The sequence below is a fragment of the Streptomyces sp. NPDC007875 genome (assembly GCF_042868035.1).
In the GTDB taxonomy this organism is placed as follows: domain Bacteria; phylum Actinomycetota; class Actinomycetes; order Streptomycetales; family Streptomycetaceae; genus Streptomyces; species Streptomyces antimycoticus.
In genome coordinates, this window is the sequence record NZ_JBIADZ010000003.1 from 219077 (window position 1) to 334419 (window position 115343).

The window sequence follows — 115343 nt, forward strand, 5'->3', positions numbered from 1 at the left end:
TACGTGCCCCGGCCCCGCACACGCCCGGCCCCAGTGTGCGCAATGAATCGACGCGCACCGATCCCCATGCGTCATGAATCGACGCCGGACGCAACGAAGCCGTCTTGTTGGGTGATCCGGAGGCAACGTACTGTTTTTATACCCGTACCCCTTCCCTCAAGGTCTGCCATGTCGCCGCTGCGCACCGCTCTGCTCCAGAACTCCGGTCATCCCGGCGATCCCGCCGGAAACCTCAAGGTCCTCGACGAGGCCGCCGCCGACGCGGCCGCCGACGGGGCCGGGCTGCTGGTCACCGCGGAGATGTTCCTCACGGGCTACGCGATTGGCGGCGTACGGGAGCTGGCCGAGCCCGCCGACGGGCCCAGCGGCCGGGCCGTGGCCGAGATCGCCGCGACGCACGGTCTCGCCATCCTCTACGGCTACCCCGAGAGCCACGCGGGCGCCGTGTACAACTCCGCACGGCTCGTGGGCGCGGACGGCGCCGAGCTGGCCAACTACCGCAAGTCCCATCTCTACGGCTGCTTCGAACGGGAGTCGTTCACCCCCGGTGAGACCCCGGTCGTCCAGGCCACTGTCGGCGAGCTGACCGTCGGCATCCTGATCTGCTACGACGTGGAGTTCCCGGAGAACGTACGGGCCCATGCCCTGGCCGGGACCGATCTGCTGCTGGTGCCCACCGCGCAGATGCACCCCTTCGAGTTCGTCGCCGAATCCGTGATTCCGGTGCGGGCCTTCGAGAGCCAGATGTACATCGCGTACGTCAACCGCAGCGGCGTCGAGGGCGAGTTCGACTTCGTGGGCCTGAGCTGCCTGGCCGGGCCCGACGGCGCCACCTGTCTGCGCGCCGGCCGCGGCGAGGAACTCCTCCTCGGCGATGTCGCCCCCAAGCTGCTGACCACCTCGCGCCGGATCAACCCGTATCTGCGCGACCGCCGCCCCGGTCTGTACTCCTCCCTCAGCTGATCCGTCCGGCCTCCCGCCGCGCCCGAAACACCCTCTGAGCACCAACCAGCAAGGAATCCGTACCCCATGACGTCCACGGTGCCCACCGCCGTCCATGACGAGCAGGAAACGCAGGCCCATCAGGCCCTTCCGCCCATGACCATGTTCGGCCCGGACTTCCCTTACGCCTACGACGACTTCCTCGCCCACCCGGCGGGCCTGGGCCAGATACCCGCGACCGAGCACGGTGGCGAGGTCGCGGTCGTCGGCGGCGGTCTCTCCGGCCTCGTCACCGCGTACGAGCTGATGAAGATGGGCCTGAGGCCCGTGGTCTACGAGGCCGACCGGATCGGCGGACGGCTGCGCACCGTCGGCTTCGACGGCTGTGACGACACGCTGACCGCCGAGATGGGCGCGATGCGCTTCCCGCCGTCCTCCACCGCGCTCCAGCACTACATCGACCTGGTGGGCCTGAAGACCCAGCCGTTCCCCAACCCGCTGGCCCCCGACACCCCCTCGACCGTCGTCGACCTCAAGGGCGAGTCCCACTACGCCCGCACCATCGACGATCTGCCGCCGGTCTACCGTGAGGTGGCCGACGCCTGGAACGCCTGCCTGGAGGAGGGCGCGGACTTCTCCGACATGAACCGCGCCATCCGCGAGCGGAACGTCCCCCGGATCCGGGAGATCTGGTCGCGGCTGGTCGAGAAGCTGGACAACCAGACCTTCTACGGCTTCCTGTGCGACTCCGCGGCCTTCACCTCCTTCCGCCACCGCGAGATCTTCGGCCAGGTCGGCTTCGGCACCGGCGGCTGGGACACCGACTTCCCCAACTCCATCCTGGAGATCCTGCGGGTCGTCTACACCGAGGCCGACGACCACCACCGCGGCATCGTCGGCGGCAGCCAGCAGCTTCCGCTGCGGCTGTGGGAGCGCGAGCCCGAGAAGATCGTCCACTGGCCCCAGGGCACCTCGCTGTCCTCGCTGCACGGCGGTGAGCCCCGCCCGGCCGTGACCCGGCTGCACCGGGCCGCGGGCGACCGCGTGGTGGTGACGGACGCGAGCGGTGACATCCGCTCGTACCAGGCGGTGGTCTTCACCGCGCAGTCCTGGATGCTGCTCTCCAAGATCGACTGTGATGACTCGCTCTTCCCGATCGACCACTGGACGGCCATCGAGCGCACCCACTACATGGAGTCCAGCAAGCTCTTCGTGCCGGTGGACCGGCCGTTCTGGCTGGACAAGGACGAGATCACCGGCCGGGACACGATGAGCATGACGCTCACCGACCGGATGACCCGCGGCACCTATCTGCTGGACGACGGCCCGGACCGGCCCGCCGTCATCTGCCTCTCCTACACCTGGTGCGACGACAGCCTCAAGTGGCTGCCGCTGTCGGCGAACGAGCGGATGGAGGTCATGCTGAAGTCGCTCTCGGAGATCTATCCGAACGTCGACATCCGCAAGCACATCATCGGCAGCCCGGTCACCGTGTCCTGGGAGAACGAGCCCTACTTCATGGGCGCCTTCAAGGCGAATCTGCCCGGCCACTACCGCTACCAGCGCCGGCTGTTCACCCACTTCATGCAGGACCGGCTGCCCGCCGACAAGCGGGGCATCTTCCTCGCGGGCGACGACATCTCCTGGACGGCGGGCTGGGCCGAGGGTGCCATCCAGACCGCGCTCAACGCCGTGTGGGGCGTGATGCACCGCTTCGGCGGCGCCACCGACCCGAAGAACCCCGGGCCGGGCGATCTGTACGACGAGATCGCGCCTGTCGAGCTCCCCGAGGACTGAGCCGGCCCCAGGGCTTGCGCCGCGACGGCAGGCCGCTACGCCGGCAGGTCGTGAGGCCGTCGGCGGGCCGTTACGCCGCCGGCAGAGGGGTGAGCAGAAAGCGCCCGACCAGACCCACGGTCGCGTCGACGCGCTCCGCGAACTCCTCCGCCAGCTCCGGCACCCCGCGCAGCCCCCACAGCGCGCGGAACGCCGCCCAGGCGGCGTCCCGCGCCTTCTCCAGGCTCCAGGAGCCCACGAGATGGGTGAGCGGATCGGCCACGTCCAGCAGGTCGGGGCCGGGCATCAGCTCCTCCCGGATCCGCTCCTCCATTCCCGTGAGCAGCGCGCCGATCCGGTCGAAGTCGTCCTCCAGGGCGTCCGGTTGGAGGTCTCGGGCCCGGCAGGTGTCCAGCAGCGCGAGCGCCAGGTCATGGCCGATATGGGCGTTGATCCCGGCGAGTGCGAACTGGACCGGGAGGACCGCCGGATGGCGCCGGAGCTGGAACAGCGGCTGCCAGCAGGCGGGCGGCCGCCCACCCGTGGTCACCGCGTCCACCGCCGCCAGATAGCGCCCGGCGAACCGCACGTCCAGTTCCTCGGTGGCGGACGGATCGTGGAAGTACCCGTCCGTGAGCCGGTGGCCGACCTCCTCGGTGACCGACAGATACACCCCGTTGAAGACCGCCACCCCGTCCCGGGGTGGCAGCGCCGCGCCGAGCGCGCTCATGCGCGCCACGACGCTCTGCACGGTGCGCGGCGCGAGCCGCGCGTGCGTGGGCATCGTCATGGACGCCAGGGTGGCAGGCCGGACGGGTGCGGTCCTTGCCGTACGCCGCCGCTTCCCCTGGACGGTCTAACGCCCCGTCAACCGCCGTATCACAGCACCCCCGCGTCGCGTGCAGTCCAGATCGACGGATACAGCGGCCGCCAGCCCAGCTCGTCGCGGAGCCGGAGGTTGGAGGTGATCCCGAACCAGGGGTCGTCGTCCGTCCGCCCGGTCATGCCCTCGGGCAGCGGCACACCGCCGATCCCGTGCAGTTCGACGACGGTCGCCGGGGCGTCGTCGACGATGTTGTACTTGCGGCCCGACACCGAGCCGCCGGCCGTGCCGCCCGGTGCGCGCAGCAGCCGCAGCAGCGCCTGCGTCGCATCCGCGTGGTGGACCATGGCGAGCCGCTGGCTCCCGGCCCAGTCCTTCGCGAGCGCCAGGAAGTTCGCCACATGCGGATCGCCGTCCCCGTACACGAAGGCCAGGCTGCCGATCCGCAGATCGAGGCCGTGCTCGCGGTGCAGCGCCAGCAGCTCCCGCTCCGCCTCCGCCTTCGAGGCGGGGTAGGCGCCCCACAGCACACCGCCGGGCACGCTCTCGTCGTCCTCCGTGAACGGCCGGCCGCGCGAGGCGCCGTACACCATGTTGGTGCTGACCTGGAGGAACCGGCTCGTCCCGGCCTCGACCGCGGCCCGCCCGAGCGCGACCGCCGCGTCCCGGTTGACCGCCCACGCCTCCTCGTCCGGCACCCCGCGGAAGGCCGCCGCGATGTTGACCACCGCATGCACCCCCTCCATGGCCCTCCGCAGATCCTTCTCCTCGCGCAGATCGCCCACCGTGAGCTGCGCGCCCTGGGCCGCGAAGGGCGCACCGCGCTCCTCGTCGCGCACCAGCACCCGTACCTCGGTACCGGCCGCGGCCCGCTCCAGCAGCCGCTTGGTGAACCGCCGTCCCACCTGGCCGGTCGCACCCGTCACCAGAATCAAGGGCATCAGCATCCGCCTTTCGTCTCGATCGCTCGGCCTCAGCCTGCGACGGCCTCGGCCGGGGCGGGAGAGACCTCCCCATCCAGGGATCGGCAGACCCTGGATACGCGGCGCGGGCGCGGCGACCATGGGAGCGTGCATCGATCGGAACTCGCCGACTTCCTGCGCCGCTGCCGCGCCCGCCTCCGCCCCGCCGAGGTGGGGCTGACGCCCGGCCCGCGGCGTCGTACGCCCGGACTGCGCCGGGAGGAGGTGGCCCAGCTCGCGGGCATGTCACCGGACTACTACACCCGGCTGGAGCAGGCCCGCGGCCCGCGCCCGTCCCGCCAGATGCTGACCGCGCTGGCCCGGGCGCTGCGGCTCACCGACGACGAGCGCGACTATCTCTTCCATCTGGTGGGGGAGGAGCCGCCGCGCGACCGCAGCACTTCGGGGCATGTGCGGCCCGGTCTGCTCAGGGTGCTGGACCGGCTGTACGACACCCCGGCCCAGGTGATCACCGACTGGGGCGAGGTGCTGGCGCAGAACGCGATGGCGGCGGCGCTGGTCGGCGACATCACGGCGCGGCCGCCCGGCGACCGCAATATCGTCCGGAGCTTCTTCATCCGGCGCGACGACGCCTCCGGCACTCCCGGGATCTTCCCGAGCGAGGAGCTCGCGGAGCACGCCCGGCTGCATGTGGCCACCCTCCGGGCCGTGCTCGCGGCGCGTCCCGACGACCCGGACCCGGCGGCCCTGGTGGCCGAACTGCTGTCGGCCAGCGCGGAGTTCGCGGCGCTGTGGGAGGACCATGAGGTGGCCGTACGGCACTCCACGGTCAAGCGGTTCACCCATCCCGTGGTGGGCACGATGGAGCTGGACTGCGAGGTCCTGCTGAGCTCGGAACACGCCCAGCGGTTGATCGTCCACACCGCCCGACCGGGCACCGAGTCCGCCGAGCGGCTCGAACTGCTCCGGGTGCTGGGCCTGCAGGCCCTCGCCCCGCAGGGATAAGTCCTCCAGCGGTCAGGCCGGGCGGTCGTCGTCGTATCCGCTGGTGCCCGCGTCCAGCAGGGGCTCCTGCGGCTTCAGATGGGACGGGGCCAGGGCACGCAGGACGTGGTAGCCGAGCAGCACCACAATCGTGCCGAGGGCGATCCCGCCCAGCTCGAAGTTCTGGCCGACCTTCAGGCTGACGCCGCCGACGCCGATGATGACGCCCGCCGCGACCGGCACCAGATTGAGCGGATTGCGCAGGTCCACCTTGTTGTGCACCCAGATCTGCGCACCGAGCAGCCCGATCATGCCGTAGAGGATGACGGTGATCCCGCCCAGCACCCCGCCCGGCACCGCCGCCACCACCGCGCCGAACTTCGGGCAGAGCCCGAAGAGCAGCGCGAAGCCCGCGGCCGCCCAGTACGCGGCGGTGGAGTACACCCGGGTGGCCGCCATGACCCCGATGTTCTCGGAGTATGTCGTATTGGCCGGGCCGCCGACCGATGTGGAGATCATGGTCGCCGCGCCGTCCGCGGCGATCGCCGTGCCCAGCTGGTCGTCGAGCGGATCGCCGATCATCTCGCCGACCGCCTTCACATGCCCGGCGTTCTCGGCGATCAGCGCGATCACGACCGGCAGCGCCACCAGCACCGCCGACCAGTGGAAGCTGGGCGCGTGCAGGGACGGGAGACCGATCCAGTCCGCCTTGGCCACACCGGACAGATCCAGCCGCCAGTGGTCGGTGACCCGTCCGCTGCCGTCGATCGAGTGGATCCTGCCGAAGACGCGGTCGAAGACCCAGGAGACCGCATAGCCGAAGACCAGCCCGAGGAAGATCGCGATACGCGACCAGAAGCCCCGCAGACAGACCACCGCCGCCCCGGTGACCAGCATCGTCAGCAGCGCGGTCCACTGATCGGCGGGCCAGTACGTACCGGCGGTCACCGGTGCCAGATTGAACCCGATCAGCATGACCACCGCGCCGGTCACCACCGGCGGCATCGCCGCGTGGATGATCCGGGCACCGAATTTCCGCACCGCCAGCCCGCTCAGCAGCAGCACCCCGCCGACCACCAGGATCGCCCCGGTGACGGCCGCGCTGCCGCCGCCCTGTGCCCTGATCGCGGCGGCCACGCCGACGAAGGACAGGCTGCACCCCAGATAGCTGGGAATCCGGCCGCGGGTCGCCAGCAGAAAGAGGATGGTCGCGACGCCGGACATCATGATCGCGAGGTTGGGGTCGAGCCCCATCAGCACCGGGGCGACAAAGCTGGCCCCGAACATGGCCACGACATGCTGTGCGCCGAGCCCCGCCGTCCTCGGCCATGACAGCCGCTCATCGGGCTTGACGACGGCGCCGGGGGCGGGGGTACGCCCATCGCCGTGCAGGGTCCAGCGCACGCCGAGGCCCATGACTGCTCCACTTCATCGCTACGGGGAATTCGCAGCAATGTTAGTTGGCCGAAATTGTGTGCCGTGCAGCTATGTGGGGGTGCCCTCGGCGACGTCCATGGTGAAGGCCTCGGCCAGTGACTGGGCCTCGGCGTAGGAGGGCAGGTCGGCGGCCTGATGGGCAGGGGCAGGCGCGTCGGGGTGGGCGATCGTCCACGCCAGCTCGACGGCGCGGTCCAGGGCGGCCCGGAAGAGCAGCGAACCGCAGCTGATCCGCCGCACCCCGAGCTCCGCCAGCCGCTCATAGGTGTGGCGGCCGGGGGTGAAGAGGATGTTCAGCGGGATTTCGCCGAGGTCGTCGGCCAGTGCGCCGATGTCCTGCTCATCGGTGAGCGCGGGCACGAAGATCCCGTCCGCGCCCGCCCGCAGATACGCCTCGATGCGCTCGGCGGTGGTGGACAGCGAGGGCGGGGTGCCGCCACCGATCGCCGCGAGCCAGTGGGTGTCGGTCCGCGCGTTCACGAACAGCCGGGGAACCCGCTCCTTGACGGCCGCGAGCACCGCGCACTGCCGGGCCAGGGGCGCGAGGGTGCCGTCGGGGCGGCCGTCCTCGATGTTCACGCCGACCACCCCGGCCCGGTCCAGCTCGGCCGCGAGCGCCGCGACCTCCTCCGGGCGCCCGCTGAACCCGCCCTCGATGTCGACGCTCACCAGCGCCGGAAGACGGGCGATGCGGCGGGCGAGGGCGAGGGTCTCGTCGCGGGCGGCGCCCGTCGCGTCCGGCAGCCCGGCCGCCGCGGCCACGCCGAGGCTGGTGGTGCCGATGGCGGGGAAGCCGCGCCGGACCAGGGCGGCGGCGGAGGCGTGGTCCCAGGCGTTGGGCAGCAGCAGGGGCCGTTCGCCGTGGTGGAGCCGGCGGAAGGCGGTGTGGCGGTCGGGCGCCGGGGCGCCGCTCTTGTCGCTCATATCACCGACCGTAGGGCCGGATCACTTCGGCGCTCACCGAACAGTGGCGCCGTCGGGGACCGGCGCGTCGTGCCGGGGGGACCGGCGCACCGCCCCGTCAGGGAAGCGTGGCCCGGGACGCGGACGGATCGGGGTGCGAGGCGGGATCCGCGGCGTCCGTCCCCACCGGGGTCCGCAGCACCCCCGCCCCCGCCACCAGCCCCAGCGTCAACGTCGTGACCAGGCAGAACGAGACCGTCAGCGAGGTCAGGTCCGCGATCGAGCCCATCGCCGCCGGAGCGATCAGCCCCGAGGTGTACGTGATCGTGGCGACGCCCGCGATGGCCTGGCTCGGGGCCGGGCCGCTGCGCCCGGCGGCGGCGAAGGCCAGCGGCACCACGACCGCGATGCCCAGGCCGATGAGGCCGAATCCGGCGATGGCGAGGCCGGCCCCGGGGGCGGTGACCACGAGGATGCCGCCGGCGGTGGCGAGGAGGCCGCCGGTCCGTACGGTCCGCACCGGCCCGAAGCGGCTCACCACCGCGTCCCCGATGAGCCGGGCGCCGGCCATCGTGCAGGAGAAGGCGGTGGTACAGGCGGCGGCGACACCGGGGGAGGAGTCCATGACATCGCGCAGATAGACCGCCGACCAGTCCAGGCTCGCCCCCTCGGCGAAGACCGCGCAGAATCCCACCGCGCCGATGATCAGCGCGGATCGGGGCGGGAGGGCGAACCGGGGCGGCGGGTGCTCCTCGGGGGCGCTGCGCAGGTCGAGGACCCAGTGGCAGGCAACCGCGCCGAGCACCGTGAGGACCCCGGCGGCGATGCCGAGGTGGAGCCGGGCGTCGGCCTCGGCGTGCGCGGCGATCGTGCCCGCCGCCGAGCCGGTGAGCGCTCCCGCGCTCCACATGCCGTGCAGCCCGGACATGATCGAACGGCCGAGACGGTTCTCGACCTCCACGCCGAGGGCGTTCATGGCGACGTCGGACGTCCCGGCCGTCGCCCCGAAGACGAACAGCGCACCGCACAGCCAGACCAGACCGGGCGCCAGCGGGGGCATCACCAGCCAGGCGGTCCACAGGGCGAGCAGTCCGCGCAGCGCCGCGCGGGCGCCGAAGCGATGGCTGATCCGCCCGGCCAGGGGCATCGCGACCGAGGCCCCGATGGCGGGAAAGGCGAGCGCGAGGCCGAGTTGCCCGGCGCTGAGGTCCAGTCGCTCCTGGATCCAGGGGATACGGGTGGCGAAGTTGCCGGTCACCGCGCCGTGCACGGCGAACACGGCCGCCACGGCGATCCGCGCCCGCCGTACCGGGCGCATCTCGGATGCCCCCGCTTCCTTGAGCCTGCCCATACCTGTCGCACCCTCCCCGTAGCGCCGGCCCGTGCCGTGGTCCACGGGAAACTATCAGGAAGGGTCCCTGATAGATAGGGCTTTTCCCGTGGCCTTCTGGAAGGATCCCGGCATGACGTCGACGAGCGTGTCCGTGGCGGGCCGCACCGCCTCCCCGAGTACGGCGCGGGCCATCAACGACCGCCTCGCCCTGCATCTGCTCAAGGACGAGGGGCCGTTGACCGCGGGTCAGCTCAAGTCGCTGACCGGGCTGTCCCGTCCTACCATCGCGGACCTGGTCGAGCGGCTGCGGCAGACCGGGCTGGTGGCGGTCGTGGGGGAGGCGGGGGCGGAGCGGCGGGGGCCCAACGCGCGGGTGTACGGGATCGTCGCCGACAGCGCGCATGTGGCCGGGGTCGACGTCCGTACGGACAGCGTGGCCGTATGCGTGGCCGATCTCCTGGGCCGGACCAAGGTGGAGGAATCGCTTCCGGTTGCCCCGGACGGGGACCCGGCGCACACCGTGGCGGCCGCGGTGGCCCTGGTGGAGCGGGCCGCCGAGCGGGCCGGGGCGGCGCGGCTGCACCACATCGGCATCGGGGTGCCCGGTCTCATCGACCCTGCCACCGGGGAGCTCAACTCGCCGGGCGGGCTGCCCTCCTGGCACCGTGAGCTGGCCACCGCGCTGCACGGTGGCCTCGCGGCACCGGTGCTGCTGGAGAACGAGGTCAATCTCGCGGCCGTCGCCGAACAGCGGATGGGCGCGGTGCGCGACCGCGACACCTTCGTCCTGCTCTGGCTCGGCCACGGCATCGGCGCGGCCGTGGTGCTCGACCGGGTGCTGCGGCGCGGTGCGTCCGGCGGCACCGGGGAGATCGGCTTTCTGCCGGTGCCGGGCACCTCGGGGCTGCCCTCCGCCACCGGCTGCGACGGCGGATTCCACTCCCTGGCCAGCAGCGGTGCGGTCTGCGAACTCGCCCAGGAGCACGGTCTGGAGGCCGCGATGGGCGGCGAACACGGGGCGGGGACGGAGGGCTCCGGCGCGGCGGAGGCGGCGATTCGCGCGGCCCTCGACGCCGGGGAGCGCGGCGAGGCGTTCCTGGACGCGCTGGCGGCCCGTATCGCGCTGGGCGTCGCGGCGATCTGTGCGGTGCTCGACCCGGGGTGCGCGGTGCTCGGCGGTGAGGTCGGCCGGGCCGGGGGCGATGGGCTCGCCCGGCGCGTGGAGGACCATGTCGCCCGGCTGTCGCCGCTGCGGACGCGGGTGCGCGCGGGGGTCGTTGGCGGCGGCGGGGTGCTGCGGGGCGCCGTGCTGACGGCGCTGGACGCCGCGCAGAACGAGCTGTTCGGCGCCCCGTAGCCGTCGGTCACCCGCCCTCCTGGGGTGAGGGGATTCCTGTGCGATCTCTTGTCGTGTCCATGGGGCCGCCCTACTCTGAGCTCGATCTCAAGTCTGAATGACGTTCAGATATCTGATTGGAGTGCTCAATGGGTGCACCTCCAGCGGGACGCGGGCGGTTCGCCCGGGCGATCGTCACCGCCTCCGCCCTCCTGGCCGTCCTGGCGATCCCCGCGGCCCCCTCCGCGCAGGGCGCCGAGTCCGTGCGGCATTCCGGCTCGGTGCCCCGGACGGTGGTGCTCGACGGGCCCCGACTGTCCCTCACCAAGCTGAAACTGCAGCTGGGGGACCGGAATCTGCGGCGGACCGTGCGCGATCTGACGGCCCAGGCCGACCAGTGGATGGACCAGGGCCCCTGGACGGTCACCGACAAGGACCAGGTGCCGCCCAGCGGCGACAAACACGACTACTTCAGCCAGGCCCCCTACTGGTGGCCGAGTCAGCCCAAGACCGACGACAATCCGTATGGCTGCCCCTACGTTCAGAAGGATGGCCAACGGAACCCCGACGTGGACAAGATGACGGACCGTCCCGAGGTCGGCAAGGTCTTCGAATCCGCCTACGAGCTCTCCCTGGCCTGGTACTACACCGGTAAGCGGGCCTACGCCGAGCACGCCGCCGAGATCCTGCGTACCTGGTTCGTCACCCCGGCCACCCGGATGAACCCGAGCCTGAATCACGCCCAGTTCATCCCCTGCATGTACGACGGCCGCTCGATCGGGATCATCGACTTCTCCCAGGGCTTCACCAGCCTCCTCGACGCCGCCGCCCTCCTCGACACCGGCGCCCCCGGCTGGTCCGAGAGCGATCACGAGGGCTTCCGCACCTGGAACAAGCAGTTCCTGGACTGGCTGGTGAACAGCGACTTCGGCAAGGAGGAAGGCGCCGCCGAGAACAACCACGGCACCTTCTACGACATGCAGGTCGCCGCCATCGCCACCGCCGTGGGCGACCGGGACCGCGCCCGCCAGGTGCTCCGCGACGCCCGCACCAAGCGCATCGACACCCAGATCGCGGCCGACGGCACGCAGCCGCAGGAGCTCGAGCGCACCCGCAGCTTCCACTACTCGACGTTCAACCTCGTCGCGTACACCCGGATGGCCGCCATCGGCAAGCACGTCGGCGTGGACCTGTGGCACTACACCGGGCCCGGCGGCGCGAACCTCTTCAAGGCGGTCGACGTCCTGCTCCCGGCGGCCACCGGCGCCGCGCCCTGGCCGTACCCGGAACTCGACCTCCGCGCCTACGCGGCGAGCGACATCGTCCACGCGGCGGCCGACGCCGGGGACCGTAAGGCCCGCGCGGCGGTGGACAAGCTTCAGGCCCCGCCCGGCGGCGACCTGTGGGCCCTGCGGCCGGCGGTGGAGCAACTGGACAGCATCGCGCAGGGGTAGTGGGGCAGCGGGTTTTTCTCCCCCACCCCGCCCCTCCCCGAAACCGGGGGCAAGCCCCGGGCCCCCCGGTTCGGGACCGGCCCGAATGCCGCGGCTGCCGCCGAGGCCCCGGCGCCCGACAGGCGCCAGGGGCGGGGGCGGGCCCGCGGCGGTCTTCTGGCCGCCGGTGGTGGAGGCGTCGGCTCGGGGTTGTCGGGGTTGGGGTTGTGCCCCCGGTCCGGGACCGGTGTGGATGCCGTTGGCTCCGTCGAGGCCCCGGCGCCCCATGGGCGGCCGGGGCAGGTGTGGGCCTGCGCCCGGCGGACGCGCCGCCCCGGGGCTGTCGGGGGCCGGGGCCGCGCCCCGGGCCGGGAAGGGGCGGGGCGGGGGATCCGCCCCGGGGCGGGGCGGGTGAGGGAGGCCACATTGGTCTTGCCTCCCACCTGCGCTGATGGCCATGGCACACTAGGGGCGTACCAGTGACGTCAGCGCACTCCGGGGTCGGTGAAAATCCGAACCGGCGGTTACAGTCCGCGACCCGTCCGCCGCCAGCGGCCGGTTGACCAGGTGAAATTCCTGGACCGACGGTGAAAGTCCGGATGGGAGGCAGTGCGCGGCGGTAGCGACATCACCGGTGCGCCGCCTCGGCGGTCCGTCCTTGTGTGTGCAGGGCGGGCCTTTTGCCGAACCTGGCGTGCCGGCGGCGGCGTTCCCGTTCCTTATGTCATCTCGACAGCCCCGGAGTCCGTGCCCGAAGAGGCAGGAGGACCCGGTGGCCACCGCAGCCGAAGCCCAAGCGATGCGCCATGCCGTCGCGCTCGCCGCCCGCGGCCTCGGCCACACCAGCCCCAACCCCGTCGTCGGCTGCGTCATTCTCGACGCCGGCGGCCGGGTGGTCGGTGAGGGCTGGCATCAGCGGGCCGGCGGTCCGCATGCCGAGGTCCACGCGCTGCGCGCGGCGGGGGAGCGGGCCCGTGGCGGCACGGCCCTCGTCACCCTCGAACCGTGCGACCACACCGGCCGCACCGGGCCCTGCTCCCAGGCCCTGATCGCCGCCGGGATCACCCGCGTCCACTACGCCGTCGGGGACCCCACCGCGCAGGCCCGGGGCGGCGCCGCCACCCTCGCCGCCGCCGGGGTCGAGGTCGACGCCGGGCTGCTGGCCGAGGAGGCCGAGGCGGTCAACGAGCCCTGGCTGACCGCGATGCGCCGCGGCCGCCCCTTCGTACTGTGGAAGTTCGCCGCGACGCTGGACGGCCGCAGCGCCGCCGCCGACGGCACCAGCCGGTGGATCACCTCGCCCGAGTCCCGCGCCGATGTGCACCGGCTGCGTGCGGAGGCCGACGCGGTCGTCGTCGGCTCCGGCACCCTGCGCGCCGACGACCCCCACCTGGCCGTACGGGACCGGGAGGGAGTCACCCAGCCGCTGCGGGTCGTCGTGGACACGGGCGCGACCATCAAGCCCGGCGCCCGGGTCCTGGACGACGCCGCGCCCACGCTGCTCGCCGTCGCCGAGGACGCCAGTACCGCTCATCTGCCCCGGCGGCCGGGCGTGGAGACCGTAAGGCTGCCGCGCGCGGACGGCGGCCTCGCGATCCCCGCGCTCCTGGCCGAGCTGCACGAGCGCGGGGTGCGCTCCGTCCTGCTGGAGGGCGGGCCCACTCTCGCCGGCGCGTTCCTCGCCGCGGGCGCCGTCGACAAGGTCGTCGGCTATCTCGCTCCCGTCCTGCTCGGCGCGGGCCCCGCCGCCCTCGCCGACGCCGGAATCACCACCATCGCGCAGGCGTTGCGCCTCGAGACGGCCGACGTCACCCGGCTCGGTCCCGATCTGCGCGTCACCGCCGTTCCCGTCGCCCCCGCCCCCCTCGCCGAGGAGAACTGAAGTGTTCACCGGAATTGTCGAAGAACTGGGTGAGATCGTCGCCATCGAGCACCTGGGCGACGCGTCCCGCTTCCAGGTGCGCGGCCCCGTCGTCACCGAGGGGGCGAAGCACGGCGACTCCATCGCCGTCAACGGCGTCTGTCTCACCGTCGTCGACCTCATCGAGGACGCGGAGGGCACCCGGTTCAGCGCCGACGTCATGGCCGAGACCCTGGACCGCTCCAGCCTCGGCGCGCTCGACATCGGCTCCCGGGTCAACCTGGAGCGCCCCATGGCGCTGGGCGGACGGCTCGGCGGTCACATCGTGCAGGGCCATGTGGACGGCACCGGCGCCATCGTGGACCGCAAGCTCTCCGAGCACTGGGAGATCGTGAAGATCTCGCTGCCCGCCGAGCTGAGCCGCTATGTCGTCGAGAAGGGCTCCATCACGGTCGACGGCATCAGCCTCACCGTCGTCGACGCGGGCTTCGACTACTTCACTGTCAGCCTCATCCCGACGACCCTCGCGCTCACCACCCTCGGCGTCAAACAGGCCGGGGACCCGGTCAACCTCGAGGTGGACGTGCTCGCCAAGTACGTCGAGCGGCTGCTGGGACGGGACAACGGCCTGCAGGGCAATGGCCTGCAGGACAACGGCTTGCAGGGCAATGGCCTGCAGGACAACGGCTTGCAGGGCAATGGCCTGCAGGACAACGGCACGCAGGACAAGGAGGCCACAGCATGAGCGAGGCATACGCGGTCACCGAACCGCATCCGAGTGGCCCGGCCGCTCCCCTGCGAGCCGCGCGCTGGCCCGACGAACTGGCCCTGGACCCCATCGAGCGGGCCATCGCCGACATCGCCGCGGGCCGCCCCGTCGTCGTCGTGGACGACGAGGACCGGGAGAACGAGGGCGACCTCGTCGCCTCAGCCGAGATGATCACCCCTGAGATCGTCGCGTTCATGATGAACGAGTGCCGGGGACTCATCTGCGCGCCCATGGAGGGCGCCGACCTCGACCGGCTCCGGCTTCCCCAGATGGTCGAAGAGAACACCGAGTCCATGCGGACCGCCTTCACCGTCTCGGTCGACGCCACCGCCGAACACGGCGTCAGCACCGGGATCTCCGCCGCCGACCGGGCCACCACCCTGCGGCTGCTGGCCGACCCGGGCACCGTCCCCGGCGACCTCGTGCGCCCCGGCCATATCTTCCCGCTGCGCGCCCGCCCCGGCGGCGTGCTCGCCCGCGACGGCCACACCGAGGCCGGGGTCGACCTGGCCCGGCTCGCCGGACTGCGCCCGGCGGCCGTGATCTGCGAGATCGCGGGCGAGGACGGCGTGATGCTGCGCCTGCCCGACCTGGTCGCCTTCGCCCGCAAGCACGACCTGGCGATCGTCTCCATCGCCGATCTGATCGCGTACCGCAAGCCCGCCGAGCCGCTCGTGCGGCGCGAGGCCGAGACCCGGCTGCCCACCGCCTTCGGCGACTTCCGGGCGTTCGGCTACCGCGCGTCCGACGGCGTCGAGCACATCGCGCTGGTGCAGGGCGAGATCGGGGACGGTGAGGACGTGCTGGTCCGCGTCCACTCCGAATGCCTCACCGGCGATGTCTTCCACTCGCTGCGCTGCGACTGCGGCCCCCAACTGCACGCCGCGCTGGAGCGGGTCACCGCCGAGGGCCGTGGCATCGTCCTGTATCTGCGCGGCCACGAGGGACGCGGTATCGGGCTGCTGTCCAAGCTGCGCGCGTACGAGCTGCAGGAGCTGGGCCGGGACACCCTGGACGCCAACCTGGAGCTCGGCCTGCCCGCCGACGCGCGGGACTACGCCGCGGGCGCGGAGATCCTCGCCGACCTCGGCGTGCGCTCGCTGCGGCTGATGACCAACAACCCGGACAAGACCACAGGGCTGGTCCGGCACGGGCTGCGGGTCACCGGCCGGGAGCCGATGCCCGTCCAGGCCGGGGAGCACAACCTCCGCTACCTGCGGACGAAGCGGGACCGGATGGGGCACGACCTGCCCTGGCTGGACGGCGACCGCGCCGAACCGGTATCCGCCTGCGGCAACCAGTGACCATCTCAAGTACCCCCATACACCAGCACATCAGCACAAGCACCGAGGAGAGACGTGAGCGGTAAGGGCGCCCCCGAACTGTCCGTGAAGAACTGCGGGGACCTGCGCGTCGCCGTCATCGCCGCACAGTGGCACGAGAAGGTGATGGACGGGCTGCTCGACGGCGCCCTGCGCGCGCTCGGAGAGCTGGGCATCGACGAGCCCACCGTGCTGCGGGTGCCGGGCAGCTTCGAGCTGCCGGTGGTCGCGAAGGTGCTCGCGGACCGCGGCTATGACGCGATCGTGGCCCTGGGCGTTGTCATCCGCGGCGGCACCCCGCACTTCGAGTATGTGTGCCAGGGCGTCACCCAGGGGCTGACCCAGGTCAGCGTGGACACCGGCGTTCCCATCGGCTTCGGCGTGCTGACCTGCGACACCGAGGAGCAGGCCCTGGACCGGGCCGGGATCGCGGGCTCCAGCGAGGACAAGGGCCATGAGGCGGTCACCGCGGCCGTCGCCACCGCCACCACCCTTCGCTCGGTCGCCGAACCCTGGCGCTGAGGGCTGTCGCACGGCCCAAGTAGGATGACGGACACCATGCCCAAGAAGACGTTCGAGGAGCTCTTCACCGAGCTCCAGCAGAAGGCCGCCACGGCCGACCCCGCCACCTCCCGCACCGCCGAACTGGTCCACTCCGGTGTGCACGCCATCGGCAAGAAGGTCGTGGAGGAGGCCGCCGAGGTGTGGATGGCCGCCGAGTACGAAAGCGACGAGGCGACCGCCGAGGAGATCTCCCAGCTCCTGTACCACCTTCAGGTGATAATGGTCGCCAAGGGGCTGACCCTCGACGACGTCTACGCCCACCTCTGACACACCCCCGCCGACACCCTCACCCTGGCAACCGAAGGAAAGAGCACTCATGCTGCGCATCGCCGTCCCCAACAAGGGTTCACTGTCCGAGCCTGCGTCGGCGATGCTCCATGAGGCGGGCTACCGGCAGCGCAAGGACCGCCGGGAGCTGGTCCTCGTCGACGCGGAGAACGAGGTGGAGTTCTTCTTCCTCCGCCCCCGCGACATCGCCGTGTACGTGGGCTCCGGCCGGCTCGACATCGGCATCACCGGCCGTGATCTGCTGCTGGACTCCGGCTCCCAGGCCGAGGAGATCATGCAGCTCGGCTTCGCCGGGTCCACCTTCCGCTACGCCACCCGTCCCGGCACGGCGAAGGACGTCAGCGAGTTCGGCGGGATGACCGTGGCCACGTCCTTCGCCGGACTGGTCACCAAGCACCTCGCCGACAACGGCGTGGACGCCGCCGTGGTCCACCTCGACGGCGCCGTCGAGACCGCCATCCAGCTTGGTGTCGCCGAGATCATCGCGGATGTGGTCGAGACCGGCACCACCCTGCGCAACGCCGGGCTGGAGATCATCGGCGAGCCCATCCTGGAGTCCGAGGCGGTCGTCATCCGCCGCACCGGCGACCCCAGCGACGACCCCAAGGTCCAGCAGTTCCTCCGCCGGATGCAGGGCGTCCTGGTCGCCCGGCGGTACGTGATGATGGACTACGACATCCGGGTGGAGCAGGTGGAGCGCGCCGTCGCGCTCACTCCGGGCCTGGAGTCGCCCACCGTCTCCCCGCTGCACCACGAGGGCTGGGTCGCGGTCCGCTCGATGGTCCCGGCCAAGGACGCCCAGCGGATCATGGACGAGCTCTACGACCTGGGGGCCCGGGCCATCCTCACCACGGGCATCCACGCCTGCCGCCTCTGACGGCACGCCCCCGCCCCCGCCTTCGCCCCCGTTCCCTCCTCATCCGAGAGGCCGACCCACGTGTCCGCCGCCGCGCCCCCGCCCGCCCTGCCCGTCACCTTCCGGCCGACCAGGACCCGCGCCGTCCTGATGACCGTCGGCATCGCCGTCCTGGTCGTCCTCACGGTGGTCGCCCTGCTGCTGGAGCGGCTGGGGCCGGGGGAGAAGGCCAGCTTCATCATCACCGGACTGCTGTTCTTCGGGGTGCTGACGCTGCTCAGCCGCCCCAAGGTGGTGGCCGAGGAGGGCGGCGTGACCGTCGTCAACCTCACCACCAAGCGGCGGCTGGAGTGGGCGGAGGTGCTCCGGGTCAATCTGCGCCCCGGCGACCCGTGGGTCTACCTGGACCTCGCGGACGGCACCAGCCTGCCCGCGATGGGCATCCAGCCGGGCATCGCCAAGGCGCGGGCCATCAGCGACGCGCGGGCCCTGCGCGCCCTCGCCGAGCAACACGGCACGGGTCGTGCCGTGGAGTGAGCCGTCCGGCCGGCCCGTCCGGCCCCAGCAGTGCTGAGCTGCCCCTTTACGTCCGTTTCCGCCCCTGCCGGGCGGGTCCCCCCGAACCGGCCGGGAAACTGATCGGCACTCCAACGGCGTGAGGGGCCTGCCCGTCACGCCCCATCCTTGATTACCCTGTTGCCGGGGCCGAACGGTGCCCCGCCCCGCCTCTCCCTGTGCGCACGCACTCCGTGCGCCCCGGCGGGCTCCCCTGCGACCCGAGGAGTGACTCCCTCCGCAGATGGACGGATCGTCCTGTAGTACCTGCGCCGCCGCTGACCACAAGGCGGCGGCATGAGCACCACCCTGTCCCTCCTGCTGCTCTCCGCGGCACTTGTCCTGATCCTCGCCAACGGCTTCTTCGTGGCCGCCGAGTTCGGCCTGGTCACCGTCGAGCGGCCGGACGCCGAGCGAGCCGCCGCCGAGGGCGACAAGCGCGCCCGTACCGTCGTCGAGGCGCTGCGCGAGCTGTCCTTCCAGCTCTCCGGCACCCAGCTCGGCATCACCATCACCTCGCTGATCGTCGGCATGCTCGCCGAGCCCGCGCTCGGCCATCTGCTGACCCCGCCGCTGGAGGCGGTCGGACTGCCGCACGGCGCCGTCTCCGGCGTCGCCGTCGTCCTCGGCATGCTGCTGGCCTCCGCGGTCCAGATGGTCATCGGTGAGCTGGTGCCCAAGAACTGGGCGGTCTCCCGGCCGCTGCAGGTCGCCCGCTTCGTCGCGGGCCCGCAGTACGCCTTCGCCCGCTTCTTCCGGCCCGTGATCGCCCTGCTCAACGCTGTGGCCAACCGGCTGGTGCGGGCGCTGGGCGTCGAGCCCACCGAGGAGCTGGCCTCCGCCCGCACCCCCGGTGAGCTGGTCTCGCTGGCCCGCCACTCGGCGCGGGCCGGCGCGATCGAGCAGGACACGGCGGATCTGTTCGTCCGCACCCTGTCCCTGGGCGAGCTGACCACTCAGCATGTGATGACCCCGCGGGTGCGGGTCAGCGCGCTGCACTCCTCGGCGACCGCCGTGGATGTGCTCAACCTCACCCGGGCCACCGGGCTGTCCCGCTTCCCCGTCTACCGCCACCGGCTGGACGAGGTCATCGGGATGGTGCACCTCAAGGACGCCCTCGCGGTGCCCGCCGGGGACCGGCTGCGCACCTCCGTCGGCCGGATCGCCCAGCCGCCGCTGCTGGTCCCCGAGACGCTGCCGGTCCAGCCGCTGCTGGAGCGGCTGCGCAGCGAACAGCCGATAGCCGTGGTCGTCGACGAATACGGCGGCACGGCCGGGGTGGTCACCCTGGAGGACATCGTCGAGGAGCTGGTCGGCGAGGTGCGCGACGAGCACGACGACGAGGCGTCGGAGACCCCGGACCTGGTACAGGCCCTCACCGAGGACGGCCGCACCGCATGGGACGCCGACGGCGGCTGCCGTGTCGACACCCTCCGCCGGATCGGCCTCGACGCGCCCGACGGGCCGTACGAGACCGTGGCCGGGCTGGTGGCCGATCTGCTGGCGCGGATCCCCGTCCCCGGCGACACCGCCGAGCTGCCCGGCTGGAAGCTGGCCGTCCGGCAGGTCGGCCACCACCGGGCGGAGCTGGTGCGCATCGTCCGGACGAAGCCGGGTACGCCGCTGAAGGTGAGCTCCGGCGCCGCGGCCGGGGAGGGGACCGGACGATGAGTGTGGTACAGCTTCTGTTCGCCGCCCTGCTGGTCCTGGCCAACGGCTTCTTCGTGGGCGCCGAGTTCGCCCTGGTCTCGGTGCGCCGCAGCCAGATCGAACCGCGCGCTGCCGAGGGCTCCGGGCGCGCCCGTACGGTCCTGACGGGCCTGGAGAACCTGCCGCAGATGATGGCGGCCGCGCAGTTCGGCATCACCATCTGCTCGCTGACGCTCGGCGCGGTCGCCGAGCCGACCGTCGCCCAGCTGCTGGAGCCGGTCTTCCACACCGTCCATCTGCCCGAGCAGCTGGTGCACCCCCTCGGCTACGCCATCGCGCTCGCCGTGGTCGTCTGCCTCCATCTGCTCATCGGCGAGATGGTGCCGAAGAACCTGGCCATGGCGGCGCCGGCCAAGACCGCGCTGTGGCTGGGCCCCGGGCTGGTCGGCTTCGCGCGGCTGTGCCGGCCGGTCACCGCGCTGCTGGGCGCGTGCGCCCGGCTGGTGCTGCGGCTGTTCCGGGTGGAGCCCAAGGACGAGGTCGAGGCCGTCTTCACCAGTGAGCAGCTGACCCATCTGGTCGAGGACTCCCGGCAGGCCGGGCTGCTCGACCCCGGTGAGCACGAGCGGCTCGCGGACGCCCTGGAGCTGGGCAGCCGCCCGATCACCGACGTCCTCCTGGATCCGGCGGGTCTGGTCACCGTCGACCCCTCGGTCACCCCCCGGGAGATCGAGGAACTGACCGTGCGCACCGGCTACTCGCGCTTTCCGGTGCGCGGCCCCGGCGGCGCCTTCATGGGCTATCTGCATGTGAAGGACGTCCTCGAGCTGGAGTTCCCGGAGCGGGCGGTGCCGCAGCGGGTCTGGCATCCGATCGAGACGCTCCGGGCGGAGCTGCCGCTGGACGACGCCCTGACCGCGATGCGCCGGGCCGCCTCCCATCTGGCGGCCGTCGCCGACGCGTCCGGCACGGTGCTGGGGCTGGTCGCCCTGGAGGACGTCCTGGAGAAGCTGGTCGGCGAGGTGCACGACCCCGCCCACCGCGGCGGGACCCGGGACCGGGTGGCCGAGCCCAGGGGCGAGGCGGCGGCCTCACTGTCCAAGGAGGAGCGGGCGATGGTCGGCTGACCGCGGTCGCGCTGCGGTTGTGCCTGCGGCGGGCCTTCCCCTACCCCGATGGAAACAGCCCCTCCGGCGCTTGAGGAGCGGGGTCCGGAGCGGAGCCCCGGTTGTGGGAACGGGCGGGTAGGGGAAAGCCCGCCGCAGGCGCGCTACCCCAGGGGCGGGTCCTGGGGGTCGCGGTACATGGGACCGCGGCCGGACAGGACCTCCCCGTACGCCTGCATCAGATCCGGCAGCCGCAGCGTGGCCAAGTCGTCGCGGGTAGGGGTGCCGCTCCAGCCGGAGAGCCGCAGATCCCGGTAGGCGCAGCTCTTCTCGTACAGCGTGCGAAGGAACCGGCCGTTTCCCAGCTCGTCGATCCAGCTCTGGTCCACCACATGGCCGCTGATGCTGCGCAGTTCCTCCACGGCCTCCTCGTCCCACACATCCCCGTTCTCCGCCGCCAGCACCTCACCGATGCGGGTGAGCTCCAGCGGGCGGTAGCTGGGGAAGTCGACGCGGGTGGTGAAGCGGGAGCCGAGGCCGGGGTTGGCGGCCAGCAGCCGGTCCATGCCCTCGGGGTAGCCGGCGAGGATCACCACGAGCCGGTCGCGGTTGTCCTCGGCGCGCTTGAGCAGCACCTGAAGTGCCTCGTCGCCGTACGCGTCGCCCTTGCTGTAGCCCGAGTTGGACAGGGAGTACGCCTCGTCGACGAAGAGCACCCCGCCGAGCGCCGAGTCGATCAGCTCATTGGCCTTCACCGCCGTCTGGCCCAGGTACTCGCCGACCAGATCGGCGCGCCCGGCCTCCACCAGATGGTCGCCGCCGAGCAGCCCGAGGGCGTAGAAGACCCGGCCGAGGATGCGGGCCACGGTGGTCTTGCCGGTGCCGGAGGGGCCGGAGAAGACGAAGTGCCGCTTGGGCGGCTGGACCGGCAGGCCCTGGCCGGCGCGCAGCCGCGCCATGTGGAGCTGCGCCGACAGCGCCCGCACCTGCCGCTTGACCGGCTCCAGGCCGACCATGCGCTCCAGCTCCTGCAGCGCGCTCTCCAGCAGCACCGGATCCGAGGGGCCGGGCTGGGAGGGCAGCCCGGCTCGCGCGCGGGTGCCGCCCGCGCCCACCACGGCGGGGCCCATCAGCGGCGGGCCCTCGGGCCCCTCACCCGCGGCCCGCGGATCGCGGCCGTCGGCGGGCAGCGTCTCGGCGGGGTCGGTGGTGGTGTCCCGGCCGTCCGTGGCGTCCTGGCCACCGGCGCCGGCCAGCGAGACGGCGGCCAGATCCGCGGGCTCGTCCAGCCCGTCGGACTCGGCTATCGCCGCGAGCCGCGCCGAGGTGTCCATGAAGGTGGAGTCGATGCGGTGCACCGCGCGGTAGAGGGGGAGTGCGGCGGCGCTGCGCCCGGTGCCCTCATGGGCGCGGGCGAGCCAGTAGCGCAGCTCCTTGCGCTGGGGCTGTTCGCTGCGACAGCGCATTAAGGCGGCGGCGAGCAGCGGTTCGGCCTGGCTGTACATCTCCAGCCGGACCCGCGCCATCCCGGCGAACAGACCCGCCTCGATACCGAGGAACGGATCGTCCAGCAGCGGCTCGGTATGGCGCACCAGCTGCTCCCAGTCCTTGACCAGATAGGCGCGGCAGGCGTGCAGAAAGCGGGCCTGCGGATCGGCCTCCACCGGAGGGCAGCCGGCCAGCGCCCGGTCCAGCTCGGGCACATGGCGGCCGTCGAGCCAGTGCGAGGCGTGGGCCAGCAGCAGGTCCCGGCTGGTCTCCAGCACCGGCTGGACCCACCAGCCCAGCCAATACCAGGAGTTGAGGGTGCGGCGGTGGCGGGCGCGCTGCTCGCCGAAGCGGTCGCGGTGCCGGTACATCCGCAGCAGCGCGGCCGCGGTGTCGGCCCGCAGCGCGTGCAGTCCGAGCCAGGCGTCGGCCATTCCGGGATCGAGCCGCGTGGCGGCCCGGAACTCCTCCTCGGCCTGTGCGTACGCGCCCATCGTGTAGGCGTCGACGGCTCGCAGCCAGGCGAGGTCGGCCGGGGCGTGCGAACCTTGCGTGCCGAAATCCATCACGTCCCCCACAACCCCAGCCCCCGTGGATGCCGCAGGGGCGAATGCCCCTTTCGCATCGTACCTGCGCAGCCCGCATGGGCCGAGGGTGCCGCACTGTTGTTCGTCGCAATCACACAAGGTCGGGTAGGTGTGCGCGGGGGCGTGTAAGGGGCGCACGGGGCCCGGAGCGGCTCGTCACGCAGGGTGAGGGAGTAGCGGCGCAAAGCAGCGGAAAACCGGCGCCAGACAGGACGAAGCCCCCGATCACGGGGGAACAACCGGGGGCTTCGCGTTGTGGGACGACTCGTACGAGTCGCACATTGAGAACGTAAGACCTGTATGGGCCCCAGGTCAAGCCGAGTTGGGGTACGCGTCATGCGTCGGGTGCGGGCGTCGGGCCTGGTCGGGAGCATCGGTTCACGCTGTGTGAGGCCAAGGGGCGTTTCCGTCGTTCGCCGCAGGTCCCGGTAGCACCTCATACCCCTCCTTTCGCTGCAGAACCAGCGTTCCGGCGTACGGGCGGGAGGGGTCGGCGGCGAAATGCGCACGCTCGGCGGGGAGCCAACCGTCCCAGAATGCGGACAGCTCCGGGCCGTCCCGCAGCTGTCCGCGCCGCCAGGAGTCCCGCTCCGGCAGATCCATCCACAACAGCCGTGCCAGCCGCGGGCGCACCGCCCGGCGGCCGCTGCCCACGCCCTCCAGCAGCACGACCGGCTCGGGATCGAGCCGCCGCCGGGTGGTGGCGAAGCGGCGCTCCACCCAGTCGTACGGGGCGTAGCGCGCGGCAGTGCCCCGGGCCAGCGGGGCGAGGACCTCGCTCCGCAGCCGCCCGGCCCAGCCGAAGAGCTCCTCATGGGTGGCGAAGTCGTCCGTGTGCAGGATGGGGGCACCGCCGAGCGCCTCGGCGAGCCGCCCGGCGAAGGTGGTCTTCCCGGAGCCGGCGTGACCGTCGACCGCGACCAGCCGGACCGGCCCGCAGGACGGCGGCAGCGCACGCAGGCGCCGCGCCAGCGCGTCCAGGCTGCCAACCGGTGGGTATGTTCGCATCGGGGACCACCATACGGCCCTTACGGCTCGTTCACTCCATTGGTTCACACCAATATTGATGGAGCGGGTACCGGGGGAATCACTGGCCTGAGACCACTCGCAGCGGCCATAGTTGTGCGACTGTCGCGCACGCGCCGCCCACTGGACTGGACGACGACTGGGGGAACCCCGCATGACCAGATCTGGATCCACGCCTCGCCGCTCCGTGCTCGCCGCCGCCCTCGGCGTCGCGGGCGCCGCCGCCGTCACCACGACAGCCGCGACCGCCGGGACGGCCCGCCCGGCCGCCGCCGCGACACAGAGTTCGGGGACCGCCGGGGCCGCCGCGGCCCCGGCGGGCTCGAAGACCGCCCGGGTCGCGGAGTACCACGGCTGGAGCGGCCACGCCGACTGGCTGGCCGGTGCCGCCAAGGGCGTGCGCGCCGAGGCCGGGGCCCGCCCCGGCATCGTGATCTCCCGCCCGCTGGGCAGCGTGGACTACACCGATCCGCACACCGGCACCAAGGCCGCCTGGGAGTACGCCACCTGGACCTCCCCGGTGCGCACGCTCTCCGTGCCCGCGACCGAGGCCATCGTCTCCTGGAACGCCCGCACCCCCGCCGGCACCTGGATCCAGATCGAACTGAAGGGCACCTACACCGACGGCTCCGCGACCCCCTGGTACGTCATGGGCCGCTGGGCCTCCGACGACGGCGCCTCCTCCATCCGGCGCACCTCGGTGGACGACCAGAGCGACGACAAGAGCTCGGTGTGGACCGACACCTTCTCCATCGACAACCCGGCGAGCGGGCTGCGGCTGGCGAAGTACCAGGTGCGGCTCACCCTCTACCGCAAGCCCGGCACCAAACTCACCCCCACGGTGTGGCGAATCGGCGCGATGGGCTCGGACGTCCCCGACCGGTTCGAGGTGCCCGCCTCCACGCCGAGCCTGCCCAAGGGGCGCGAACTGGGCGTACCGCGCTACTCGCAGGAGATCCACAAGGGCCAGTACCCGGAGTACGACAACGGCGGCGAGGCATGGTGCAGCCCCACCTCCTCGCAGATGATCATCGAGTACTGGGGCCGTAAGCCCTCCGCCGCGGACCTGTCCTGGGTCAACCCCGACTACGCCGATCCGCAGGTCTGCCACGCCGCCCGGGCCACCTTCGACTACCAGTACGACGGCTGCGGCAACTGGCCGTTCAACGCCGCCTATGCCGCCACCTACCGCGACCTGCAGGGCGTGGTCACCCGGCTCGGCTCGCTCGCCGACGCCGAGAAGCTGATCGGCGCCGGCATTCCGGTGATCACCTCGCAGTCCTTCCTCAAGACGGAGCTGGACGGCGCGGGATACGGCACCTCGGGCCATCTGATGACCGTCATCGGCTTCACGGCGGACGGCGACGTCATCGCCAACGACCCGGCCTCGCCCAGCAACGACGCGGTCCGCCATGTCTACAAGCGGCGCCAGTGGGAGAACATCTGGCTGCGGACCAAGCGGTACGACGCGAACGGCAAGGTGGTCTCGGGCACCGGAGGCGTCTGCTACCTCTACTTCCCGGCCAAGCCCACCTCCGCCCAGCGCCGGGTGCTGGGCGAACTCGGCATCCGCTGAGCGGGTGCTCGCCGAAGGGGACGCGTGCCGCCCGCTGCCGGCCGGCACGTGATCCGCTCACCGCATCAGGGTGGCCTTCTTCTTCAGCGGTTCCCACCAGGCGCGGTTGTCCCCGTACCACCGCACCGTCGCGGCCAGACCGTCCGCGAAGGAGATCCGCGGCTCGTACCCCAGCTCCTCGCGGATCTTGCTGATGTCCAGGGAGTAGCGCAGGTCGTGGCCCTTGCGGTCCCCGACGTGCTCGACCATGTCCCAGCCCTGCCCGGTGGCATCGAGGAGCATGCTGGTGAGCTCCTTGTTGGACACCTCGGTGCCGCCACCTATGTGGTAGACCTCGCCCGCCTGGCCCTGGTCCAGTGCCAGGGCGATGCCGCGGCAGTGGTCGGACACATGCAACCAGTCGCGGACATGGGAGCCGTCCCCGTACAGCGGGACCTTCCTGCCGTCCATCAAGTGGGTGACGAACAGCGGGATCATCTTCTCCGGGAAGTGGTAGCAGCCGTAGTTGTTGGAGCAGCGGGTGACCACCACATTCAGGCCGTGGGTGCGGTGGTAGGACAGGGCCAGCAGATCCGAACCGGCCTTGGAGGCGGCGTAGGGCGAGTTGGGGGCCGGCGGACAGTCCTCGGTCCATGATCCAGCGGTGATGGAGCCGTACACCTCGTCCGTGGACACGTTCAGGAACCGGCTCACCCGGTGCTTGCGGGCCGCGTCCAGGAGGACGTGTGTGCCCAGCACATTGGTGGTGACGAACGGGCCCGAGCGCAGGATGGAGCGATCCACATGGGTCTCGGCGGCGAAGTGCACCACCGCGTCATGACCGGCCATGGCCCGGTCGACGGCCTCGGCGTCGCAGATGTCGCCTTGCACGAAGGAGTAGCCGGGGTGGCCGGCCACGGGGGCGAGATTGGCGAGGTTGCCCGCGTAGGTGAGCTTGTCGAACACGGTCACCGAGGCGCCCTCGGAGACCGCCAGCTCTCCCGCGAGCAGGGCCCGTACGAACTGGGAACCGATGAAGCCGGCGCCACCGGTGACGAAGATCCTCATGAGCGAAGCGTGTCGATGCGCTTCCAGACGCGGACGGCCAGTTCATAGGCGGTCAGTTCGTCGCAGAGGGCCGCGGTCCGGCGCAGCAACGCCTGGGCCTCCTCGGTCCGGCCCAAGTCGGCCAGCGCCTCGGCCTGGACGAGGTTGGCGCGGACCAGGTCGGGGCCGGTCAGCGGCGCGGAGCCCGCGCTGAGCCGGGGGTAGACCTCGACGACCTGGGCGGCGGCGCCCACGGCCAGTTCGTAGCGGGCGCGCAGCGCGACGATCCGGGTGGTCTCGTCGGGGGCGTTGACCATGGGGCCGACCTGCTCGGCGGCCTGCAGCCAGGGCAGCGCCGCGCCGGGGTCGCCGTCATCCAGCAGGACATTGCCGGCCGACCGCATGAACCGCAGCCAGTCGCGCACCGGGGTGTCGGGCGTGGTGAGCTGGGCGCGGGCCAGGTCCAGATGGTGGCGCGCGGCGGTGGCCATGCCGAGCTGGGAGTACGCGATGCTGGAGACCCAGTGGGCCCGGCCGCGCACGGGCGGCCGGTGGCCCTCGGCGAGCGAGAGCATCTCCTTGAGCAGCAGCTCGACCTGGCCGAGGTCGTTGAGCTCGCAGAGCACCGAGATCAGGATGCCGAGCAGCCGGACGTGCTCGAACGCGCCGGTGAGCTTGGCCGGGCCGATCTCGCCCAGCGCCGTGTAGGCCGACTTGCGCGCGTCCGTCAGCCGCCCGGTGTCGCGCTGTGCGGTGGCCAGCTCGGTGAACAGGACAACGCGCAGATGCGGATCGGTCTTGGCCCACTCCTGATCGGCGAGGCGCTCCAGCAGCGCCAGCCGGTCGGGCTGCCGCCCGGCCGACCGCAGCTCCTCCTGCAGTGCCAGGCCGAGGTCGAGCTGGAGGGCGGTCGTGCCGCGCTCGACCGCGGTGGTGTAGGCGGCCGCGAGCAGCTCGGCCGCGCGGGCGTGGTCGCCCAGCTCGGCGGCGCCGCGTGCGGCGGAGCGCGCGATGACCAGGTCGAGGCCGCCGGGCTCGGTGGAGGCGGCGGTGGACCTGTCACGGCCGGTCAGCTCCTCCAGCGGCATCTGGAGCACCTCGGAGAGGTGGAGCACGAGGTCGAGTGTGGGGGAGCGCTGACCGGACTCCAGGAGGGAGATATAGCTGGCGGTCACGATGTCGCCAGCGAGTCGGCGTTGGGAGAAGCCCAACTCCTCGCGTCGCCGCCGGACACGCTGACCGAACTCTGGCTGCTGACTGTGTTCGGCTCTCATGGCTGTGACTATTGTAGCCGGGAACTCGCCTCCTGACCATCCTTTGACCTGCAGGTGGTGGAGGCAGTTCGACGTATTGACGATAGTCACCAACTAAAGTTAGCGTTTGGGGCGTCCGCTGCCGGAAGGACGCGCCGTGATCGACACACTCCTCGGAAACGACCTGGTCATCAATGAGGACTCGTGCAATCTCAGCTGCACGTACTGCCTCACCGGCCAGAGCAACCTCAAGCAGTCGCACCACGCACAGCTGATATTCGGGCCGCCGACCCGGGACCGCTACGCCGAGGGCAGCCTCCTCGGGCGCCGCCTCCCGCTCATCGCCGGGCGCATCGACGACACGTTCCGCGCGCCGATGCTCAAGGTCACCGGCGGGGAGATCTTCCTGGTCGCCGGGATCATGGACTATCTGCGCGAACAGGCCGCCCAGCACGAGGTGCTGATCGTCCAGACCAACGGGGTGCTGGTCCGCGAGGAGCACCTCGAGGAGCTGCGCGGCTGGAAGAACGTCGTGCTTCAGGTGTCGCTGGACAGCCACCTGTTCTCCGGCAACTCACACCGGGTGCAGACCGAGTCGCTGCACGGCAAGGTGCTGCGCCGGATCGAGACGATCCTCGACAGCGGCCTGCCGGTGGAGATCTACGGCGTGCTGAACGACCGCAGCGCCCCCGAGGCGCCGGCGTTCGCCCGCTGGCTCGCGGACCGGGAGCGCCCGCCGACCTTCTTCCCGTTCCCGGTGAGGGGTCCCGACTCCGAGCGGTTCGCGATGCGGCCGGACCAGATCGTCCACATCGAGGAGCTGGTCGACCGCTACGACGAGTTGGCGGCGGTGCTGCCGCCCCGCCCCTACTTCGACCGGCTCTTGTCGTTCCTGCGGGAGGGCGAGCGGACCTTCCGCTGCCATCTGCCGCGCCTGGTCATCTCGACCTTCAGCGACGGCATGGTGACCCCGTGCCCGAACATCTGGTTCTCCAATATGGGCAATCTGCTGGAGGACGACCACGCCGAGTCGTTGCGGCGGGTCGGCGAGACCGGCCTGTACACCGCGCTGCTGGCCGAACGGCCCCGCCTCAACGCGTGCAAGGGCTGCTTCACGCCCTGGGACACCCTGTCGATGTACTTCGAGGACGAGATCACCCTCGATGAGCTGTGCCAGGCCCCCACCTACGCCCCGCCGGTGATCCGGGAGTTGATCGCCGAGCGCAAGCGCCTCTACAAGGAGGGGCGCGACGGGGTGAGCTGCGGTGGCTGACCTGGCGATCACCGTGGGCGGCCTCGACGGGCTCGACGGGCTCGACGGCGTCGAGCCCGCGACGACCGTCGCGCTCGCCGGAGCGAACGGTGGTCCATGGCTCGCGGCCTACCGGACGCTGATCGACGCCGGGGCCGTGGTGCTGCTGCTCGACCGCGACGCACCGCCCGCCGAGCACCGCAGGCTCCTGGACGCGGCCGGGGGCGGACGCCTCGTGGTCGTGGACGGCGACCGCGTCACGGTCACCGGCGACCCCGCGCCGTCGAGCCATCCGCCGGGCACCGTACTGCTGCCCAGTTCGGGAACCACCGGCGCGCCCAAGCTCGTCCCGCGCTCGACCGATTCCCTGCGCGCGGAGGGGCGCCGGCACGCGCGGTACGCGGGCCTGGGCGCGGATGACACGCTGCTGGTACCGCTGCACCTGTGGCACGCCTACGCGCTCGGCTGGGCCCACGCCGCGTTCGAGGCCGAGTGCACGATCGCCGTGGTCCCGCCCAATGCGCTCGGCCGCTGCGCGGAGCACATCGCCGCCGGGGCGACCGTGCTCGCGCTCGTCCCGACCGTCGCGCGCCTGCTCGCGCAGCGCACCGGCAGAGCGGTGCCGGACAACGCGCTGCGCCTGGCCATGGTCGGCGCGGGGCCGGTCGACGCGGCGCTGGAGGAGCGGTTCACCGCCGCGTTCGGGATCGGCCTGGCGCGCAACTACGGCTCCACCGAGACCGGGGCGCTGTTCAGCGGCGCGCCCGGAAGCCCGCCCGGCTGCGTCGGGTTCCCGCTGGACGGTGTGGAATTCCGCGTCGTCGCCCCGGACGGCGCCGATATGCGGCCCGGTGCGCAGGGCGAGTTGCTGGTGCGGGTGGACGGCGAGGCGTGGCACCCCATGGGCGACCTGGCCACCTACGACCCCGCCGCGGGGCTGCGGCTGCTGGGACGCCGCACGCGTGCCATCCGGCGCGGGGACCGGTGGATCGCGCCGGAGGAGATCGAGGCCGCGCTGTGCCGCCACCCCGACATCGCCGATGCCCGCGTCTACCCCGTCCGGCACGGCACATCGGTCGCGCTTCAGGCCGAGGTGGTGCATGTGCGCGGACCGGGCGCGGACGTCTCCGGCCTCGGCGAGCACGCGAAGGCGCTGCTCGGCCCACAGAAGGTCCCCGACCGTGTCCGGTGCGTCGGCGAGGTGCCGCGCGGCCGGGTCGGCAAACCCCTTCCGCCGCGTGCGCTCGCCCTGGCGGGCCGGGACGCCCTGGTCGCCGCCGCCACCGCCTACAAGCGCAGTGAACTGCTCTTCACCCTGGTGGACCTCGGGATCGTCGAGGCGCTCGGCGAAGGAGCGAGGACCGCGCCGGAACTGGCGGTGCGGCTGGGCCTGGACGAGGCGGCCTGCGCCGAGTTGCTGCGCGCCGCCGAGGATGCCGGGCTGCTGCGCCCCGAGGACCCCGTCCCCACCGCAAGCGACGGGACCGGCGGCGCGGATACGGCGCTGGTCGCGCTGGAGGCGGAGCTGTCGCGGTCGTGGGTGACCCGCGAGGCCCTGGCGGAGGTCGTCCGGTCCGGGGCCGCGCGGCGCCCGTTCGACCGCGAGGGGCCCTCCGAGCGGCTGCGCGAGGTCTACGGGACGGCCCTGCACGGGGAGGCAGCCCGCCGCCGCGCCCGCAGCGGCCTGGCGCTGGCCCGCTTCGCCGCGGGCCACAGGCTCCTGGAGGTGTCCGGCGGGCCCGGTGTCTACCACCGGGTCGCCGGCGAGGGCACCTACGCCGGGCGCGGGCCGCTCCCCGACGGCGTCTTCGACCTGGTGGTGCTCGCCAACGCGATCCACGGCCCGGCGGCCGACCTGCGTGCCGTCGCCGAGCGGCTGGCCCCCGGCGGGCGGCTGCTGGTGGACGACGTGTTCCTGGACGCGCCCGAGGGCGTCCCCCCGGAGACCCGGCTGGACTGGCTGACCCACGGCGGTACCGCCTGGCCCACCGCGGCGGCGGCGACCGCCGGTCTGGCCGCCGCCGGGCTGACCGTCCAGCGGACGCTGCACCTCGGCCGCCCCGCCTGCACGCTGCTGCTCGCCGCCCGGGAGCGGCCGTGACCGGTCCGTGCGTGGCGCTGGTGACCGGCGCGAGCGGCCTGCTCGGTGCCGCGATCTGCCACGCCCTCGCCGACGCGGGCATGACCGTCCTGCCCGTGTGCCACCAGGGCGTGGACCGGGCGGCCGAACTCGCCGCGAAGATCGGCGCGCTCGAACCCGTCCAGGCCGACCTGACCGACCCGGCCGCCGCGATGGGCCGGATCAGGGAGCGCGGCGTCGTGCCCGGCGTCCTGGTGTGCGCCCACGGCAGGACGCTGCGGCGCAGCGTCCTGACCCCCGGCGACGACGACGGTCTGTGGGACCTCAACGTCCACTCGGTGACCCGGCTGGCCGGGCTCGTCGGCAAGGGGATGCTGCGGCAGCGGGGCGGCCGGATCGTGCTGGTCGGATCCCGCGCCGGAAGCGTCGGGATGCCCGGCCAGGCCGAGTACGCGGCCACCAAGGCCGCGCTGTCGGCGTGGGCGGCGTCGGCCGCCTGGGACTTCGGCCGCTTCGGCGTCACCGTCAACGTCGTGGCGCCCGGCGCCGTCCAGCCCGGCCCCGGCTCCTCGCTCTACACGGAGGAGGAGAACCGCGCCGTCACCGAGCGCATCGCGCTGCGCCGCCTCGCCACGCCGGAGGAGGTCGCCGATGCCGTGGCCTTCCTGGCCGGGCCACGCTCCGGCTACATCACCGGGCAGACGCTGCTGGTGGACGGAGGCGCGCGATGGTGACGCCCGGACGCACTCCTGCGACGAAAGGACTCTGACGTGACCCTCGACCCGACAGCCGCGCCCCCGGCACCCGTCCGCCGGATCGACGCCGACGACCTGCCGCCGTGGCCCCAGCACGACCATACGGAGCGCGCGGCGCTGGACCGTGTCCTGGCGCAGGGACAGTGGTGGCGAGCGGCGGGCACCGAGAACGAGGACTTCGAGCGCGAGTTCGCCGCGTACAACGGCGCACCGCGCGCGCTCGCGGTGACCAACGGCACCGCCGCGCTCGAACTGGCGCTCCGGCTGCACGGCATCGGGCCCGGCGACGAGGTCGTGGTGCCCGCGTTCACCTTCATCAGCACCTCGCTGGCCGTGCAGAACGTCGGCGCGATCCCCGTCCCGGCGGACGTGGACCCCGAAACCTACTGCCTGACACCCGAAGCCGTCCGCGCCGCGCTGACCCCGGCGACCCGCGCGGTCATCCCCGTCCATATGGCCGGCCACCTCGCCGATATGCACGGGCTGGGGGACTTGGCCGCCGAACACGGTCTGGCGCTCATCCAGGACGCCGCGCACGCCCAGGGCGGGGTGTGGGACGGGACGCCGGTCGGCGCGTTCCCCACGGTCGCCTGCTACAGCTTCCAGAACGGCAAGCTGATGACCGCCGGGGAGGGCGGGGCGCTGACCCTGCCCGACGAGAAGACGTACGAGCAGGCGTATCTGATGCACACCTGCGGGCGGCCCCGCGGCGACACCACCTACCAGCACCGGACGGGCGGCTCCAACTACCGGGTCAGCGAGTTCACGGCGGCGATCCTGCGCGCCCAACTCGCCCGCCTGGCCGGGCAGACGCGGATCCGGGAGCAGCGCACCGCCCTGCTCGACGCGCTGCTGGCGGACGTGCCCGGGCTGCGCCTGCAGGCCCGCGACCCGCGGACGGACGTCAACCCGCACTACATGTACCTGGTGGCCCTCGACCCGTCGGCGGGCCGGGCGGCGCGCGACGCGCTGGTGGAGGGGCTGAAGGCGGCGGGCGTCCCGGCGTGCGTCAACTTCCCGCCCGTCTACCGCACCGCGTCCTTCCAGGCGGGCCCGGTGCCCACGACGTCCGTGCCGGAGCTGGCCGAGCGGTGCGCGGTGGCGGAGGATCTGGGCGCGCACGGCCTGTGGATCCACCACCGGGTGCTGCTGGCCGAACCCCAGGTGGTGGAGCGCGTGGCCACCGTGGTCGCCGCGCTGGCCGCGCGGGCCGGCGACGCCGTGGTGACGCGGTGACCGCTGCGCTGCGGGTGGGCCTGCTCGGATACGGCTGGGTCAACCGGACGGTCTGGCTGCCGCGGATTCGCCGCCATCCGCGCCTGGAACTGGCGGCCGTCCACGACCCGGAGGTCTCCGGTGTCCCGGCGGCGACCTCCTGGACCGGTTTCCTGGACGCCCGTCCCGACGTGGTCGTGATCGGCACCCCCAACCACACCCACGCCGCGCTGGCCTTCGCCGTGCTGGAGCGCGGGATACCCGTGGTGGTGGAGAAGCCGCTGTGCCTGAGCCGCGCGGAGTTCGACACGCTGGCCGAGCGGGCGCGCGGAGTCGGGCTGCTGGTCAGCCGGGCCGCCGTGCGCCGCGAGGATGTGCGGCGCCTGGCCGGTGCTCTGCCGTCCGGGCCGCTGACCGTACGGGCGAGCTGGCTGCGCGCGGGCGGGGTGCCGCGCCCCGGCTCGTGGTTCACCGGCCGCGCCACAGCGGGCGGCGGAGCGCTGCTCGACCTCGGCTGGCACCTGGCCGACGTGGCGCTCGGGCTGCTGGACCGCCCCCGGCTCGTCACGGTGGCGGCCGAACTGCGCGCGCCGGGCGGCGAGCACGCCGGTGGGCACACCCCCGGGCGTGCCGCCTGGCGTGGCGACACGGCCGGCACGGGGCCGGTGGACGTCGAGGTGGACGGCACGGTGCGCGCGGAGTTCGAGGGCGGGGCCCGGCTGGTGCTGCGGGCGGCCTGGGAGAGCGAAGTCGCCACCGACCGCACGCGGTTCGTCATCGAGGGGGGCGGCGAGCGCCGGGTGCTGACCGGGACGTTCGGGTTCAGCCCGAACCGGGTGGCCGAGCCGGCGCTGACCGCCTGGGGCCCCGACTCCTACCGCCGCGTCACCTTGCCTGACCCGGTCGGGCGGGAGTACGACGCGCAGGTGGAGGCCATCGTCGACTTCGCCTCCGGGACCCTGGACTGGGAGGCGGAGCTGGCCGAGTCCGCCGCCGTGGTGGACCTGTTGGAGGCCGCCTATCGGGTATCGGGCCGTCCGCCGGTCCTGCCGGAGAGCACGGCCGTATGAGCGGGCTGAGCGTCGTCATCCCGACGAAGGACAAGCCGGAGTCGCTGCGCGCCACGCTGGCGTGTCTGCTGGCCGACGGACCGCCCTCGGCGGAGATCGTCGTCGTCAGCGACGGGGAAGCCCCTGTGGCTGTCCCGGCGGACGCGCCGGTCCGCGTCGTCGAGGGGCCGCGCCAAGGCCGCGCCGCCGCCCGCAACACCGGTGCGCGAGCGGCCGGTGGCACCCGCCTGCTGTTCGTGGACGACGACATCCTCACCGGCCCCGGCTTCCTGTCCGCGCACGCCGCCCATGGCACCGGGCCCGGTTTCGTCCACGGTCCGCTGATGGAATTCCCCGTCGCCCGCCGCTGGCTGGCGGCCCATGGCCCCGACCCGGTCGCGGCGGCGGCCGTGCTGAACGGAGCCGAGCGGCTGGTCCGCAACAACCTGGAGGCCGCCGTGCTGGCCGTGGCCGCCGGGACGGTCCCGGCCCGGCTGGGCTGGCTGGCCTGTGTGGGCGCCAACCTGTCGCTGTCGCGGGCGGCGTTCGACCAGGCGGGCGGGTTCGACGAGGGCTTCGGCACCCGCTGGGGCTGCGAGGACCTGGAACTGGGAGTGCGGCTGCTGGCGGCGGGGCACCGGCCCACGGTGGACCAGAGCGCTCCCGGCGTCCACCTCACCCACGCCCGCCCCGACCGCTGGGAGCAGCACGAAGTCACCCACCAGCGGTTCGCCTCGCTCCACGACACCGCCGACGTCCGCGCCCTGCCGCTGCTGCTGACGGGGAGTCCGGCCGCCTACTTCGCGGCCGCGGAGTCCTGAGCGGCCAGGCGGTGCTCCCGCCACACCGCGGGGGTGCCGGCGTGCCCGGCCAGCGCCCGGCCGAACCGCAGCGGTCCGCCGAACATCTCCGTCACCTGGGACCGGTAGGCGAGAGCACCGCGCAGCCAGGCGGAGAAGTCGGCCCGGTGCTCGGTGACCTCCATGCCGGGCCCGCCCGCCGAGGGCGGCCGATAGGGGAACTCGGCGTAGTGCGCGACCTGGACGGCGGTCCCGGCCGCCGCGCGTTCGGCGGCCGCACGCGCGATGACATGGTCCACGTGGGTGCGTCCGGCCAGCGGAAGCAGCAGCAGGTCTCCCTCGCGCAGATACGGGGCCAGCGCGGCCGCGACCGCCTCGGCCAGCTCCGCGTCGTCGGGGTGCACGGCGCGGCGGCGCGACAGCGGCCCCGGGTAGCGGTTCTCGCGGTGCACGGCGTCGGGGAAGCCGAGGCCGACCGCCCGGACCGGCCAAGCGGCCAGCGCGGCGGCGTCCTCGGCGCGGCGGACGGCGGCCGCAGGACCGCCGTCGAAGACCGTGACCACGGTGAGAGCGTCCGCGCCGGCCACCCACGCGCCGAACATCCCGCCACACGACCACACGGCGTCATCGGGATGCGGGCTCACCACGACGCGGCGCATCAGCCCTCGATCCTGGCCAGCAGCGCCAGCGCCGCCACCCGGTACCCATCGGCGCCCAGGCCCGCGATGACGCCCGAGGCCAGCGGCGAGAGCACCGAGTGGTGCCGGAACTCCTCGCGGGCCCACACATTCGACAGGTGGACCTCGATCCACGGGGCGGGGAAGCTCTCCAGCGCGTCGCGCAGGCTCCACCCGGCCATCATCAGCGCACCCGGGTTGACGATGGCGCCCGCGCAGTCGCCACCGGCGTGCACGGCGCGCACCAGCGCCCCTTCGCATTCGTCCTGCACGGCCCGCACGGTGTGGCCGGGGACGGCCTTGCGGACCATCTCCTCGATCCCGGCGAGCGTCGTGGTGCCGTAGATCTCCGGGCGGCGCCGGCCGAGTTGAGCCAGATTCGGGCCGTTGAGCAGCAGCAGCTCAGACATCGTGGGCTCCCGGAGACGTCTCCCGTACGGGGGAGGACAGACCGAACACGGCGAGCAGGTCGAGTGCGGTCCCGGCGTAGTGGTCGGGGCCTTCGGCACGCAGCGTCTCCGGGGAGGTCTGCCCCCAGCCCGCCGCGACCACGGTGGCGCCCGCGGCCCGGCCGGAGCGCATGTCCAGCACGCTGTCGCCGACGAAGAACGCCCCTGCCGCGTCAGGGGCGTCGGGCAGCGTGGCGAGCGCGGTCAGCACGATCTCCGGATCGGGCTTGGGCCGCGTCACCTGGTCGCTGCCGATCACGACGTCCGGGCCGTGGGCGATCCCGGCGGCGGTGAGCGCCTGCATGGCGCGCTCGTGTGTCTTGCCGGTCGCGACGGCGGTCGGCACCCCGGCCGAGGCGAGCGAGGCCAGCACCAGGGGGATGCCCGGGTGCGCAGTGACCAGCTCGATATGGCGGGTGCTCTCGGCCGCGTAGACCGCCGCCAACTCGGTGGGCAGGCCCAGCGCATCGAGGATCCGGGGCAGCGGCGCGCCCATATGGGCCAGGAACGTGGTGAACGGCGGATCGCCCGGCCGTTCCGCGGCCCGCCAGGTGGCGGCGAAGGCGCGGCGCATGTTCTCGGTGGTGTCGAGCAGGACGCCGTCCAGGTCGAAGACGACAGCGAAGGTAGCGCTCATGGCCTCGATGATTGCGAGCGTGATGACCAAAGTCAATGAGGGTGTTTGACTTTAGTTGTCACTCTGCATACCGTGGCTCCACAAGCGGTGAGCAGGGGGGGACCGACCATGCCGCATACCGCACCACCCAAGGCCGTCGTGCTCGGCATCGACGGGGGCAGCCTCGATCTGATCGAGCCACTGGTCGCCGCGGGCGCACTGCCGGTGCTCGGAAGGCTGCTCGCCGACAGCGCACACGGCCCGACCACCACCACATGGCCGGCGCACACCGCGCCCGGCTGGAGCACATTCATCACCGCGCGCCGCCCCGGCGGCCACGGCATCTACCAATTCTTCGACACCCAGGACCCGGTCTACGGGGACCGCCTGGTCGGCACCGGCGACTACGGCTGCGACACCGCCTGGGAGTGGTTCGCCCGGCAGGGGTGGAGCGTCGGGCTCGTCAACGTCCCGATGTCGCACCCGCCCCGCGAGGTCCCCGGCTACCAGCTCACCTGGCCGCTGGCGCGGACCCTGCGCTACAGCGAACCGCCCGGCCTGCTGGGGGAGCTGGCCCGGGCGGGCGCGGGCTTCAAGGCCGACATCGCCGCGATGTTCCAAGGCGATCTGTCCTACGCGGAGGCCGCCGTCGAGCACGTTCGGGCACGCGGCCGGACGATCCAGTACGTGCTGCGTGAGCGCCCGGTCGACGTCTTCATGGCGGTCATCACCGAGATCGACCGCATCTGCCACCACTACTGGCACTTCGCCGACGCCTGCCACGACCGCCACACCACCCCCGACCGCCAGGAGTGGGCCGACGCGATCCGCGCCACCTACATCGCGATCGACGAGGTGTTCGGCGAGATCCTCGACGCGGTGGGCGACGAGACGCCCGTACTGCTGCTGTCGGACCACGGGTTCGGGCCGGGCCGCTACAACGTCGCCGTCAACGCCGTCCTCGCCGAGGCCGGGCTGCTGGCCACCCGGCCCGCCGCGGGCGACGGCCTCGCCGACTGGTTCCGGGCCGACGGCCGCGAGGTGGACTTCACCCGCACCCGCGCCTATATGCCCACGCCCGGCTGCTACGCGGTCAACGTCAACCGCGCGGGCCGCCAGCGCGACGGCATGGTGACCGACCCGGGCCCCGTCCTGGCCGAGGCCGCCGAGCTGCTGCTCGGGCTGCGCGCCCCCGACACCGGCGCACCGGTCTTCGCCGCCGCGCTGCCGCGCGAGGACGCCTACCCGGGCCCGATGACGCACGCGGCCCCCGATCTGCTGCTCATCCCCGCCGACGAGGGCGTGCTGGCGAGCCCGGCGATCAGCGGCCCGCTGTGGCGGCCCAGCGAGCAGACCGGCATGCACCGCTACCTGGGGATGTGGGCGCTGCGCGGGACGACCCTTACCCCCGGCCGCCGCACCGCGCCCGTCGCGCTCGCCGATCTGATGCCCACGCTGCTGGAAGAGGCCGGCCTGACCTTCCCGGCCGCCGTCCACGGCCGCCCGCTCCAGTGGGACGGCTGGGACGGCGCCGACGGCGGACGCGCCTTCCTCGCCCCCGGGCGGACCGCTTCGGCGGTGGCGTCCGGGAGAGCCGAGGAAACGGCGCGGCTGAGCGAAGAGGATCTGACCGCCAAGGCGCTCGGCGCCATGGGCTATCTGTGAGACGGCGACCCATCCGGTGACGGCGACCCGTCCGGTGACCGCGGCCACTCCGCGCATGTCCATCAGCGACCAGGGCGCCCCGGAGGGCCGGACGGCCACTCCGTCGAGCCACAACTGGCACAACATCCGGCCCTCCCGGGCCGCCCGACAACGTACGGAGGCCTGATGAACGACACCAAGGACCGTCTGCGCCGCGTGCTGGTGGAATCACTGCGGCTGGATCTCGCCCCCGAGGCGGTGCCCGACACGGGCCTGCGCGAGGCGGTCGGCATCGACTCGGTGATGGGGCTGGAGTTCCTCATCTGGGTGGAGAACGAGTTCGGCATACAGATCCAGGACGAGGACCTCAGCGTCGAGCTGGTCGACTCGCTCGACACGCTCGCCGCCTACGTGGACGAGCGCGCGGCGCAGACCGCCGCCGCCCGGGATTGACGGGGGGCGACGAGGGTGAGCTTCCCGGTGGTCATCACGGGCATGGGCGCGGTCACCGTATTCGGCGACGGCTGCACCGCGCTGTTCGAAGCGCTGCGCAAGGGCGAGTCGGGCCTGCACGAGCTGCGCGGCATCGCGGTCGCACGCGGCAAGAACCGCTCGGCCCAGATCGAGGACCCACGCCGGACGGGCCCCTGGCGGCTGTCGGACATGGCCGTGGACGCCGCCCGCGAGGCGCTCGCGCAGGCGGGCGGGCCCGCACCGGGCGTCACCGGCCTGTACGTGGGCACGACCGGCGGTGACAATCGGGCGCTGGAGGACCGCTGGGAGGACTTCCTGGCCGCCCGCCGGGCGCTGGCGGCAGGGGCCGACCCGCAGGTGGACGACGAGCTCGCCGAGGCGATGGTGCGGTTCCCGATCGGGGTGCTCGCCGATGTGCTGGCGCACCGGCTCGGCATCGAGGGGCCCCGGTACGCGGTGACGAACGCGTGCGCGTCCGGCACCACCGCCACCGCGATGGCGCTGCTGGCGCTGCGTCAGGGCACGGTGGACCGGGCCGTGGTGGTCGGCGCCGACCACCTCAAGGCCACCTCCTACTGGGGGGCGGAGCGCGCCGGGTTCGTCGGGCACGACCTGCGCCCCTTCCACGCCGACCGGGACGGCAGCGTCCTCGGGGACGGGGCCGGGGCGCTGGTCCTGGAGCGCGCCGCCGACGTGGCCGCGCGCGGCGGCACACCGCTGGCCGGGCTCGCGGGCTGGGCCATCACCTGCGACGACAACCCGCATGCGATCATCCCGCCGGAGGACGGCGCGTCCAACGCCGAGGCGATCCGGCTGGCCCTGGCCGACGCCGGGCTCTCGCCGGAGGACGTCGACTACTTCAACGCGCACGGCACCGGGACCCCGTTGATCGACCGGCTGGAGACCGCCTCGGCGAAGCTGGTCTTCGGCGACCGCGCGGGCCAGGTCGCGATCAGCAGCACCAAGTCGATCGTCGGGCACCTGGCCGCCGCGTCCCCGATCATCGAGGCGATCGCGACCGTGTACTGCCTCACCGAGCAGTGGGTGCACCCCACGGCCAAGCTCGACCGGATCGACCCGGCGCTCACCTTGGACTACGTCCCGCTGCGCGGCCGCCCGCAGCGGATCCGCGCGGCGGTGTCCAATTCGCTGGGCGGCGGCGGCACCAACGCCGTCCTGGCGTTCCGTCCGCAGGACTCCGCCCCCGCCGCGCAGGACGCCTTCGAGCCCGTCCCCGACGTGGTCGTGACCGGGACCGGCGCGGTGAGCAGGCTCGGCGACGGCCCGGACGCCCTGGAGGCCGCCTACGGTCCCAACGCCGCACCCGAGCGGACCCGGCCCTTCTCCGTGCTGGACCACATCGACGCGTCGGCGGGCTACCAGTACCTCAGCCGCTCGGCACAGCTCGGGTTCGGCGCGGCGGCGCAGGCGATGGCCGACGCGGGCCTGCCCGTACCCCTGCCCGCCGACGGGCCGCTCGCCGGCCGCCGGGTGGCGGTGGTCATGGGCACGGCCGTCGGGGGCCTGAGCGCGATGGCCGAGACGCTGTGCCCGCACCTGTCCGCCGACCCGACGCGGATCACCCCGTCGATGTCGCTGGACCACGGGCCGCAGCTCGCCGCGACCCTGGTGTGCCGGGCCGCCGGCGTCACCGGCCCGATGGTCACCCTGATCAGCGGACCGGCCGCCGGTCTGCAGGCGGTGGAGGTCGGCCGGGCGCTGCTGGCGGCCGGGGCCTGCGACATCGTGATCGCGGGCGGCGGCGACGCGGGCGACGCCCCCACCCGCGACGCGGCGCGGCTGCTGGCGAGCCGTCAGGGACGGGCCGGGGAGGAGCCGACGGACAGCGCGGCATGTGTGGTGCTGGAGCGTGCCGACGGAGCGCGTGAGCGCGGCGCGCCGGTGCGCGCGGTCGTCACCGGCTGCGCGAGCTGGTCGGAGCCCCAGGCGCCGGACCGGACCGACGCGGCGGCGGGCGCGCTGACCCGCTGTCTGACGGCGGTCGGCGCGGACGGCGCCGACCGGCCGCACCTCTCGTACCACGTGGGCAAGGGCAATCTGTCCGACACCGGCGAGGTCAAGCTGCTCGCCTCCGGCTTCCAGCCCGAGGCGCTCGGCGGCGCGCTGGCCGCCGGGCCGCTGCTGGCCGTCGTCGCGGCGGTCGCCCGGGTCGCCGTCGAGCCCGGCGCGGCCGCGATCGTGTCCACCGTCGCGCCGGGCGGTTCGGCCGCCGCGCTGCGGCTGGCCGGACCGGACGGGGGGCGCGGATGAGCGCCCGGGCACGGGCGATCGTCCTGATCACCGAGGGGGCGTGCCCGGAGCTGATCGACCGGTGGGGCCCGGAGCGGCTGCCGTATCTGCACCGGTTGCGCGCGCTCGGCGCGAGTGGGCCGCTGCGGTCGGACTTCGTGCCCTACGAGGCGCCCGGGCTGTTCAGCGCGTTCACCGGATTCGCGCCCGATGAGCACGGGTGCTTCTCCTACTGGGACGTGCACGCCCCCGACTACCGGCCGGCCGTGCTCGACGGCTCCGCCGCCCGCCGCCCGTTCCTGTGGCGGCGGCCGGAGCTGACGGGCCGCCGGGTCGCGCTGGTGAACCTGTTCGGCACCCATCCGGTGGAGCCGGTCGACGGGTACTGCCTCAGCTACCCGATGCGTGCCACCGTGCGGGCCTGCCATCCGCGGAACCTGCCGGTGCTGCTGGCCCGCGAGGGCGTGCGGCCGGTGCACGATGTCACCGTCTGGTTCACCGGCGGCCCGAAGGACCCGTTCGTCGCCGGTGTCCTGAACGCCGACCGGCAGCGCGCCGACGCGGCCCTGGCGATGCTGGACGGCCGGGTCGGTGAACGCCCGGACCTGACCGTCCTCAACCTCACCGCCATCGACCGGCTCTCGCATGTGTACTGGCAGGAGACCGAGCCGGGCAGCCCGGTCCCCGAGGCCGACCAGGCGGTGCTGGGCGCCTACCAACTGGCCGACCGGGTGCTCGGCGAGCTGCTGGAGCGGCTCGACGACCACACCAGCCTGCTGGCGTTCTCCGAGATCGGGTTCGGGCCCCTGCGCTCCTATCGGTCGGTCAACGACGTGCTGGCGGCGGCCGGGCTGCTCGCCCTCGGCCCGGACGGCACGCCCGACTGGTCGCGGACGACCGCGTTCGAGGCGGTGCAGGGCGCGCAGGGCGTCAACCTCAACCTCGCCGGCCGCTACCGGGACGGCACCGTCCGCCCCGCGGACCGCGCCCGGGTGCTGGCCGATGTCGCCGCCGTCCTGGAGGAACACATCAACCCCGCGACCGGCACGCGGTTCCTCACCCGCGCCATCCCGCGCGAGGAGTTGCACGGCGGCCCGGCCGCCGACGCCGCGCCCGACCTCGTGCTCGACCCGGCCGACTGGCGGTATCTGCCGCTGGGCGACCCGTTCTGGTCCGGCCGCACCAACCGGATGCTGCAGAGCGGCTGGCACCGGCGCGACTCCTACTGGGCCGGGGCGGGCGCGGCGTTCACCGCCGGGCGCGGCGGCCCGGCGCGGCCGTTGGACATCGCGCCGACGCTGCTGACGATGCTCGGCCTGGCCCCCGCCGCCGACCTGCCCGGCACGGCACTGACCGCCCCCGCGCTCCGACCGGCCCCGGCGGGTGCCTCATGACCGGCACCCTCCTGCCCCTGGCGGTGACGCTCGACGCGGATGGCGGCGCTTGCGTCGCGGGCCTCGACCTGGACGGCCGCTGGATCCGCCCCGAGCCCGTCACCGCCGAGCAGGTGGGCCCTGAGGGGCCGTACGCGTTCTTCCACCCCGTCCGGATCGGCCTCGGCCCGAGCACCGAGCCGGACGCCCGTCCCGAGGACCGTGCCGTCATCGCGCCGCCCCGGCCCGCCGGCCCGGCCCTCGACCCCGCGATGCGCGAGCGCCTGCTGAAGGACACCGCCGACGCGACCGTGGAGAAGGCGTTCGCGGGCGAGCGCAGCGCCGGTCTGGTGCCGGCCGATGTGCGCCGGATCTACGAGCGGCGCTCCACCGGCGGCCGCTCCTTCCTGCGGCTGGAGTTCACCGACGCCTCCGGCGCGGAGCACGACTGGATCGTGCGCGACGCGCGGCTGGTCCGCGCGTTCCCGGCGCCGCTGGAGGGGCCGCTGCCCGACCTGGCGGGGCCCTGCTTTCTGTCCATCGGCCTGACCAAGCCGAACGGCCGGTTCCCCGGGCGGTTCCGGGGCTGTCATCCCCTCGTGGTGGGGGTTCTTTCCGAAAGGGGTGACGTGAGTGCCTTCGGCGCTGCGCGACCTTGAGAACGACACGGTGCAGGTGCTGCGCGAGGTGCGCGGCAGGTTCACCAACCCGGCCCTGCTGTGGTCGATGGGCAAGGACTCGACCACGCTCCTGTGGCTGGTCCGCAAGGCGTTCTTCGGGGACGTGCCCTTCCCCGTCATCCACATCGACACCTCCTACAAGTTCCGGCAGATGTACGAGTTCCGCGACCGCTGGTCGCGGGAGTGGGGCCTGGACCTGCGGGTCCATCGCAACGAGAAGGCGCTGGCCGCGGGGATGGGCCCGACCGCCGCGACCAAGCTCGCCTGCTGCACGGCCCTGAAGACCAACGCCCTCCAAGAGGCCCTGGAAGCCGGCGGACACGACGCCGTGCTGCTCGGCATCCGCGGTGACGAGCACGGGGTGCGCGCCAAGGAGCGGGTCTTCAGCCCCAGGGACCGGTCCTTCGGCTGGGACTACCGCAACCAGCCGGCCGAATTCTGGGACCTGCGGCAGACCGCGGTGGACGAGGGCGGACATATGCGCGTCCACCCGATGCTGTCCTGGCGGGAGATCGACATCTGGGAGTACGTGCAGCAGGAGGGCATCCCCGTCCCCGACCTGTACTTCGCGAACGACGGGAACCGCTACCGGTCGATCGGCTGCGAGTGCTGCTGCTCGCCGGTGCGCAGCGACGCCGGGACGGTCACCGACGTGGTCATCGAGGTCCGCCGCTCCCGCGAGGGCGAGCGCGCGGGCCGGGCGCAGGACAAGGAAGACGCGGCGGCGATGGAGAAGCTCCGCGCCCTCGGATACATGTGAGGCGGCATCAGTGACGACACCCGTACTGCCCGAGGGGGGACCGACCCCCGCAGCCACCGCCCGTGACGCCGACACCCTGCGCGTGGCGTTCGTGGGGGAGGTGGACCACGGCAAGTCCACCTTGCTCGGCCGGCTCCTGCTGGACACCGGCAGCGTCACCACCGACCGGCTGGACGTGCCCGTCGCGGACGGCGGGCTGGCGTTCCTGCTCGACGGGCTGACCGAGGAGCGCGCCGACCTGTTCACCCTCGACACCGCCAGCGCCGTCCTGGAGACCGGAAGCCGCCGGTATGTGCTGATCGACGTGCCCGGCCACGCCGAACTGCTCGTCAACATGGCGACCGGGGCGTCCCGCGCGGAGGCCGCCGTGATCGTGGTGGACTGCCGCGAGCGCGCCGCCGAGCAGACCCGGCGCCACATGCGGGTCCTGGCGATGATGGGCGTCACCGCCGTCGTCTGTGCCATCACCAAGATGGATCTGGCCGGGTGGGCGGAAGCGGAGTTCCACACCGCCGCCCGGCAGGTGGCCGCGCTCGCCGACGAGATCGGCCTGACGCTGGTGGCCGCCGTCCCGGTCAGCGCGATGACCGGCGACAACGTCACCGCCGTCAGCACCCGGCTGCCCTGGTACGACGGCCGTCCCCTGCTCGACACCCTCGCCGACCTGACCCCTTGGAGCGACGGCGGCGCGCCGCTGCGGGTCGAGGCCCAGGACGTCGTCGAAGGGCGGGTGCTGGCCCGTGTGCTCAGCGGTGAACTGCGCATCGGGGACCGCCTCGTCGCACCCGGCGAGGACGCCCGCACCGCCCTGCGCATCGAGCGCTTCGGCGAGCCGCCCCAGGAGTCGGCCGCCACGGGCGACAACATCGGGCTGGTGCTGTCCGGGCCGCCGTGTGCGCCGGGCACCTTGCTGGCACCCTCCGACCGGCGGCCGTTGCGCGGCGACCGGTGGCGGGTCCGCGTGCTGTGCACCGCCGAGGACGGGTTCGCCGAGGGCGCCCGGTGCACGCTGCGCCGGGCCGGCGCCGACCTGACCGGCCGCATCGCCCGGGTGGAGCGCCACTGGGACAGCGCCCGGCGCGCCCCGGACGCGACCGACCGGGGCCCGGTGCGGTTCAGCGAGGTCGCCGAGCTGACCGTGATGCTCGACCGGCCCGCCGACGGCGACGCCGTACGGGTGTGCGCGCCGCTGGGCCGCTTCATGCTCACCGACGGCTCCGTCCGCATCCTCGGCCTGGGCATCGTGGACGAGATCGCGGGGGAGGACCGGCGATGAGCGCGATGGTGATCGGGCTGGACGGCGTCCCGTACTGGCTGCTGCGCGACCTGGCCGACCAGGGCGTCATGCCGAAGACCGCGGGCCTGCTTCCGCAGGGGAGCCTGCGCGCGATGAGCGCGCCCGTCCCCGAGATCAGCTCCACGTCCTGGGCCAGCTTCCTCACCGGGACCGACCCCGGCACCCACGGCATCTACGGATTCGTGGACCTGCGGCCCGGCACCTACCGCACGTACTTCCCCAACTACGGCCATCTCAAGGCCCCGCCGCTGTGGGAGGCGGTCGATCGCGACGGCGGCCGCAGCGTGATCATGAACGTGCCGAGCACCTACCCCGCGCCGCCGCTGCGCGGCACCCTGGTGTCCGGGTTCGTGGCCCCCGACTTCGACCGGGCCGTGTACCCGCCCGAGCTGCGCGGGCCGCTGCGCGCCCTGGACTACCAGCTCGACGTCGAGGTCGGCGAGGTGACCGCCGACCCGGACGGGTTCCTGGACCGGGCGGAGGCCGCCCTCGCCGCCCGCCGCGCCGCCTTCGCCCACGTCCTGTCCGGCGGCTGGGACCTGGCGGTGTGCGTGCTCACCGAAACCGACCGCGTCCACCACTTCCTGTGGAGTTCGCTCGCCGACCCCGCCGCCCGGCTCCACGGGCGCATCCTCGACTTCTACCGAAGGGTCGACGAGGCCGTGGCGGAACTGGCCGACCGTGCCGGGGACGGCGCGCTGTTCCTCGCCAGCGACCACGGCTTCGGCCCGGCGCATACGCAGTTCTACCTGAACGCCTGGCTGCGGCAGGCCGGGTACCTCGCGCTGCCGCCCGGCGCCGAGTCCCTGGAGGAGATCGACGAGCACACCCGGGCATTCGCGCTCGACCCCGGCCGCGTCTACCTCAACACCGCCGACCGCTTCCCCCGCGGCGGACCGCACACCGACCCCGGCGAGCTCACCGCGCGGCTGCTCGCCCTGCGGCTCACCGAGGACGGCCGGATCGCCGAGGGCGGCCCCGGCACGCCCGTCGTCTCCGAGGTGCTCTCCGGGCCGGAGACCTACGCCGGGCCGTACGCGGACGACGCCCCCGACCTGGTCGTGATGCCCGCCCCCGGCGTGCAGATCCGGGGCGCGTGGGCCACCGACCGGATCATCGGGGACGCCCCGCTGACCGGCACCCACACCCGCCCGGACGCCACCTTCTGGTGCCGGGGCGACCAGGGCACCGACCCCCTGCACATGCGAGACGTGGCGCCGACCGTCCTGGCCTCCCTGGGCATCGACCCGCCACCCGGAACCGAGGGCACCGACGTGCGGGTCATGCGGCCGCGGAACGAGGAGGACATCCGATGCTGACATCTGGGAAAGAGCTCGGGCTCGCACCCCGGGAGAAGCCGGGACACTTCGAGATAGCGCTCGACGCGCGGATCACCGACCCGGCCGCGTTCCGGGTGAGCTTCGTGATCCTGCTCGACGGCGACCTGGTGATGTCCCCCGAGCACCTCGGCGTCGCCTATATGGCCGCGACGCTGCGCGCGGCGGGTTTCTCCTGCGAGATCCGCGAGGCCGAGCACGGCCGCCACCAGGAGGTCGTGGACGCCATCGCGGCCTACGCCCCCGGCCTGGTGTGCTTCACGCTGATGAGCCTGAACGTGCCCAGCTGCGTGGAGTTCTGCGCGGCCCTGCGCAAGGAGATGCCCGAGGTGGTCATCGCCTGCGGCGGCCCCGCCGGGACGTTCACCGGCACCGATGTGCTGCGGGTCAACCCGCACGCCGACATCGTCGCGGTCGGCGAGGGCGAGCCCATCATCCTGGACCTCGCCCAGCGGCTCGCCCTAGGCGAGGACCTCGCCGACTGCCCCGGCATCGGCTACCGGGATGAGGACGGCGGATACCGGCAGAACCCGGCCCGCCCGCTCGTCCACAACCTGGAGGTGCTGCCGTACCCGGTCCGCGATCAGCTCATCGCCCACGGCAACAAGCTCGAGTACGTCCGGGTCAGCACCAGCCGCGGCTGCGTCGCCCGCTGCACCTTCTGCTCGGCCCCCAACCTCGGCAACCGCGTCCAGGCGGGCAAGGCATGGCGCGGGGTCGGCCCCGATTACGTACTGGACGAGGTGGAGCAGCTCGTCCGCGACCACCGGTTCCGTACCTTCGACTTCATCGACTCCACCTTCGAGGACCCCGACGGCGGCCGGGTGGGCAAAAAACGTGTCCGCGCCATCGCCGAGGGCATCCTCGACCGCGGTCTCGACATCTACTACAACGTCTGCATGCGCGCCGAGAACTGGTCCGACTGCGCCGAGGACCACGAGCTGCTCGACCTGCTCGTCCGCAGTGGCCTGGAGAAGGTCAACGTCGGCATCGAATCCGGCGTCCCCGAAGAGCTGCTGCTGTGGGAGAAGCGCGCCACCGTCGAGGACAACATCAGCATCATCCGGCTGCTGCGCGAGCACGGCATCTATCTGGCCATGGGGTTCATTCCGTTCCACCCCTACGCCACGGTGGAGACCCTGACCCAGAACGCCGACTTCCTGCGCGAGCACGCCGGGCACAACCTGCGCCGTCTCACCGAGCGGCTGGAGGTCTACCCGGGCACGTCCATCGCCCGCAAGCTGGCGGACGACGGCCTCCTCGGCGACCGCTACGAGGACAATCTCGACCCCTACGACTACCGCCACAGCGATGAGCGCGTCGAGCGGCTCGCCGTCCACTTCGCCTCGCTCTACAACGACGAGGACTACCACAAGCGCGGTGTCATCACCGACCAGTCGGCGGTGTTCGAGTTCGAGACGTTCAACGTCGTCGTGCAGACCTTCGTCTCCCGGCTCTACCGCCGCTTTCACGCCCTTCCGGGGGCGGTGGAGGTCCTGGAGCGGTTCAAGGACTTCCTGCACGAGACCCGCCAGGACATGGGGCGGCAGAACCACGAGTTCTTCATGGAGAACCTCGACGACGTCCTCACCGACCGCCTGGACCCCGCCAAGCGCCGCCGCCAACTGGAGCAGATCGAGGCCCGTTTCCGCTCCTGCATTGACCGCATCCGCGCCGAGCAGCTGCGCGTCGGGATGCGGCTGCACCGGTTCGGCGCGGACGTCACCGCCATCAGCTCCAGCCTCCCGCCCGTGACCCCCGGCGGCGCACCCCGCTCGTACAACGGGGGTGCCCCCACGTGGTGAACCACCGGACCGCCGACGTCGCGGTCTGCACGCTGCGCACGCATACGCTGCCCGCGCGGCTGACCGGACATCCCCGGGTGGCGGTCGCGGCCCCGCTGGCCACCGCCAACCTGGGGATCGAGGAGCTCGTCCGGGGCGCCCTCGCCCGTCCGGCGGTCCGGCATCTGGTGGTGTGCGGGCATGACTCCCGGCTGTTCCACCCCGGCCAGAGCCTGCTGGCGCTGGCCGCGCACGGCACCGCCCCCGACGGCACCATCATCGGCGCGCACGGCCACCGGGCCCATCTCCCCAACCTGCGGCCGCCCGTCGTGGCCGCCTTCCGCCGCCGGATCGCCGTCCACGACCTGCGCGGCCAGGACGACCCGGCCGCCGTGCTGGCCGCCGTCGACGCCCTGCCCCGTCACGCCGACGGTGCGGATGGGGCGGGCGATGGGCATGGTGGGGACGGTGTCCTGGGGGAGGAACTGGCGGCCAGCACGCCCCGGTTGGTGCCGCTGGCCGCGGTCGGCCGGGTCCGTCCGATCGCCTCGGCCGGAGCCGGCTGCTTCGTCATCTCCCTCGACCGCCCGGCCGGCCGGATCGTGCTCCGGCACTACGGCGACGACCTGGCGAGCGGGCACGAACTGCGCAGCCGCAGCGCGACCGCCCTCACTCTCGCGGCGGTGGCCCACGGGCTCACCGACGACCCCGCCCACGCGGGCTACCTGGGGGGTGAACTGGCCAAAGCCGAGACCGCGCTGCGGCTGGGCCTCGCCTACGTCCAGGACCGCCCGCTCGACTCCCGGTCCGCCGATCCGGTCCCTTCCCTCCACTGGGCCGGCCCGGTGACCGCCGAACCCCCCAAGGGAGTAGCTCTGTGACCGCTGAAACGACGGCGCCCGCCCCGGCGGCGGCCCCCCCAAGCCTCAGCCGTCGGCTGTGGGTCTTCGGCGGCATCCTTCTCGGGATGCTGCTGTCCACCCTGGACCAGTCCGTCGTCGCCGCGGCACTGCCGAGCGTCGTGCACGACGTGGGCGGGCTCGAACACTTCGCCTGGGTGTTCACCGGGTACGGGCTCACACTCAGCATCACCACCATCGTCGGTGGCAAGCTCGGCGACCTGTTCGGCCACCGCCTGGTGTACCTCGGCGGCGTCGTGGTGTTCATCGCCGGGTCGATGCTGTGCGGACTGGCCGGGAACATGAGCCAGTTGATCGCCTTCCGGGTGATCCAGGGCATCGGCGGCGGCGCGCTGGTGGTCGCCTCCTTCTCGCTCATCGGCCAGCTGTTCGAGCCCGCCGAGCGCGCCAAGTACGCCGGCTACTCCACCAGCGTGTTCGCCGTGGCCAGCGTCGCGGGCCCGCTCGTCGGCGGCGCCGTCACCGACGCGATCGGCTGGCGCTGGGTGTTCTACGTCAATCTGCCGCTCGGCCTGCTCACCCTCGCCGTGGTGGCGTTCCTGCTGCCGGCCGCGGCCACCCGCGGCCGGCCGAAGATCGACTACTCGGGTGCGGCACTGCTGGCGGCCCTGTCGGTATGCGTGGCGCTGCTGGCAGGGCGCGTCGGCAGCCTGGACGCGGTGCTGTCCACGCGCGGTATCGCGCTGATCGTCGCGATCGTCGTGCTCATCCCGGCGTGGATCGTGGTGGAGCGGCGCGCGGCCGAACCGATGATCCCGCTCAGCCTGTTCGGCAACTCCACCTTCGTCCTGTCGAACACGATCACCATGCTGGCCGGGTTCGCGATCCTCGCCACCGTCAACTTCCTGCCGCTCTTCCTGCAGGCTGCCTCGGGCGCGTCGGCCGTCACCTCCGGTCTGCTGCTGATCCCGATGATGTTCGGCCTGCTCGTCGCCTCCACCCTGGTCGGCCGCCGGATCGCCGAGACCAAGAAATACCGCTGGTTCCCGGTGGCCAGCATGGCCGTCGCGGCGCTGGCGTCGTATCTGCTGTCCACCATGGACGCGGACACGCCCTGGCCGCTCGTGGTGGCCTACTCGGTGCTGCTCGGCGTCGGCTCCGGCCTGTCGATGCAGGTGTTCATGGTGGCCGTTCAGGGCTGCGCACCGCCCGCCCAGATCGGTGCGGTGACCGCGACGGTCACCTATGCGCGGCTGGTCGGGGCCTCCTTCGGGATCTCGGCGTTCGGCGCGGTGTTCTCGGCGCGGCTGGCCACCGAACTGCCCCGGCACGTGCCCGGCGACAGCGCCCAGTCCATGACGAACCTGACCGCCGACGCGCTCGACAAGCTCCCCGAGAACCTGCGGCAGGGCTTCACCGAGGCGTACGCCGACTCGCTGGGCACCGTCTTCTTCGTCGCGGTGCCCGTCCTGCTGCTCGCTCTCGTACTGTCGCTCGCGATGCGCGACCGCGCGTTGGGAGAGTGAGGAGCACGCGCATGGAGAGCGACCTGAGGCAGATCCCCGGCGTCGGCAAGGCCGTCGAGGGCGACCTGCACGGCATGGGCATCCACCGCGTCGAGGAACTCGAGGGTCAGGACCCCGAGGAACTGTACGACCGGCTGATGCTCGAACAAGGGGCCTATGTGGACCGCTGCATGCTCTACGTCTTCCGGTGCGCCGTCTACTACGCCGAGGGCGGCAGGGAACCGGAGAAGCTGCGTTGGTGGAACTGGAAGGACTCGAAGAAGCAATGACCGTGATATCCGCCGTGCCCACCCTCCCGGTGGGCGCGCTGTTCAGCCAGACCCGCCGCGAGTTCGCCTCCTGGTATTCGCGGCTGTGGGGGCCGCTGGGGGCACTCGCCACGGGCGTCTCCCGGCCTCGCGCGGGGGAGAGGGTCCTGGACGCCTGCTGCGGCTCGGGCGCGTCGGCCCTGCCCGCCGCCCGCGCCGTCGGTGCCGCCGGCCATGTCGACGCCGTCGACATGGCCGGCGCCCTGCTGGACCAGGGCCGGGCCGAGGCGGACCGGCAAGGTCTCGCCCAGCTGCGGTTCCACCGCGGCGACGTCACGGCATGGCGCGCGGACGCCCCCTACGACCTCGTCCAGTGCTGCTACGGCGTGTTCTTCTTCCCCGACATGGACGCCGGGACCCGCCATCTGGTGGACCTGCTGCGCCCCGGCGGCCGGATAGCCCTCAGCACCTGGGTCGGCGGCGGGATGGACAGCATGGTCCGCCGCGCCCGTGAGGCCGCCTCCGCGGTCCGCCCGCTGCCCGCACCGCCGACCGCACCCGACCCGCGCACCCGAGTGGACTCGGCCGACGGGCTCGCCGCCTGGCTGCGCTCCTTCGGCCTCGTGGACGTCGCGGTGCACCGGGTCGACTACCGCGTCCCCCTGCTCGGAGAGGACGCCTGGATGTTCCTGCTCGGCGCCGCGCCCCGCCGCTTCGTGCTCGGCATGGACGAACAACAGCTCGGCCGCGTCCGGGACCGGCTGCACGCCGACATGGCGGCCGCCGGCCACTCCCACCTGGACGCCAGCAGCCTCATCGCCGTCGGCGTCCGGCCGCAATAGCCGTCCGGGTGCCACCGTCCGTGGATAGGCTCGCCCCGTGAAACCCGACGACGTCACCACGCACTGCCTTGCCCTGCCCGGCGCGGCCGAGGACTTCCCCTTCGGCGATTCGCCGGCCGTCTACCGCGTCGGCGGCAAGATCTTCGCACTCCTCAGCGAGGGCGCGGTACCGCCTCGTGTCAGCGTGAAGCTGCCGCCCGACGAGGTCCTCGCGATGCGCGCCCAGCACCCGGACACCGTGCTGCCCGGCTACCACCTCAACAAGCGGCACTGGGTCACCGTGCTGCTGAGCGGGGGCCTGGAGGCCGAAGAGGTGCGCGAACTGCTCGGGCAGTCCTACGAGATCGTGGTGGCGTCGCTGCCTCGTCGGCTGCGCCCCGCCTGACCACCTGTTCGCCCCGCCCGGCGCTTCGGGCTCACTCGCCCCACTTCAGGTAGATCACCGGCTGCTCGCGGAACGGGAGCTGCCGCAGCGTCATATGGTCGAGGCCCAGGGTCTCCCGGATCGCGGCGGTCACCCCGGGCCACCGGGGATGCCCGAGTTCATCGAAGGCCACGATGCTGCCCTTGGCGAGATGGGGACGGATCGCCTGGAGCACCTCACGCGTCGGCTCGTACAGGTCGAGATCGAAGAAGGCCATCCCGATGACCGTCTCCGGATTCTCCGCCAGATAGCGCGGGACCGTTTCCCGGACGTCTCCCTGGACCACGAAGGTCCGCTGGACATGCGGAATGGGGTCGCCCGCCTCATGTGCGGCGAGCACCTCACGCAGGTGGTCCACCTCGTTGTCGGGGACGGCGAACCTGCCGACGGCCGCGCTCGGGCTCACCTGGTCGATCTCGGAGAGGTCGGGAAATCCGCTGAAGGTGTCGAAACCGATGATCCGGCGGTAGGAGTTGTACGGCTCGTACAGGCCGCGCAGCGCGGCGAGGGTGGCGAGATGGCGTCCGTGCAGCACACCGAACTCCATGATCACGCCGGGGATCTCGGGGAGCATCCGGTACAGCGCGTCCATCGTCAGCAGATCCGCGAGCTGATGGCGACGGAGATACACCGGGAGATTGTCGATCAGATACACGGGCGGAATGGGCGTCTCGGTGAGCAGTTTCGTGAGCCGCTCCCGCACCTCCTTCTCCTGCGCCGACTCGTGTGGCAGGAGCCGCGGGTTCTTGTGTTCGACATCGGTCATGAATCATCCCTTGGCTGTTTCGACCGTGGCGTATTCCCAGAGGTATGTGTCGAGGACTCGTCGGTAGTAGTTTTCGTCGCCGGTCCAGGCCATCTCCGGCACCAGAGCGTGCAGTTTGGCGGTGGACACCGGCTGGCTCACCGCGTCGCTGACGTAGGAGCGGACTGCCCGGACGCCCAGCTGCGCTTCGATGTGATCCACCAGCAGCTCGATGGGCACCGCCGTGCCGGAGGCGACGTTGACGACGGTGCGGCCGACGCCCGCGGTGAGCAGCCGGTCCATGGCGGTGACCAGGTCGGCCACGTCGATGAGATCCCGCCGTGCGCCCCGGTAGAGCCGGACCGTTCCGGAGCGGACCTGTCGCACCATGGCCGGCACCAGCAGATGTGCCGGTTGCGCCGGACCGACGACATGGGTGAGCCGCAGCACGAGGTGGTCGATGGAGGACGCGGCCAGGACCGCTTCCAACGCCAGGTTGTGCCTGCCGTAGGCGGTGGAGGGGAAGACGGGCCCGTCCTCCCGGCCCGCCTCCCCGGGCACCGCGTACATGGCCGACGACGCCGTGGAGAAGAACACCAGCTTCTCCCGTCGCCGCTCGCAGCGCCGCACCAGTTCATACAGGCGCGCGGCCTCCCTGGCGAAGTCGGCTTCGGGGATTCCGGCGGCGAACGACACCCCGAAGGCGGCCACCACCACTCCTGGATGGGAGGCCGCGATGGGCGCGAGGTTCCTGGCGAGGAAGCCGCTTCCGATGATGTCCATGGGCTCCTTCCTCACGGTGACCGGTTCCCGCGCACTGTTCCCAAGGGCGTTGACTCAAAGATACAGTGCAGTTGACTTTAGTCAACAACCACTCAATACTGAGACCCAGGGTGCTGCCGTGACTGAAGTCGCCGTTGCGAGAGGAACGTGGCGAGTGACAGAGAATCACCATGTGTCTGAGCCATCCCCGTCGGCCGTCGCGATCCCGCCCTCCGGCAGAGCCCGAGCGCTGGCCGGTAAGCGCGTCCTCTTCGTCCTCTGGGACGGCGGGGGCAATGTCGGGACGTCGCTGCTGTTCGTCCGTGACCTGATCGCCCGGGAGGCCGCGGTCACGGTAGTGAGCAACCCCTCCGTCAGGGACCGGGCCGAAGCCACCGGCGCGGCGTTCCGCGAGTTCCACCACTCGCCGGTCCATGACCCTCGTACGCCGGAGGGCGACCTCCTGCGGATCGGCGAGGCCACTTCTCCCGCGCACGCCGCACAGTTGATCAGAGACCGGGTGATGTACGGACCCGCGTCACAGATGTGCCAGGACGTGACCGACGCGGCTCAGGACACCCGTGCGCAGGTGGTGGTGGCCGACTACGTGTTGCCCGGAGCGCTCATGGCGGCCGAGCGCCTCGGACTGCCGCGCATCGTGTTCATGAACGCGATTTATCCGATGTCCGTCGGCGAACCCTCGCACGAGACGATGCGCGACGGGCCCTTCGTTCCGCTGTTTGAACGCATGACCAAGAAGGCGCTTCTGGCCTTGAACGATGTGCGGGCCCACTGGGGGCTGGCGCCACTGAGTGCCGCGCGGGACCAGTACACGCGGGCGGACCGGTGCATGGTGGCGACCTTTCCCACGGTGGACCCGGCGGCGGACGCGGTCCCCGAGCGCGTCCATTACGTGGGTCCGGGCTTCGCGCCACCACAAGAGCGGGCGGATGACACGGGCGGTACTCGCCGCGTTCTGATCAGCCTGTCGACCACACTGCATTCCGCTCAGCCCAAACTGGTGCGTTCGCTCCTGGAGGCCGCCGAGGGAATCGACGCCGAATTCCACTTCATCGGTGGAGTCGTCCAGGATGAAGACCTGCCGGGAAATGTCAGCGCGTCGGGATATCGGCCCATCGAGGAGCTGCTCCCCGAAAGCTCTGTTCTGGTGACGCTCGGCGGTCATGGCACCTTCGTACGGGGCCTGGCCTTCGGGGTCCCCCTGCTGGTGATCCCCTTCGAGCAGGACGCGTTCAACAACGCCCGCCGGGCTGCGGATTTGGGCGCGGGCCGTCACCTTCGACTCGACGCGTCCGCGGCTGCTCTCGGAGCGGAACTCCAGCGCCTGCTCACGGACGGCAGATACCGGCTGGCCGCGAAAGACGTCGCCGGCCGGCTTCGCCGCGAATACCGGCCGGGAGCCGCCGCCCGGATCATCGCGGAACTGGTTGGCTGAGCGGAATGCGTCGCCCGATCAGTTCAGGAAGCAGCTCTGTGAGAGCGCGGTGTCGGGCGCCTGGTGGTTCACTCCGTCCGACGCCGCGCTCGTGCCGTCCGGCGCGGGCAGGCCGGAGGCCCGGTGGCTGTCGTAGTCGCCCGGGCCGTAGAGGAACAGCAGGGGCGCCTTGGCCGGGTCGGCGTTCTGCACCCTCATCCGTATGCGCTCCAGCTCTCCCGCGATGATTTCCTCGCGGCGGCGCGGCGAGGACGACCGCTGGATCCGCGCCCTGAGGTCGGCCAGGAAACGCTGACGCGCCAGGGTGTCGGGGGTGGAGCCGATGGCCGCGGAGGTCTCGCCGTCCGTCACCGAGGCCCAGTGCACCAGGGGCCGGCGCGACCAGGAATCCGGCTGGAGGTAGGGCAGCAACGCCGTGACCAGTTCGCCCGCCGACCAGCTCATCCGGTGGATCTTGTGGTTTCCCGGGTCGCGGCTGTTGAGGACGCTGAGCGTGAGCACGCCGCCGCCGTCCGCGGGTGCGGGAGCGTGGGCGAGCATGGCCAGCAGCCGCCCGATCGCGGTGACCTCACATATATAGGCGCCGTTCTCGTTGGTCAGCGGGACGGCCTCCGGACCGGTCTGGATGCGGCCGCGGCCGTCGAGCGCCGAGAGGTCGGCGAGGTGCTGACCGACCGAGAGCGTATTCGGTGTCGCGCAGAGCACCTGGCCCATTCCGGGGGCGGGCTGCGAGGCGTCCACGCGCCGGAGCGGGACACAGCCCGTCCCGAGGAACAGATCGATCAGCCGCCCCGTGGGCACGGACGGAATGACCGGACGCACCTCGCCGCGCAGCCGATCCACGAATCGGTCGCCGAGCTTGCGGTAGTTGAGGGAGAAGTCGAACGCGAGCCGCCCGCCCACCGCGTGGTACAGGGCCAGCGCGGCGGGAGGCAGGAACTCCTCCGGGTCTCCGGTGATTTTGGAGTGCATGCGCCGCGCCGCCGCGCGCCCGATGCCGTGGACCATCTTGCCGTCGAAGATCGACAGTGAGAAGGTCACCGACCCCGGCCCGGAGGCCGGCCGCGCATGCAGCCGCTCGGCAACGGCCTGCGCGAAGCGCAGATCGGACTCTCCCTCCGCGCTCAGTCCCTCGGGCGGCGTGAGCAGCGTGCGCTCGCTGAAGGGGTCGTAGATCCCCGACCCGAACCAGGCGTTGGTCCCATCCGAGCAGAGCGGGACACCCACGGTAACGATGCAGGACCAGCCGGCGGCGACCGCGTCCGCGAGCGCCGCGGCGGTCGCCTCAGGGTCTCGCTCCGAGCCGATTGAGAGGAACGGGCCGGCCGAAGCGGCCTCCGCCCCCGATTCCTGTTCCGACACGCCCGCATCCCCCCTGCACCTTGGCGGACATCGAGAGGCCGCCTTCCGAAACACCGACGACGCTGGCAGGCGGATGTGGCGACTCTAGGCCCCTTGATTAACTAAAGTCAAGGTGCGCGGGAGGTGGCCGGCCCCTCGCTCGGGACCCCTCCCGGCGGTCCCGGATAATCTTCCGAGGCAAACCGAACAAACGTTGACAATCACTATAGTCATCGAATCTTATGGTCTGAGTTGGGCCGGGTGGCAGCCGCCCGGCCGGCGGTGTCGGGAGCCGCAGGCGACCCGCGGCGCTCCGCACCCGCATCCGGTCATCGCCCACCGCCGAGAGGTCAGCATGAAGGCCCTGTCCCGCCACGCCACAGCCATCCGCCCGTCTCCCACCCTGTCGCTGAACGCACGGCTCAACGAACGCGTGCGCGCGGGCGAGCGGGTGCTGAACCTGTGCGTCGGAGAGCCCGACTTCGCCATGCCGGAGGGCGGCCGCACCGCCGCGCTGCGCGCCCTCGCGGTCGGCGTCGACCGCTACACCGATGTCGCCGGTCTGCCCGAGTTGCGCGCCCGCATCCAGCGCAAGCTCCACGAGCAGAACGGCCTGGACGTCGGGCCGGACCAGATCGTGGTGTCGGCCGGGGCCAAGCACGCGCTGTACAACGCGTTCTTCGTGCTGTGCGAGGAGGACGACGAGGTGATCGTCCCGGCTCCCTACTGGGTGACCTACCCCGAGCAGGTGCGGGCGGTGGGCGCGACTCCCGTGATCGTGCCCACCCATGCCGACACCGGGTACAAGCTCACCGCCGCACGGCTCGAAGAGGCCGTCACCGCGCGCACCAAGGCCGTCGTCCTCAACAGTCCCGGCAACCCGACCGGCGCGACCTACACGGAGCGGGAGCTGGCCGAACTCGCCGCGGTCGTCGAGCGGTACGACCTCTATGTGGTCGAAGACCTCATCTACGAGCACTTCTTCTACGAGGAGGGCACCGCGCCCAGCATGACGGCGTTCCCCGCCCTCCGGGAGCGCACCGTGCTGGTCAACGGGGTGTCCAAGTCGTGCGCGATGACGGGCTGGCGGGTCGGCTACACGGTGGCGTCCCCCGCGATCAGCGCCCTCGTGCGGCGCATCCAGAGCCAGTCCACCTCGAACGTGGCCGCCGTCGCGCAGCATGCGGCGCTCGGCGCGCTCGACGACATACCGTGGCGGCGGCTGGCCGGGTATCGCGAGCGGCGCGACGCCGCCCACGCTCGGCTGACCGCGATCGACGGCATCGCATGCCCGCTGCCGACCGGGGCGTTCTACCTCTTCCCCGAGATCTCCCGCCTCCTCGGCGGCGACCACGGCGGACGGCCACTGGCCACGGCCGACGACTTCTGCGACCGGCTCCTGGAGACCACCGGCGTCGGCCTCGTTCCCGGGACCGCCTTCGGCGCGCCCGGACACGTCCGCATCACCTACGCGACAGACCCGGCGGTGGTCGCGGAGGGGCTGGAGCGGCTGGGGGCGTTCGCCCGCGAGATCCGTCGTATGACCGTCAGCTCGCGGGTCTGACCCACCGACCCGGGCCGTGCGACGTCGGGGCCGGGCGGCCGGCGCGGGACCCGCCGCCCGGCCACCTGCGGCTGACGCCCGGCCCGGGGTGCGGTCACGCGGCCTGGAAGTGCGGGTTGCAGATGAGGCCGATCAGGTCGCCGGGGGGGTTGCGCACGACCGCGACCTCGATGCCGCCGCCGACCTCGCGGCAGGACGAGCGGGATTCGCAGCCCGCGGCGAGCAACTGCGCCTCGGCGTCGGACACGTCGTCCACGCCCCAGTAGACGATCGGGCCTTCGTCGGGGTCGCCGTCGGGGTCGAGCGCGAGTTCGTAGCCGCCGACGTCGTATCCGACATAGAACGGCTCGTCGAAGTAGGGCTCATGACCGAGGGTCGAGTTCCACCAGAGCTTGGCGGCCTCCAGGTCGCGCGCCGGGTAGACAACCGTTCGAAGACCCAGAAACTTCACACTCACCGGAATACTCCTTCGATCGATTCGGCCAGTCAATGTTCTGGCGGAGCGACGATAGCGTAAAACCGTCGGGGATCGGTACCGGAGAAAGCGCGGTCATCGCCTGATGGCGGCGTTACCCGCGATCTCGGCCTGCCGTAAATCGAGGTAATGTCGAGCGCCGCGACACCGGCTTTCCAAAGATTTGAACCTTCTTTCGGAACCGGAACTTTCGATTCCACAAGGGTGCTGAGCAGGGCGGGATCCCGGGGAAGCCCTTTCTTGTCGGAGCACAGACATAACGCTGGAACGGCCCGGCCTGGTGCCGATCTCCTGTCGATCTCCAGTCGACATCCAAGACCTTGACATGGATTTTTATGTGATACAGACTCTCCCGTGTAGTTACGGGGGACTACGGGGGAGGCTGGCATTCGCACTCTGGATGAGTTGGTCCGTGCCAGAAAGATTCTGGCCATGATCGAAGCCGCGGACGAACTGGGGTTGCTCACGGAACTCGCGCGAGAACCTCTGACTCCGACCGAGATCGCCGACCGGGCCGAGATTGACCGGATCATGGCATATAATTTCCTCACCGTTCTGGTATGGAATGGAATTCTCACTCGGAATGGTGATCACTTCGCGCTCGACGAGGCCCTTCGCGCCGAGGTGACGAGCGGGGCGCTGCCCCTGCTGCGCATCGAGGGATGGGCCACCCGAGACCATCTGAACGCGGCCGGGATCGTCGCCGCGCTGCGCGGGCACCGTCGCCCGCCGGAGATCGACGACCGCTACGTGGGCGCGCTGGCCGAGGCGATGCTGCGCGGCGCCCGGGCCAGCGCACCGCACCTGGCCCGGCTGCCGCTGTGGCGCGACCGCGCCCACCTGGCCGACTTGGCGGGCGGCAGCGGTGGTTACGCCATCCTGCTGTGCCGGATGTACCCGCGTCTCAGGGCGACGGTGTACGACCGCCAGGAGATGCTGGAGCACACCGCCCGCGCGGTGGCGGACGCCGGGCTGGACGACCGGATCGCGCTGGAGCCATGGGAGTTGCGCGGCGACCCCGTCCCGGCGGGGCACGACTGCGCGCTGCTGTCACACGTGCTGCACCTGCTCGACGCCTCGGCGCGGGCAGAGCTGCTGGGCCGGGTCCGGGCGGCGTTGGCGGAAGGCGACCCGGTCGTGGTGCACGACTTCCTGCCGGGTACGGCTCCGGGTGCGCCGTCGCCGGAGGAGTCCGCCTCCGCGATCGACTGGCTGGCGAACGGCTCGGGCTTCCTGCCGGGCCCGGACGAGCTCGGCGCGGAGATGGCGACCGCCGGAATCTCCGTGCGCAGCGTCACGCCGATCGCCGCCACCCGCACGGCCGTTGTGTCCGCGGCCTGCACGCTCGGCCTTCCGGGCCGCCATTCGAGCCCCAACGGCTCCGCGGAACGGAAGGCCCGACGTTGAGCGACGTGACGAAAGAGCTGGACGCCTCCAGAGAACTGGAGGCCGCCGAGGAGTCGGACGCCTCCTGGGCCGGCCCGGACGCCCCTTGGGACAACCCGGCCGCCGCCGAGTCCCCGGACGACTACCTGGAGAGGCTGCTCCGCAGCCTGGACGACCGCCGGTCCGAGCCGAGCCAGTGCGACGGCTTCGCCCTCTGCGGCGACTGGCCCTGGTAGCGGGGAGGGGGCGTGAGGAAAGTACTCACGCCCCCGTCGCATCACCGCGAGTCCGACCCGGCCCGGCTGCGATCAAGAGTTCGGCGATCATAGGTAGTGGCACTCCATGCGCGGCATCATTCTCGCCGGTGGTACCGGCTCACGGCTCTGGCCGATCACTAAAGCAGTGTCCAAGCAACTCATGCCTGTCTATGACAAGCCGATGGTCTATTATCCGCTGTCGACACTGGTCCTGGCCGGGATTCGAGAGATCCTGGTGATCAGCACACCGGAGGACCAGTCGGCCTTCCAGCGCCTGCTCGGCGATGGCTCCCAATGGGGACTCGAGCTCGCTTATGTGTCCCAGCCCAAGCCCGAAGGGCTGGCGCAGGCGTTCATTCTCGGAGAGGAATTCATCGAGGAGCGATCCGTCGCCCTGATCCTGGGCGACAATATTTTTCATGGCACCGGACTGGGGACGCAGCTGCGGAACCATACGTGCGTCCAGGGTGCCCGGGTGTTCGCCTATCCGGTTTCCGACCCCAGAGCATATGGCGTGGTCGACTTCGACGAGGAGGGGAAGGTCCGTTCCATCGAGGAGAAACCGGTCACACCCAAGTCCCGTTACGCCGTTCCGGGGCTGTATTTCTACGACAATCGAGTCGTGAAGATCGCTAAGGAATTGAAGCCCAGTGCCCGTGGTGAACTGGAAATCACCGGAGTGAATTCAGCCTATCTGGACCAGGGCGACCTGCAGGTCACGGTGCTGGACCGGGGAACCGCATGGCTGGACACGGGCACCTTCGGGTCGCTGGTCGAGGCCGCCGAGTTCGTCCGGGTACTGGAGCAGTGCCAGGGCTTGAAGGTGGGGTGTGTGGAGGAGGCGGCCTGGCGGACCGGGTTCATCGACGCCACTCAACTCCAGAAGCTGGCGGAGCCACTGGTCAAGAGCGGTTACGGCACCTATCTCCTGGATCTGCTGGACGCGGAGGATGAGTACGCGGCCCTGAGCGGGAGCGTCAAGTAGTCAAGCAGCGCGGCGGATGGCGGGGTAGGGCTCCGCGAGCATGCCGATGCCCAGCATGGCGCCGAAACCACCGGCCGGCACCCAGGGCGGGATGACCGTCGTCCAGACCTGGGCCAGGGCGAACGGGTCGCCACCGCGCCCAGCGCCACCCCCACCAGCCCGCCGGGCGCCGACAACAGCAGTGCATCGGTGAGGAACTGAAGCCGGATGGCACCGCGGGTGGCCCCGATCGCCCGCCGCAGACCGATCTCCTGACGGCGTGTCAGCACCGCCGCCACATCCTCCACCGACGCGTCCGTGGAGCGATCGAAGATGGTGGTGGGGTGGCCGTTGAAGCCGAAGTACCGCTCGGCGGCCGGGAATACCACCATCGCCTCCCGGTCCAGCGTGCCAGCTCGACCGGCCGGAGAGTGCCCACGACCACCACATAGCGGTTATTGACCGTGATCTTCTCGCCGGGACCGGTGACCGCGAGCCGCTTCGCGGCGATCGAGCCGAGCACGGTCACCGGCAGCCGCTCATTGGCGGAGTTCAGCCAGACGCCCCGGTCCACGTCGGCGCCGAGCGCCTCCAGCAGATCGGGCCGGGCGGCCTGAGCGGTGACCCCGGCCGTCCGCTCCTCCGGCACCACATCGCTGCGCCGGATGCGGGTTTCCACCTCGCCGGTCGCCGTGGCGTGCCGCACCGGGCCGATGCGCTCGACCATCGAGACGGCGTTCTTGGGCAGGACGGGAACGCGCTACGCGACGGCTGGGCGTGTTACGCGGCGGCGCGCACCTCCCGGGCGGCGTCCGCGTGGAGCGCGACGCGGACCAGGGCCGCGGCCAGCCGGGGAAGGTCCTTCTCGGCCACCAGCCGCCCCAGCGACCCCGCGTTCTTCGGCAGCCCGACGCGCTCGGCGCCCTCCAGCGCCTTGCGGTCGAAGTACGGGGCGAACTCGGGCCAGACGCCCTGCACCTCGCGCAGGAAGATGTTCACCCCCGCGGGCCCGATGCCCTTGATCTCCGGCAGCAGCTTCTTCGGGTCCCCGGCCTCGCGCATCCGCCGCAGATCGCCTCCGTACTCGCGGTTCACCAGCTCGGCCGCCTCACCCAGCTGGGTGGCGGTCCGCTCGTCGTAACGCCGGTAGCCGCCCTCGCCCAGCGCGTCGACCCGTTGCTGCCAGGTGGCCTCCGCCATCCGCCGCGGGTCGCGCATCCCGGCGTCGAAGAGGGCGCGGGCGGCGGCGACGGCGATATCGGAGCTGATCCGCGCGGACAGCAGATGCGCGAGTACCAGCAGCTGGTAGAGCGGACCAGGGGTGTCGCGGAGCTTGATCCCGGCCGCGGTGGCGAAGGTCGTGCCCTGCTGGTCGAGCAGGGTGCGCGCCACGCTCTCGTTCCTGTCGCTCATTGCCCCTCCCGCCTCGTCGTGCGATGCCGTCGCGCCGGTCACGGGTGCCCGGTGGCGCTCCGCTCACTCGGGGCCGCTGCGCATGACCTTCCAAATGCGGGTGGCGACCTGGAGGTTGAGCCTGCTGTCCACGTCCGCGAGATCGATTCCGCTGATCTCGCGGATGCGCTGCAGCCGGTAGCGCAGGGTCGAGCGGTGGATCACGAGCGCCGCGGCCGTCTCGCTGTAGTTGCCGCCGCGGTCGAAGTACTGGGAGAGGGTCTCCACCAGATCCGTGTGGTGCAGGGCGTCGTAGTCCATCAGCGGGCCCAGCCACTCGCGGGCGAATCGCTCCACCTCCCGGTGATCGCTCCCGGTGCGCAGGATCCGGTACAGCCCCAGGTCGTCGTAGAACGTCATGCCGCTCGCGGTGTTGGAACGGCGGCGCACCTCCAGCGCCCGCAGCGCCTCCTGGTACGAGCGGGGCACCTCGTGCGGGGTCTCGCAGGAGGCGCCCACCCCGATCGCCCCGCTGTCCGTGCCGAGCTCACGGCTCAGCGCCGAGTGCAGCGACCGCTCGCCCGGTGCGCTCTGGGCCACCAGGACCGCCGCGTCCGAGCGCAGGGCGGGCAGGATCCTCAGGCCCATGCCCGTGGCCGCCCGGCTCACGGACTTCAGGAACACATCGTCGGCCGGACGGTCGCTCCAGCGCACCACGATCACATGGTGCGGACCGTGCAGATCGTGGCCGACCGCCTCCGCGCGGGCGTACGCACTGGTGTCGTCCGCGCCCGAGAGCAGATCGTCGACCAGCTCCCGCCGCAGCCGCAGCTCCACCTCGGCCAGCTCGCGCAGATGGGCCAGCTCCAGTCCCAGCGAGGTCGCGGCGTGGTCCAGCGCGCGAACGGCCCGCTCATCGGCCCGGCCGTCCGGGTCCACCAGGCACAGCACGCCCAGCACCTCACCGCGCGGATCGGCCACCGCGACCAGCCGGTCCCGTACCCGCACCGGACGCGGCCTGCGGGCGGCCTCCCGCAGCAGTTCCTCGCGCTGCGCCGGATCGGGCTTGGGGTAGGGGTCCGGGCGGCCGGGGCCCGCCCAGGCCCGGAGGTTGCCGAACCGGTCCTCGGCGGCGGTCGCCAGCCCGGTGATCCGGTACAGCGTCCGGACGATCCCGTCCTCGCCGTCGCCGTGGGCGGCCGAGCGGGCGAGGGCGTCATGCACCTCCCGCAGATGGGAGAGATCGGTCAGCGAGGAGTCCAGCCGCCGCCGTATCGCCTCCCGCTCGTCCCATGCCCGGCGCAGCTCCAGGGCCTGGGCGCGCTCACGGTGGTGCGCGGCGGCGGCGGACAGGGCCGCGGCGGTCTGCCGTACGAGCAGGGTGAGCAGCAGCCGTTCGTCCTCGCCGGGCCGGTCGCGGTAGCTCACGACCAGGGCGCCGTGCAGGCCGTCCGGCGCATGGGGCCCGCCTGGTTCGCGTAGCCCACCTGGTTCGCGCAGCCCGAACGCCCAGCCCCAGGCCCGCCGGGGGAGCCGCACCGGCCCGTCCCGTCCGGCCAGCTCCCTCACCTGCGCGTCCAGGGCCTCGGTGGCTCGCTGACCGTCGTGCGGACAGCGGACCAGGCCCTCGCCGAGGCTCAGGTATGCCGCCTCGGCGCGGCCGGTCCCGACCGCGCTGACCTGCGTCATCGCCCGGCGCAGTATTTCCGCCCCGTCCTGGCCGTCGATCCCGTCGAAGCTGGTGGACAGGGTCAGACAGCGGTGCATCAGCAGATTGTGGGCGACACCTGGTGAGGCCATTGGGTCACTCCGTGCGTCCTCATGTGTCCTGTGCGTCCTCATGCCTTCTCGAGATGGCGTTTCGATGAGATCCGCGATCCGGCCGCCGAGTACCCACTTCATGGCAATTCACCGCATGAGGGTGAAAATGGTGCGGGAGTTTCGATCTCCTAGGTGCGGCGGACGGGCCCGGAGGGGGAGTGGACCGGCCGGGAGGGCGTGTGTCCCGTCTCCTCGCCCGGTGTGACGGCGGAGCGCGCGGACGTGATGGATTTCCCAATTCGACGGTCCCCAGGCAGGATTGGCGGCGCGTCAGGAGCCCGATCCCGAAGGGTTTGGCACAGCCGCTTTCAATGGCCCGCCCTCTGGAGGGGCGAGGTCAGCGCGGGGATCGGGCCGCTGGCAGATGCCCGTGACAGGTGCGCGACATCCTCCGGCGGCGCTCGTCTCCATGATCAGATCCGGATTGAAGTTTTCCGTTTTTCCTTTCCCCATCGAACGGTTGATCAGTAATCTCGCCTCAGCAGCGGGTTGCCGTGCCGCTCTTCGTCGTGCTCAACTTCCCCGAGGACGCGGACGACCCGAGGGCGGCCCCGGAAGCCGGAAGAGGGCGAAGGAAGTGCAGGACGTGGACTGGCGGCCGGAGGGCATCGACGCCACAGGCGAGGACGCGGCATGCGACAGGGACACAGCCCATGGCGGCTGCCCCGCGGGGCGCGCGATATGACGTCCGAGTCGGGCGGGCCGAGATGTGACCGCGGCGCCGGGGACGCCGCCGGGCCCCCTGCCCCCACGGAGAACGATCAGCTGAGACGGTTCGCGGGCATCTGGTGCCGGGCCGTCCACCCGCTGGCGGCCACGACGATGACCCCCGACGAGTTCGAGGTCTATCTGCTGCCGCTGGCCCACCGGTTGAGCGCCGCCCTGCGCGGCTCTCCCTTCGACACCGAGGCGGCGTACGCGGTCGGGGCCGCGCTGGTGAACGCCCAGTGCACCGAGCCCGAGGCGCTGCCCGCCATCCTGGGCGTCATCGACGCGCATCTGGTGTCCTGCTCGTCGCCCGCCGATCCGTCCGCCGCCAGGCCCTCCGCCGATCCGTCCGGCGCGTCGTCGTCCGCCGAGCCGCCCGACACGTCCGGCCACGAGCCGCTGGCCGAGGAGGAGGCGCGCGCCCGCTGTGTACGGCTGCAGCACGCCCTCGCCGCCGGGTTCGTCCGCGAGCTGCGCAAGTGCGAGCGCGATGAGCAAGAGGCCATCTCGCGGGCCGCGCTGGCCGCCCGGACCGAGGCCGAGAAGGCGCTGCACGCGAGCGAGGCCAAGTTCCAGGCCGTCTTCGAGGGCGCCGTCATCGGCGTGGGCATCGCCGGACTCGACGGCGAGGTGCTCGTCGTCAACGACGCCATGGCCCGGATGTTCGGCGGAATGGACTTCTTCCGCCCCGGCCGCAACGTCACCGAGTTCGTCCACCCCGACGACGTACCGGGCGCCCATGAGTTCTACCGCGAGCTGGTCAGCGGGGAGCGCGACCACTTCCGCATCGAGAAGCCGCACTACCGCGACGACGGCAGCGAGCTGTGGACCAATCTCACGGTCACCCTGCTGCGCGACTCCAGCGGCGCCCCGCAGTACCAGCTCGCCCTCGCCGAGGACATCACCGAGCACCGGCAGCTGCGGGAGCGGCTGCGCTACGAGGCCACCCACGACGAGCTGACCGGACTGCCCAACCGCACCCTGTTCCTGGAGCGGCTGGATCAGGTGCTGGCCGCCGGGGCGGACGCCGAGCGGTTCGGTGTGTGCTACCTGGACCTGGACGGCTTCAAGGCCGTCAACGACAGCCTCGGGCACGCCGCCGGCGACCGGATGCTCAAGGCCGTCGCCAAGCGCCTCCAGGACTGTGTGAACACTCCCGCCGAGCTGATCGCCCGGGTCGGCGGCGATGAGTTCCTCGCCCTGCTCACCGGCCCCGCGGCGCAGGCCGACGGCGCCGGGCTGGCCCGCCGGATGCTCGCCGCGCTCGCCGAACCCGTCCGGGTCGAGGGCCGTGAGCTGCGGGTACGGGCCAGCATCGGCGTAGTAGACGGCCGGGCCGGGGAGATCGGCCGGGCCGAGGTGCTGCGCAGCGCCGACATCACGATGTACCGGGCCAAGGCCGCGGGCGGCAATCGCTATGAGATCGCGGACGCCGACTCCAACGCCCGGGTGATCGCCCGCCACAGCCTCACCAACGGGCTGCCCTCCGCCCTGGAGAAGGGCGAGTTCTTCATCGAGTACCAGCCGCTGGTACGGCTCACCGACGGCACCGTGCGCGGTGCGGAGGCGCTCGTACGCTGGCTGCATCCGGTGCACGGCGTGCTCGGCCCCGACCAGTTCATCCCGCTCGCCGAGGACACCGGGCTGATCGTCCCGCTCGGCCGCTGGGTGCTGGAGCAGGCCGCCCGGCAGGCGCGTGAGTGGCGCGACGCCGCCGATGGCGACGGCGAGCCGCTGCGCGTCAACGTCAATCTCTCACCGTGCCAGCTGAGCCACCCCACGCTGGTCTCCGACACGGTGGCGGTCCTGGAGAGCGCCGGGCTGTGCCCCAGCGCGCTGTGCCTGGAGGTCACCGAGAACGACCTCATCGGCGCCGACGAGAGCGCCCTGCGGCCCCTGCGGCAACTCGCCGACCTCGGCGTGGACATCGCCCTGGACGACTTCGGCACCGGCTACTCCAACCTGTCGTACCTGCGCCGGCTCCCGGTCTCCACGCTCAAGCTGGACCGTTCCTTCACCCGGGGCATGCAGCGGGCCCCGGCCGATCCGGTCGACGTCAAGATCGTCGAGGGGATCGTCTCGCTCGCCCACACGCTGGACCTGGCGGTGACGGTCGAGGGAGTGGAGACGGCCGTACAGGCCGAGCATCTGCGGGGGCTGGGCTGTGACACCGCGCAGGGCTGGTACTACGCCCGCCCGGGCCCGCCCGAGCGACTGCACACCCTGGCGCTGGCCGACGCCAGCTGAGGCCGCGAGAAGGGGGTGCGCAGCACCCCGCCGGCGCGCCACGCAGAGGATGCGCCCCGCAGGCGCCGCGCTCAGCTCGCCGCGTCGTCCAGCAGCCGTGAGCGGATCAGGAAGCGCACGCCCTCCGGCGCCTCCAGGGAGAAGCCGCTGCCGCGCCCGGGCACCACGTCCACCGTGAGATGCGTATGCGCCCACCGCTCGAACTGCGAGGCCGACATCCAGAAGCCCACCGGCTCCTCGACCCCGTCCACCTCCAGCTCCGCGAGCAGCACATCCGACCCGCCCGTACGGAACTCGCCGAGCGGATAACACATCGGCGCGCTGCCATCGCAGCAGCCGCCCGACTGATGGAACATCAACGGGCCGTGCTCCGCTCGCAGTTGGCGGATCAGCTCGGCCGCGGCCGGGGTCAGCGCGATACGCTCCATGGGCGATCCCTCTCCGATCATGCTCACCGAGCGGTCAGGGGCCAAGCCCAGCGAACCCCCCGCCACGTTGCGAGAACGTTGCCCGCGCGGCGTCCCGCAACAGGGCCCGTCCGCCACGGGTTCGTCAGCCGAACGGCAGGGGCGCTCACCCCACCGGCTCCACCGCCTCGTGCTCGGGTGAGCACGTCGGCGCGCCGGTCCATCGGTGCAGGGCGGCTTCGAGGCCCGTGACGGCGGCGAGGTCGGTGGTGTCGGAGGCCCAGGCGACCACCCCGTCCGGGCGTACCAGCACCCCCGTCGGCGTCGCGTGGTCGTCGGTCACGGTGCACACCCGCCCGGCCCAGGCCGCGGCGAGGCGGGCGAACGTGCCGTCCGGAGTGCGGTCGAGCAGCAGGAACCCGCCGCCGTGTCCGTGGTCGACCAGCCGGGAGCCGTCCCTCAGCCGCAGGTCGGGGACGTACCGGCCGATCAGCGGATGGTCGCCGGGCAGCTCGACGCGCTGCGTGACACCGGAGATCTTCTTGACCGCGTAGGTGGTGCCCTCCCGGGTGCCCAGCAGATCGGCGACGACCTCCCGGAGCGCGGCCGACGTGGCGTCCCCGCGCATCACTGCGATCTGGGCCCGCGTCCAGTCCAGCACCCAGGCGCCGAGGGGACGACGCTCGGCGTCGTAGGTGGCGAGCAGCCCTTCGGGTGCCCATCCGGCGACCACGGCACCGAGCTTCCACCCGAGGTTCATCGCGTCGCCGACCCCGAGGTTGAGCCCCTGACCGCCGAACGGTGAGTGCACATGCGCGGCGTCGCCGGCCAGCAGCACCCGCCCCGACCAATAGGTCGCGGCCTGGCGGGCGTTGTCGGTCCAGCGGGTCGCGGCGCCGTGCAGCGCGGTCAGCGTGACGTCGGTGCCCGAGACCCGGCGCAGACTGGTCTGCACCTCCTCGAGGGTGACCGGCGCCGAGCGGTCGGCGGGAGGGCCGTCGAACTCCACGGTGACCACCCGCCCGGGCTGCGGACCGTAGCGGTACGCCCCCCGGGTCGACCACGCCCATCCGTCGGCGAGCATCGAAGGGTCGGCGATGTCGGCGACCGCCAGGTGTCCGGTGAGTCCGGGGTCGGTGCCGGGGAAGTCGATGCCCGCGAGACGGCGTACGGCGCTGTGCCCGCCGTCGCACCCGACCAGCCACCCGGTGCGCACCGGGCCGGCGGTGGTGCCGACGAGCACGCCGTCGCCGGTGTCTTCGAGCCCGGTGACCTCCACTCCGCGACACACCGGTATGCCAAGTCGCGCGACATGGCCGGCCAGCAGCTCCTCCAGCTCACGCTGCGGCACCAGCCTGCCTCCGTCGACCGCGGTGTGGGCAGCGAGGTCGGGATCGGACCAGTCCACGAGGTCGGCGTCGAGGATCATGCCGGCGAAATGCCCGGTGAACCGCGACCCGGGCGCGCGCCGGCCGCCACCGGGCGGCTGGTCGTCGGCCGTGCGGGCGAACGACCCCACCCGTTCGAGCAGCTCCCGCTGCACCTGTTCGGCGGCAGGCAGCAGCCCGCGGCGGTCGAGCGCCTCGGCCGTCGGCACGTTGATCGCCCCCGCCTTCATCGCCTCGCTGGGCTCGGCCAGCCGCTCGAGTATCTGCACCCTCGCCCCGGAGAGCGCCAGCTCCGCGGCGAGCACGAGGCCCACCGGCCCGGCTCCGACCACGGTCACGTCCACGTCCTGGTTCACATTCACGGTCACGAACAGTGTTCTATGTGCGAACAGCGTTCGTGTCAAGCTATGATGGGTCGGGTGAACCCGAGAGAGCGACGCGCGGCGCGCCATCAGCCGCCGAACCCCGACGCCGAAGCCGCCCCCAGGTCGCGGCGCCGCAAGGCCCCGATCACCGTGGAGCAGGTCATCGACACCGCGCTGGATGTCGTCGCCACAGAGGGCTACGAGGCGCTGACCATGCGCAGGCTGGCCGGCGCGCTCGACACCGGACCCGCCTCGCTCTATGCCCACGTGGTCAACAAGGCCGACCTGGACGAGCTGCTCATCGGGCGGCTGTGCGCCGAGCTCGTACTGCCCGAGGCCGACCCCGCGGCCTGGCGGGAGCAGATCCGCGGCGTATGCGCCCAGATGCGCGACCAGTACCTGAAGTACCCCGGGATCTCCCGCGCCGCGCTCGCCATGGCCCCCACCGACCTCGAGATCGTGCGCGTCAGTGAGGGAATGCTGGCGATCCTGCTCGCCGGCGGCGTCGCCCCGCAGGCCGCCGCCTGGGCCATCGACGCCCTCCTGCTGTACGTGGCCGCCTACTGCCTTGAGATGTCGATCGCGCGCCGGCGATCAACGCAGGATGACGCTGCTTGGGTCCTCGACCGCGGTGAACTGCTGCGCCGGTTCGCCGCGCTGCCTGTCGAGACCTTCCCCCACACCACCCGCCACGCCGCCGAACTCACCGCAGGTGAGGGCCACGACCGGTTCGACTTCACGCTCGCCCTGATGGTCGACGGCCTGGCGCGCCGCTAGTGCTCTGACCACTTGCGTTCACCGACTTGGGCAACGGCACCCCGACGCACAGGGGGCGGTGATCTCTGTGCTCGGCCGGATGTTCCGCCGGGCAGTGGACGGGTGCGGGGCAATGGGGGTTGCGCGGCGGGTCAGGACGGGGCCGGGGCCGGGGTCGAAGAGGGATCCGAGTCTGCTGCCGGTCCTTGGGGTGTTCATCGTGCTGGCCGCAGTACTGGAACGCGGTCTGTCGCTGTTCGGCGGACCGGAGACGTACATACTCTGCGGTGACCTTGCAGAGCTGTCCGAACGACTCGACCGGGAAGCAAGCGTGAACCGGAATGGCTCGCCTCCCGTCTGCTCGACGGCCGTCGGCGCACGGACCAGCTGCAGGTGAGCGCGGCGGTCGCCGGCCACCGCATCCCCCTGGTCGTGGTCGGCATGCTGCTCGGACTCATCGGCGCCACTGTCCTGGTGGCGCTCGCGCTCGACGCCGACGGCGCCGCCCACGCCGGTATCCGGGCGGCGGCGCTGATCGCGGCCGTCTACGGGTTCGGTGGACCGGAAATCCTGCGCGTTCTGCGTCGTTGGGCGCGGGCATGACGAAGGCGCGGTTCGACGAGCTGATCCATCCCAGCACCCGCCTGTCGCTGGTGGCGACGCTGGCAGCCGCCGACTGGGCGGAGTTCGCCTTCCTCAAGGACCGGCTGGGGATGTCCGAGCACTGTCCAAGCAGCTCGCGACACTCGAAGAGGCCGGGTATGTCGCCACGGAACGCCGCCTCAGCGGTAGCCGCCGCAAGGTGCGCGCTCGGCTGGCACCCACCGGCCGGGACGTCTTCAACGGCCATGTCGCCGCACTGCGGGAAATCGTCGCCGACGCCGCAAGCCCGGCCGAAGGGCCGGCGGCTCGCTCATGACGTGGGTGTCTATCCGCCGATCGCCGGATTGCTCGCCATGATGTCCTCGGCGGTGTGCCAGAGGCGGGGCAGGAATCGGGTGACCTCCTCGGCGCGGTGGAGGATGTCCTCGGTCGAGCTGATGCCGAGATCGCTGACGGCCGCGTGGAACGCGGGGGCGAAGGCGCGGTGCAGCTCGGGGGCGTCCGCGGCCAGGATGGTGTGACAGCGGGCGAAGGTCGCGATGATCCAGAAGACGGCTTCGTGGTGGTCGCCACGGTCGATGAGGTCCTGGCTGCCGTTGATCGCGATCGGCCGTGCGGGCGGGGTGATGTCGCTGCTGAAGAGGAACGGGGTCCTCGCGACCTCGGCGGTCGCGTCGAACACTTCGGTGAGTTCACGCAGATGGTGCCGGATGCGCCGGGCGGGCAGGTGCCGGCAGCCGAGAAGGTCCAGCAGTTCCGGGTAGCGGCCGAGGTGTCCGTAGTCGGTGAGGACCTCGCGAGCGGCCAAGTACCGCAGACGCACGGTGGGGTTGCGCAGGGCGGCGACCAGAAGCACATGGGTGGTCACGCCGGTAGGGAACAGCCAGGACAGCACCTGTTCATGGAACGGCGCCGAGGCGTCGATCGCCGCGAGCCGGGTTTCGATCCGATGGCGGGCGTCCTGGCATCTGCGGCGAACCCAGGGCCGCGCCGCGAAGTGGCCCGCGACGTGTGCCTGCAGTGTGCGCAGGTGCCCGGTGGGATCGTCGATGACCGTGTCGGTGCGGAAGCTGCCGGCCAAGTGGTACGAGGCGAGGACGTCGTCGGCGGAAACGAGCTGCGACCAGGGCAGATAGCTGACTTCCAGCAGTGTGTCGCGGTAGCGGAGCTTGCCCGGTTTGGCGGGCGGGTCGTCCGTGGCGGTGATGACGACGATGTCGATATCAGAGGAGGGCGCCAGCTCGGCGTCGTCCGGGAGCCCGACCGTTGAGCCGCTGAAATACGCCCCGCGAAAGACCACATCGGAGCGGGCATGCCGAGCAACCCATTCCGCCGCGATGGCACGTGCCGCCCCCAGCTTCACCACGCATCCCCTCCTGCCGACGAGCACATGAGCGTCATTGTCCCAGCGCACTGCGGCTGCGCCCGGCAGGTGCGAGGCGCGGCGAGGCGACCCTCGGGCGGTCGGCATGACGTGGGTCAGGGGCCCCTTTTCGGCGTCTGGAAGAGGCCGAGCTTCTTCGGGGAGTACGACACCAGCCCAGTGGCCCGTCGTGCGCCCGCTGCTGCCGGTGCCGGGCTGGATACGCGGCCGCGGCGGGCGGCCGGAGGCCTACTGCCACCGGCAGATGGGCGCAGCCCATCAGTTCCCAGGCGTCGCGTCCGTGGCGGCGGCGATCGCGCAGACCGGGCGGGTGCGGGCGGCGTATGAGCGGGCTGCGGCGATCAGGCCGAAGCCCAGGCCGCCGAAGGCGAGCCCGCCGAACAGCACCATCCAGGTGATTCCGGCGCTGGAGGTGAACGCCCCGTCCGGTTTGATCCGCGGCAGCACATCTGCGGCACTGAGCGGGGCGTAGATCACGAGGACGACGCCGTACACCGACAGGCCGATGGCCGTCAGCCATGCCGGGAGGAGGGGCAGGAGCCGGGGCACCCGTCGCCCGGTGAGGAAAAGTGTCCAGCGTGGGAACACCTGGCCCCAGGGGTACAGCAACCCCAGCAGCAGGAAGATCCCGGCCAGCGCGGCCAGGACGGTGACGTCGATGCCCACTGAGGCGAGCGCCTTGGCCGCGTCCGAGCCGCCCGCGTTCTCCTCGCGCCACTTCTCCGCCGTGACGCTCAGCGCGTCGCCGCCGAGCGTCCAGATGGTCTTGACGACCGCCCACGGCAGCAGCCCGCACATCAGCAGGTACACCTGGATCCGGGTCCGCCGGGACGCCACGGACGCGGGCGGGTGGACCAGCGGTCCGCTGCCGTCGCCGGTGTGCCCGGTCCCGCACCGCGGACACCGGCCCCGCAGCCGCCGCCGGTGGGAGACGACGACCAGCAGCAGCAGGGCCAGGCCCACGGTGTTCAGCAGGACATGGGCGAAGCCGGTGGCGCTCTCCACACCCGATAAGGACGCCAAGGTGACCACGTACGCGGGCAGGCTCGCCATGCCCATCGCGAAGACGGGGACCGCCACGGCCAGTGCCGCCGTCACCGCCACCCGGCCGCGCCGGGCCAACTGCCGGGGGGTGGCCAGGCAGGCCCCGGCGGCCAGCAGGGCCAGGGCGGCCAGCGCGAGCTGGACGCCGGATGCGTAGGCCACATGCGGCGACCAGGGCACGGTGGCGCCCGCCGCGGCCCAGACCACCTGGACGGCGGCGTACACCACACCCCACGCCGCGGCGGCGTGGGGCGCCCACCGGGGCCACCGCCGCGGCCACACCCGCCACCCGGGCTCCGGGGACGGAAGCCCGGGGCGGGCCGGCGTTTGCGCGGGAACAGTCACCGTGACCTCCGGTTTCGCGGTGCCGATACTCAAGCCTGTCCGGTAGCGGCGGCGGGTGCATCCGTCCCGGGGGCGACCCCCTCCACCGCGTGGGGGAGGGCGGATGAGCCTCGCGGATGACACTCCGCCCCTCCCCGCATGACCCGTGGGCCGGGCGGATCAGCAGCGGATCAGAAAGGGATCAGAAGCGGATCAGAACAGGACGTTTCCATTGCCGGTCCGGTGGGCCCGGGTGCGGCGGTGGTCCAGATGGATGAAGGTGCGCTGCAGCCACCGGTCGTAGCCGTCGTACTTGGGCTGGTACGCGGTGCGCCCGTGGATGGCGATGCGGTTGTCCACGACGGCCATCTCGCCCGGCCGCAGGACCAGCGTCCGCGCGCCGTCGAGGAACGCGCCCCGCAGGGCCTCCAACGCCACCTTCGCCTCGTCGTCATTGGCGGTCGTCGCGTGGAAGTCCACCTTCACGTCGGGATCGTCCGGGTCGCCCCTGAGTACCGCGTGCGCGGGGCCGGGGCCGCCGTCGCGGAAGGACGGCGGCGGGGCGGTGGTGAAGCGCTCCTCCCGCAGGACGCGCAGCGTCCCGGGGCTCAGCAGCTCCAGGGCGGTGCGGATCGACGACACCATCGTGCCCGCGTTCAGGGGCTCGTCGTTGCGCAGACAGAGCAGGCTGACGTAGTCGGGGCAGTGCGGATGGAACGCGTTCTCCACGTGCAGCTCCAGCGGGGTGGAGCCGGCGTTGCTCTGCGACCCCTCGCGGCCGGGCACGGGCACCACGTTCTGGACGAGCGCACCGGACTTCTCGTCCCGGTACGCCGCTATCTCGCCGATCTGCAGGGTGACCATCACGGCGACGGCAGCGGGCACGGTGGCGGTGCGCTCCACCGACTCGGGCACGGTGGGAGTCAGGGGCAGTTCCGCTTCGTTCACCGGCAGGTTGCGCACGATCAGAACGCCGTCCCGGCCGGGGTCGTGGCGATAGAGGCGGGTGGCCTCCCGCAGCCGCAGCGGAAGACGGCAGGACATTCTTCGGGCTTCGGCCACCCAGTGCGGATCGTCGATGAGGCCGGGAGCGGTGGCGGCCAGTTCGGCCGCCAGGGCGCCCGTCTCCCGGCGGTCCTGGGCGGACAGGTTCACAGTGGTCATGTCTTGTCTCTCCTAGAGGTCCTCGGGACCGGCCTGTGACGCCGGCCCAGGTCAGCGCGACGGGGTCGCGCGGCGGGTGAGGGTGACGGGCAGCGAGGTGAAGCCCCAGATGAGGTTGGACTGCATGCGCCGCGGGGCGCCGCGTGGCGCGACCTGGCCCACCCGCGCCAGGAACTCCTCGAAGAAGATGGTCAGTTCGCTGGTGGCGAGCGCGGAGCCGAGGCAGAAGTGCGTGCCGGTGGCGAAGGTGAGGTGGCGGTTGGGGGTACGGGCGATGTCGAAGCGGTCGGGATCGGCGAACACGGCCTCGTCACGGTTGGCCGCGGGCAGCCACACCGCCACCTGGTCGCCGGGCCGGATCCGGTGGCCGCCGAGGTCCACCTCGCGCCGCGCGGTGCGCAGCACATGCAGTGCGGGGCTGGTGAAGCGCAGGATCTCCTGGACCGCGGACGGCAGCAGCTCGGGCTCGGCGCGAAGCCGGGCCCACTGGTCGGGTGCCCGGAGGAAGGCCAGCAGCCCGCCGACGGTGGTGTGGCGGGTGGTCTCGTTGCCACCGGAGATGAGCCCGTTGCAGTTGAGCAGGACCTCCTCGTCCGTCAGGGGCGCACCGTCGACGGTGCCGTGGGCGAGGGCGCTGACGATGTCCTCCTGCGGGTCGCGCCGCCGCCGGGCCAGCAGGTTGTCGTAGTAGACGAGGAGTTCGGTGTGCGCCTCGGCGATCCGCTGGGGGTCGGTGCCGGCGTTCTCGTCCGCCCCGAAGGCGATCATGGTGAGCTTGAGCATGAGGTCCCAGTCGGCTCGCGGCACGCCGAGCATGTCGGAGATGACCGAGACCGGGAGGCGCGCGGCGACCTGCGCGAAGTCGGCGTCGCCCTGGTCCAGCGCGGCCTCGATGACCTCGACCGCGGTCTGCCGGATGGTGTCGGTGAGCCGCCCCACCATGCGTGGGGTGAACGCGGAGTTAATGACGCGGCGGATGTCGCCGTGCCGGGGCGGGTCGGTGACGATGAGCATCTTCCCGGCCGCCGCCGCGTTGGACGCCGGGTCGGCGTCCAGGCGCATGCCGCCGGTGGATGAGAAGGCGGCGGCGTCCTTGAGCACCCGGGCCGCCGGATCGTGGCCGAGGACGGACCAGTAGTCGCCGGCGTGGGGCCGCCGGGTGAGGAAGACGGGGTGGGCGGCGCGCAGCCGCCGCCAGACCTCCTCGATGCCGTCCTCGGTGTAGCGGCGGGGGTCGGACAGGTCGGGTGGTGTGGTGATGAGCAGAGGGTCGGTGGTCTGGGACATGGGATCTGCCGATTCTCGATTCTTGGAAGCCGACTGCCCTGTCGCACGGGTGCGTTCGTACGGTGTGCTCGGCAGCGGCGGACGGATGGACGGGAGAGCTGACATGACGTCAACCCAGCGACGGGGGCGGGTCCGGGCGGCGTGGGCGGTCGCGGGGTGCGCCGCCACGTTCGCCGCGACCGCCCTCGCTCGCCGCCGTGAGCGGGAGCCGTTCCCCGGCGAGCGGTTGCTGAAGGGCGCCTCCGCCGCGGGTGGCCTGGCGCTGGCGGCGCTCACGGCCGTACCGTCGGCCCGGCACCGGACGCGCGGGGCCGCGGAGCTGGCGGCGCGCGGCGCGGCCGCGGGACTGGTTCAGGGCGGGAGCCACCTCCTGTTCGACGCGCTGACCGTGGCCCTCCGCCGTACGGCCAAAACGGCGGACCCGGACGCCGCCGAAGTGGACCCGGGCCGGGTGGCGGCCCGCTGCCTCGCCCTCGGCTCGGCCGCGCTGACGCTCATGGCCGCCCGGTGGCAGGCGCGGGAGGGAGCGGGGACCTGCCCGCGGTGCGGGCGCCGGCCGCGCCCGGCCGCACCGCGGGCCCTGGCGTGGAGTGGCTACGCCGCGTGCGCGCTGTCCCTGCCGTACCCGGTGGTGAAGCTGGCCTGGGAGTGCGGCAGCGACATCGGTATCACCCGGCCCGAGGTGATCCACGCGGTCCCGGGCGGCTGGCTGCCGGTCGTGCCCGCCCTCGCCGGATCGCTCCTGTCGCTGGCGCTGGTACGGCCCTGGGGCCGGGTGTTCCCGCGCTGGGTCCCGGCCGTCGGGGGTTCGCGGGTGCCACGGCCGCTGGTGCTGGTGCCGAGCTGCTTCGGCCTCGCGGTGCTGGCCGAGGTGGCCCCGGCGGCGCTCGTGGCGGGTGTGCGGTACGTCAACGACCCGGCCACGCCGCCGGTCGAGGAGATCGGACTGCGCCCGTGGGTTCCGCTCACGTTCTATGCCTCCTGGGTGTTGTGGGGCGTCGCGCTGGCGGGCGCGGCCTGGGAGTACCACCGCACCACCGCGGGCTGCCCCGCCTGTGCGCGGTCGTGAGGCTCCGGCCCGGCCGGGGCAGGGGCCGGGCCGGAGACGCTCGCGGGGCCCCGCGGGGTGGATCCTGGATCCGGGGATCCACCCCGCGGGATGTCAGGTGAGCAGCACGGACAGCTTCAGCGGGGTGCGGGAGATGGGATTGGGGATGAACGGCACGTCCCCGTCACCGGCCAGCCGCAGCCGCGGGAAGCGCTCCAGCAGCCGCCCGATGGCGATCGCCCCCTCCATCCGGGCGAGCGGGGCGCCCAGACAGTGGTGGATGCCGTAGCCGAACGTCAGATGGCCGCCCGCATGGCGGGTGACGTCCAGCCGGTCGGCGTCCGGGAACTGCTCGGGGTCCCGGTTCGCGGCGCCCAGGGACAGCAGGACCGGCTGGCCCTTGCGGATGGTGACCCCGGCGACAGTGGTCGGGGCGCCGGAGATCCGGACGTTGGTGAGGAACAGTGACGGGTCGAACCGCAGGAACTCCTCGACCGCGCCCGGCATCAGCGACGGGTCCCTCTCCACCAGCGCGCGTTGCTCGGGGTTGCGCAGCAACGCGTGCACGCCGTTGCCGATGAGGCCCACGCTGGTCTCGAACCCGGCGAGCAGCACGATGAACGCGGTCGAGATCAGCTCGATCTCGCTGAGCCTGCCCTCGTCGGCGTCCCGGGCCTGCACCATCTGGCCCAGCAGGTCCTCGGTGGGGTGGGCGCGCCGCTCGGCGATGAGCTCCTTGATGACGTCGATGATCCGGTAGGCGATCTCCTCCCGGCCCTCGTGGGTGTCACCGCCGGTGAAGTCGCGCGCGTTCCGCGACCAGTCGTGGAACACCTGGCGACGGTCCTCGGGGACGCCCAGCAGTTCGCAGATCAGGACCAGCGGCAGCTGCCAGGCGTAATTCTCCATCAGATCCACGGGGCTGCCGTCCGCGCCCTCCTCGGCCAGGCGGTCCAGCAGTTCGGCGGCGGTCGCTTCGACCCGCGGCCGCATCCGCTCCGTCTGCCGGCCGGTGAACGCACCGCTGAGCAGCTTGCGCAGCCGCGTGTGCTTGGGCGGGTCGGTCACCACCGGGTGCTCGTTGTAGATCCGCCAGATGCCGCCCTCCTCGTCGGAGACCGGGTCGTCCTCCGGGTCCGGCTTCTGCCGCAGCACCGGGTCCAGGTGGGCCAGCCGGATGTCCTCGTAGCGGGTGGGCACCAGCCACCGGGAACCGTCCGGCAGCTCCGCCCACCACACGCGCGACTTCTCCCGCAGCCGGGCGAAGAAGCCGTACTGGTCGCGCACCAGCTCCGGGTCCATGAGCTGGAAGACGGGGACGCCGTCACCGGACGGGCCCGCCGGGTCCTGGCGCGCGTCGGTCGCTTGTCGCATCGGATGTGCTCCTTCGGTGGAGAGGTCCGTCAACGGTCGGACGGGGTCGGGGTGGTGCGCGCGTCGCGCAGGGACCGGGCGAGCACCGGGCCGATCACGGCCCAGGCGGCGGCCTTGGTGATGTCGTTGTGGGCGCAGGCCACGTCGTGCCGGACCACGCGCCCGTCGACGTACGGATCCCACAACTCGGGGGTGTAGGCCGAGCCCTCCTTGCCCTGCGCGGCGTGGAAGACCAGCACCTCGCCGCGGAACCGGTCCAGGCGGAAGTCCGCGGTGATGCGGGAGATGTTGGTGCCCACCCGCGCCAGGGCTTCGATGTGCCGTTCCTCCAGCCCGGCGATGGCGCTGTCGCCGTCGTCGAGCAGGGCGCGGGCCCGTGCGTGGTCCAGTGGGCCGTCGCCCAGTTCCGCCGGGTCGTGGCCGAGGTATGCCAGCAGTTGCCGCAGAACGTCCTCGGGCCGCTCCTCGACCGCCTCATGGGCGTTGACCACGGGGTAGGCGTCGAGAATGGCCAGCGTCGCGACGTGTTCCCCGGCGGCCTGCAGCCGGGTGGCGATCAGATGCCCCAGGACACCGCCGAGCGACCAGCCCAGCAGATGGTACGGGCCGTGCGGCTGGATGGCCCGGATCTGCTCCAGGTAGTCCTCGGCCATGGCCGCCACCGACTCCGGCAGCGGCTCATCGCGGGCCAGGCCGCGCGCCTGGAGCGCGTACACCGGGTGCTCGGGGTCGATGTGGCGCAGCAGCCCCGCGTACGTCCAGCTCAGCCCGCCGGCGGGCGGCAGGCAGAACACCGGCTCGGCGCCGCCGGTGCCCCGCAGCGGGAGCACCACGTCCAGCGGGTCGCCCTCGTCGCCGGCGGTCAGCCGCTCGGCGAGGCCCTCGACGGTGGGGCTGTCGAACAGCGCGGCGATGCTCACCGCGGTGCCGAAGGCGAGGTTCACCCTGCTGACCAGCCCGGCCGCGGTCAGTGAATCGCCGCCGAGGTCGAAGAAGTTGTCCTCGACCCCGATCCGGCCGACCCCCAGCGCCTCGGCGAACAGCCCGCACAGGACCTCCTCCCGCGGTGTCCTGGGCGCGCCGCCGCCGGTGCTGCCCGCGGTGTCCGGCGCGGGCAGGGCCGGCCGGTCCAGCTTGCCGTGCGGGGTGACCGGCAGGGTGTCCAGGGTGACGAACGCCGCGGGCACCATGTAGTCGGGCACCTGGCCCGCGAGGTGCTTGCGCAGCACCATCGGGTCGAGCCGGCCCCCGTCGTGCGGCACCACGTACGCCGTGAGGCGGCGCCCGGCGGGGCCGGACTCCCGCAGCACGACGGCGGCCTGGGCCACGTCCGGGTGGCCGAGGAGCACCGACTCGATCTCGCCGGGCTCGATCCGGAAGCCGCGTACCTTCAGCTGCTCGTCGGCCCGGCCGACGAAGGTGAGCTGCCCGTCGTGGCTCCAGCGGACCAGGTCGCCGGTGCGGTACATGCGCCCCCCGGGCGTGCCGAACGGGTCGGCGACGAACCGCTCCGCGGTCAGCGCGCCGCGGCCCAGGTAGCCGCGCGCCAGGCCGGGCCCGCTGACGTAGAGCTCGCCGGCCACCCCGGGTGGCACCGGCCGCAGCCGCGCGTCCAGCACGTAGGCGCAGGTGCCGGCGATGGGCCGGCCGATGGGGACCGCGGCGCCCGCGGTGAGCGGATCGCTCATCGTGGCGCACACGGTCAGCTCGGTGGGCCCGTACGCGTTGATCATGCGCAGCCGCGGCGCCCACTGCTCCACCTGATGCGGCGGACAGGGCTCGCCCGCGACCACCAGGGTGCGCAGCCCGGGCAGCCCGTCGGGTGCCACCGCGGCCAGCGCGGTGGGCGGGATGGTGGCGTGGGTGACCCCGTGCCGGGCGACCACCTCGGCCAGCGCCGGACCCGGCATCAGCTCGGCCGCCGGGGCCAGCACCAAGGTGGCGCCCGCCGTCAGGGCGGTGACGATCTCCGAGACCGCCGCGTCGAAGCTGGGCGAGGCGAACTGCAGCACGCTGCTGTCCGCCTGGATCGCGAACCGCTCGTTCTGCGCCGCCGCCAGATTGCCGATGCCGCGGTGGGTGACCACGACGCCCTTGGGCCGTCCGGTCGTGCCCGAGGTGTAGATGACGTACGCGGCCTCGTCGGGTGAGGCGGGCCCGGCCGGGACCGGGGGCGCGTCGCTGTGGGCCGCCCACGCGGCCCGTACCGCGGGGTCGTCCAGCACGAGCGCCGGCCGGTCCCCGCCGGCCTCCTCCAGCAGGCGGACCGTGTCCGTGGTCGCCACCATCAGCGCCGGGCGCGCGTCGTCCAGGATGAACGCGCACCGCTCGGCCGGATAGCGCGGGTCCACCGGCAGGTACGCCGCGCCCGCCCGGGCGACGGCGAGCACGGCCACCGCCGTGTCGGGCGTGCGCTCCAGCACCAGACCGACCAGTGAGCCCTTCCCCGCGCCGCGCTCGGCCAGCAGCCGTGCGAGCTGGTTCGCGCGCCGGTCCAGCTCCGCGTAGCTCAGCCGCTCCTGTCCGCAGGCCACCGCGGTGCGCCGCGGGACGCGCCGGGCCTGCTCGGCGACCAGCTCGGACCAGCGCGACGACGGGACGGCGCGGGCGGTGTCGTTGAACCGCCGCAGCACCTGGTCGCGCTGGCCCGGGCCGAGCAGGTCGACCCCGCCGGCCGGCTGGTCCGGGTCGGTGGCCAGCGCCCGCAGCCAGCGCATCAGCTGGTCCACGAGCCCCGCCGCGGTCGGCGCGTCGACCACATCGGGCCGGTGGTCCAGCCGCAGCCGCAGCGTTGCCCCGCGCATGGACGCGCACAGGGCCAGCGGATAGTGGGTGGCCTCGCGCGTCTCGTCTCCGCTGACGTCCACCTCGCCCGGCTCGGAGTCCAGGCCCGGCGGCGGGGCCGGGTAGTTCTCGAACACCGTGGCCGAGTCGAAGAGTTCGCCGAGGCCCGTCAGCCGCTGCACATCGGACAGGCGCAGATACGGATAGGCCATCAGCGCCGACTGCTGCCGCTGGATCCGCTCCAGCAGCGCCGACAGGGGCTCCGACGGGTCCAGGCGGACCCGGACCGGCAGCGTGTTGATGAACAGCCCGACCATCGTCTCGATGCCCGGCACCTCCGGCGGCCGCCCGGAGACGGTGGCGCCGAACACCACGTCGTCCCGGCCGGCGAGCCGGCCCAGCAGGGTGGCCCAGGCGCCCTGCACGACCGTGTTGAGGGTCAGCCCGTGGCGGCGCGCCACCTCGGCCAGCGCCGCGCTCAGTTCCGCGTCCACCTCCACGACCCGGCGCGACGGCACGGCCGTTACCTGGGCGCCGGTCCGCGGCGCGAGCAGCAGCGGCTCCTGCAGCCCGGCCAGCGCCTCGCGCCAGGCGTCCTCGGCCTCGCCCCGGTCCTGCCGGGCGAGCCAGGCGAGGTACGCGCGGTGGTCCGCCGGGACGGGCAGCGCCCGGTCGTCACCCGCCGCCCCGTACAGGGCGGCCAGTTCACCCAGGAGGATCGGCATGGACCAGCCGTCGAGCAGGATGTGGTGGTTGGTGAACAGGAAGCGGTACGCGTCCTCGGCCACCCGGATCAGGGTGAAGCGGATCAACGGTGGCCGGCCCGGGTCGAAGCGGCGCGCACGGTCCTCCGCGACGATGCGCTCCACCTCGCGGTCGAGCTCCTCGCCGCCGAAGGTCCGCAGATCGTGCTCGTACCAGGGCAGCGCCAGGTCGTCGACCACCACCTGCACCGGGCGGTCCAGGTCGTCCTGGCGGAAGGCCACCCGCAGGTTGGGGTGGCGGCGCAGCAGGGTGCGCACCGCGGCCCGTAGCGCGTCCCGGTCCACCTGACCGTCCAGCGCCCACAGGAACTGGACGGTGTACGGGTCGTGGCCGGAGTCGTCATAGCGCGCGTGGAAGAGCAGCCCCTCCTGCAGCGGGGTGAGCGGCAGTACGTCCGCCAGGCCCGGCAGATCGGCTTCGAGCCGCTCGATCTGGCGCTGTGTGAGCTGGACGAGCGGCAGATCGGAGGGGGTGCGCCCGCCGGCGCCCGGCCGGCGCCCCAGGTCGGCCAGCGCTTGGAGCGCCTCGACCCAGCCCGCGCACAGCTCGAGGACCTCCTCGTCGGTGAACAGCCCGTCCGGCCAGGTCCACATGCAGCTCAGGGACGGGCCGTCGGCGGTGTCGTCCGCACGCGCGTTGATCTCCAGGGCATGGCCGAACGGCCGCTGCCCGTCGGTGTCGCCGTCATAGCGGCCGGTGTCGTACACCGGCTCGGCAGCGGTCGGCGGCAGTGGGTCGCCGGGCGTCGCGAACCGGCCGAAGTAGTTGAACGCGACCTGCGGTTCGGCGCCGCCCGCGAGGCGGGCGGCGGACTCGGGGTCGAGGTAGCGCAGCAGCCCGTAGCCGATCCCGTGGTCGGGGATCCGCCGCAGCTGCTCCTTCACCGCCTTCGCGGCCCGTTCGGCGGCCGGCCCGCCCACCCGCGCGGGGCCGAGACCGGACAGGTCGATCCGCACCGGGTACATCGCGGTGAACCAGCCGACGGTCCGCGTCGGGTCGACACCGTCCACGATGTCGTGCCGGCCGTGGCTCTCCACCGCCACCAGGACGTCGTCGCGGGCGTCGCCGCGTCGCGCGGCGCGCCACCGGGTCAGGGTCAGCGACAGCGCGGTGAGCAGGATGTCGTCCACCCCGCCGTGGATGGCGCGCGGTACGTCCGTCAGCAGCGCGGTGCTCAGCTCCACGGGCAGCCGGACGTGGGTGAACCGGGTCGAGGCGACGGTATCGCGGGCCGGGTCGAGCGGGCGGCGGCCCAGCATGGGCTCGGGTGCGCGCACCACCTCCTCCCAGAACCCGGTCTCGGCGCGCCGCTCGGCCGCCAGCCGGTGCAGCCGGGTGGCCCAGCCGCGCAGCGAGGTGCCCACCGGCTGGAGGGCGATCTCCCGGTCCTGGGCCGCCGCCTCGTACGCCTCGGCCAGGTCGGGCACCAGCACTCGCCATGACACTCCGTCGACGGCCAGGTGGTGCACCAGGAGCAGCAGATGCCCGCCGTGGTCCGGGCCCGGATCGAACCACACGGCCCGCACCATCACCCCGTCGTCCGGGGCGAGTTGGGCCGCCGCCGTCTCGCGGTGCGCGGTGACCGCGGCCTCCAGCGCCGCCTCGTCCAGGCCCGCCACCTCCACGCGCTCCAGCAGCTCCTCCGCGCCGGCCGCCGGGAGCTGCGGGATCTCCAGACGCCACCGCTCCTCGTCCCGGTGCAGCCGCATGCGCAGCGCCGCATGGTGCTCCAGCAGCGCCTGCAGCGCCCGCACCAGCGGCTCCCGGGTGGCGCCAGCGGGCAGCGGGACGACGCGGGACTGGTGGAAGCCCTCGATGGGGCCGCCCCGCTCGCGCAGCCAGTGCACGATGGGCAGCAGCGGCACCTCACCGGTGTCCGGCTCGTCGGCCCCGTCCGCGGTGTCGTCGTCGAGGCGGACCACCCCGGCCAGCTCCGCGACGGTCGGGTACTGGAACACATCGCGCGTGCTGATCAGCAGCCCGGCCCGCCGGGCGCGGCTGACCAGCTGGATCGACATGATGCTGTCGCCGCCCAGGTCGAAGAAGTTGTCGTCGATGCCGATGGAGGGCAGGGCCAGCACCTCGGCCATCACCGCGCACAGCCGCGCCTCCCGCTCGGTGCGCGGCGCCCGCGAGGTGGCCGCGGCGGAGAAGTCGGGCGCGGGCAGGGCACGCCGGTCGAGCTTGCCGTTGACCGTGGTCGGCAGGGCGTCGAGGGGGACGATCGCCGCGGGCACCATGTACGCGGGCAGCCGCTGCTCGGCGTAGCCGCGCAGGTCGGCCACCAGGGTGCCCAACTGCCGTGAGCCGAGCGGGTTGTTGACGTGGGCCGCGGGCTCCAGGCGGGTGGCGGGCAGATACACATCGGTCAGGAGGGGCCCGTCGGCGCCGAAGACCGCGTCCAGCCGCCCGGGTGCGCCCGGGGCGTACGTGACGAGCACGGTCAGCCCGAGGCGGTCGCCCAGGGCGTACAGCGCCTCCGGGTCGATGCCCGGCTCGTCGGGGCGGTGGAGGGCGTCCACGGCCTCGGCGACCTCCCGTCCCTCGGCGAGGGCCTGGAGCGCGGCCTGCTCCCCGGCCAGCCGGGCGTCCGGGATGCCCGTCACGCGCACCGGCCCGCCGCCGCGCCCGGCCAGCACGCGCTCCATGCCGGCCAGGTCGGTGACGTCCACGCCGTGGCGCAGCCGTTCGACGTCGCCGAGGTCGTGTGCGTCCACCGGGCCGGTGCGCAGCACCACGTCGAAGCGGTGGCGGGTCAGCTCGTTGCCGCTGCGCCCGCGCTTGACCCGGACGTCCACGGCCGTGTACGCGGGGATGTCGCGGGCGACGGCCGCGAAGTACTCGGGGTCGACCAGGAGTTCCTTCTCCATCAGGATCGTCTGCTCGACGGCCCGGGACAGCTCCGCCGCGCCCTGCTGTCCGGTCCACCCGTGCAGCCGCGCCGCGGTCTGGAAGGCGCGCTGGGTGCGCAGGTTGCGCTGGTCGCCGAGGAATACCGCGCCTCCGGGGACCACGAGGTCCGCCAGTGACTCCAGCAGCTCGGTGAGGTAGGCGGCGTGGGGGAAGTACTGGGCGACGGAGTTGATGACCACGGTGTCGAAGAAGCCGGTGGGCAGCCCCTCCAGCTCATGCGCGGCGCGCAGCTTCAGCTCGACCCGGCCGGCCAGTTCGGGCCGGGCCGCCACCTGGGCGCGCAGTACGGCGATGGCCTCGGCGGAGAAGTCCAGGCCCCAGTAGGTCTCGCAGTCACCGGCGAGCTTGGCCAGCAGCAGACCACTGCCGACGCCGATTTCCAGCACCCGGCGCGGCCGCAGGGCACGGATCCGCTCCACGGTGGCGTCCCGCCACTCCCGCATCTCCTCGATCGGGATGTCCTCGCCGGTGTAGCTGCTGGCCCAGCCGCTGAAGTCCTCGCCGAACTCCTCCGGCCGCTCGGCCCCGTACATCTGCGCGTACAGCTGCTGCCACTGGTCGATCTGCTCCTCGGCGGAGCCGGTCTCCTCCGCGGTGCCGTCGGCGCCCGGCACCACATACGCCACCAGCTGGTGGTCGCCGGGGCGGTCCTCGCGCACCACGACGGCCGCCTGGGCGACGTCCGGGTGGCCGGCGAGCGTCGCTTCGATCTCGCCCGGTTCGATCCGGAAGCCGCGGATCTTGACCTGGTCGTCGGCGCGGCTGAGGAACTCCACCGCGCCCTCGGCGTTCCACCGCACCAGGTCGCCCGTCCGGTACATCCGGCCGCCCGGCGGGCCGTACGGATCGGCCACGAACCGCTCGGACGTCAGCTCCGGCCGTCCCAGGTAGCCGCGTGCCAGTCCGGCGCCCGCGATGTAGAGCTCGCCCGGGACGCCGGGCGGGACCGGGCACAGCCCGTCGTCCAGAACGTGGACGCGCATGTTGTCCAGCGGCCGTCCGATGGGGATCTGGGCGGGGACGTCATCGGGGTCCGGCACCCGGAAGCGGGTGGCGAAGGTGGTGGTCTCGGTCGGGCCGTAGCCGTCCACGACCACGGTCCCCGGGCAGGCCGCCATGACCCGCCGCACCGCCTCCGCGGGCACCACGTCGCCGCCGGTCCACACCTCGGCCACGCCCGCGAAACAGGACGGGGCCTCCTCGGCGGTGAGCCGGAACAGCCCGGCGGTCATCCACAGCCCGGTGACGGCGTGTTCGGCGACGACCCGCTCCAGCGTCGGAAGGTCCAGGTCGCCCGGCGGGGCCACCACCACCTGGCCGCCGTTCAGCAGCGGCACCCACAGCTCGTACGTAGCGGCGTCGAACGCCTGCGGCGAGTGCTGCAGCACCCGGCGGTGCGCGCCCGAGGCGAACGCCCGGTCCGCCGCGAGTGCCGTGACGTCGGCGTGCGTGATCGCCACGCCCTTCGGCACCCCGGTCGAACCGGAGGTGTACATCACGTACGCCAGCTGCTCGGGGCGCACGGCCGCCGGGAGTGGTGCGTCCTGTCCGTCGGCCGGGGCCGGGGCGTCCACCACGAGGACGGTGGCGTCGTGCGCGCACTCCGGTGCGGGCGAGGCCAGATCGGTGAGCAGCACCGAGACCTGACTGTCCGCCATGATGTGGCCGCGCCGGGAGGCCGGGTAGCGCGGATCGATCGGCACATACGCGGCGCCGGCCTTGAGCACCGCGAGGATCGACACCACGAGCCCGGGTGAGCGCTCCTGGAACAGGGCGACCCGGTCCTCGGGGGCGACCCCGAGTGCGACCAGGCGCCGCGCGAGACGGTCGGACGCCTCGTCCAGCTCCCGGTAGGTCAGCCGCCGCTCGCCCGCGGCGACGGCCACCGCGTCCGGCGTACGCGCCACCTGGGCGGCGAGCCGCCCGGTCACACTGTCCGGCACGGCGTTCGTGGCGGTGTCGTTCCACCGCCGTACCACGGTCTCCCGCTCCTCCTCGCCCAGCAGATCGATCGAGGAGACCGGACGCCCGGGATCCGCTGTTACGGCGGTCAGCAGCCGCTCGAGGCGCTCCAGCAGCCCGGCGACCGTGGCGGCGTCGAACAGGTCGGTGCTGTACTCGACGAACCCGTCCATGCCCTCCGGCGCGCCGCTGTCGTCGTCGAACTGCTCGGCGAAGCTGAAGAACAGGTCGAAGCGGGAGGCGCCGGTGAAACCGTCCGCGGCCGTGACGGTGAGCCCGGGCAGCTCCAGGTCGGCGGCCGCCGTGGCGTTCTGCAGGGCCAGCATCACCTGGAACAGCGGCTGGTGTGCCGCGGAGCGATCCGGCCGCAACACTTCCACCAGATGGTCGAACGGCACGTCCTGGTGGGCGTACGCGGCCAGCGCCGTCTCCCGGGCGCGGCCGACCAGCTCGGCGAACGAGGGGTTGCCGCCGAGGTCGTTGCGCAGCACCAGGGTGTTGACGAAGAAGCCGACCAGCTTGTCCAGGGCCTCGTCGGTGCGGCCCGCGATGGGGCTGCCCAGCGGAATGTCCGTGCCCGCGCCGAGCTTGTTCAGTAGCGCCGCCACCGCGGCCTGCATCACCATGAAGGTGCTCGCGCCCTGCTGCCGGGCCAGCGCCCGGATCGCGGTGTGCAGCCGCGCGGGCAGCCGGATGTCCAGCCGTCCGCCCTCGAAGCTGGCCACCGCCCGGCGCGGCCGGTCGGTGGGCAGGTTCAGCTGGTCGGGCAGGTCCGCCAGGGCCCGCTCCCAGTGGCCGACCTGCGCCGCGAACAGGCTGTCCGGATCGGACTCCTCGCCCAGCAACTCCCGCTGCCACAGCGCGTAGTCCGCGTACTGCACCGGCAGCGGCTGCCAGTCGGGCGCCCGCCCGGCGCAGCGGGCCGCGTACGCCCGGGCCACGTCCCCGGCCAGCGGGCCGATCGACCAGCCGTCGCCCGCGATGTGGTGGACGACCAGGACGAAGACGTGCTCGGTGGGCGACAGGGAGAGCAGGGACGCCGCCACCGGCAGGCCGGCGGTCAGGTCGAACCGGACCCGGACCGCCTCGGCCGTCGCGGCCTCCACCTCGGACGGCGTCACCTTGCGCGCGGCGATCTCCACTCGGGCGTCGGCCCCGGTCAGGATCTGCTGACTGGGCACGCCGTCGACGTCGGGGAAGAAGGTGCGCAGGCTCTCGTGCCGGTCGAGGACGTCGTCCAGCGCGGTCTGCAGCGCGTCCCGGTCCAGGTCGCCGGAGAGCCGCACCACGAACGGCATGTTGTACGTCGGGCTCGGCCCCTCCAGACGATGCAGCAGCCACATCCGGCGCTGGGCGAACGACAGCGGCAGCACCTCCGGACGGGGCAGCGGGCGCAGCGCGGGGCGGGCCCGGTCGGCGCCGTCGAGCCGGCTGACCAGCCCGGCCGCGGTGGGGTGCTCGAACAGGGCGCGGATCGGCAGTTCGACGCCGAAGACCGTGCGCACCCGGCTCATCAGCCGCGTCGCCAGCAGCGAATGGCCACCGGATTCGAAGAAGCTGTCATGGACCGGGAAGGCGTCCATACCGAGGGTCTGGGCGAACAGCCCGCACATGATCTCCTCGCGCGGGGAGCGCGGGGCGCCGCCCTGGGCGCCTTGGGCGGTGGCCGCCGGTTCCGGCAGGGCGCGCCGGTCGAGCTTGCCGTTGGGCGTCATGGGCAGCGCGTCGAGCGCGACGAGCGCCGACGGGACCATGTACTCGGGCACAGACGCCGCGAGATGCGCGCGCAGCGCCCCGGTGTCGGCCGCCCGGCCGGGCGCCGGCACGACGTATCCGACGAGCCGCTGGTCGCCCGGTCTGTCCTCGCGCAGCAGCACCGCCGCCTGGGCGACGTCCTGATGGCGAGTCAGCGCCGCCTCGATCTCGCCGGGTTCGATGCGGAACCCGCGCAGCTTCACCTGGTGGTCGACCCGGCCCAGGTACTCCAGGCACCCGTCGGAGCCCCACCGGGCGAGGTCCCCGGTGCGGTACATCCGGGTGCCCGCCGGGCCGTACGGGTCGGCCACGAAGCGCTCCGCCGACAGGCCGGGCCGCCCCAGATAGCCGTGGGCCAGACCCGAGCCGCCGATGTACAGCTCGCCGGCGACCCCGGCCGGGACCGGCCGCAGCCGCCCGTCGAGGACGTGGACGGTGGTGTTGGCGATCGGGGCGCCGATGGCCGGGGTGCCCGGGCGGGTGCCGAGCGCCGCGGTGGTGGACCAGATGGTGGTCTCCGTCGGCCCGTACAGGTTGGTCAGCTCCGCGCCGGCCCCGGTGATCCGGTCCGCCAGTTCGCGCGGCAGCGCCTCCCCGCCGGCCAGGGCGCGCAGGCCCCGCGGCGCGTCCGGGGCGTGGGCGACCAGGGCCTGCCACAGGGACGGCGTCCCCTGCAGAACGGTCGCGCCCGCCTCGTCGGCCAGCCGCAGCAGCGCCGCCGGGTCGCGCACCGTGTCGCGGTCGGCGATGACCACCGCCGCGCCGCTCACCAGCGGGAGGTACAGCTCCAGCGCGGCGATGTCGAACGACACCGTGGTGACGGCCAGCAGCCGGTCGGCGGCCCCCAGCGGGAACCGCTCGGCCATGTCGCCCAGGAAGTTGGCCAGCGCGCGCCGCGGCACCACCACCCCCTTGGGCCGTCCGGTCGATCCCGAGGTGTGGATGACGTACGCGGGGTGCTCCGGATGCACCGGCGCGGCCCGCTCGCCGTCGGCCCACGGCCGCGCCGGCGAATCCGGTCCGCGGTGCGGCTCGGCGTCGTCCAGCAGTTCCAGGCTCGTGCCCTCGGGCAGGGCCGCGGCGGTGGTGCGGGTGGTGAGGGCGAGCAGCGGACGTGCGTCGGCGAGGGTGGCGGCCAGCCGCTCCGCGGGGTGCGCGGGGTCCAGCGGCAGGTAGGCCGCGCCCGAGCGCAGGACCGCCAGCAGCGCCACCAGCATGCCGGTGCCGCGCGGCAGTGCCACGGCGATCAGGCTGCCGGGCGCCGCGCCGCGCTCGATCAGGCGCCGGGCCAGCCGGGTCACGGCGGCGTCCAGTTCGCCGTAGGTCAGCGACCCGTCGGGGCCGCGCACCGCGAGGGCGCCGGGGGTGGCCGCGGCGCGCCGGGCGAGCAGCGCGTCGACGCCGTCGGCGGGGACCGTGCGCCGTGGCCCGGTGCCCGCCGCGCGCAGCGCCGACCGCTCTTCGGGGTCGAGCAGTTCCAGCTCCCCGACCGCCTCGTCGGGCGCGGCGATGGCCGCGGACAGCAGCCGCACCAGACGGGCCGTCAGGTGGGCCACCCGTTCGCCGTCGAACAGGTCGACGGCGTAGCCGACCGTCCCGGTGATACCGGCCGGTGTGCCATCCGCGGCGTGGTGCTCCGTGAAGGTGAAGGACAGATCGAACTTCTCCGTCTCCAGCGTGAAGCCCTCCGGCTCGACCGTCAGCCCCGGCAGGCCCAGGCTCCAGTCGGCCCGCGCGGCGTTCTGCAGGTTGAGCGCCACCTGGAACAGCGGGTGGCGGGCCATCGAGCGGCCCGGGTTGACCGCCTCCACCAGGCGCTCGAACGGAAGGTCCTGGTGGGCGTAGGCCGCCAGGTCGGTCGCGCGCACCCGGTCCAGCAGCTCGGCGAAGGTCGGCTCTCCGGAGGTGTCGGTGCGCAGCACCAGGGTGTTGACGAAGAATCCGACCAGGTCCTCCAGGGCCTCGTCGGTGCGTCCGGCGATCAGGCTGCCGATCGGGATGTCCGTGCCGCAGCCCAGGCGCGAGAGCAGCGCGGCCAGGCCCGTCTGCAAAACCATGTAGACGCTCGCCTGCCGGGACCGGGCCAGCTCGCCGATCCGCCGGTGCAGCTCGGCGGGGATCTCCACCGGGACGTGCGCGCCCTGGTAGCTCGCCACGGCTGGGCGGGGACGGTCGGTGGGCAGGGCCAGCTCGTCGGGCAGCCCGGCCAGCGTCTCCTCCCAGTAGCGCAGCTGCCGGGCGATGGGGCTGTCCGGCTCGGCCTCGTCGCCGAGCACCGCGCGCTGCCACAGCGCGTAGTCGGCGTACTGCACGGGCAGCGGCTGCCAGCCGGGCTCGCGGCCGGCGGCCCGCGCCCGGTAGGCGGTTGCCAGGTCGGCCATGAGCGGGGCGAGCGACCAGCCGTCGGCCGCGATGTGGTGCATGGTCAGGGTGAGCACATGGGTATCCGCGGCCGGAGCGAACAGCCGGGCCCGGAGCGGGGGCTCGACGGTCAGATCGAAGCCGCCGCGCATCTCGGCCGCCAGCAGAGCGGGCAGCCGCTCCTCGGTGGTCTCGGTGACGTCCGGCCGCGGCGCGGCCCCGTCCACGGGGAGCACCCGCTGGACGGGGACGCCGGCGGACTCGGGGAAGACGGTGCGGAACACTTCGTGCCGCGCCACCAGATCACCCAGCGCCGCGGTGAGCGCGTCCCGGTCGAGCGCACCGGTCATCCGCAGGGCGACCGGCAGGTTGTACGCGGAGTCGGCCGCGTCGTCGAAGCGGTTGAGGAACCACAGCCGCCGCTGGGCGAACGACAGCGGTACCTCGTCCGGGCGCGGCATCGGCGCGAGTGCGCGGCGGCCCGCCCCGGCCTGGGTGAGGTGCGCGGTCAGCCGGGCCACCGTGGGCGCCTCGAAGACGGCGCGGATCGGCAGCTCCAGCCCGAAGACCGAGCGGATCCTGCTGACCAGCCGGGTGGCGAGCAGCGAATGCCCGCCCAGATCGAAGAAGTTGTCGTGCACGCCGACGTCCGGCACCCCGAGCATGTCCGCGAACAGGTGGCACAGCAGCTCTTCCTGGGGGGTGCGCGCACCGGCCGCGCCCGGCCCGTCCCGCCGGTCCGCCACCGGCGCGGGGAGCGCCGCGCGGTCCACCTTGCCGTGCGCGGTCAGCGGCAGCTCGTCCACCGTCAGATACGCCTGCGGCACCATGTACTCCGGCAGCCGCCCGGCCAGATGCCCCGCCAGGTCGGCGGGCGCGCAGGGCGCGGTGCCGGGTGCCGGGACGAGATAGGCCACCAGACGCTGGTCGCCCGGCCGGTCCTCGCGGACGATCACCGTCGCGCCGGCGACGGCCGGATGCGCGGCGAGCGCCACCTCGATCTCGCCCAGCTCGATCCGGAAGCCCCGCAGCTTGACCTGGTCGTCGCCGCGGCCCACGTACACCAGCTCCCCGGCCCGGTTCCACTTGGCCAGGTCGCCGCTGCGGTACATCCGGGCGCCGGGCGGGCCGTACGGGTCGGCCACGAACCGCTCCGCGGTCAGCGCCGGCGCGTGCAGATAGCCGCGCGCCAGCCCCTCACCGGCCAGATACAGCTCCCCGGTCACGCCTTCGGGCACCGGTTCGAGCCCCGCGTCCAGCACATACAGCCGGGCGTTGGCCTGCGGCCGCCCGATCGGCACCGGCCCGTCCGGCAGCGGAGCCCCGGGGGCGAGGCGGTACTCGGCGCAGTTCACGGTGGCCTCGGTCGGCCCGTACACATTGCGCACCGTCACGTCCGGGTGCCGCTCGCGCCATTCGCGCAGGCTGGTGCCGAGCAGCGGCTCGCCGCCGAGCAGCAGGTCGCCGGAGGGCGAGTAGCCGTCGGGCAGCGCGCTGAGCAGCGGCAGATGGCTCGGGGTGGCCTTGAGGAACGTGGCAGGCGCCGCGGCCAGCCCGGCCTCCTCCCGCGGCGCGGGTTCGCTGAGCGAGGCGAGGTTGACGCAGCCGCCGGCCAGCAGCGGTGTGTACAGGCCGGTGACGGTCAGGTCGAACGAGACGGGCGAGTGCACCAGCGCCACCCCGCGCGCCGACGCGTACTCGGCGGTGGTGTGCGCCAGGTAGTCGGCGAGCGAGTGGTGCTCGACCACCACGCCCTTGGGCCGCCCGGTGGAGCCGGAGGTGTAGATGACGTACGCCGCGTCCCGCATGGACAACGGGCGGGTGCGCTCCGCGTCGGCCACCGGTCCGCTCTCGGCCGCCGCCAGGACCGCCGCCGTCTCCGGCGCGTCCAGCAGGACCACGGGCGCGGCGCACTCCGGGAGCCGCGCCGCGGTGGCGGTGTCGGTGAGCACCAGCGCGGGCGCCGCGTCGCCGAGCACGAAGGCGATGCGGTCGGCCGGGTTGCCGGGGTCGATCGGCAGATACGCGGCACCGGATGTCACCACCCCGAGCAGGGCGGTGACCAGCAGCGGTGTCCTGGGCAGCGCGACCGCGACCAGCGCGCCGGGTCCGGCACCGGCCGCCCTCAGGTGGCGGGCGAGCCGGCCCGCGGCGGCCGCCAGCTCGGCGTACGTCAGCGTGAGCGGGCCGCGGACCACCGCGGGCGCGTCCGGGGTGCGTGCCGCCTGGGCGGCGAACAGCTCCGGCAGGGGCGCCGCGGGCACCTTCACGGCGGGGCCCGCCGCGTACTCCGACACCAGCCGGTCGCGTCGCTCGGCGGGCAGCATCGGCAGGTGGTCGACGGCCCGGTCCGGGTCGTCCACGGCGGACCGCAGCACCCGGTCCAGACAGGCGGCGAAGTCCTCCGCCGTGGCCTGGTCGAACAGGTCGACGCTGTACTGGATGTCGCCCTGGAGCCCGGCGGGGGCGCCGTCGGCGTCATACTCCTCGGAGAAGCCGAAGGCCAGGTCGAACCGGGCCGCGCCGAGGTTGACCACGTACGAGGTCACCTCCAGGCCGCGCATCTCGCTGGCGTACTCCGGCAGGTTCTGCAGGTTCAGCAGCACCTGGAACAGCGGGTGCCGGGCCAGTGAACGAGGCGGGTTGACGGCCTCCACCAGCCGCTCGAACGGCACGTCCTGGTTGCCGTAGGCACTCAGGTCGGTCTCCCGCACCCGGTCCACCAGCTGACGGAAGGTCGGGCGTCCGGAGGTGTCGGTGCGCAGCACCAGCATGTTGGTGAGGAAGCCGACCATGTCGTCGAGCGCCTCGTCGGTGCGGTTGGCGATCACGCTGCCGATCGGGATGTCGGTGCCCGCACCGACCCGGTGCAGCATCGTGGCGAGCCCGGCCTGCAACACCATGTACAGGCTCGCGCCCGTCTCCTGGGAGAGCGCCAGCAGCTTCCGGTGCAGCTCCGCGTCGAGCCGGTAGTACACGGGCATGCCGCGGTGGCTCGCGACCGCCGGGCGCGGACGGTCCACCGGGAGCGCCAGCTCCTGCGGCAGCGCGGCGAGCTGCTCCTGCCAGTAGCGCAGCTGCCCGGAGAAGACGCTGTCCGGGTCGTCCTCGTCGCCCAGCACCTGCTGCTGCCACAGCGCGTAGTCGGCGTTCTGCACCGGCAGCGGCTCCCACCGCGGCGCCGTCCCGTCGCAGCGCGCGGCGTACGCGGTGGCCAGGTCGGTCGCCAGCGGCCGCATCGACCAGCCGTCACCGGCGATGTGGTGCAGCACGAACAGCAGGACGTGGTCCTCCTCCGCCAGGCGGAACAGCGACACCCGCAGCGGCACCTCGGCTGTCAGATCGATACCGCGGCGGACCTCGGCCTCCAGCCGCTCGTCCACGTTCCCGGGGCCGGCCTCCACCACCGTCAGATCGGGCCGCGCCTCTTGCGCGGGCAGGATCCGCTGGTAGGGCACGCCGTCCCGCTCGGGGTACACCGTCCGCAGGCTCTCGTGCCGGCCGACGAGGTCGCCGAGCGCGTCGGCGAGCGCGGCCTGGTCGAGCGGGCCCCGCAGCCGGATCGAGATCGGCATGTTGTACGTGGCGCTCTGGCCGTCGAACCGGTTGATGAACCACAGCCGCCGCTGGGCGAACGACAGCGGGATGTGCTCCGGCCGCTCCATGGCCCGCAGCGCGCTGCGTCCGGCGCGGGCGTCGTCCAGCCGGGCGGCGAGCGCCTCGGCCGTCGGCGCGTCGAACACCGCCCGGATGGGCAGCTCCACACCGAAGGCGGCCCGGACCCGGCTGACCAGCCGGGTGGCGAGCAGCGAGTCGCCGCCGAGGGCGAAGAAGCTGTCGTCGACGCCCACGTCCGGCCGCCCCAGGAGGTCGGCGAACAACCTCAGCAGCTGCTCCTCGCGCGGGGTGCGGGCGGCCCGGCCCAAGACGGCGACCTCGGGCGCGGGCAGCGCCGCGCGGTCGACCTTCCCATTGGCGGTGAGCGGAAGCCGGTCCAGGGTGACCACGGCGGAGGGCACCATGTAGTCCGGCAGCTCGTCGGCCAGCCGGCGGCGCACCGCCTCGGCGTCGAGGGCCGCGCCGTCGGCGGGCACGAGGTAGGCGATGAGCCGCTGCGGGCCGTCGGCGGCGCGGCGTGCGATCACCGCGGCCTGGGCCACCCGCGGCAGCCGGGAGACGGCCGCCTCCACCTCGCCCAGCTCGATGCGGAACCCGCGGATCTTGACCTGGTCGTCGGCGCGGCCCGCGAACAGCAGTCTGCCCTCGGGTGACCATCGCACGAGGTCGCCGACCCGGTACATGCGGGAGCCCGGCGGGCCGAACGGGTCGGCCACGAAGGACGCGGCGGTCAGCCCCGGCCGGTCCCAGTAGCCGCGTGCGAGCCCCTCACCGGCGATGTACAGCTCGCCGGTGACCCCGGCCGGTACCGGCCGCAGCATGCCGTCCAGCACATAGACGCGCATGTTGTCCATCGGGCCGCCGATCGGCACGGTGCCGACGGGTGGGGTGGCGGCGTCCATCCGGTGGAAGGTGGCGAAACTGGTGGTCTCGGTCGGACCGTAGGTGTCCTTGAACACCATGCCGGGGAAGCGGTCCAGCAGCCGGGCGACCGAGGCGGCGGGCACCACGTCGCCGCCCGCGAGCAGTTCGCGCACCGGCGCCAGGCACTCCAGGTCCTCGTCCACCACCAGCCGGAACAGTCCTGCCGTCAGATGCAGCGCCGTCACCCGGTACTCGCTCAGGAGCCGCCCGAGGGACGCCACGTCCAGGTCCTCCGGCGGAGCGAGCACCACCTGGCGGCCCCTCAGCAGCGGCATCCACAGTTCGTAGTTGGAGGCGTCGAAGGCGTGCGGGGCGTGCAGCAGCACCCTGTGGTGGGCGTCCCCGGCGAAGCAGCGGTCGAGCGCGAACGCCAGCAGATCACGGTGGGTGACGGCGACACCCTTGGCGCGACCGGTGGAGCCGGAGGTGTACATGATGTACGCGAGCTGCTGCGGATGGCCCGCGACGTGCGGGTCCTCGGCCGGCTGTTCGGCCAGCCGCGGCTCGTCGTCCACGACGATGACCGGACCGCCGGCCGGGGGCGCCTCGGAGGCCGACGCGGTGTCGGTCAGCACCACCGCGGCGCCCGTCTCGGCGACGATGAGGGTCGTGCGGGCCAGCGGTGCCCGTGCGTCCAGTGGTACGTAGGTCCCTCCGGCCTTCAGCACGGCCAGCAGCGACACGACGAGATCCGGCGAGCGGCGCTGCAGCACGGCCACCCGGGAGCCCGCGGTCACGCCCGAGGCGCGCAGCAGCTGGGCCAGCCGGTTGGCGGCCGCGTCCAGCTCCTGGTAGGTCAGCTGCCCGCCCTGCCACAGCAGGGCCGGCTCATCCGGCACCCGCGCGGCCTGTTCGGCGAACCGGCGCTGCACGGTGTCCGCCAGGGCGGGCACCTCGACGGCGGTGTCGTTCCACTCGGTCAGCAGCCGCGTGTGCTCGGCCCCGGTCAGCAGCCGCAGCCGCGACAGCCGCCCGCCGGGCGCGTCGGCGAGCTGGCCGAGCACCGAGGTCATGCGCTCCCACAGCCGCGCCACGGACTCCGCGTCGAACAGCGACGGGCGGTAGTGCAGCCGCCCGGTGAGCTCCTGGCCGCCGGGCTCATCGGCCAGGACCACCGCCAGGTCGAACTTCTCCACGCCCAGGGCCGCGTCGTCCGGGCGCACCACCAGACCGGGCCACCGCAGGGTGCCTCCACCGCCGCGTACGGTCAGGGCGACCTGCGCCAGCGGATGGCGCGAGGCGACCAGATCCGGCTCCAGACGGCGCAACAGCCGCTCGAACGGGACCGGGTGGCGTCGGGCGTCGGCGGCCGCCTTGCCGACGCGGGTGAGCAGGTCGGCCACCGTCGGATCACCGGAGGTGTCGACGCGCAGCACGGACAGATGCGCCCCGAAGGCCGCGGGGCCGGACTCCTCGGCGGGGTGCGACAGGGTGGCGACGGGCACGTCATGGCCGGCCCCGAGGCCGCCGAGCACCAGGGCGAACGCGGCGCGCAGGACCGTCTCCAGGTCGGTGCCGGACCGCTCGGCCAGCACGCCGAGGCGCTCCCGCGCCGCGGCGGCCAGCCGGACGGGTACCGCGTGCGAGGGCTGGGCGTCCACGGCCGGGCGCGGCCGGTCGGTGGCCAGCGGCAGCTCCTCGGGCGCACCCGCCAGGTGTCCGTCCCACCAGGCGAGGGCCTCTTCGTCCCGGGCCCGGTCCGGCTCCGGCTCCGCCTCCCAGCGCACCGGTTCGCCGCCGGTCCGGGCCCGGTAGGCGGACGCCAGGTCGCGCAGCAGCCGTCCACCCGCCCAGTCGTCGCCCGCGATCCGGTGCACCACCGTCACCAGCACGGCTTCGCCGCCGTTGACGCGGAACAGTGCGAACCGCACCGGCAGCCGGGTGGCCAGGTCGAATCCGCCGGCCACCTCGGCGGCCACCGCCGCCTCGTCGAAGTCGGCCACCGTGAGTGGGACGCGTACGCTCGACGGCGGCAGCACCGCACCGCTCGGCTCGCCGTCCCGCTCGGGGAAGACCGTGCGCAGCGCCTCGTGCCGGGCCAGCACATCGTGCAGCGCGGCGCGCAGCGCCTCCTGGTCGAGGTCGCCGGTCAGCCGCACGGCGAACGGCACGTTGTGGGTGGCGGCCCGGTGCTCCTCGAAGCGGTTGATGAACCACAGACGGCGGTCCGCGCGGGAGACCTCCACCGTGCGGGCCCCGGCCGCGGACGCCGCGTCACCCTGCGGCAGCGCGGCCGTGATCCGGGCGGTCAGCGCCTCGACCGAGGGTGCCTCGAAGATGACGCGGATCGGCACGTCCACCCCGAAGGCCGAGCGGATCCGCCCGGCCAGCCGGATCGCGAGCAGCGAATGCCCGCCCAGCTGGAAGAAGTCGTCGTCGGCACCGACCTCGGGTACGCCGAGGACATCGGCGTACAGACCGCAGACGATCTCCTGCTCAGGGGTCGAGGGCGCGCGCCGGGTGCCCTGCGCCGCCGGCGCCGGCAGCGCGGCCTTGGCCACCTTGCCGTTGCGGGTCAGCGGAAGCTCGTCGAGGACGACGAAGGCGGCGGGCACCATATAGCCGGGCAGCCGCTCCGCGACGTGCTCGCGCACCTCGTCCGCACCGGCCCCCTCCACCACCACGTACGCCACCAGGCGGCGGTCGCCGGGGCGGTCCTCGCGGACGGTGACGACCGCCTGCCGCACCGCGGCGTGGCCGCGCAGGGCGGCCTCGATCTCACCGGTCTCGATGCGGAAGCCACGGATCTTGACCTGGTCGTCGGCCCGTCCGGCGAACGTCAGCTCCCCGGAGTCGGTCCAGGCCACCAGGTCGCCGGTGCGGTACATGCGCTCCCCGGCCGCGCCGAACGGATCGGCCACGAACCGCTCCGCGGTCAGCGCCGCCCGCCCCAGATAGCCGCGGGCGAGCCCCACCCCGCTCAGATACAGCTCGCCCACCGCGCCCACCGGCACCGGCCGCAGCGCCTGGTCCAGCACATAGGCACGCACGTTGTCCAGCGGTGTGCCGATGGACGGCGCGGCGCCCCGCGGGGTGAGCCCGTCGGTCATGGTGGCGGCGACCGTGGCCTCGGTCGGCCCGTACGCGTTGACCATGTGGCGTCCCGGCGCCCAGGCGGAGACCAGTTCGGCCGAGCAGGCCTCGCCGCCCACCATCAGCCCGCGCACCGTGCCGAGGCCGCCGGCCGGCATCATCGACAGCGGCGACGGCGGGATCATCAGATGGGTGATCCGCCGCTCGTCGAGCAGCGCGGCCAGGTCGGGGCCCGGCGCGAGGCGCTCTTCGGGCGCGCACACCAGGGTGGCGCCGGTGAACAGGGCCTTGGACAGCTCCCAGAACGAGGCGTCGAAGCTGGGGGAGACGAACTGCAGTACCCGGTCGCCCGGCCCCACCAGGTGCTTACGACGCTGTACCGCGACGGCGTTGGCCAGACCCAGATGGCTCACCACGACGCCCTTGGGGCGCCCGGTGGAGCCGGAGGTGTAGATGACGTAGGCCGGGTGCAGCGGGTGCGCGGGAGCCGTGCGCTCCTGGTCGGTCAGCGGGGTGCGCGCGGTGTCCGCCAGCGCGGCGACCAGCCGCGGGTCGTCCAGCGGCAGCACCTCGGCGGCGCCGGTGGCGGGCAGCATCCGGGTGGCGCCGTTGGTGGTGAGCACCGCCGCTGGCCGCGCGTCGTCGAGGAGGAAGGCGATGCGTTCCCGCGGGTAGCGCAGATCGACCGGCAGGTACGCGGCCCCGGCCTTGGCCACCGCGAGTACCGACAGCACGAACGCGATACCGCGCGGCAGCGCCAGCGCCACGATCCGCTCCGGCCCGATGCCGCGGGCGGCCAGCTGGCGGGCGAGCTGATTGGCCCGCGCGTCCAGCTCCCCGTAGGTGACGGTGGTCGACTCGTACTCGACGGCGACGGCCTCCGGTGCGCGGGCGGCCTGGGCCTCGAAGAGCTGGGCGAGGGTGGCCGGTTCGACGGGCCGGCCGGTGTCGTTGAACCGCACCAGCAGCCGCTGCCGCTCGGCCGCGTCCAGCAGGTCGAGACGCCCGACCGGCTGCTCCGGCTCGGCCACGAGGGTCTCCAGCAGCCGCCGTGCCCGGTCCAGCAGGGCCGCGGTCTCCTCGGCGCCGAACAGGTCGGGCTGGTAGCTCAGCCGCAGATGCAGCCGCTCCCCGGGCAGCACCATCAGCGCGATCGGATAGTGGCTGTAGTCGGTGCCCTCGGACTCCACGACGCGCAGCCCGGTGCCGGGCAGGCTCTCGGCGTTGTGGTCGACGGGGAAGCTCTCGAACACCGTCATGGTGTCGAACAGCTCGGCCCCGCCCGCCAGCCGCTGGATCGCGGCGAGCCCCAGGTGCTGGTGCGGCAGCAGCTCCGTCTGCTCGGCCTGGACCCGTACCAGCATGTCCAGGACGGACTCGCCGGGATCGATGCGCACCCGCACCGGCAGGGTGTTGAGGAACAGGCCGACCATGTTCTCCACACCCGGCAGCTCCGGCGGGCGGCCGGAGACGGTGGTGCCGAAGACCACGTCACGGCGCCCGGTGAGCTGGCTCAGCAGCAGCGCCCACACACCCTGGACGACCGTGTTGAGGGTGAGCGAATGGCGCCGGGCCAGCGCGGTCAGCGCGGTGGTCAGCGAACGGCTCAGGTCGAGGGTGGCCCGCTCGGGCAGCACCGCCATGCGGTCCGGTGCCACCGGCCGCACCACCATCGGCTCGGCCAGGCCGTCGAGCGCCTCGGCCCACGCCTGTTCGGCCGCCGGCCGGTCCTGCCCGGCCAGCCAGACCAGGTAGTCGCGGAACGGCGGGACCGGCGGCAGTTTGCTGTCATTGGTGCCGCCGCGCGCGTACAGCGCGAACAACTCGCTGAGCAGCAACGGGATGGACCAGCCGTCCAGCAGGATGTGGTGGTGGGTGAAGAGCAGCCGGCAGCGCTCGGCACCCAGACGGATCAGGGTGAACCGCAGCAGCGGCGGGCGCGCGAGGTCGAACCGGCGGGTGCGGTCCTCCTCCGTCAGCCGTGCCACCTCGGCCGCGCGCTCCTCCTCGGTCAGCCCGCCGAGGTCGTGCTCGGCCCAGGGGACCGGCACCTCCCGGATCACCAGCTGCACGGGCTGGGCGGAGCTGCGGTGCTGGAACGACGTCCGGAGGTTGGCGTGGCGGCGCAGCACGGTGGCCGCGGCCGCCCGCAGGGCGTCGGCGTCCAGCCGGCCCTCCAGCTCGACGCTCAGCTGTGAGGTGTAGAGGTCCACGCTGCGGTCGTCGTACAGGCTGTGGAAGAGCAGCCCCTCCTGCAGCGGGGTGAGCGGCAGGATCGCTTCAACTGCCGATGTGCTCATTCCGGCAACCTCCAGTCAGATTCGAGCAGTGAGAGTTCGTCGTCCGAGAGCGACACCAGGGACCGGTCGACCGTCCCGTCGTCGGGCGGCGGTGGCGCGCTCGGCGCCGGGGCCCCCTCCGGTGTGGTGTCGGTGGGTGTATCGGCGACGGCCGCCATGTCCGCCGCCGTCTTGTGCCGGAACACATCACGGGCGGTGAGGACCACACCGGCGGCCCGCAGACGGCTGACGAGCTGGATGGAGATGATGCTGTCGCCGCCCAGGTCGAAGAAGTTGTCGTCGATGCCGATCGTGGGCAGGGCCAGGACCTCCGCCATCACGGCGCAGACCTGGGCCTCCAGCTCGGTGCGCGGCGCCCGTGACGTGGCGCCGCCGGTGAACTCGGGCGCGGGCAGCGCCCGGCGGTCGAGCTTGCCGTTCACCGTCATGGGCAGCTCGTCGAGCGGGACGAACGCGGCGGGCACCATGTATTCGGGCAGCTGCCGCTCGGCGTGGGCGCGCAGGTCGGCCACGAGGGTGCCCAGCCGGCGCGAGCCGAGGGGGTTGTTGACGTATGCGCCGGGCTCCAGCCGGGTGGCGGGAAGGTACACATCGGTCAGGGCCGGCCCGTCGGCGCCGAAGACGGCGTCGAGCCGCCCCGGGGCGCCGGAGGCGTAGGTGACCAGGACGGGCAGCCCGTGCCGCTCGGCCAGGGTGTGAAGTGCCTCCGGGTCGATGCCCGGCTCGTCGGGGTGGCCGAGAGCCTCCAGGACCTCGGCGACCTGGCGCCCCTCGGTGAGGGTGTTCAGCGCGGCCTGTTCCCCGGCCAGCCGGGCGTCCGGGATGCCGGTGACCCGGATCGGCTCACCGCCGCCCTGGGCCAGATGGCGTTCGAGGTCCGCCAGGTCGGTGAGGTCCACGCCGTAGCGCAGGCGCTCGATGACGCCGAGGTCGTGTGCGTCCACCGGGCCGGTGCGCAGCACCACGTCGAAGCGGTGGCGGGTCAGCTCGTTGTCGCCGTGGCCGCGCTTGACCCGGACGTCCACGGCCGTGTACGCGGGGATGTCGCGGGCGACGGCCGCGAAGTACTCGGGGTCGACCAGGAGTTCCTTCTCCATCAGGATCGCCTGCTCGACCGCCCGGGACACCGCGGCCTCGTCCTGGTGCTCGGCGCGCTGCCGCAGCCGGATCGCGGTCTGGAAGGCGCGCTGGGTGCGCAGGTTGCGCTGGTCGCCGAGGAATACCGCGCCTCCGGGGACCACGAGGTCCGCCAGTGACTCCAGCAGCTCGGTGAGGTAGGCGGCGTGGGGGAAGTACTGGGCGACGGAGTTGATGACCACGGTGTCGAAGAAGCCGGTGGGCAGCCCCTCCAGCTCATGCGCCGCGCCCACCCGAAGCCGCACCCGCTCCGCCAGCTCCGGCCGGGCGGCGACCTGACGGCGCAGTACGGCGATGGCCTCGGCGGAGAAGTCCAGGCCCCAGTAGGTCTCGCAGTCACCGGCGAGCTTGGCCAGCAGCAGACCACTGCCGACGCCGATTTCCAGCACCCGGCGCGGCCGCAGGGCACGGATCCGCTCCACGGTGGCGTCCCGCCACTCCCGCATCTCCTCGATCGGGATGTCCTCGCCGGTGTAGCTGCTGGCCCAGCCGCTGAAGTCCTCGCCGAACTCCTCCGGCCGCTCGGCCCCGTACATCAGGTCGTACACCTGCTGCCACTGGTCGATCTGCTCCTCGGCGGAGCCGGTCTCCTCCCGGGAACCGTCCAGCGCGGGCACCACGTACGCCACCAGTTGCGGATCCCCCGGGTGGTCCTCCCGCACCGTCACCACGGCCTCGTCCACTTCGGGGTGGTCCCGCAGGGCGCGCTCGATCTCGTCGGTCTCGATGCGGTAGCCGCGCACCTTGACCTGGTTGTCGACCCGGCCGACGAACTCCTGCCGGCCGTCGGGGAGCCAGCGCACCAGGTCGCCGGTGCGGTACATCCGCTCGCCGGGGGTGCCGAACGGGTCGGCGACGAACCGCTCGGCCGTCAGGGGAGCCCGGTACAGATAGCCGCGGGCCAGCAGCTCGCCCGCGATGTACAGCTCGCCGGGGACACCCACCGGCACCGGCCGCAGCCGCGCGTCCAGCACATACATCCGGGTGTTCCAGGCGGGGCCGCCGAGGGTCACGACGCCGGGGCGCACCTCGTCGCCCGGCGCGATCCGGTGGACGCTGCAGCCGACCGTGGTCTCGGTGGGTCCGTACTCGTTGTGCACGGTGGCCCGCGGGTTGCGGGCGCGCCAGTTGGCGAGCGCGGCGTCGGTCAGCGCCTCGCCGCCGATCACCAGGTCGTCGGCGGGAGAGAACTCCGGCGGCAGCGCGTCGAGCAGCCGCAGGTGGGTGGGCGTCACCTTCAGGAACGACAGCGGGGTGGCGTCAAGCGCCTCGACGGCCTGCCGGTCCTCCTCCATCCCGGCCACGTGCAGGCGGCCGCCGGAGAGCAGCGGCCCGAACAGCGCGGTCACCGTCAGGTCGAAGGAGATCGGCGAGTGCAGCAGCGCGGTGCCGCGCAGCGCCGGATAGATGTCCAGGGCCCAGTCCAGGTATTGCAGGACGGAGGCGTGGGCCACGGCCACGCCCTTGGGGCGACCGGTCGAGCCGGAGGTGTAGATGACGTACGCGACATTGCTCCGGTGCAGCGGACTGCGCCGCTCCGCGTCGTCGAGGGCATGGCCGGGACGCGCCGCGAGCTCCGCCCGGGTATCGGGGGCGTCGAGGTACAGCCGGGGCCGGGCATCGTCCGCGGGCAGCTGGGAGGCGCCCTGCGCGGTGCACAGCAGCAGCGTGGGCCGGGCGTCGTCGAGCATGAACCGGACGCGCTCCACGGGGTGGCGCGGATCGAGCGGCAGATAGCCCGCGCCCGCCTTGAGTACCGCGAACACCGCGACCAGTTGCTCGACCGACGCCGGGAGCGCGATCGCCACCAGCGTCTCGGGGCCGACGCCGCGCTCCACCAGCAGCCGGGCGAGCCGGTTGGCCTCCTGGTCGAGCGTGGCGTAGTCCAGCGTGCGGTCGCCGCCGAGCAGCGCGGGGGCCGCCGGGGTGCGGGCCACTTGCTCCTCGAAGCGGCTGACCAGGGTGCCGGTGGGGGCGGGGCGCGCGGTGTCGTTCCAGTCGACCAGTATGCGGCGGCGCTCGTCCTCGTCCATGATCGCGAGCGCGTCCAAGCCGCGGTCCGGGTCCTGGATCGCACTGCGCAGCAGCCGGATGAGCCGCCGGACGAAGCCTTCGACGGTCTCCGCGTCGAACAGGTCGGTGGCGTACTCCACGGACCCGTTCATGCCGGCGGGCAGACCGTCGGCGTCATGCGTCTCGGTGAAGCCGAACATGAGGTCGAAGCGGGCGACCTTCATGCCCACGAACTCCTCCTCGCCCCGCACCTCGGGCAGGTCCACCACGGGAGTGGCGTCGTTCTGCAGCCCGAAGGCGACCTGGAACAACGGGTTGCGGGAGGGATCGCGCTCGGGCTTGAGGGCGTCCACCAGCCGCTCGAACGGCATGTCCTGGTGCGCGTAGGCGGCCAGGTCGGTCCCGCGCACCCGGTCCAGCAGCTCCCGGAAGCCGGGGTTGCCCGAGGTGTCGGTGCGCAGCACCAGGGTGTTGACGAAGAACCCGACCAGGTCCTGTACGGCCTCGTCGGTGCGGCCCGCGATGGGGCTGCCCAGGGGGATGTCCGTCCCCGCCCCGAGCCGGGTCAGCAGGGTCGCGAGCCCGGCCTGGAGCACCATGAACACCGTGACCCCGCACTGGCGGGCGAGCTCGGTGAGCCCGGTGTGCGTCTCGGCGTCCACCTGGAAGACCACATCGTCGCCGCGGTAGCTGGGCACGGCCGGGCGCGGACGGTCGGTGGGCAGGGCCAGTTGCTCGGCCACGCCCTCCAAGGTCTCGGTCCAGAATCGCAGTTGGCGGGCGAACGGGCTGTCCGGCCCGGCCTCCTCGTCCAGCAGCTCGCTCTGCCACAGGGTGTAGTCGCCGTACTGGACGGGAAGCGGCTCCCAGTCCGGGGCCTGGCCGTGCAGCCGCGCCGCGTAGGCGGTGCTGATGTCCCGGCACAGCGGGTCCATCGACCAGCCGTCACCGGCGATGTGGTGCACCACCACCAGCAGCACATGTGTCCGCTCGTCCAGCCGCAGCAGCTCCACGCGCAGCGGCGGGTCCACCGCCAGATCGAAGGGGCGGCGGGCCGCCTCGGTCAGCGCCTCGGCGACCGAGTCGGCGGCCACCGTGGTCACCGGCAGGTCGATCCGCAGCCCCCCGGGGTCCAGGACGCACTGCCAGGGGACACCGGCCTCGTCGGGGAAGACCGTGCGCAGCGCCTCGTGACGGGCCATCACATCGGCCACCGCCGCGCGCAGCGCGCCGGCGTCCAGCGGACCGTGGAGCCGCATCGCGACCGGCATGTTGTACGTGGCGCTGGCGCCCTCGTACCGGTCGATGAACCACAGCCGCCGCTGGGCGTGGGACAGCGGCAGCCGGTCCGGGTGGGGCATCGGGCGCAGCGCGGGCCGCAGCGCCGCCGTCTCCCGGCCGAACCAGGCCGCGACCCCGCCGACCGTCGGGTTCTCGAACAGCGTCCGCACCGGCACCTCGGCCCCGAGCGTGGAACGGATGCGGCCGGCCAGCCGGCTGGCGAGCAGGGAGTGCCCGCCGAGGTGGAAGAAGTCGTCGTCCACGCCGACCGCGGGCAGCGTGAGCACCTCGGCGAAGAGGGTGCTCAGCACCTGCTCCAGCACGGTGCGCGCGGGCCGGCCGGACGCGGCCGGCGCCTGCGGTGCGGGGAGCGCGGCTCGGTCCAGCTTGTCGTTGGGCGTTCGCGGCCACTCGGACATCGGCACGAACACCCGCGGCACCATGTGGTCCGGAAGCGCCGCGGCGGCGGTGGCGGCGACCACGTCCACGTCGGGGCCGGGGCCGTCCTCGGCCAGCAGATAGGCGACCAGGCGCGGTTCGCCCGGCTGGTCCTCCCGTACCGTCACGACCGCCTCGGCCACGCCCGGCGCTCCGGACAGGACGGCCTCGATCTCGGCGGGTTCGATCCGGAAGCCGCGCAGCTTCACCTGGTGGTCGGCCCGGCCGAGGAAGTCCAGTTCCCCGTCGGGGAGCCAGCGCACCAGGTCGCCGGTGCGGTACATGCGGGCTCCGGGCGGACCGAAGGGGTCGGCGACGAACCGGTCGGCGGTCAGGTCCGGACGGCCCCAGTAGCCGCGGGCCAGTGGCAGGCCCGCGATGTACAGCTCGCCGGTGACACCGGCCGGGGCCGGGGCCAGCGTGCTGTCCAGGACCCGCACCCGGGCGTGCGGGATGGGGCGGCCGATGGAGGGGCGGCCGCCGGTCAGGGGGCCGCTGACGGTCGCGCAGACCGTGGTCTCGGTGGGCCCGTACGCGTTGATCATGGTGCGGCCGGGGGCCCAGTGGGCGACGAGATCGGCGCCGGTGGCCTCGCCCGCCACCACCAGGGCGGTCAGGCTGGGCAGATCCTCCTCGCCCACCGCCCCGAGCGGGGTCGGCGGGATGGTGGCGTGGGTGACCCGGTGCTCGGCGATCAGTTCGAGGAGCGCGGGCCCCGGCAGCAGCCGGTGCTTGGGGGCGAGCACCAGGGTGGCGCCCGTCAGCAGCGCCATGCACACCTCCCACACCGAGGCGTCGAAGCTCGGCGAGGCGAACTGCAGCACCCGGCTGCCGGGGCCCGCGCCGAGCCGGCGGGTGTGCAGATCGGCGAGCGCGGCCAGCGCGGTGTGGGTGACGACGACGCCCTTGGGGCGACCGGTCGACCCCGAGGTGTAGATCATGTAGGCGGCGTTGGCGGTGGCCAGGGCGCCGGCCCGGTCGGCGTCGCCGAGGTCGGTGTCGGACGCCGCGGCGAGCGCGTCCGCGACCGCCGGGTCGTCCAGGCACAGCCGCGGCAGCACATCGGCGGGCGGCAGCGGGTCCTGGACGGTGTCGGCGGTGATGACGAGCACCGGCCGCGCGTCATCGAGCATGAACGCGATGCGCTCATGCGGGTAGTCGGTGTCGACCGGCAGGTACGCGGCTCCGGCCTTCGCCACCGCCAGCACCGCGGTGATCCAGGCGACGGACCGGGGCAGGACCACCGCCACGAACCGCTCGGGCCCGGCGCCCATCGCCACCAGGCGCCGGGCCAGCCGGTTGGCGTGCCGGTTCAGCTCGTCATAGCTCAGCTCCTGGTCCTCCCAGCGGACCGCGCACGCCTGGGGCGCACGGGCGGCCACCCGCTCGAACAGCGTGGCCAGATGGCCGTCCGCCACCGGCTCGTCCGGGCCGCTGCCGGCCGAGAGCAGCGCCTGGCGCTCACCGTCGGCGAGCAGGTCCAGTCGCCCCACCCGGGCCTCGGGCCGGGTGGCGAACGCGGACACCGCCCGGGCCAGCCGGTCCAGCATGGCCCGGGCGCCCGCCGCATCCAGCACATCGGGCTGGTAGGTGATGCGCAGCTCCAGCCGCTCCCCGGGGAAGGCGTGGAAGACGAAGGGGTAGTGGCTGGCGTCGGTGCTCTCCGCGGACGTCACCTCGAGACCGGCCGCGCCGAGGTCGGGCAGCGCCTGCTGCAGCGGGAAGTTCTGGAACGAGATGACGGTGTCGAACAACTCGCGCCGCCCCGCGGCCCGCTGGATGTCCGCCAGCCCCAGGTGATGGTGGTCCAGCAACCGCACCTGCCGCTCCTGGAGCAGCTTGGCCGTCTCCACCAGGGTCTGCTCGGGGCGTACCGCCGCCCGCACCGGAATGGTGTTGATGAACATGCCCAGCATGTCCTCCACACCGGGCAACTGCGCCGGACGGCCGGAGACGGTCGTGCCGAACACCACGTCGCTCTGCCCGGTGGCCCGTGCGATCAGCACGGCGAGCGCCGACTGCACGACCGTGTTCAGGGTCAGGCCGAACGTGCGGGCGGTGGCCGTCAGCGCGGCCGTCGTCTCCTCGGGCAGCTCGGCGGTCAGCCGCTCCGGGACCACGACCGCGCCGGACCGCTCCCCGGGCGCCAGCACCGTGGCGTCCCCCAGACCGGCCAGTTCCTCGCTCCAGGCGCGCCCGGCCGCCGCCCGGTCCTGCCGGCCCAGCCAGGCCAGATAGTCCCGGTAGGCGAACGGCGGCCGCACGGCGCCGTCACCGCCGTACAGCGCGAACAGCTCGGCGAACAGCATCGGCATCGACCAGCCGTCCACCAGCATGTGATGGTTGGTGAACAGCAGCGCGCGGCGGTCGGGGCCCAGGGTCACGACCGTGAAGCGCAGCAGTGGTGCGCTGCCCAGGTCGAAGCGGTGGCCGCGCTCCCGCTCCACCAGCCCCGCCAGCCGGCTCTCGCGTATCTCCGGCGCGCAGCCGGACAGATCCACCTCCGCCCACGGCAGCTCGACCGCGTCCACGACCACCCCGACGGTCTCCCGCAGCCCGTCCTGCCGGAACTCGGTGCGCAGCAGCGGATGGCGGCGGATCAGCTCGTCCCACGCGGCGCGCAGCCGCGCCGTGTCCAGCGGGCCGCGCACCTCCAGGGTGAGCAGCGAGGTGTACAGGTCGACCTGGCCCTCGCTCAGCTGACTCTGGAACATCAGGCCCTGCTGCAGCGGGGCGAGCGGCACCACGTCCACCAGCGCGGGCCTGGCGGCCTCCAGCCGCTCCACCTCGTGCTGGGACAGCGACACCAGCGGGAAATCGGACGGGGTGCGGCCGCCCGCGCCGGGCCGGGCGGCGTACGCGGCGAGCGCCTCCACCGACCGCAGCCACGCCTGCGACAACTCCCGCACGTCCGCTTCGGACAGCAGCTCGCCCGCCCAGGTCCAGGTGGCCACCAGCGTGGGGCCCTCCGGCTGGTCCTGGGTGACCAGGGTGAGGTCGAGGGCGTGCTCCAGCGGCATCTGCGGGTCGGCCCCGCCGAGCGGCCCGGCCGCGCCGACCGGCGCCCAGTCCTCGCCCGTCCGCCCGGCGGTGAACCGGCCCAGATAGTTGAACCCCCATCCGGCGCGCGGCAGTTCGGCCAGCTTCGCGGCGGTGCGCGCGTTGAGGTACCGCAGCAGGCCGTATCCGGCGCCGTCGCCGGGGACGGCCCGGATCTGCTCCTTGATCCGCTTGACCGCCTGGCCGAGGGAGGGGCCGCCGGCCGTGGCGTCCGCCCAGTCCAGCGGGCCGGGGTCGAGCCGCACCGGGTGCTGCTCGGTGAACCAGCCGACCGTACGGGACAGATCGGCGCCCTCCAGCAGGTCGTGCCGGCCGTGGCTCTCCACGTCCACCAGCGGACCGTCCGGGTGCTGCCCCCGGCGTCGCCGCCAGTCGGCGACGGCGACCGCGAACCCGGCCAGCAGCACCTCGTTCACCCCGGTGGCGAACGCGGTGGGCAGCGTGGTGAGCAGCGGCGCGGTGTGTGCGGCGGACACGGTCACGGTCAGGGTGCGGGCCGTGGCGGCCACGTCCCGGGCCGGGTCCAGCGGACGGTCGGCCACCGGCTGGTCCGGGGTGCGCAGCAGCCGCGTCCACACCTCCAGCTCCCGCTCCATCCCCGGGGTGTGCGCCAGCGCGGCCAGGCCGGTGGCCCAGGTCCGCAGCGAGGTGGTGGCCGGCGGCAGCTGGGCCCGTCGGCCGGCGGCCCGCGCCTGCCAGGCCAGGGCCAGATCCTCCAGCAGGATCCGCCAGGACACCCCGTCGACGGCCAGGTGGTGGACGCTCAGCAGCAGCCGCCCGGCGCGCTCGGGGCCGGCGTCGAACCACACGGCGTCCAGGACGGTGCCCGCCGAAGGGTTCAGCCGGGCCCGCGCCCGCGGCAGCGCCGTGCGCAGCGCGATGGCGAAGGCATCCTCGTCCGGGTCGGCGCCCCCGTTCGCTCCGGCCGCCGTGACCTCGACCGCGGTCAGCAGCGGAGCGGCGGACACCCGGCCGGGTTCGCGTACGGTCAGCCGCCAGTCGCCGTCGTCCCCGGTGTCCAGCCGCAGCCGCAGCGCGTCATGGTGGTCCACGAGAGCCTGCAGGACCTCGGTGAGCGCCTCCGCGGTGGAGCCCGCGGGCACCGTCACCACGAACGCCTGGTGGAAGCCGTCGACGGGGCCGCCGAGTTCGCGCTGCGCCGCGACGATCGGGGTGAGCGGCAGCTCACCCGAGGCCGACGGGCCGGGGGTGTCGGCCGTTTCGTCCGCGGTCACCGGTGTGGCCGCGGCCGCGAGGGCCGCCACGGTGCGGCGGGTGAAGACATCGCGCGGGCTCAGGCCCAGCCCGGCCCGGCGGGCCCGGCTGACCAGCTGGATGGAGATGATGCTGTCGCCGCCGAGGGCGAAGAAGTCGTCATCGGCACCGACCGCGGGCAACCCCAGCACCTCGGCGAACAGTGCGCACAGCGTGTGCTCGGCCGGGGTGGCCGCGGGCCGCGAGGAGGCCGCGGCGGCGAAGTCGGGCGCCGGCAGGGCGCCGGTGTCCAGTTTGCCGTTCGCCGTCAGCGGCAGCTCGGCCATCGGTACCACCGCGGCCGGGACCATGTACTCCGGCAGTGTCCGGGCGAGATGCTCGCGCAGCTCCGCCGGGTCGCAGCGGCCCGCGGCGGCGACGGCGTACGCCACCAGCCGGGTCACGCCCGGCGTGTCGCCACGGGCCACCACGGCGGCCCGGGCCACCGCGGGGTGACCGGTGAGCGCCGCCTCGATCTCACCGAGCTCGATGCGGTGCCCGCGGACCTTGACCTGCTCGTCCGCGCGGCCGAGGAACTCGATCTGCCCCCCGGCCGACCAGCGCACCACATCGCCGGTCCGGTACATCCGGCTGCCCGGGGCGAACGGGTCGGCGACGAACCGGTCCGCGGTGAGCGCCGGCCGCCCGGCATAGCCGCGCGCCAGCTGCGGCCCGGAAAGGTACAGCTCCCCGGGGGCGCCCGGGGGCACCGGCCGCAGCGCGTCGTCGAGGACGTACGCCCGTGCGCCGCGTAGCGGCCGCCCGACCACGGGGTGTTCCGCGGCCGCCAGCGGAGCCGACAGGGCGTCGATCGTGAACTCGGTGGGACCGTAGAAGTTGTGTGCGGCGGTCGCCGGGGCCGCCGCGCGCAGCCGGCCCCACAGGTCCGGCCCGAGCGCCTCGCCGCCGAGCATCAGCACCGCGGGCGCCGCGTCGGCCTCCAGCAGGCCCGCGTCCAGCAGCCGCGCGGCGTAGGAGGGAGTGATGTCGAGGAAGTCGACGCGATGCTCGGCGACGTACGCCACCAGGGCCCGTGGATCGCGGCGCGTGTCGTCGTCCACCACGTGCAGTTCATGGCCCGCGAGCATCCACAGCACCCCGTCGAAGGAGGTGTCGAACGACAGCGACGCGGTCATCGCGGCCCGGAAGCGGCGTCCCCCCGCGGCCGCCACCGCGGGCTCGATCAGGTCGCGCCGGTGAGCCGCGAACAGGCTGACCAGGTTGCGGTGTTCGACCCCCACGCCCTTGGGCACACCGGTGGAGCCGGAGGTGTGGATGAGGTAGGCCAGGTTCTGCGGCCGCACCGGGCCGCCGTGCTCCTCGTCGGCCAGGGCCCGCCCGGGCAGCGCGGCCAGTTCGGCCGCGGTCCGCGGGTCGTCGAGGACGACCAGGGGCGCGCCGGTGAGGGCCGGGGCCAGTCCGGTCGCGGTCACGACCGCGGCCGGGGCGGTGTCCTCGATCACGAAGCGGATCCGCTCGGCCGGAAGCCCGGGGTCGATGGGGACGTACGCGGCGCCCGCCTTGAGCACCGCGAACATGGCGACGATCGAGTCCACGCCGCGTGGCAGCAGCAGCCCGACCGTGTGCTCGGGCCCGGCGCCCCGGGCGGCCAGGAGCCGGGCGAGCCGGTTGGCCCGCTCCTCCAGCTGGGCGTAGGTCAGCGTGCCGCCCTCGCCGACCAGCGCCGTACGGTCCGGGGTGCGGGCGGCGGCATCCTCCAGCAGCCCGCCGACGGTGCCGGCCGCGGCGGAGGCTGCCGCGCCCCGGCCCCAGCCGAGGACGGTGCGGTGCGCGGGGGGGTCCAGCAGCGGCACCCGGCCCACCGGCTGTTCCAGGTCGTCGGCGAGGCGCGCCAGGACGTGGTGCAGGCAGGACGCGACGGTCCGCACCTGCTCGGCGGTGACCACATCGGTGCGGTGGCCCAGGCGCAGCCGCAGCGCCTCGCCCGTCATCACCGCGACGCTCAGCGGGTAGTGGGTGTCGTCGCGGCCGTCGATGCCCGCCACGTGCCAGGCGCCGTCGGCCGTCCGCAGCGATTCGGGCGGGAACGGATAGTTCTCGATCACCAGCAAGGTGTCGAACAGCTCGCCCATCCCGCCCAGACGCTGCACCTGCGCCAGCGGCAGATGGTGATGGGCGGTCAGCTCCGCCTGCTCCTGCTGCAGCCGCTCCAGCAGGGCGCGTACGGGCTCGTCGGGGCGGAACCTCGCCCGCACCGGGAGGGTGTTGATGAACAGGCCCACCATCGACTCGACGCCGTCGACCTCCGCGGGCCGCCCGGCGACGGTGCCGCCGAAGACCACGTCCCGCGACCCGGTCAGGGCGCCCAGGACGATCGCCCACGCACCCTGCACCACGGTCCCCAGGGTGATGCCGTGGCGGCGGCCCGCGGCCTCCAGGGCAGCGGTGAGCGGTGCGCCGAGGTCCACGGCCAGCTCCTCGACGGCTCCGCCGGCGGGCGGGGCGTCCGCCGGGGCGAGCCGCGTCGGCCCCGGCAGGTCCGCCAGCGCCGCCCGCCAGGCCGCCTCGGCCGCCTCCCGGTCCTGGCCGCGCAGCCAGTCGAGATACCGGTGGTAGGGCACGGCCGGGGGCGTGGCCGCGCCGGTGTCCGCCCCTTCGGCGGCGTACGCGGAGAGGATGTCGCGCAGCAGCAGCGGCACCGACCAGCCGTCCAGCAGCAGGTGGTGATGGCGGAAGACCAGGATGTGCCGGTCCTCGCCGGTGCGCGCCAGCAGGAACTGGAACAGCGGCGGCCGGTCCGGGGCGAACCGCGGCTGCTCGGCCGACACCCGCTCCAGCTCCGCCGCCCGCGCCCGCTCGTCCAGGTGGCGCAGGTCGATCCGGCGCCAGGGCACCGTGAACGCCCGGGGCACGAACTGCACCGGCACCCCGGACCCGTCGTCCCAGAAGCCCGCGCGCAGCTGGGGGTGGCGGCGCAGCGTGGCCTCCACCGCCCGTCGCAGCCGCTCCGGGTCGACCGAGCCCTCGAGCGCGAAGCGGAACTGGACGGTGTACGCGTCGGGCTGCTCGGTGTCGTAGGCGGCGTGGAACAGCAGGCCCCGCTGGAGCGGGGCGAGCGGCAGCACGTCGGCGAGCGGACCCGACTCGGCCGCCAGCGTGTCCAGCTGGTCCTGCGTCAGCCCGGCCAGGGGGACGTCGGCGGGTACGAGGCCGCCGTTGCCGGGGCGGGCGGCATGGGCGGCCAGGCCGTCCAGCGCCCGGCGCCACATCCGGGCGAGCGTCTCCAGCGCCGCCTCGTCCAGGACGCCGTCGGGCCAGGACAGCACCGCGGTGAGCGTGGGCCCGCCGGCCCCGTCCTGGGCCACCACGTCGACCTGCAGGGCATGCGAGACCGGCATCGCCGGGTCGTCGCCCCCACCGAACCCCTCCAGGCCCGGCAGCGGCGTCCAGGGCCGCCCGGGGTCGGCCGCACCGAACCGGCCCAGGTAGTTGAAGAGGATCTGCGGGCGGGCCCCGTCGTCCGGCAGGGTGCCGGGCGGGGACAGATAGCGCAGTACGCCGTAGCCGACACCGCCGGCCGGGACCTCCCGCAGCCGCTCCTTGACCTCCCGCAGTGCCCGGCCGGCGGCCGTGCCACCCGCGGCGAGCTCGGCGAAGTCCAGGGCGCCCAGGCCCAGGCGGACCGGGAAGAGGGCCGTCAGCCAGCCCACCGTGCGGGTCAGGTCGGCCTCATCGGCCGGCGCGTCGCGGCCGTGGCCCTCCAGGTCCAGCAGCACCTCCGGCGCCGCGCCGCCGTGCTCCCGACGCCAGTCGGCGACCGCGGCGGCGAACCCGGCCAGCAGCACCTCACGCGCCCCGGTGTGGAACGCGGCCGGGACGGTGGTCAGCACGGACTCGGCCAGACCGGCGGGCAGCGTGACCGTCATCTGCCGCCGCGCCCCGGCCACATCGGCCGCCGGGTCCAGCGGCCGGGCTCCCAGAGTCGGTTCCTCGGCGGCGGTCAGCACCGCCCGCCAGTACGCCGCCTCCCCGTCCCGGGCGCCGGTCGCCGCCTGCTCGGCCAGCAGCCCGGCGAAGCGGCGCAGCGAGGTGCCCACGGGTGCGGGCCGCGGGTCGCGGCCCTCGCGCACCGCGGTGAAGGCGGCGGCCAGATCGGGCAGCAGGACGCGCCAGGAGACTCCGTCGATCACCAGGTGGTGGACGGCCAGTACCATCCGCCCGGGCCGGTCGTCCCCCGCGTCGCACCACACCGCCTGCAGCATCGTTCCGGCGCGCGGGGCCAGCCGGTCCACCGCGGCGCGCACCGCGTGCGCGGTCGTCTCGGCCGGTGTGTCCCCGTCGGCGAGCGGCACCCGCCGCAGGCGGTCGTCGGCCCGTACGGCGCCGGGCGGGGCGACGGCCAGCCGCCACGGGCCGTCGCCGTCGTCCAGCAGCCGGGCGCGCAGCGCGTCATGGCCGTCGAGGAGTGCCTGCAGGGCCGCGGTCAGCTCCTCGTGGCGCGCGCCGGGCGGGGTGGTGAACGTCATCACCTGGTGGTAGCGGTCGATGGCGCCGCCCCGCTCCTGGAGCCAGCGGATCACCGGGGTCGCGGGCAGCTCCCCGGTGCCGTCGGCGCCGTCACCGTCCTGGGCCGCGCCGCGTTCGGCCACCGCGGCCAGCGCCTGGACCGTGCGGCACCGGAACACCTCACGCGTGCTGAACCGCAGCCCCGCGCGGCGAGCCGCGCCGACCAGCTGGATCGAGACGATGCTGTCGCCGCCCAGGGTGAAGAAGTCGTCGTCGATGCCGACCCGCTCCAGCTGCAGCAGCTCGGCGACGATGTCGCAGAGCACCGTCTCCTCTTCGGTGCGCGGCTGCCGCCCCGACACCTCGGCACCCGGGTCGGGCGCGGGCAGCGCGGCGCGGTCGACCTTGCCGTTGACGGTCAGCGGAAGCGCCGGCAAGGTCACGAACGCGCCGGGGACCATGTAGTCCGGCAGCGCCGCCACGGCCCCCGCGCGCAACGCCGACACGTCCGGCCGCGCACCGGAGGCGGGCACCACATAGGCCACCAGCGTGGTCTGTCCGGGCCGGTCCGTCCGGGGGACCACGGCGGCCTGCGCGACATCGGGCAGATCCGCGAGGACGGCGGCGACCTCGCCGGGTTCGACGCGGAACCCGCGGATCTGCACCTGGTCGTCGGCCCGGCCCAGGTAGGCGAGCGAACCGTCCGCGCGCCGCCGGGCGAGGTCGCCGGTGCGGTACATCCGCTCGCCCGGGCGGCCGAAGGGCGCGGCCACGAAGCGGCTCGCCGTCATCCCATGGCGGCCCAGA

At 73.2% G+C, this 115343-nt stretch carries 71 protein-coding genes, 2 pseudogenes and 1 riboswitch (1 of these 74 cut by a window edge); of the genes and pseudogenes, 45 read left to right on the top strand and 28 right to left on the bottom strand.

What is annotated here, in order from left to right; translation table 11 throughout:
• The first annotated feature begins 168 nt into the window (after positions 1-168).
• Together ACFYOY_RS07955 and ACFYOY_RS07960 are read left to right on the top strand one after the other, a co-directional pair.
• Positions 169-963 carry a carbon-nitrogen hydrolase family protein gene (locus ACFYOY_RS07955; RefSeq protein ID WP_388585528.1) on the top strand — a complete coding sequence of 265 codons (795 nt, stop codon included), beginning with the start codon at positions 169-171 and terminating at the stop codon, positions 961-963.
• Positions 964-1029: 66 nt separating this feature from the next.
• Positions 1030-2739: an NAD(P)/FAD-dependent oxidoreductase gene (locus tag ACFYOY_RS07960; protein WP_351897880.1), complete on the top strand. Its 1710-nt coding sequence runs from the start codon at positions 1030-1032 to the stop codon at positions 2737-2739.
• A gap of 70 nt (positions 2740-2809) precedes the next feature.
• On the opposite strand, the gene ACFYOY_RS07965 is transcribed toward ACFYOY_RS07960, so the two are convergent.
• Complete coding sequence (locus ACFYOY_RS07965) at positions 2810-3508, bottom strand: DUF5995 family protein (protein WP_351897886.1); 699 nt, start codon at positions 3506-3508, stop codon at positions 2810-2812.
• Positions 3509-3597: 89 nt separating this feature from the next.
• On the bottom strand, positions 3598-4482 hold the full coding sequence (locus tag ACFYOY_RS07970) for an NAD(P)-dependent oxidoreductase (protein WP_351897892.1): 885 nt from the start codon (positions 4480-4482) through the stop codon (positions 3598-3600).
• Between the two features lie 129 nt (positions 4483-4611).
• Here ACFYOY_RS07970 and ACFYOY_RS07975 point away from each other — a divergent pair, with 129 nt between their 5' ends.
• Positions 4612-5469, top strand: coding sequence for a helix-turn-helix transcriptional regulator (locus ACFYOY_RS07975; protein ID WP_351897898.1), 858 nt, complete (start codon positions 4612-4614; stop codon positions 5467-5469).
• A gap of 12 nt (positions 5470-5481) precedes the next feature.
• Here the strand turns inward: ACFYOY_RS07975 and ACFYOY_RS07980 are convergent, their stop codons facing one another.
• The 3 genes from ACFYOY_RS07980 to ACFYOY_RS07990 form a co-directional block, all read right to left on the bottom strand.
• Positions 5482-6864 carry a solute carrier family 23 protein gene (locus ACFYOY_RS07980; protein WP_351897901.1) on the bottom strand — a complete coding sequence of 461 codons (1383 nt, stop codon included), beginning with the start codon at positions 6862-6864 and terminating at the stop codon, positions 5482-5484.
• A 69-nt stretch (positions 6865-6933) separates the two neighbouring features.
• On the bottom strand, positions 6934-7809 hold the full coding sequence (locus ACFYOY_RS07985) for an isocitrate lyase/phosphoenolpyruvate mutase family protein (RefSeq protein WP_351897904.1): 876 nt from the start codon (positions 7807-7809) through the stop codon (positions 6934-6936).
• Between the two features lie 97 nt (positions 7810-7906).
• Entirely contained in the window at positions 7907-9139 is a 1233-nt protein-coding gene (locus ACFYOY_RS07990; RefSeq protein WP_351897907.1) for an MFS transporter, read from the bottom strand.
• 112 nt (positions 9140-9251) lie between these two features.
• Here ACFYOY_RS07990 and ACFYOY_RS07995 point away from each other — a divergent pair, with 112 nt between their 5' ends.
• The 11 genes from ACFYOY_RS07995 to ACFYOY_RS08045 all read left to right on the top strand — a co-directional run bounded on the left by ACFYOY_RS07995 (position 9252) and on the right by ACFYOY_RS08045 (position 20882).
• The gene (locus ACFYOY_RS07995) at positions 9252-10478 is read left to right on the top strand and encodes an ROK family transcriptional regulator (RefSeq protein ID WP_351897910.1); all 1227 of its coding nucleotides are present in this window, start codon (positions 9252-9254) and stop codon (positions 10476-10478) included.
• 128 nt (positions 10479-10606) lie between these two features.
• On the top strand, positions 10607-11911 hold the full coding sequence (locus tag ACFYOY_RS08000; protein WP_351897913.1) for an alginate lyase family protein: 1305 nt from the start codon (positions 10607-10609) through the stop codon (positions 11909-11911).
• Positions 11912-12376: 465 nt separating this feature from the next.
• A riboswitch (FMN riboswitch) is annotated at positions 12377-12507 on the top strand.
• A gap of 155 nt (positions 12508-12662) precedes the next feature.
• Complete coding sequence (ribD, locus tag ACFYOY_RS08005; protein WP_351897916.1) at positions 12663-13772, top strand: bifunctional diaminohydroxyphosphoribosylaminopyrimidine deaminase/5-amino-6-(5-phosphoribosylamino)uracil reductase RibD; 1110 nt, start codon at positions 12663-12665, stop codon at positions 13770-13772.
• Between the two features lies 1 nt (position 13773).
• The gene (locus ACFYOY_RS08010) at positions 13774-14496 is read left to right on the top strand and encodes a riboflavin synthase (protein ID WP_388585534.1); all 723 of its coding nucleotides are present in this window, start codon (positions 13774-13776) and stop codon (positions 14494-14496) included.
• On the top strand, positions 14493-15824 hold the full coding sequence (locus ACFYOY_RS08015; RefSeq protein WP_351897926.1) for a bifunctional 3,4-dihydroxy-2-butanone-4-phosphate synthase/GTP cyclohydrolase II: 1332 nt from the start codon (positions 14493-14495) through the stop codon (positions 15822-15824). Before ACFYOY_RS08010 ends, ACFYOY_RS08015 begins: the two co-directional genes overlap by 4 nt.
• A 54-nt stretch (positions 15825-15878) precedes the next feature.
• The gene (gene ribH / locus ACFYOY_RS08020; protein WP_119992347.1) at positions 15879-16364 is read left to right on the top strand and encodes a 6,7-dimethyl-8-ribityllumazine synthase; all 486 of its coding nucleotides are present in this window, start codon (positions 15879-15881) and stop codon (positions 16362-16364) included.
• Positions 16365-16388: 24 nt separating this feature from the next.
• Positions 16389-16673 (top strand): phosphoribosyl-ATP diphosphatase, encoded by a 285-nt coding sequence (locus tag ACFYOY_RS08025; RefSeq protein ID WP_388585537.1) that lies wholly within the window; start codon positions 16389-16391, stop codon positions 16671-16673.
• Between the two features lie 49 nt (positions 16674-16722).
• Positions 16723-17571 carry an ATP phosphoribosyltransferase gene (hisG, locus tag ACFYOY_RS08030; RefSeq protein ID WP_078639814.1) on the top strand — a complete coding sequence of 283 codons (849 nt, stop codon included), beginning with the start codon at positions 16723-16725 and terminating at the stop codon, positions 17569-17571.
• 60 nt (positions 17572-17631) lie between these two features.
• Complete coding sequence (locus tag ACFYOY_RS08035; RefSeq protein ID WP_351897942.1) at positions 17632-18087, top strand: PH domain-containing protein; 456 nt, start codon at positions 17632-17634, stop codon at positions 18085-18087.
• A 315-nt stretch (positions 18088-18402) separates the two neighbouring features.
• Entirely contained in the window at positions 18403-19776 is a 1374-nt protein-coding gene (locus ACFYOY_RS08040; protein WP_351897948.1) for a hemolysin family protein, read from the top strand.
• On the top strand, positions 19773-20882 hold the full coding sequence (locus ACFYOY_RS08045) for a hemolysin family protein (protein WP_351897954.1): 1110 nt from the start codon (positions 19773-19775) through the stop codon (positions 20880-20882). Before ACFYOY_RS08040 ends, ACFYOY_RS08045 begins: the two co-directional genes overlap by 4 nt.
• Before the next feature lie 143 nt (positions 20883-21025).
• Here ACFYOY_RS08045 and ACFYOY_RS08050 read toward each other — a convergent pair whose 3' ends face one another.
• On the bottom strand, positions 21026-22915 hold the full coding sequence (locus tag ACFYOY_RS08050; protein ID WP_351897960.1) for an AAA family ATPase: 1890 nt from the start codon (positions 22913-22915) through the stop codon (positions 21026-21028).
• 399 nt (positions 22916-23314) lie between these two features.
• Positions 23315-23944: a hypothetical protein gene (locus tag ACFYOY_RS08055; RefSeq protein WP_351897974.1), complete on the bottom strand. Its 630-nt coding sequence runs from the start codon at positions 23942-23944 to the stop codon at positions 23315-23317.
• Between the two features lie 172 nt (positions 23945-24116).
• Here ACFYOY_RS08055 and ACFYOY_RS08060 point away from each other — a divergent pair, with 172 nt between their 5' ends.
• Positions 24117-25538, top strand: coding sequence for a peptidase C39 family protein (locus tag ACFYOY_RS08060; RefSeq protein WP_351897979.1), 1422 nt, complete (start codon positions 24117-24119; stop codon positions 25536-25538).
• Between the two features lie 57 nt (positions 25539-25595).
• Here ACFYOY_RS08060 and rfbB read toward each other — a convergent pair whose 3' ends face one another.
• Positions 25596-26585: a dTDP-glucose 4,6-dehydratase gene (gene rfbB / locus ACFYOY_RS08065; protein WP_388585544.1), complete on the bottom strand. Its 990-nt coding sequence runs from the start codon at positions 26583-26585 to the stop codon at positions 25596-25598.
• Positions 26582-27838 carry a helix-turn-helix domain-containing protein gene (locus ACFYOY_RS08070; RefSeq protein ID WP_351897986.1) on the bottom strand — a complete coding sequence of 419 codons (1257 nt, stop codon included), beginning with the start codon at positions 27836-27838 and terminating at the stop codon, positions 26582-26584. Before ACFYOY_RS08070 ends, rfbB begins: the two co-directional genes overlap by 4 nt.
• Before the next feature lie 136 nt (positions 27839-27974).
• Here ACFYOY_RS08070 and ACFYOY_RS08075 point away from each other — a divergent pair, with 136 nt between their 5' ends.
• The 6 genes from ACFYOY_RS08075 to ACFYOY_RS08100 are packed head-to-tail and all read left to right on the top strand — an operon-like array spanning position 27975 to position 34989.
• Complete coding sequence (locus ACFYOY_RS08075; RefSeq protein ID WP_078639796.1) at positions 27975-29090, top strand: radical SAM protein; 1116 nt, start codon at positions 27975-27977, stop codon at positions 29088-29090.
• A complete protein-coding gene (locus tag ACFYOY_RS08080) occupies positions 29083-31170 on the top strand; it encodes an AMP-binding protein (RefSeq protein ID WP_388585547.1) in 2088 nt (695 codons plus the stop codon). The genes ACFYOY_RS08075 and ACFYOY_RS08080 overlap by 8 nt, the downstream gene beginning before the upstream one ends.
• Positions 31167-31883, top strand: a complete 717-nt coding sequence (locus tag ACFYOY_RS08085) for an SDR family oxidoreductase (protein WP_351898008.1) — start codon at positions 31167-31169, stop codon at positions 31881-31883. The genes ACFYOY_RS08080 and ACFYOY_RS08085 overlap by 4 nt, the downstream gene beginning before the upstream one ends.
• A gap of 36 nt (positions 31884-31919) precedes the next feature.
• Positions 31920-33140, top strand: a complete 1221-nt coding sequence (locus ACFYOY_RS08090; RefSeq protein ID WP_351898014.1) for a DegT/DnrJ/EryC1/StrS family aminotransferase — start codon at positions 31920-31922, stop codon at positions 33138-33140.
• A complete protein-coding gene (locus ACFYOY_RS08095) occupies positions 33137-34189 on the top strand; it encodes a Gfo/Idh/MocA family oxidoreductase (RefSeq protein WP_351898019.1) in 1053 nt (350 codons plus the stop codon). Before ACFYOY_RS08090 ends, ACFYOY_RS08095 begins: the two co-directional genes overlap by 4 nt.
• Positions 34186-34989: a glycosyltransferase gene (locus ACFYOY_RS08100; RefSeq protein ID WP_351898025.1), complete on the top strand. Its 804-nt coding sequence runs from the start codon at positions 34186-34188 to the stop codon at positions 34987-34989. Before ACFYOY_RS08095 ends, ACFYOY_RS08100 begins: the two co-directional genes overlap by 4 nt.
• Here ACFYOY_RS08100 and ACFYOY_RS08105 read toward each other — a convergent pair.
• Genes ACFYOY_RS08105 through ACFYOY_RS08115 form a run of 3 tightly spaced genes read right to left on the bottom strand, consistent with a single transcriptional unit; the run spans position 34965 to position 36731 of the window.
• Positions 34965-35627 (bottom strand): PIG-L family deacetylase, encoded by a 663-nt coding sequence (locus ACFYOY_RS08105; RefSeq protein WP_351898032.1) that lies wholly within the window; start codon positions 35625-35627, stop codon positions 34965-34967. The two genes, ACFYOY_RS08100 and ACFYOY_RS08105, sit on opposite strands and share 25 nt — an antisense overlap.
• The gene (locus tag ACFYOY_RS08110; RefSeq protein ID WP_351898037.1) at positions 35627-36055 is read right to left on the bottom strand and encodes a type II 3-dehydroquinate dehydratase; all 429 of its coding nucleotides are present in this window, start codon (positions 36053-36055) and stop codon (positions 35627-35629) included. Before ACFYOY_RS08110 ends, ACFYOY_RS08105 begins: the two co-directional genes overlap by 1 nt.
• Entirely contained in the window at positions 36048-36731 is a 684-nt protein-coding gene (locus ACFYOY_RS08115; RefSeq protein WP_388585553.1) for an HAD family hydrolase, read from the bottom strand. The genes ACFYOY_RS08110 and ACFYOY_RS08115 overlap by 8 nt, the downstream gene beginning before the upstream one ends.
• Positions 36732-36839: 108 nt before the next feature.
• Here ACFYOY_RS08115 and ACFYOY_RS08120 point away from each other — a divergent pair, with 108 nt between their 5' ends.
• The 14 genes from ACFYOY_RS08120 (at position 36840) to ACFYOY_RS08185 (ending at position 52170) form a co-directional block, all read left to right on the top strand.
• Positions 36840-38375: an alkaline phosphatase family protein gene (locus ACFYOY_RS08120; protein WP_351898047.1), complete on the top strand. Its 1536-nt coding sequence runs from the start codon at positions 36840-36842 to the stop codon at positions 38373-38375.
• Positions 38376-38540: 165 nt separating this feature from the next.
• A complete protein-coding gene (locus ACFYOY_RS08125; protein WP_093466233.1) occupies positions 38541-38807 on the top strand; it encodes an acyl carrier protein in 267 nt (88 codons plus the stop codon).
• 15 nt (positions 38808-38822) lie between these two features.
• Positions 38823-41099, top strand: a complete 2277-nt coding sequence (locus ACFYOY_RS08130; RefSeq protein WP_351898062.1) for a beta-ketoacyl-[acyl-carrier-protein] synthase family protein — start codon at positions 38823-38825, stop codon at positions 41097-41099.
• Positions 41096-42472 (top strand): alkaline phosphatase family protein, encoded by a 1377-nt coding sequence (locus ACFYOY_RS08135; protein WP_351898067.1) that lies wholly within the window; start codon positions 41096-41098, stop codon positions 42470-42472. Before ACFYOY_RS08130 ends, ACFYOY_RS08135 begins: the two co-directional genes overlap by 4 nt.
• Positions 42469-43110, top strand: coding sequence for a hypothetical protein (locus tag ACFYOY_RS08140; protein WP_351898074.1), 642 nt, complete (start codon positions 42469-42471; stop codon positions 43108-43110). The genes ACFYOY_RS08135 and ACFYOY_RS08140 overlap by 4 nt, the downstream gene beginning before the upstream one ends.
• Positions 43085-43891, top strand: coding sequence for a sulfate adenylyltransferase subunit CysD (cysD, locus tag ACFYOY_RS08145; RefSeq protein ID WP_351898079.1), 807 nt, complete (start codon positions 43085-43087; stop codon positions 43889-43891). The genes ACFYOY_RS08140 and cysD overlap by 26 nt, the downstream gene beginning before the upstream one ends.
• Before the next feature lie 10 nt (positions 43892-43901).
• Positions 43902-45167 carry a GTP-binding protein gene (locus ACFYOY_RS08150; RefSeq protein WP_388585558.1) on the top strand — a complete coding sequence of 422 codons (1266 nt, stop codon included), beginning with the start codon at positions 43902-43904 and terminating at the stop codon, positions 45165-45167.
• On the top strand, positions 45164-46507 hold the full coding sequence (locus ACFYOY_RS08155) for an alkaline phosphatase family protein (protein WP_351898096.1): 1344 nt from the start codon (positions 45164-45166) through the stop codon (positions 46505-46507). Before ACFYOY_RS08150 ends, ACFYOY_RS08155 begins: the two co-directional genes overlap by 4 nt.
• Positions 46501-48330 (top strand): B12-binding domain-containing radical SAM protein, encoded by a 1830-nt coding sequence (locus tag ACFYOY_RS08160; protein ID WP_351898103.1) that lies wholly within the window; start codon positions 46501-46503, stop codon positions 48328-48330. Before ACFYOY_RS08155 ends, ACFYOY_RS08160 begins: the two co-directional genes overlap by 7 nt.
• Entirely contained in the window at positions 48324-49190 is an 867-nt protein-coding gene (locus ACFYOY_RS08165) for a hypothetical protein (RefSeq protein ID WP_351898108.1), read from the top strand. The genes ACFYOY_RS08160 and ACFYOY_RS08165 overlap by 7 nt, the downstream gene beginning before the upstream one ends.
• Positions 49187-50695 (top strand): MDR family MFS transporter, encoded by a 1509-nt coding sequence (locus ACFYOY_RS08170; RefSeq protein WP_351898112.1) that lies wholly within the window; start codon positions 49187-49189, stop codon positions 50693-50695. The genes ACFYOY_RS08165 and ACFYOY_RS08170 overlap by 4 nt, the downstream gene beginning before the upstream one ends.
• Positions 50696-50706: 11 nt before the next feature.
• Positions 50707-50964: a helix-hairpin-helix domain-containing protein gene (locus tag ACFYOY_RS08175; RefSeq protein WP_351898115.1), complete on the top strand. Its 258-nt coding sequence runs from the start codon at positions 50707-50709 to the stop codon at positions 50962-50964.
• Entirely contained in the window at positions 50961-51785 is an 825-nt protein-coding gene (locus tag ACFYOY_RS08180) for a methyltransferase domain-containing protein (protein WP_351898121.1), read from the top strand. The genes ACFYOY_RS08175 and ACFYOY_RS08180 overlap by 4 nt, the downstream gene beginning before the upstream one ends.
• A 37-nt stretch (positions 51786-51822) precedes the next feature.
• Complete coding sequence (locus tag ACFYOY_RS08185) at positions 51823-52170, top strand: MmcQ/YjbR family DNA-binding protein (protein WP_351898128.1); 348 nt, start codon at positions 51823-51825, stop codon at positions 52168-52170.
• 31 nt (positions 52171-52201) lie between these two features.
• On the opposite strand, the gene ACFYOY_RS08190 is transcribed toward ACFYOY_RS08185, so the two are convergent.
• Both ACFYOY_RS08190 and ACFYOY_RS08195 read right to left on the bottom strand, forming a co-directional pair.
• Positions 52202-52975 (bottom strand): class I SAM-dependent methyltransferase, encoded by a 774-nt coding sequence (locus ACFYOY_RS08190; protein WP_351898131.1) that lies wholly within the window; start codon positions 52973-52975, stop codon positions 52202-52204.
• Positions 52976-52978: 3 nt separating this feature from the next.
• Positions 52979-53737 (bottom strand): NAD-dependent epimerase/dehydratase family protein, encoded by a 759-nt coding sequence (locus ACFYOY_RS08195; protein WP_351898134.1) that lies wholly within the window; start codon positions 53735-53737, stop codon positions 52979-52981.
• A gap of 118 nt (positions 53738-53855) precedes the next feature.
• Between ACFYOY_RS08195 and ACFYOY_RS08200 the strand changes: the two genes are divergently transcribed.
• Positions 53856-55172, top strand: a complete 1317-nt coding sequence (locus tag ACFYOY_RS08200; protein ID WP_388585565.1) for a glycosyltransferase — start codon at positions 53856-53858, stop codon at positions 55170-55172.
• Positions 55173-55190: 18 nt separating this feature from the next.
• Here ACFYOY_RS08200 and ACFYOY_RS08205 read toward each other — a convergent pair whose 3' ends face one another.
• On the bottom strand, positions 55191-56534 hold the full coding sequence (locus ACFYOY_RS08205; RefSeq protein WP_351898140.1) for a hypothetical protein: 1344 nt from the start codon (positions 56532-56534) through the stop codon (positions 55191-55193).
• A gap of 334 nt (positions 56535-56868) precedes the next feature.
• Here ACFYOY_RS08205 and ACFYOY_RS08210 point away from each other — a divergent pair, with 334 nt between their 5' ends.
• Positions 56869-58077 (top strand): pyridoxal phosphate-dependent aminotransferase, encoded by a 1209-nt coding sequence (locus ACFYOY_RS08210; RefSeq protein ID WP_351898143.1) that lies wholly within the window; start codon positions 56869-56871, stop codon positions 58075-58077.
• 94 nt (positions 58078-58171) lie between these two features.
• Here the strand turns inward: ACFYOY_RS08210 and ACFYOY_RS08215 are convergent, their stop codons facing one another.
• Entirely contained in the window at positions 58172-58534 is a 363-nt protein-coding gene (locus ACFYOY_RS08215) for a glyoxalase (RefSeq protein ID WP_351898146.1), read from the bottom strand.
• A 450-nt stretch (positions 58535-58984) separates the two neighbouring features.
• Here ACFYOY_RS08215 and ACFYOY_RS08220 point away from each other — a divergent pair, with 450 nt between their 5' ends.
• From ACFYOY_RS08220 to rfbA, 3 genes are all read left to right on the top strand, one after another.
• On the top strand, positions 58985-59959 hold the full coding sequence (locus ACFYOY_RS08220; protein WP_351898149.1) for a methyltransferase: 975 nt from the start codon (positions 58985-58987) through the stop codon (positions 59957-59959).
• 5 nt (positions 59960-59964) lie between these two features.
• On the top strand, positions 59965-60174 hold the full coding sequence (locus tag ACFYOY_RS08225) for a hypothetical protein (RefSeq protein ID WP_351898152.1): 210 nt from the start codon (positions 59965-59967) through the stop codon (positions 60172-60174).
• A gap of 106 nt (positions 60175-60280) precedes the next feature.
• Positions 60281-61180, top strand: coding sequence for a glucose-1-phosphate thymidylyltransferase RfbA (gene rfbA, locus ACFYOY_RS08230; protein ID WP_351898155.1), 900 nt, complete (start codon positions 60281-60283; stop codon positions 61178-61180).
• Here rfbA and ACFYOY_RS08235 read toward each other — a convergent pair.
• The 3 genes and pseudogenes from ACFYOY_RS08235 to ACFYOY_RS08245 form a co-directional block, all read right to left on the bottom strand.
• Positions 61181-61907 (bottom strand): annotated as a pseudogene (locus tag ACFYOY_RS08235) (ABC transporter permease); the annotation flags it as partial.
• Positions 61908-61939: 32 nt separating this feature from the next.
• On the bottom strand, positions 61940-62572 hold the full coding sequence (locus tag ACFYOY_RS08240; RefSeq protein ID WP_351898158.1) for an endonuclease: 633 nt from the start codon (positions 62570-62572) through the stop codon (positions 61940-61942).
• A gap of 63 nt (positions 62573-62635) precedes the next feature.
• On the bottom strand, positions 62636-64351 hold the full coding sequence (locus tag ACFYOY_RS08245) for a helix-turn-helix domain-containing protein (RefSeq protein ID WP_351898163.1): 1716 nt from the start codon (positions 64349-64351) through the stop codon (positions 62636-62638).
• A gap of 702 nt (positions 64352-65053) precedes the next feature.
• On the opposite strand from ACFYOY_RS08245, the gene ACFYOY_RS08250 reads away from it, so the two are divergent.
• The gene (locus ACFYOY_RS08250; protein WP_351898246.1) at positions 65054-67327 is read left to right on the top strand and encodes an EAL domain-containing protein; all 2274 of its coding nucleotides are present in this window, start codon (positions 65054-65056) and stop codon (positions 67325-67327) included.
• Between the two features lie 71 nt (positions 67328-67398).
• Here ACFYOY_RS08250 and ACFYOY_RS08255 read toward each other — a convergent pair whose 3' ends face one another.
• Both ACFYOY_RS08255 and ACFYOY_RS08260 read right to left on the bottom strand, forming a co-directional pair.
• The gene (locus ACFYOY_RS08255; RefSeq protein WP_107119279.1) at positions 67399-67755 is read right to left on the bottom strand and encodes a DUF779 domain-containing protein; all 357 of its coding nucleotides are present in this window, start codon (positions 67753-67755) and stop codon (positions 67399-67401) included.
• Positions 67756-67900: 145 nt separating this feature from the next.
• Positions 67901-69490 (bottom strand): FAD-dependent monooxygenase, encoded by a 1590-nt coding sequence (locus tag ACFYOY_RS08260; RefSeq protein WP_388585572.1) that lies wholly within the window; start codon positions 69488-69490, stop codon positions 67901-67903.
• A gap of 51 nt (positions 69491-69541) precedes the next feature.
• Here ACFYOY_RS08260 and ACFYOY_RS08265 point away from each other — a divergent pair, with 51 nt between their 5' ends.
• The 3 genes and pseudogenes from ACFYOY_RS08265 to ACFYOY_RS08275 all read left to right on the top strand — a co-directional run bounded on the left by ACFYOY_RS08265 (position 69542) and on the right by ACFYOY_RS08275 (position 71162).
• Complete coding sequence (locus ACFYOY_RS08265; protein WP_351898179.1) at positions 69542-70264, top strand: TetR/AcrR family transcriptional regulator; 723 nt, start codon at positions 69542-69544, stop codon at positions 70262-70264.
• A 372-nt stretch (positions 70265-70636) separates the two neighbouring features.
• Entirely contained in the window at positions 70637-70846 is a 210-nt protein-coding gene (locus tag ACFYOY_RS08270; RefSeq protein ID WP_351898185.1) for a hypothetical protein, read from the top strand.
• A pseudogene (locus ACFYOY_RS08275) lies at positions 70843-71162 on the top strand (transcriptional regulator). The gene ACFYOY_RS08270 and the pseudogene ACFYOY_RS08275 overlap by 4 nt, the downstream one beginning before the upstream one ends.
• A 9-nt stretch (positions 71163-71171) precedes the next feature.
• Here the strand turns inward: ACFYOY_RS08275 and ACFYOY_RS08280 are convergent.
• The 4 genes from ACFYOY_RS08280 to ACFYOY_RS08295 form a co-directional block, all read right to left on the bottom strand.
• Positions 71172-72209 (bottom strand): hypothetical protein, encoded by a 1038-nt coding sequence (locus ACFYOY_RS08280; RefSeq protein ID WP_388585797.1) that lies wholly within the window; start codon positions 72207-72209, stop codon positions 71172-71174.
• A gap of 279 nt (positions 72210-72488) precedes the next feature.
• Entirely contained in the window at positions 72489-73502 is a 1014-nt protein-coding gene (locus ACFYOY_RS08285; protein WP_388585575.1) for a hypothetical protein, read from the bottom strand.
• 309 nt (positions 73503-73811) lie between these two features.
• Positions 73812-74762, bottom strand: coding sequence for a TauD/TfdA family dioxygenase (locus tag ACFYOY_RS08290; protein WP_351898201.1), 951 nt, complete (start codon positions 74760-74762; stop codon positions 73812-73814).
• A gap of 51 nt (positions 74763-74813) precedes the next feature.
• Positions 74814-76049 (bottom strand): cytochrome P450, encoded by a 1236-nt coding sequence (locus tag ACFYOY_RS08295; RefSeq protein WP_351898206.1) that lies wholly within the window; start codon positions 76047-76049, stop codon positions 74814-74816.
• Positions 76050-76152: 103 nt separating this feature from the next.
• Here ACFYOY_RS08295 and ACFYOY_RS08300 point away from each other — a divergent pair, with 103 nt between their 5' ends.
• Positions 76153-77118, top strand: a complete 966-nt coding sequence (locus ACFYOY_RS08300) for a hypothetical protein (RefSeq protein ID WP_351898213.1) — start codon at positions 76153-76155, stop codon at positions 77116-77118.
• Positions 77119-77211: 93 nt separating this feature from the next.
• Here the strand turns inward: ACFYOY_RS08300 and ACFYOY_RS08305 are convergent, their stop codons facing one another.
• The 3 genes in view from ACFYOY_RS08305 to ACFYOY_RS08315 are tightly spaced (at most 29 nt apart) and all read right to left on the bottom strand, a layout consistent with a single transcriptional unit that may run on beyond the window.
• Positions 77212-78471, bottom strand: a complete 1260-nt coding sequence (locus tag ACFYOY_RS08305) for a cytochrome P450 (protein ID WP_351898219.1) — start codon at positions 78469-78471, stop codon at positions 77212-77214.
• A gap of 29 nt (positions 78472-78500) precedes the next feature.
• Positions 78501-100886 (bottom strand): non-ribosomal peptide synthase/polyketide synthase, encoded by a 22386-nt coding sequence (locus ACFYOY_RS08310; protein WP_388585580.1) that lies wholly within the window; start codon positions 100884-100886, stop codon positions 78501-78503.
• Positions 100883-115343: the 3' portion of an amino acid adenylation domain-containing protein gene (locus ACFYOY_RS08315; protein WP_388585583.1), read on the bottom strand. It continues 2528 nt past the right edge of the window; 14461 of the gene's 16989 nt are visible here — the last part of the coding sequence; its start codon lies beyond the right edge, outside the window — the gene reads right to left on this strand; it ends in the stop codon at positions 100883-100885. Before ACFYOY_RS08315 ends, ACFYOY_RS08310 begins: the two co-directional genes overlap by 4 nt.

Excerpts from the sequence above, each read along its gene's own strand:
- ACFYOY_RS08135 (WP_351898067.1), top strand. The coding sequence starts at position 41,096 with ATGAGCGCCCGGGCACGGGCGATCGTCCTGATCACCGAGGGGGCGTGC.
- ACFYOY_RS08105 (WP_351898032.1), bottom strand. The coding sequence starts at position 35,627 with ATGCGCCGCGTCGTGGTGAGCCCGCATCCCGATGACGCCGTGTGGTCG.
- ACFYOY_RS08180 (WP_351898121.1), top strand. The coding sequence starts at position 50,961 with ATGACCGTGATATCCGCCGTGCCCACCCTCCCGGTGGGCGCGCTGTTC.
- ACFYOY_RS08290 (WP_351898201.1), bottom strand. The coding sequence starts at position 74,762 with ATGACCACTGTGAACCTGTCCGCCCAGGACCGCCGGGAGACGGGCGCC.
- ACFYOY_RS08040 (WP_351897948.1), top strand. The coding sequence starts at position 18,403 with ATGAGCACCACCCTGTCCCTCCTGCTGCTCTCCGCGGCACTTGTCCTG.
- ACFYOY_RS08045 (WP_351897954.1), top strand. The coding sequence starts at position 19,773 with ATGAGTGTGGTACAGCTTCTGTTCGCCGCCCTGCTGGTCCTGGCCAAC.
- ACFYOY_RS07985 (WP_351897904.1), bottom strand. The coding sequence starts at position 7,809 with ATGAGCGACAAGAGCGGCGCCCCGGCGCCCGACCGCCACACCGCCTTC.
- ACFYOY_RS08000 (WP_351897913.1), top strand. The coding sequence starts at position 10,607 with ATGGGTGCACCTCCAGCGGGACGCGGGCGGTTCGCCCGGGCGATCGTC.
- ACFYOY_RS07970 (WP_351897892.1), bottom strand. The coding sequence starts at position 4,482 with ATGCCCTTGATTCTGGTGACGGGTGCGACCGGCCAGGTGGGACGGCGG.
- ACFYOY_RS08025 (WP_388585537.1), top strand. The coding sequence starts at position 16,389 with ATGACGGACACCATGCCCAAGAAGACGTTCGAGGAGCTCTTCACCGAG.
- ACFYOY_RS08060 (WP_351897979.1), top strand. The coding sequence starts at position 24,117 with ATGACCAGATCTGGATCCACGCCTCGCCGCTCCGTGCTCGCCGCCGCC.
- ACFYOY_RS08310 (WP_388585580.1), bottom strand. The coding sequence starts at position 100,886 with ATGAGCACATCGGCAGTTGAAGCGATCCTGCCGCTCACCCCGCTGCAG.
- ACFYOY_RS07990 (WP_351897907.1), bottom strand. The coding sequence starts at position 9,139 with ATGGGCAGGCTCAAGGAAGCGGGGGCATCCGAGATGCGCCCGGTACGG.
- ACFYOY_RS08295 (WP_351898206.1), bottom strand. The coding sequence starts at position 76,049 with ATGTCCCAGACCACCGACCCTCTGCTCATCACCACACCACCCGACCTG.
- ACFYOY_RS08175 (WP_351898115.1), top strand. The coding sequence starts at position 50,707 with ATGGAGAGCGACCTGAGGCAGATCCCCGGCGTCGGCAAGGCCGTCGAG.
- ACFYOY_RS08070 (WP_351897986.1), bottom strand. The coding sequence starts at position 27,838 with ATGAGAGCCGAACACAGTCAGCAGCCAGAGTTCGGTCAGCGTGTCCGG.
- ACFYOY_RS08220 (WP_351898149.1), top strand. The coding sequence starts at position 58,985 with ATGATCGAAGCCGCGGACGAACTGGGGTTGCTCACGGAACTCGCGCGA.
- hisG (WP_078639814.1), top strand. The coding sequence starts at position 16,723 with ATGCTGCGCATCGCCGTCCCCAACAAGGGTTCACTGTCCGAGCCTGCG.
- rfbA (WP_351898155.1), top strand. The coding sequence starts at position 60,281 with ATGCGCGGCATCATTCTCGCCGGTGGTACCGGCTCACGGCTCTGGCCG.
- ACFYOY_RS08115 (WP_388585553.1), bottom strand. The coding sequence starts at position 36,731 with ATGAGCGCTACCTTCGCTGTCGTCTTCGACCTGGACGGCGTCCTGCTC.
- ACFYOY_RS08140 (WP_351898074.1), top strand. The coding sequence starts at position 42,469 with ATGACCGGCACCCTCCTGCCCCTGGCGGTGACGCTCGACGCGGATGGC.
- ACFYOY_RS08120 (WP_351898047.1), top strand. The coding sequence starts at position 36,840 with ATGCCGCATACCGCACCACCCAAGGCCGTCGTGCTCGGCATCGACGGG.
- ACFYOY_RS08015 (WP_351897926.1), top strand. The coding sequence starts at position 14,493 with ATGAGCGAGGCATACGCGGTCACCGAACCGCATCCGAGTGGCCCGGCC.
- ACFYOY_RS08160 (WP_351898103.1), top strand. The coding sequence starts at position 46,501 with ATGCTGACATCTGGGAAAGAGCTCGGGCTCGCACCCCGGGAGAAGCCG.
- ACFYOY_RS08125 (WP_093466233.1), top strand. The coding sequence starts at position 38,541 with ATGAACGACACCAAGGACCGTCTGCGCCGCGTGCTGGTGGAATCACTG.
- ACFYOY_RS08100 (WP_351898025.1), top strand. The coding sequence starts at position 34,186 with ATGAGCGGGCTGAGCGTCGTCATCCCGACGAAGGACAAGCCGGAGTCG.
- ACFYOY_RS07995 (WP_351897910.1), top strand. The coding sequence starts at position 9,252 with ATGACGTCGACGAGCGTGTCCGTGGCGGGCCGCACCGCCTCCCCGAGT.
- ACFYOY_RS08255 (WP_107119279.1), bottom strand. The coding sequence starts at position 67,755 with ATGGAGCGTATCGCGCTGACCCCGGCCGCGGCCGAGCTGATCCGCCAA.
- ACFYOY_RS07965 (WP_351897886.1), bottom strand. The coding sequence starts at position 3,508 with ATGACGATGCCCACGCACGCGCGGCTCGCGCCGCGCACCGTGCAGAGC.
- ACFYOY_RS07960 (WP_351897880.1), top strand. The coding sequence starts at position 1,030 with ATGACGTCCACGGTGCCCACCGCCGTCCATGACGAGCAGGAAACGCAG.
- ACFYOY_RS08050 (WP_351897960.1), bottom strand. The coding sequence starts at position 22,915 with ATGGATTTCGGCACGCAAGGTTCGCACGCCCCGGCCGACCTCGCCTGG.
- ACFYOY_RS08110 (WP_351898037.1), bottom strand. The coding sequence starts at position 36,055 with ATGTCTGAGCTGCTGCTGCTCAACGGCCCGAATCTGGCTCAACTCGGC.
- ACFYOY_RS08155 (WP_351898096.1), top strand. The coding sequence starts at position 45,164 with ATGAGCGCGATGGTGATCGGGCTGGACGGCGTCCCGTACTGGCTGCTG.
- ACFYOY_RS07980 (WP_351897901.1), bottom strand. The coding sequence starts at position 6,864 with ATGGGCCTCGGCGTGCGCTGGACCCTGCACGGCGATGGGCGTACCCCC.
- ACFYOY_RS08305 (WP_351898219.1), bottom strand. The coding sequence starts at position 78,471 with ATGCGACAAGCGACCGACGCGCGCCAGGACCCGGCGGGCCCGTCCGGT.
- ACFYOY_RS08055 (WP_351897974.1), bottom strand. The coding sequence starts at position 23,944 with ATGCGAACATACCCACCGGTTGGCAGCCTGGACGCGCTGGCGCGGCGC.
- ACFYOY_RS08250 (WP_351898246.1), top strand. The coding sequence starts at position 65,054 with ATGACGTCCGAGTCGGGCGGGCCGAGATGTGACCGCGGCGCCGGGGAC.
- ACFYOY_RS08245 (WP_351898163.1), bottom strand. The coding sequence starts at position 64,351 with ATGGCCTCACCAGGTGTCGCCCACAATCTGCTGATGCACCGCTGTCTG.
- ACFYOY_RS08240 (WP_351898158.1), bottom strand. The coding sequence starts at position 62,572 with ATGAGCGACAGGAACGAGAGCGTGGCGCGCACCCTGCTCGACCAGCAG.
- ACFYOY_RS08190 (WP_351898131.1), bottom strand. The coding sequence starts at position 52,975 with ATGACCGATGTCGAACACAAGAACCCGCGGCTCCTGCCACACGAGTCG.
- ACFYOY_RS08195 (WP_351898134.1), bottom strand. The coding sequence starts at position 53,737 with ATGGACATCATCGGAAGCGGCTTCCTCGCCAGGAACCTCGCGCCCATC.
- ACFYOY_RS08300 (WP_351898213.1), top strand. The coding sequence starts at position 76,153 with ATGACGTCAACCCAGCGACGGGGGCGGGTCCGGGCGGCGTGGGCGGTC.
- ACFYOY_RS07955 (WP_388585528.1), top strand. The coding sequence starts at position 169 with ATGTCGCCGCTGCGCACCGCTCTGCTCCAGAACTCCGGTCATCCCGGC.
- ACFYOY_RS08210 (WP_351898143.1), top strand. The coding sequence starts at position 56,869 with ATGAAGGCCCTGTCCCGCCACGCCACAGCCATCCGCCCGTCTCCCACC.
- rfbB (WP_388585544.1), bottom strand. The coding sequence starts at position 26,585 with ATGAGGATCTTCGTCACCGGTGGCGCCGGCTTCATCGGTTCCCAGTTC.